General features: G+C 71.7%; 103 protein-coding genes, 1 tRNA gene, 1 pseudogene and 1 riboswitch (2 of these 106 only partly in view). Of the genes and pseudogenes, 42 read left to right on the top strand and 63 right to left on the bottom strand.

Translation table 11 applies throughout. The annotated features are described in order from the left end of the window. The 3 genes from EPO13_07515 to EPO13_07505 all read left to right on the top strand — a co-directional run. Positions 1-918: the 3' portion of a CoA transferase gene (locus EPO13_07515; GenBank protein ID TAK69693.1), read on the top strand. Its footprint begins 213 nt before the window's first position; only the last 918 of its 1,131 coding nucleotides appear in the window; its start codon lies off the left edge, out of view; the stop codon is at positions 916-918. A 91-nt stretch (positions 919-1,009) separates the two neighbouring features. Then, entirely contained in the window at positions 1,010-3,382 is a 2,373-nt protein-coding gene (locus EPO13_07510; GenBank protein ID TAK69692.1) for a CoA transferase, read from the top strand. Between the two features lie 169 nt (positions 3,383-3,551). After that, positions 3,552-4,628 carry a hypothetical protein gene (locus EPO13_07505; protein ID TAK69691.1) on the top strand — a complete coding sequence of 359 codons (1,077 nt, stop codon included), beginning with the start codon at positions 3,552-3,554 and terminating at the stop codon, positions 4,626-4,628. A gap of 165 nt (positions 4,629-4,793) precedes the next feature. On the opposite strand, the gene EPO13_07500 is transcribed toward EPO13_07505, so the two are convergent. Next, entirely contained in the window at positions 4,794-5,909 is a 1,116-nt protein-coding gene (locus EPO13_07500) for a hypothetical protein (protein ID TAK69690.1), read from the bottom strand. Between the two features lie 475 nt (positions 5,910-6,384). On the opposite strand from EPO13_07500, the gene EPO13_07495 reads away from it, so the two are divergent. The 10 genes from EPO13_07495 to EPO13_07450 all read left to right on the top strand — a co-directional run bounded on the left by EPO13_07495 (position 6,385) and on the right by EPO13_07450 (position 18,896). Next, complete coding sequence (locus tag EPO13_07495) at positions 6,385-7,332, top strand: hypothetical protein (GenBank protein TAK69689.1); 948 nt, start codon at positions 6,385-6,387, stop codon at positions 7,330-7,332. A gap of 7 nt (positions 7,333-7,339) precedes the next feature. Further along, positions 7,340-7,948: a CDP-alcohol phosphatidyltransferase family protein gene (locus tag EPO13_07490; GenBank protein ID TAK69688.1), complete on the top strand. Its 609-nt coding sequence runs from the start codon at positions 7,340-7,342 to the stop codon at positions 7,946-7,948. 13 nt (positions 7,949-7,961) lie between these two features. Beyond that, positions 7,962-10,463: a mannose-1-phosphate guanyltransferase gene (locus tag EPO13_07485; protein ID TAK69687.1), complete on the top strand. Its 2,502-nt coding sequence runs from the start codon at positions 7,962-7,964 to the stop codon at positions 10,461-10,463. A 102-nt stretch (positions 10,464-10,565) separates the two neighbouring features. Next, positions 10,566-10,961 carry a glycine cleavage system protein GcvH gene (gcvH, locus tag EPO13_07480; GenBank protein TAK69686.1) on the top strand — a complete coding sequence of 132 codons (396 nt, stop codon included), beginning with the start codon at positions 10,566-10,568 and terminating at the stop codon, positions 10,959-10,961. Positions 10,962-11,098: 137 nt separating this feature from the next. After that, positions 11,099-11,620 carry an FHA domain-containing protein gene (locus EPO13_07475; protein ID TAK69685.1) on the top strand — a complete coding sequence of 174 codons (522 nt, stop codon included), beginning with the start codon at positions 11,099-11,101 and terminating at the stop codon, positions 11,618-11,620. Then, complete coding sequence (locus EPO13_07470; GenBank protein ID TAK69684.1) at positions 11,598-12,368, top strand: MerR family DNA-binding transcriptional regulator; 771 nt, start codon at positions 11,598-11,600, stop codon at positions 12,366-12,368. The genes EPO13_07475 and EPO13_07470 overlap by 23 nt, the downstream gene beginning before the upstream one ends. A 119-nt stretch (positions 12,369-12,487) precedes the next feature. Continuing rightward, a complete protein-coding gene (locus EPO13_07465; GenBank protein TAK69683.1) occupies positions 12,488-13,012 on the top strand; it encodes a bifunctional nuclease family protein in 525 nt (174 codons plus the stop codon). Positions 13,013-13,247: 235 nt separating this feature from the next. After that, positions 13,248-13,844, top strand: a complete 597-nt coding sequence (locus EPO13_07460; protein ID TAK69778.1) for a MerR family transcriptional regulator — start codon at positions 13,248-13,250, stop codon at positions 13,842-13,844. Positions 13,845-13,978: 134 nt separating this feature from the next. Beyond that, a riboswitch (glycine riboswitch) is annotated at positions 13,979-14,075 on the top strand. 266 nt (positions 14,076-14,341) lie between these two features. Continuing rightward, a complete protein-coding gene (gene gcvP, locus EPO13_07455) occupies positions 14,342-17,263 on the top strand; it encodes a glycine dehydrogenase (aminomethyl-transferring) (protein ID TAK69777.1) in 2,922 nt (973 codons plus the stop codon). Between the two features lie 67 nt (positions 17,264-17,330). Continuing rightward, entirely contained in the window at positions 17,331-18,896 is a 1,566-nt protein-coding gene (locus tag EPO13_07450) for a Na+/H+ antiporter (protein TAK69776.1), read from the top strand. Positions 18,897-18,960: 64 nt separating this feature from the next. Here the strand turns inward: EPO13_07450 and EPO13_07445 are convergent, their stop codons facing one another. Continuing rightward, on the bottom strand, positions 18,961-19,497 hold the full coding sequence (locus tag EPO13_07445; GenBank protein ID TAK69775.1) for a hypothetical protein: 537 nt from the start codon (positions 19,495-19,497) through the stop codon (positions 18,961-18,963). 101 nt (positions 19,498-19,598) lie between these two features. Beyond that, positions 19,599-20,552: an isochorismatase family protein gene (locus tag EPO13_07440; GenBank protein TAK69774.1), complete on the bottom strand. Its 954-nt coding sequence runs from the start codon at positions 20,550-20,552 to the stop codon at positions 19,599-19,601. Between EPO13_07440 and EPO13_07435 the strand changes: the two genes are divergently transcribed. Next, positions 20,445-21,245, top strand: coding sequence for an NADP oxidoreductase (locus tag EPO13_07435; GenBank protein ID TAK69682.1), 801 nt, complete (start codon positions 20,445-20,447; stop codon positions 21,243-21,245). The two genes, EPO13_07440 and EPO13_07435, sit on opposite strands and share 108 nt — an antisense overlap. 141 nt (positions 21,246-21,386) lie before the next feature. Then, the gene (locus EPO13_07430) at positions 21,387-21,941 is read left to right on the top strand and encodes a deaminase (protein TAK69681.1); all 555 of its coding nucleotides are present in this window, start codon (positions 21,387-21,389) and stop codon (positions 21,939-21,941) included. 146 nt (positions 21,942-22,087) lie between these two features. Here EPO13_07430 and EPO13_07425 read toward each other — a convergent pair whose 3' ends face one another. Then, positions 22,088-22,579, bottom strand: coding sequence for a MarR family transcriptional regulator (locus tag EPO13_07425; GenBank protein TAK69680.1), 492 nt, complete (start codon positions 22,577-22,579; stop codon positions 22,088-22,090). 186 nt (positions 22,580-22,765) lie between these two features. Between EPO13_07425 and EPO13_07420 the strand changes: the two genes are divergently transcribed. After that, the gene (locus EPO13_07420) at positions 22,766-24,094 is read left to right on the top strand and encodes an MFS transporter (GenBank protein ID TAK69773.1); all 1,329 of its coding nucleotides are present in this window, start codon (positions 22,766-22,768) and stop codon (positions 24,092-24,094) included. A 71-nt stretch (positions 24,095-24,165) separates the two neighbouring features. On the opposite strand, the gene EPO13_07415 is transcribed toward EPO13_07420, so the two are convergent. Continuing rightward, entirely contained in the window at positions 24,166-25,086 is a 921-nt protein-coding gene (locus tag EPO13_07415) for a 5,10-methylenetetrahydrofolate reductase (GenBank protein TAK69679.1), read from the bottom strand. Between the two features lie 285 nt (positions 25,087-25,371). Between EPO13_07415 and EPO13_07410 the strand changes: the two genes are divergently transcribed. Beyond that, entirely contained in the window at positions 25,372-25,728 is a 357-nt protein-coding gene (locus tag EPO13_07410) for an RNA polymerase-binding protein RbpA (GenBank protein ID TAK69772.1), read from the top strand. Between the two features lie 112 nt (positions 25,729-25,840). Here EPO13_07410 and EPO13_07405 read toward each other — a convergent pair whose 3' ends face one another. From EPO13_07405 to EPO13_07380, 6 genes are all read right to left on the bottom strand, one after another. Further along, entirely contained in the window at positions 25,841-26,383 is a 543-nt protein-coding gene (locus tag EPO13_07405; GenBank protein TAK69678.1) for an FxsA family protein, read from the bottom strand. A 167-nt stretch (positions 26,384-26,550) separates the two neighbouring features. After that, positions 26,551-27,363: a polyprenol monophosphomannose synthase gene (locus EPO13_07400; protein TAK69677.1), complete on the bottom strand. Its 813-nt coding sequence runs from the start codon at positions 27,361-27,363 to the stop codon at positions 26,551-26,553. Then, complete coding sequence (lnt, locus tag EPO13_07395; protein ID TAK69676.1) at positions 27,360-29,024, bottom strand: apolipoprotein N-acyltransferase; 1,665 nt, start codon at positions 29,022-29,024, stop codon at positions 27,360-27,362. Before lnt ends, EPO13_07400 begins: the two co-directional genes overlap by 4 nt. A gap of 56 nt (positions 29,025-29,080) precedes the next feature. After that, a complete protein-coding gene (locus tag EPO13_07390) occupies positions 29,081-30,751 on the bottom strand; it encodes an amidohydrolase (GenBank protein TAK69675.1) in 1,671 nt (556 codons plus the stop codon). 12 nt (positions 30,752-30,763) lie between these two features. Continuing rightward, a complete protein-coding gene (locus tag EPO13_07385; protein ID TAK69674.1) occupies positions 30,764-31,810 on the bottom strand; it encodes a matrixin family metalloprotease in 1,047 nt (348 codons plus the stop codon). Between the two features lie 104 nt (positions 31,811-31,914). After that, positions 31,915-33,045: an aminopeptidase P family protein gene (locus EPO13_07380; GenBank protein ID TAK69673.1), complete on the bottom strand. Its 1,131-nt coding sequence runs from the start codon at positions 33,043-33,045 to the stop codon at positions 31,915-31,917. 53 nt (positions 33,046-33,098) lie between these two features. On the opposite strand from EPO13_07380, the gene EPO13_07375 reads away from it, so the two are divergent. Continuing rightward, positions 33,099-34,094, top strand: a complete 996-nt coding sequence (locus EPO13_07375) for a 5'-3' exonuclease (protein ID TAK69771.1) — start codon at positions 33,099-33,101, stop codon at positions 34,092-34,094. A 113-nt stretch (positions 34,095-34,207) separates the two neighbouring features. Here EPO13_07375 and mntH read toward each other — a convergent pair whose 3' ends face one another. The 9 genes from mntH to pafA form a co-directional block, all read right to left on the bottom strand. Continuing rightward, complete coding sequence (gene mntH, locus EPO13_07370; protein ID TAK69672.1) at positions 34,208-35,467, bottom strand: divalent metal cation transporter MntH; 1,260 nt, start codon at positions 35,465-35,467, stop codon at positions 34,208-34,210. Positions 35,468-35,547: 80 nt separating this feature from the next. Continuing rightward, positions 35,548-38,277: a DEAD/DEAH box helicase gene (locus EPO13_07365; protein TAK69671.1), complete on the bottom strand. Its 2,730-nt coding sequence runs from the start codon at positions 38,275-38,277 to the stop codon at positions 35,548-35,550. A gap of 79 nt (positions 38,278-38,356) precedes the next feature. Then, positions 38,357-39,295: a twin-arginine translocase subunit TatC gene (gene tatC / locus EPO13_07360; GenBank protein TAK69670.1), complete on the bottom strand. Its 939-nt coding sequence runs from the start codon at positions 39,293-39,295 to the stop codon at positions 38,357-38,359. A gap of 19 nt (positions 39,296-39,314) precedes the next feature. Beyond that, on the bottom strand, positions 39,315-39,686 hold the full coding sequence (gene tatA / locus EPO13_07355; GenBank protein ID TAK69669.1) for a twin-arginine translocase TatA/TatE family subunit: 372 nt from the start codon (positions 39,684-39,686) through the stop codon (positions 39,315-39,317). Between the two features lie 156 nt (positions 39,687-39,842). Then, the gene (locus EPO13_07350) at positions 39,843-40,184 is read right to left on the bottom strand and encodes a hypothetical protein (GenBank protein ID TAK69668.1); all 342 of its coding nucleotides are present in this window, start codon (positions 40,182-40,184) and stop codon (positions 39,843-39,845) included. 283 nt (positions 40,185-40,467) lie between these two features. After that, positions 40,468-41,490 (bottom strand): WYL domain-containing protein, encoded by a 1,023-nt coding sequence (locus EPO13_07345; GenBank protein ID TAK69667.1) that lies wholly within the window; start codon positions 41,488-41,490, stop codon positions 40,468-40,470. Then, complete coding sequence (locus EPO13_07340; protein TAK69666.1) at positions 41,487-42,443, bottom strand: WYL domain-containing protein; 957 nt, start codon at positions 42,441-42,443, stop codon at positions 41,487-41,489. Before EPO13_07340 ends, EPO13_07345 begins: the two co-directional genes overlap by 4 nt. A 3-nt stretch (positions 42,444-42,446) precedes the next feature. After that, complete coding sequence (locus EPO13_07335) at positions 42,447-42,806, bottom strand: FKBP-type peptidyl-prolyl cis-trans isomerase (GenBank protein TAK69665.1); 360 nt, start codon at positions 42,804-42,806, stop codon at positions 42,447-42,449. A gap of 61 nt (positions 42,807-42,867) precedes the next feature. Then, on the bottom strand, positions 42,868-44,238 hold the full coding sequence (pafA, locus tag EPO13_07330) for a Pup--protein ligase (protein TAK69664.1): 1,371 nt from the start codon (positions 44,236-44,238) through the stop codon (positions 42,868-42,870). A gap of 1,170 nt (positions 44,239-45,408) precedes the next feature. On the opposite strand from pafA, the gene EPO13_07325 reads away from it, so the two are divergent. Beyond that, positions 45,409-47,175, top strand: a complete 1,767-nt coding sequence (locus EPO13_07325; GenBank protein ID TAK69663.1) for a DUF222 domain-containing protein — start codon at positions 45,409-45,411, stop codon at positions 47,173-47,175. On the opposite strand, the gene prcA is transcribed toward EPO13_07325, so the two are convergent. The 7 genes from prcA to EPO13_07290 all read right to left on the bottom strand — a co-directional run bounded on the left by prcA (position 47,176) and on the right by EPO13_07290 (position 55,149). Next, positions 47,176-47,946, bottom strand: coding sequence for a proteasome subunit alpha (gene prcA, locus EPO13_07320; protein ID TAK69662.1), 771 nt, complete (start codon positions 47,944-47,946; stop codon positions 47,176-47,178). Positions 47,947-48,209: 263 nt separating this feature from the next. After that, the gene (gene prcB, locus EPO13_07315; protein ID TAK69661.1) at positions 48,210-49,058 is read right to left on the bottom strand and encodes a proteasome subunit beta; all 849 of its coding nucleotides are present in this window, start codon (positions 49,056-49,058) and stop codon (positions 48,210-48,212) included. Between the two features lie 5 nt (positions 49,059-49,063). Further along, a complete protein-coding gene (locus tag EPO13_07310; GenBank protein ID TAK69660.1) occupies positions 49,064-49,270 on the bottom strand; it encodes a ubiquitin-like protein Pup in 207 nt (68 codons plus the stop codon). A gap of 428 nt (positions 49,271-49,698) precedes the next feature. Further along, a complete protein-coding gene (locus EPO13_07305; GenBank protein TAK69659.1) occupies positions 49,699-51,219 on the bottom strand; it encodes a proteasome accessory factor PafA2 in 1,521 nt (506 codons plus the stop codon). A 46-nt stretch (positions 51,220-51,265) separates the two neighbouring features. Further along, positions 51,266-52,921, bottom strand: coding sequence for a proteasome ATPase (gene arc, locus EPO13_07300; GenBank protein ID TAK69658.1), 1,656 nt, complete (start codon positions 52,919-52,921; stop codon positions 51,266-51,268). 33 nt (positions 52,922-52,954) lie between these two features. Next, complete coding sequence (locus EPO13_07295; GenBank protein TAK69770.1) at positions 52,955-53,824, bottom strand: tRNA (adenine-N1)-methyltransferase; 870 nt, start codon at positions 53,822-53,824, stop codon at positions 52,955-52,957. Between the two features lie 161 nt (positions 53,825-53,985). Further along, a complete protein-coding gene (locus EPO13_07290; GenBank protein ID TAK69657.1) occupies positions 53,986-55,149 on the bottom strand; it encodes a CBS domain-containing protein in 1,164 nt (387 codons plus the stop codon). A 231-nt stretch (positions 55,150-55,380) separates the two neighbouring features. On the opposite strand from EPO13_07290, the gene EPO13_07285 reads away from it, so the two are divergent. The 3 genes from EPO13_07285 to EPO13_07275 all read left to right on the top strand — a co-directional run bounded on the left by EPO13_07285 (position 55,381) and on the right by EPO13_07275 (position 59,833). Then, positions 55,381-56,346 carry a PD-(D/E)XK nuclease family protein gene (locus tag EPO13_07285; protein TAK69769.1) on the top strand — a complete coding sequence of 322 codons (966 nt, stop codon included), beginning with the start codon at positions 55,381-55,383 and terminating at the stop codon, positions 56,344-56,346. A gap of 164 nt (positions 56,347-56,510) precedes the next feature. Further along, positions 56,511-57,284 (top strand): ABC transporter ATP-binding protein, encoded by a 774-nt coding sequence (locus EPO13_07280; protein TAK69656.1) that lies wholly within the window; start codon positions 56,511-56,513, stop codon positions 57,282-57,284. 8 nt (positions 57,285-57,292) lie between these two features. Beyond that, the gene (locus EPO13_07275; protein TAK69655.1) at positions 57,293-59,833 is read left to right on the top strand and encodes an FtsX-like permease family protein; all 2,541 of its coding nucleotides are present in this window, start codon (positions 57,293-57,295) and stop codon (positions 59,831-59,833) included. Positions 59,834-60,028: 195 nt separating this feature from the next. Here EPO13_07275 and EPO13_07270 read toward each other — a convergent pair whose 3' ends face one another. The 3 genes and pseudogenes from EPO13_07270 to metH all read right to left on the bottom strand — a co-directional run bounded on the left by EPO13_07270 (position 60,029) and on the right by metH (position 66,513). Beyond that, complete coding sequence (locus EPO13_07270) at positions 60,029-60,664, bottom strand: HAD family phosphatase (GenBank protein TAK69768.1); 636 nt, start codon at positions 60,662-60,664, stop codon at positions 60,029-60,031. 160 nt (positions 60,665-60,824) lie between these two features. Continuing rightward, a pseudogene (locus EPO13_07265) lies at positions 60,825-62,271 on the bottom strand (DHA2 family efflux MFS transporter permease subunit). 723 nt (positions 62,272-62,994) lie between these two features. Continuing rightward, positions 62,995-66,513 (bottom strand): methionine synthase, encoded by a 3,519-nt coding sequence (metH, locus tag EPO13_07260; protein TAK69654.1) that lies wholly within the window; start codon positions 66,511-66,513, stop codon positions 62,995-62,997. A 110-nt stretch (positions 66,514-66,623) separates the two neighbouring features. Here metH and EPO13_07255 point away from each other — a divergent pair, with 110 nt between their 5' ends. From EPO13_07255 to EPO13_07245, 3 genes are all read left to right on the top strand, one after another. Then, positions 66,624-67,475, top strand: coding sequence for a PAC2 family protein (locus EPO13_07255; GenBank protein TAK69653.1), 852 nt, complete (start codon positions 66,624-66,626; stop codon positions 67,473-67,475). A gap of 212 nt (positions 67,476-67,687) precedes the next feature. Beyond that, entirely contained in the window at positions 67,688-69,502 is a 1,815-nt protein-coding gene (locus EPO13_07250) for a hypothetical protein (protein ID TAK69652.1), read from the top strand. Beyond that, positions 69,499-70,128 (top strand): hypothetical protein, encoded by a 630-nt coding sequence (locus EPO13_07245; GenBank protein TAK69651.1) that lies wholly within the window; start codon positions 69,499-69,501, stop codon positions 70,126-70,128. Before EPO13_07250 ends, EPO13_07245 begins: the two co-directional genes overlap by 4 nt. Positions 70,129-70,283: 155 nt before the next feature. Here EPO13_07245 and EPO13_07240 read toward each other — a convergent pair whose 3' ends face one another. Both EPO13_07240 and EPO13_07235 read right to left on the bottom strand, forming a co-directional pair. After that, on the bottom strand, positions 70,284-71,939 hold the full coding sequence (locus EPO13_07240) for a glucose-6-phosphate isomerase (protein TAK69650.1): 1,656 nt from the start codon (positions 71,937-71,939) through the stop codon (positions 70,284-70,286). Positions 71,940-71,989: 50 nt separating this feature from the next. Next, positions 71,990-73,408, bottom strand: a complete 1,419-nt coding sequence (locus EPO13_07235) for a glucose-6-phosphate dehydrogenase (protein ID TAK69649.1) — start codon at positions 73,406-73,408, stop codon at positions 71,990-71,992. 205 nt (positions 73,409-73,613) lie between these two features. Here EPO13_07235 and gnd point away from each other — a divergent pair, with 205 nt between their 5' ends. After that, positions 73,614-74,630 carry a decarboxylating 6-phosphogluconate dehydrogenase gene (gnd, locus tag EPO13_07230; protein TAK69767.1) on the top strand — a complete coding sequence of 339 codons (1,017 nt, stop codon included), beginning with the start codon at positions 73,614-73,616 and terminating at the stop codon, positions 74,628-74,630. Between the two features lie 7 nt (positions 74,631-74,637). Here gnd and EPO13_07225 read toward each other — a convergent pair whose 3' ends face one another. Genes EPO13_07225 through EPO13_07210 form a run of 4 tightly spaced genes read right to left on the bottom strand, consistent with a single transcriptional unit; the run spans position 74,638 to position 78,027 of the window. Further along, complete coding sequence (locus tag EPO13_07225; protein ID TAK69648.1) at positions 74,638-75,873, bottom strand: cysteine--1-D-myo-inosityl 2-amino-2-deoxy-alpha-D-glucopyranoside ligase; 1,236 nt, start codon at positions 75,871-75,873, stop codon at positions 74,638-74,640. Positions 75,874-75,896: 23 nt separating this feature from the next. Further along, positions 75,897-76,694: an SCO1664 family protein gene (locus EPO13_07220; GenBank protein ID TAK69647.1), complete on the bottom strand. Its 798-nt coding sequence runs from the start codon at positions 76,692-76,694 to the stop codon at positions 75,897-75,899. A 52-nt stretch (positions 76,695-76,746) separates the two neighbouring features. Further along, positions 76,747-77,310 (bottom strand): DUF3090 family protein, encoded by a 564-nt coding sequence (locus EPO13_07215; protein ID TAK69646.1) that lies wholly within the window; start codon positions 77,308-77,310, stop codon positions 76,747-76,749. 27 nt (positions 77,311-77,337) lie between these two features. Beyond that, a complete protein-coding gene (locus EPO13_07210; GenBank protein ID TAK69645.1) occupies positions 77,338-78,027 on the bottom strand; it encodes an MSMEG_4193 family putative phosphomutase in 690 nt (229 codons plus the stop codon). A 38-nt stretch (positions 78,028-78,065) separates the two neighbouring features. On the opposite strand from EPO13_07210, the gene corA reads away from it, so the two are divergent. Further along, positions 78,066-79,091 (top strand): magnesium/cobalt transporter CorA, encoded by a 1,026-nt coding sequence (corA, locus tag EPO13_07205; protein ID TAK69644.1) that lies wholly within the window; start codon positions 78,066-78,068, stop codon positions 79,089-79,091. A 46-nt stretch (positions 79,092-79,137) separates the two neighbouring features. Here corA and EPO13_07200 read toward each other — a convergent pair whose 3' ends face one another. Next, entirely contained in the window at positions 79,138-79,956 is an 819-nt protein-coding gene (locus EPO13_07200) for an undecaprenyl-diphosphate phosphatase (protein TAK69643.1), read from the bottom strand. Positions 79,957-80,164: 208 nt separating this feature from the next. On the opposite strand from EPO13_07200, the gene EPO13_07195 reads away from it, so the two are divergent. From EPO13_07195 to EPO13_07185, 3 genes are read left to right on the top strand one after another with little or no spacing between them, the layout of a single operon-like run. Beyond that, positions 80,165-81,139 carry an aldo/keto reductase gene (locus tag EPO13_07195; GenBank protein TAK69642.1) on the top strand — a complete coding sequence of 325 codons (975 nt, stop codon included), beginning with the start codon at positions 80,165-80,167 and terminating at the stop codon, positions 81,137-81,139. Next, entirely contained in the window at positions 81,126-82,172 is a 1,047-nt protein-coding gene (locus EPO13_07190; protein TAK69641.1) for a hypothetical protein, read from the top strand. The genes EPO13_07195 and EPO13_07190 overlap by 14 nt, the downstream gene beginning before the upstream one ends. After that, positions 82,169-82,369, top strand: coding sequence for a hypothetical protein (locus tag EPO13_07185; protein ID TAK69640.1), 201 nt, complete (start codon positions 82,169-82,171; stop codon positions 82,367-82,369). Before EPO13_07190 ends, EPO13_07185 begins: the two co-directional genes overlap by 4 nt. Positions 82,370-82,410: 41 nt before the next feature. On the opposite strand, the gene EPO13_07180 is transcribed toward EPO13_07185, so the two are convergent. Next, entirely contained in the window at positions 82,411-83,787 is a 1,377-nt protein-coding gene (locus tag EPO13_07180) for a tetratricopeptide repeat protein (GenBank protein ID TAK69639.1), read from the bottom strand. Between the two features lie 12 nt (positions 83,788-83,799). Further along, positions 83,800-85,149, bottom strand: a complete 1,350-nt coding sequence (locus tag EPO13_07175; protein ID TAK69638.1) for a M20/M25/M40 family metallo-hydrolase — start codon at positions 85,147-85,149, stop codon at positions 83,800-83,802. A gap of 88 nt (positions 85,150-85,237) precedes the next feature. Here EPO13_07175 and EPO13_07170 point away from each other — a divergent pair, with 88 nt between their 5' ends. Beyond that, on the top strand, positions 85,238-86,332 hold the full coding sequence (locus tag EPO13_07170; GenBank protein TAK69637.1) for a hypothetical protein: 1,095 nt from the start codon (positions 85,238-85,240) through the stop codon (positions 86,330-86,332). Positions 86,333-86,511: 179 nt separating this feature from the next. On the opposite strand, the gene EPO13_07165 is transcribed toward EPO13_07170, so the two are convergent. From EPO13_07165 to EPO13_07150, 4 genes are all read right to left on the bottom strand, one after another. Further along, positions 86,512-86,712, bottom strand: a complete 201-nt coding sequence (locus EPO13_07165) for a hypothetical protein (protein ID TAK69636.1) — start codon at positions 86,710-86,712, stop codon at positions 86,512-86,514. A gap of 213 nt (positions 86,713-86,925) precedes the next feature. After that, positions 86,926-87,378 carry a nitroreductase family deazaflavin-dependent oxidoreductase gene (locus EPO13_07160; GenBank protein TAK69635.1) on the bottom strand — a complete coding sequence of 151 codons (453 nt, stop codon included), beginning with the start codon at positions 87,376-87,378 and terminating at the stop codon, positions 86,926-86,928. Beyond that, positions 87,375-87,749: a nuclear transport factor 2 family protein gene (locus tag EPO13_07155; GenBank protein ID TAK69634.1), complete on the bottom strand. Its 375-nt coding sequence runs from the start codon at positions 87,747-87,749 to the stop codon at positions 87,375-87,377. Before EPO13_07155 ends, EPO13_07160 begins: the two co-directional genes overlap by 4 nt. After that, positions 87,709-88,326 (bottom strand): TetR/AcrR family transcriptional regulator, encoded by a 618-nt coding sequence (locus tag EPO13_07150; protein TAK69633.1) that lies wholly within the window; start codon positions 88,324-88,326, stop codon positions 87,709-87,711. Before EPO13_07150 ends, EPO13_07155 begins: the two co-directional genes overlap by 41 nt. 133 nt (positions 88,327-88,459) lie before the next feature. Between EPO13_07150 and EPO13_07145 the strand changes: the two genes are divergently transcribed. Beyond that, a tRNA-Leu gene (locus EPO13_07145) sits at positions 88,460-88,547 on the top strand. Between the two features lie 243 nt (positions 88,548-88,790). On the opposite strand, the gene EPO13_07140 is transcribed toward EPO13_07145, so the two are convergent. After that, positions 88,791-89,378, bottom strand: coding sequence for a hypothetical protein (locus tag EPO13_07140; protein ID TAK69632.1), 588 nt, complete (start codon positions 89,376-89,378; stop codon positions 88,791-88,793). A gap of 546 nt (positions 89,379-89,924) precedes the next feature. Between EPO13_07140 and EPO13_07135 the strand changes: the two genes are divergently transcribed. Then, positions 89,925-91,106: a YbdK family carboxylate-amine ligase gene (locus tag EPO13_07135; GenBank protein TAK69631.1), complete on the top strand. Its 1,182-nt coding sequence runs from the start codon at positions 89,925-89,927 to the stop codon at positions 91,104-91,106. 95 nt (positions 91,107-91,201) lie between these two features. On the opposite strand, the gene EPO13_07130 is transcribed toward EPO13_07135, so the two are convergent. The 8 genes from EPO13_07130 to EPO13_07095 all read right to left on the bottom strand — a co-directional run bounded on the left by EPO13_07130 (position 91,202) and on the right by EPO13_07095 (position 97,507). Next, positions 91,202-91,816 carry a DUF4916 domain-containing protein gene (locus EPO13_07130; GenBank protein TAK69630.1) on the bottom strand — a complete coding sequence of 205 codons (615 nt, stop codon included), beginning with the start codon at positions 91,814-91,816 and terminating at the stop codon, positions 91,202-91,204. A 126-nt stretch (positions 91,817-91,942) separates the two neighbouring features. Continuing rightward, positions 91,943-92,548, bottom strand: a complete 606-nt coding sequence (locus EPO13_07125) for a histidine phosphatase family protein (protein ID TAK69629.1) — start codon at positions 92,546-92,548, stop codon at positions 91,943-91,945. Between the two features lie 13 nt (positions 92,549-92,561). Continuing rightward, complete coding sequence (locus EPO13_07120) at positions 92,562-93,407, bottom strand: RNA methyltransferase (protein ID TAK69628.1); 846 nt, start codon at positions 93,405-93,407, stop codon at positions 92,562-92,564. 1 nt (position 93,408) lies between these two features. Then, positions 93,409-94,179: a sulfite exporter TauE/SafE family protein gene (locus EPO13_07115; protein TAK69627.1), complete on the bottom strand. Its 771-nt coding sequence runs from the start codon at positions 94,177-94,179 to the stop codon at positions 93,409-93,411. Next, on the bottom strand, positions 94,176-95,090 hold the full coding sequence (locus EPO13_07110; GenBank protein ID TAK69626.1) for an SPFH/Band 7/PHB domain protein: 915 nt from the start codon (positions 95,088-95,090) through the stop codon (positions 94,176-94,178). Before EPO13_07110 ends, EPO13_07115 begins: the two co-directional genes overlap by 4 nt. Positions 95,091-95,141: 51 nt before the next feature. Beyond that, positions 95,142-95,564, bottom strand: coding sequence for an NfeD family protein (locus tag EPO13_07105; GenBank protein ID TAK69625.1), 423 nt, complete (start codon positions 95,562-95,564; stop codon positions 95,142-95,144). A gap of 699 nt (positions 95,565-96,263) precedes the next feature. Next, positions 96,264-96,632 (bottom strand): hypothetical protein, encoded by a 369-nt coding sequence (locus EPO13_07100; protein TAK69624.1) that lies wholly within the window; start codon positions 96,630-96,632, stop codon positions 96,264-96,266. A gap of 92 nt (positions 96,633-96,724) precedes the next feature. Further along, entirely contained in the window at positions 96,725-97,507 is a 783-nt protein-coding gene (locus tag EPO13_07095; GenBank protein ID TAK69623.1) for an ABC transporter ATP-binding protein, read from the bottom strand. A gap of 87 nt (positions 97,508-97,594) precedes the next feature. Here EPO13_07095 and EPO13_07090 point away from each other — a divergent pair, with 87 nt between their 5' ends. Together EPO13_07090 and serB are read left to right on the top strand one after the other, a co-directional pair. Continuing rightward, positions 97,595-98,368 (top strand): hypothetical protein, encoded by a 774-nt coding sequence (locus EPO13_07090; GenBank protein ID TAK69622.1) that lies wholly within the window; start codon positions 97,595-97,597, stop codon positions 98,366-98,368. A gap of 13 nt (positions 98,369-98,381) precedes the next feature. Next, entirely contained in the window at positions 98,382-99,602 is a 1,221-nt protein-coding gene (serB, locus tag EPO13_07085) for a phosphoserine phosphatase SerB (GenBank protein ID TAK69621.1), read from the top strand. Between the two features lie 16 nt (positions 99,603-99,618). On the opposite strand, the gene EPO13_07080 is transcribed toward serB, so the two are convergent. The 4 genes from EPO13_07080 to EPO13_07065 form a co-directional block, all read right to left on the bottom strand. Continuing rightward, positions 99,619-100,137 carry a histidine phosphatase family protein gene (locus EPO13_07080; protein ID TAK69620.1) on the bottom strand — a complete coding sequence of 173 codons (519 nt, stop codon included), beginning with the start codon at positions 100,135-100,137 and terminating at the stop codon, positions 99,619-99,621. Position 100,138: 1 nt separating this feature from the next. Then, a complete protein-coding gene (fabI, locus tag EPO13_07075; GenBank protein TAK69619.1) occupies positions 100,139-100,909 on the bottom strand; it encodes an enoyl-[acyl-carrier-protein] reductase FabI in 771 nt (256 codons plus the stop codon). 93 nt (positions 100,910-101,002) lie between these two features. After that, positions 101,003-101,707 carry an SDR family oxidoreductase gene (locus EPO13_07070; protein ID TAK69618.1) on the bottom strand — a complete coding sequence of 235 codons (705 nt, stop codon included), beginning with the start codon at positions 101,705-101,707 and terminating at the stop codon, positions 101,003-101,005. Between the two features lie 220 nt (positions 101,708-101,927). Further along, positions 101,928-102,389: a VOC family protein gene (locus EPO13_07065; protein TAK69617.1), complete on the bottom strand. Its 462-nt coding sequence runs from the start codon at positions 102,387-102,389 to the stop codon at positions 101,928-101,930. Between the two features lie 58 nt (positions 102,390-102,447). Between EPO13_07065 and EPO13_07060 the strand changes: the two genes are divergently transcribed. The 5 genes from EPO13_07060 (at position 102,448) to EPO13_07040 (ending at position 107,113) form a co-directional block, all read left to right on the top strand. Next, positions 102,448-103,140 (top strand): DUF1211 domain-containing protein, encoded by a 693-nt coding sequence (locus EPO13_07060; GenBank protein ID TAK69616.1) that lies wholly within the window; start codon positions 102,448-102,450, stop codon positions 103,138-103,140. Further along, entirely contained in the window at positions 103,137-104,684 is a 1,548-nt protein-coding gene (locus EPO13_07055) for a TldD/PmbA family protein (protein ID TAK69615.1), read from the top strand. The genes EPO13_07060 and EPO13_07055 overlap by 4 nt, the downstream gene beginning before the upstream one ends. Then, positions 104,681-106,096 carry a TldD/PmbA family protein gene (locus tag EPO13_07050; protein ID TAK69614.1) on the top strand — a complete coding sequence of 472 codons (1,416 nt, stop codon included), beginning with the start codon at positions 104,681-104,683 and terminating at the stop codon, positions 106,094-106,096. Before EPO13_07055 ends, EPO13_07050 begins: the two co-directional genes overlap by 4 nt. 79 nt (positions 106,097-106,175) lie before the next feature. Next, complete coding sequence (locus EPO13_07045; GenBank protein ID TAK69613.1) at positions 106,176-106,511, top strand: DUF3099 domain-containing protein; 336 nt, start codon at positions 106,176-106,178, stop codon at positions 106,509-106,511. Positions 106,512-106,603: 92 nt separating this feature from the next. Continuing rightward, the gene (locus EPO13_07040; protein ID TAK69612.1) at positions 106,604-107,113 is read left to right on the top strand and encodes an aromatic ring-opening dioxygenase LigA; all 510 of its coding nucleotides are present in this window, start codon (positions 106,604-106,606) and stop codon (positions 107,111-107,113) included. Positions 107,114-107,155: 42 nt separating this feature from the next. Here the strand turns inward: EPO13_07040 and moaA are convergent, their stop codons facing one another. Beyond that, the gene (gene moaA / locus EPO13_07035) at positions 107,156-108,421 is read right to left on the bottom strand and encodes a GTP 3',8-cyclase MoaA (GenBank protein ID TAK69611.1); all 1,266 of its coding nucleotides are present in this window, start codon (positions 108,419-108,421) and stop codon (positions 107,156-107,158) included. Between moaA and EPO13_07030 the strand changes: the two genes are divergently transcribed. Further along, entirely contained in the window at positions 108,269-109,123 is an 855-nt protein-coding gene (locus EPO13_07030; GenBank protein TAK69610.1) for an SURF1 family protein, read from the top strand. The two genes, moaA and EPO13_07030, sit on opposite strands and share 153 nt — an antisense overlap. Before the next feature lie 102 nt (positions 109,124-109,225). Next, complete coding sequence (locus EPO13_07025; GenBank protein TAK69609.1) at positions 109,226-110,011, top strand: SDR family oxidoreductase; 786 nt, start codon at positions 109,226-109,228, stop codon at positions 110,009-110,011. Here EPO13_07025 and EPO13_07020 read toward each other — a convergent pair. The 6 genes from EPO13_07020 to EPO13_06995 form a co-directional block, all read right to left on the bottom strand. Next, complete coding sequence (locus EPO13_07020) at positions 109,957-111,894, bottom strand: ABC transporter ATP-binding protein (GenBank protein TAK69608.1); 1,938 nt, start codon at positions 111,892-111,894, stop codon at positions 109,957-109,959. The genes EPO13_07025 and EPO13_07020 overlap by 55 nt on opposite strands. A 157-nt stretch (positions 111,895-112,051) precedes the next feature. Next, positions 112,052-112,315 (bottom strand): hypothetical protein, encoded by a 264-nt coding sequence (locus EPO13_07015; GenBank protein ID TAK69766.1) that lies wholly within the window; start codon positions 112,313-112,315, stop codon positions 112,052-112,054. 59 nt (positions 112,316-112,374) lie between these two features. Then, on the bottom strand, positions 112,375-113,973 hold the full coding sequence (locus EPO13_07010) for an ABC-F family ATP-binding cassette domain-containing protein (GenBank protein TAK69607.1): 1,599 nt from the start codon (positions 113,971-113,973) through the stop codon (positions 112,375-112,377). Positions 113,974-114,025: 52 nt separating this feature from the next. Then, complete coding sequence (locus tag EPO13_07005; protein TAK69606.1) at positions 114,026-114,352, bottom strand: metal-sulfur cluster assembly factor; 327 nt, start codon at positions 114,350-114,352, stop codon at positions 114,026-114,028. Further along, entirely contained in the window at positions 114,349-114,831 is a 483-nt protein-coding gene (locus EPO13_07000) for an SUF system NifU family Fe-S cluster assembly protein (protein TAK69605.1), read from the bottom strand. Before EPO13_07000 ends, EPO13_07005 begins: the two co-directional genes overlap by 4 nt. Continuing rightward, positions 114,831-115,343 carry the end of a cysteine desulfurase gene (locus tag EPO13_06995; protein ID TAK69604.1) on the bottom strand. It continues 798 nt past the right edge of the window, so 513 of the gene's 1,311 nt are visible here — the last part of the coding sequence; its start codon lies off the right edge, out of view — the gene reads right to left on this strand; it ends in the stop codon at positions 114,831-114,833. The genes EPO13_07000 and EPO13_06995 overlap by 1 nt, the downstream gene beginning before the upstream one ends.

Raw genomic sequence — 115,343 nt, 5'->3', positions numbered from 1 at the left:
GAGCTGGTCGCGTCGGCCGATGGGCTGCTGGAGGGATTCCGTCCCGGCGCCATGGAGCGATTGGGCCTGGGTCCCGACGTGTGCCTGGAACGCAACCCCCGGCTGGTGTACGGCCGAATGACCGGGTGGGGACAGACCGGGCCCTACGCCAAGTCCGCCGGGCACGACCTGAACTACATCGCGCTGACCGGAGCGTTGGCCGCCATCGGTCGCAAGGACGGGCCGCCGGAGATCCCGCTGGCGTTCGTCGGCGACTTCGGCGGCGGCGGCATGATGCTCGCGTTCGGCATGCTCGCGGCGCTGTTCGAATCGGCGCGATCCGGGACCGGCCAGGTTGTCGACGCGGCCATCGTCGACGGTGTCGCCCTGCTGATGACGACGTTCACCAGTAACTACAGCCTCGGCCGCTGGTCGCTGACGCGCGGCACGAACCTGGTCGACTCCGGACGTCACTTCTACGACGTGTACCGCTGCTCGGACGGCGAGTACGTGTCCGTCGGGTCCATCGAGCCGGTGTTCTATGCCCGCCTGCTGGCGGCGCTCGGGCTGGACGACATCGACCCCGCCGACCAGCACGACCTGTCGCAGGACCCGGCGGTCCGCGAACGGCTGACCGAACTGTTCGCCACCAAGCCTCGCGACGAATGGGTCCGCCTGCTGGAAGGCGCCGATGCCTGCTTCGCGCCCGTCCTGTCGATGGCCGAGGCGCCGCAGCACCCCCACAACGCGGCGCGGGGCACGTTCACCGAGGTGGGCGGGCTGCTGCAAGGGTCCGTCGCCCCGCGGCTGAGTCGTACGCCAGGCGAGATCGTCCGCCCGCCGGCCAAGGCTGGTGCGGACTCCGACGCGCTGCTGGACGAGCTGGGCCGTACGCCGGAGCAGATCGCGGCGCTGCGCGCCGCGGGCGCGGTGGCCTGATGCCTGACCCCGCGCACGGCCCCGGCCCGGCCGGTGACGGCCGTGGCCACGTCTGCCGAGCACCGCTCGGCCTGTCCGGAAGCAGAGGCGCTTGGTGATGTTCGCGATCGAAGGCCTACGAGTTCTCGTCGTCGCCAGGACGCTGGCCGGCGCGTACTGCGCGAAGCTGCTCGGTGACGTCGGCGCGGAGGTGAGCTGGGCGTCGCTGCCGGCGTCCCGCGCGCCGGGTCACGAGACGTTCGACCTCGACCCGGACGATCCGGTTCGCCGATTCCTCCACCTGGGCCACACCCCGGTCGAGTTCGCCGGCGCCGCCGACGTTGTGGCGTTCGCCGCCGATGTCGACGCCGTGGTCGAAAGCGGGGAACTGAGCGCGGATGACCTCGCCGCACTGCAGGCGGCCAAGCCGTCGCTGGTCGTGGTCTCGGTGCGGCCGTTCGGCGTCGCCGGTCCGTGGGTGACGCGCCCGGCGACCGAGTTCACGCTGCAGGCGCTGGGCGGCTCGTCGATCCATCGCGGCTACGTCGACCGCGGGCCGCTGTACGCCGGTGGCCGGGTAGGGGAGTGGGTTACCGGTGCCTATGCGGCCGTCGGTGCCCTGGGAGCGCTGCGTGTCGCGCGGATGACCGGCCAAGGTGACCACGTCGACATGTCCGCCGCGGAGGCCGAACTCATCTGCTTCACCATGTTCGAGAACGTGGCGGTGAGCATGGCCGGGCAGGGTGCCCCCGCGCCGCAACGCGGTGTGCCCATTCCGTCGATCGAGGCGACCGCCGACGGCTGGGTCGGTCTGTCGGTCAGCACTCCCGACCAGTTCCGGACGTACGTCGAGACCATCGGCCACCCGGAACTCGCGGACCTGCCCGGGATCGCGAACCCGCAGGCACGTCAGCCGTACCGCTCGCAGCTGGATGCGGCCGCTCACCCGTGGCTTGCTGAGCGGACGACCGCGGAAGTCGTGGAGACCTTCGCGGCGAAGAAGGTTCCGGTCGCACCGGTCAATTCCATGTCGACCTTGACCGAGGTTCCCCATTTCCGCGCTCGCGAACTCTTCCAGGACGGGCCGGACGGGCACCTGGTACCCCGGCCGCCCTTCATCATCGACGGCGAGCGGCTCGCCTCGGTCCGTCCCGCCCCGGATTCGGCGGACCCCGCGGCCAGTGCCGCCGCGACGGGCGCTGCTGGAGCGACCGGTGCCGCTGGCGCCGGGGCTGGTGCGGCAGCGTCCGGCACTCGACCCTTGCCACTGGCCGGACTGCGCGTCATCGACATGACCACGTTCTGGGCCGGCCCGGCGGCCAGCCAGCTGCTGGCGGCGCTGGGCGCTGAGGTGATCAAGATCGAGTCGCACCGGCGCTACGACCTGGTCCGCAACGTGACGGTGGCTGAGCGGTCGCGGCACGGCTGGTGGGAGTGGGCGCCGCTCTACCAGGCCGTCAACACCGACAAGGCCGATCTGACCCTGGACCTGTCGCGGCCGGAGGGGAAGGAGTTGCTGCAGCAGTTGCTGCTCGACGCCGACCTCCTCATCGAGAACGGCACCCCGGGCGTGCTGGCCAAGGTGGGGGTGGAGTGGGAGGCCATCCACGAGGCGAACCCGCGGCTGACCGTCGTACGGATGCCTGGCTTCGGGTTGTCCGGGCCGTGGCGGGACATGCGCGCTTTCGACCCGACCGCCGCGCAGGCGACAGGTCTGGCGTCGTTGACCGGGTACGCGGGCGGCCCGCCCGTCGGACCGCGCGGGTTCTGCGACGACAACGCCGGTGCGCACGCCGCGTTCGCCGCGATCGCTGCCCTGGAGGAGACCCGGACGTCCGGCGTCGGCCACCTCGTGGAGTCGGCGATGTCCGACGTCGCGGTCAACGTCCTGGCCTGGGGCCTGCTGCAGTTCGAGACGACCGGGCAGGAGCCGCCCCGGCAGGGCAACCGCGGTCCGGCGGCCGCTCCGCAGGGGATCTACGAGTGCGCCGGCGAGGAGGAGTGGCTCGCCATCGCGGTCACCGACGACGCGCAATGGGCGTCACTGCGGCGGGAACTCGGCGATCCGGAGTGGGCGGCGGCCGCGGACCTCGCGACCGCAGCCGGCCGCCGCCGTCGGCAGGACGACATCGACGAGGCGTTGGGCGCGGCATTCGCCGCGGCCGACGCCGCCGCCGTGGCCCAGCGTCTGCGCGATGCCGGTGTCCCCGCGGAGCGGCTGCTCACCGCGACCGAGGCGTTCGGTTCCGAGCAGTTCCGCGGCAGGGGCTTCGCGGAGAAGATCAGCCATCCCCTCGTCGGTGTGCACGAGGTGCCGTCACTGCCCTTCCGGTACGGCTCGCGCGGCGCCCAGCCGTGGTTCCGGGATCGCGCCCCGATGCTGGGCGAACACAACGACCAGATCCTCGGCGGGCTCCTCGGTTTGCCGGCCGAGCGGATCGCCGAACTGGCCGACCTCGGCATCACCGGGACGCAGCCGGGCTGACGGCGCCCCGGCGGATAGCCGACGGACTGACGGCGTTCCGGCCGAGCGGATAGCCGACCCGGGGGCCTCGCGATCGCTGCGACTCAGCCGGGACTGACACCGCCGGGTGCGTGACGCCGTCGCCCGACAGTGGCCAGCCGATCGTGGGGGCCCGACCTACGCTGAGTCGGTGCTGGACCGCCGCGGCTTCCTTGTCGCGAGCCTGGCCATAGCGGCCGGCGTCGCGACGGGCGGGTGCGCCCGGTCGCGAGGGTCCTCGGCTACCGACCCCGGGCCTGACCGGGCGCTCGCCCAGGGCTCGTCGCCGTCGCCGCGGGCCACCCCGGCGGCTTCGGGCGGCGTACCGGGCTCGTCGGACTCGTCGGGCCTGTCGGCCGGGGCGGAGCAGCTCCCGGCCGACGAACCGGCGACGGCGCTCGGGGAGCCGACGCTGCCGGTCGTGGAGCCGTGGCGGCCAGGGCCGTACGACGTGCGGCCGACGCTGAAGGCTGCGGCAGTCGCGCTGGTCACGGCCGCCGGAACCTGGGGCCCCGGGTCACCGCAGCTGGTTGGCCGGCTGCGCGCCGCGGGCTTCGATGGGCTTGACCCGGCGACCGTGTGGGCCCTGGACCGGCCGCCCCGTGCGGGACCGCGGGCGGCGGCGGTCGCGCAGGTGGTGGTCGCGCAGTACGGCGGCCTGCTGGCCCGCTCGGCGAGCGTGATCGTCGTCGTCCGTCAGACGATCGCGGATGCCGGTGAACTCCGTACCCGGGACGCGACGTGGGACGTGCGGCTGGCCGGTGATCCGATGCGCGTAACGGCGGTGCTGCCGGCGACGCCTCGTCCGGCGGCAGCCGGCCTGTCCAACGCTGCCCGCGAGGTGCTCGCCAGCGACCGGTTGCAGTTGCCGGCCGTGGCTCGAGCAGACGTCGCGGCGGGCTTCGTCGGCGACCCGTTGCTCCACGTGCTGCTCGGCCTGGCCGCTCGGTGGCCGCTGGCCGTCAGCGTGCTGGGCGCCGGGCACCCGTACCGCATCTTCGACAAGCCGGCGGTCAGTGATCACAGCCGCGGGCGAGCCGTCGACATCTGGCGGGTGGACGGTGCCGCGGTCGTGGAGCAGGGTCCGAAGGTGGATCAGCTGATGCGGGCCGCAGCAGCCCTCGGCGCCTACCAGGTCGGCGGTCCGCGCGACCTCGGCCCGCGGTCAGCGCCGTACTACACCGATCCGGTGCACCAGGACCACGTCCACGTCGGCGTCCGGCCCTGACCCGGTCGGCCGCTCACCCCAGTCGGCCGCTAACGCCGTCGGCGCCAAGTCGTTTGGCCCTCGTTCGGCCGGGCCCAACTCGGCCGGCCCTGTCGGCTGGCGGTGCCGTCGCCCGGCGGACGGCCATTGGTGCCCGCAGCCGCGCCCTTCCTGCCCTCGCTCCTATCAGCTGCGCAGCGCGGCGCGAGGTGGCTCCAGCGACGTCACGCTCCGCGGAAGGTCGCGGAGGGCGGCCTGCCACGACCGGGCAATGCCGGTGACGATGCTGTCGATCGGGGCGACCTCGCCGCGTGCCGGCGCGCTGACGGCGGCGGCCGAGTCGTCGACGTCCACGAGCAGCCGAACGCCGTCGGTGGCCGCGACGGCATCGCGGTCGTCCCCCAGCAGCGCCAGGCTGTGCAGGTCGACGGCGATCCGGGTCAGGTGCCCGTCGGTGATCGTCAACGTGCCGTCGACTGTGCCGTCAGCAATCTTGGCCACGTCGGCCTTGGCGCTGGGAACGGCAGCGGCGTCCAGCCCGGGGACGTTGGCCCCGGCCAGCCGGTCGACGATCGCCGCGGCGGCGGCCCGGGCGTTGACCTTGACGTCGACGTACGTCGTGGCCCCGTCGACCCGGGGGATCGAGGTGAGATTGGCGCTTACCCCCTCGGCAACGGTCTGCAACCAGCCACTGATCTGGGCCGGGTCGGGTTGGCTGGGCGTCGGCTGTCCGGGCAACCCGGACTTCGACAGCGCATCGGTGACCTGCTGGTAGGTGTCGAGATCGAGGCTGAGCCACTTGCCGGCTTCGAGTTTGGTCAACACGGAGCCCAGTGCGGCGCCGAAGATCGGATCCGAGTCGACCCCCTTCCGCCATGGCTTGCTGCCCGGCGTCCCCGTCATGGCAGCCAGGCCCGGCAGATCGAGCTTCGCGTAGAGCACGCCCGCCACCAGACGCAGCTGCACGAGCGTGGTGCCGCGATAGGCATAGGCGAAGGAGACCCCGACCGTCCGGGACGGATCGGTGCCCGCCGACGCCGGACCCGCAGCCTGGCCGAGGGTGGACCCCGCCGGTGCCGTAACCGTGACGGTGACCGTCGAGTCGGCCAGCGCGGCGGTCGACCGACGATCCGCCTCGCGTGCGTGGCTGACCAGGTTGTCGTTCGGGTCGTCCAGCCGGATGGTGAACGTCGCCGCCGTCGCGGCCTGCAGGTTCGCCAGCGCGGCATCGGTCGCCGCCTTGGCGTTGACCTGCGCACAGCCGACGAAGCCGACGACGCCCGTCACAGCGGCGCAAGCCATGGCCGCCCACCGTCCGCCTCGGCGCATCCTCCGGCGTGACGGCAGCAGTGATCCGGGCAGCAATCCCACAAGCTGTGGGTCCACCGGCTGTGAGTCGGCCGGCTGTGAGTCCACCGGCTGGGTGTGGGCCGGCTCTGAGCCCGGCAGTGAACGTTGTGACGTCGGCATCGTGATCCTCCCCGTTGCCACTCGCAGGACACGAGTGCCCGTCGGGTATAGCAGGCCGCGCTGACCGTTGCCGCTGCACCCGCCCGTCCGGGTGGGCGCTGCCGCCGCGCGATGTCGTGGCGGGACGCCGCAGCGATGCGTGGATCAATCCGGCCGGGCGTCCGGTTAGCCTGACCACCGCCGGCCGGGCGCCGCATCCGACGGGGCTCGTGCGCGGCGAACCGATGGGGACGTGAGCGGCAAGAACGTAGGACGGGAGCCGCAACGCGGCCGGTAGGAACGTAGGACGAGAGGTGGCGACCGACGGTTGAGACCGGTCTGGCTCTGGCTGATCGCCGCGATTGCCGCTCTGGTTGGTTGCCTGGCCGTGGCCGCCGGCGTGATCCTGCTCGTCGTCTTCGGCCCTGACGGCACCTACAGCAGCAGCATCGGCGCGGTCCGCAGCAGCGGTCCCGCGGCCGCCGTGATCGCCGACGTCGTCGCGGTCGACGGATCGCCGGTCAGTTCCGACCTGGCGACAGTGATCGTGGGCGCGCGCTCGCTGGACGGCCGCCCGATCTTCGTCGGGCTCGCCCCGGCGGACGACGTGGACGCATACCTGCGAGGCCGGCCGTACGACGTGCTGCGGGAGCCGGGCTCGACCGGGCAACGTCTCGTCCCGGTCCCCGGGACCGGAACACCCGACGACCCGACCGAGCAGCGGTTCTGGCAGGCCTCCGCGGTGGGCACCACGGCCCGGGTCGAGCTGGCGCTGCACGGTCGCGGCCGCACCTTGGTGGTGATGAATGCCGATGGCTCGCCGGCGGTCGCGGTCGAGCTGCAGGTCGGTCTGACCGCAGGATGGATCTTCCCGGTCGCCATCGTGGCGGTCGTCCTCGGCGCGATGCTGGTCGTCGCCGCCGTCCTGCTGGCCCGCGCGGCTGTGGCCCGGCGTGGTCAGCGGCACGCGGCAGCTGCGGCGTACCCAGCGCCCGGGCCAGCGCCCCTCGCGGGGTCTGTCGCCGCGCCCCTCGCGGGGTCTGTCGCCGGGTCTCTCGCCGTGGCCGTCCCGCCGACCCCTCCGAGCGGGCCGGACGCGCCAGTGGCCCCGGAGCCGGTCGATGCCGCGCCCACCGAAGCGATCGCGCCGGTCGCCGCCATGACCAACGCCGCCCCGACCAACGCCGCCCGGGCGGTACACCCGGCACGGCCCCCGTTCCAGCCGACGCAGTTCCCGCCGCACCGGACAGCGGGCCCGGCTGCCCGCCGGCCGTAGGACCACGGTGCGGGTACAGCCGACCGCGGTGCAGACGACCCGGGTGCTGACGGTTCCCAACCTGCTCAGCCTGCTGCGGCTGCTGGCGATCCCGCTGTTCCTCGTCTTGCTGGCGCGGCAGGCCGACGGGGTGGCCTTGGCGGTGCTGGTCCTCAGCGCCGCCACCGACTGGCTGGACGGCGTACTGGCGCGCCGGCTGCACCAGATCTCCGCGCTCGGGCAGGTGCTGGACCCGTTGGTCGACCGGCTGTGGATCGCCGCGACCCTCGTCGGCCTGGCCTTGCGGCAGATCGTGCCGTGGTGGGTCGTGGTGGCGCTGCTCGGGCGAGACCTCGTCCTGCTGACCCTGCTTCCGGCCCTACGCCGCCGCGGCCTGAACGCCCTGCCGGTGCACTTCCTGGGCAAGCTGGCGACGTTCCTCATCCTCGCCGCGTTGCCGCTGCTGTTGTTCGCGACCTGGGGCCTCGGCGGCGGCCCCGACGGTAGCCTGGCCGTCGTGGCCCGAGCCTTCGGATGGGCACTGCTGCTGTGGGGGACGGCGCTGTACTGGTACGCCGGGATCCTGTATGTCGTCCAGGCCCGGCGGTTGTTCGCCACCGTGGCTGCCCGGACCTGAGTGAGGCCGGGCCGTGCGCGCGGTGGTGATGGCCGGGGGAGAGGGCACCCGGCTGCGCCCGTTGACCACCGGCACCCCCAAGCCGCTGCTGCCGGTCGTCGGCCGGCCGATCATGGAACACGTGCTGCTGTTGCTGCGGCAGCACGGGCTCGCCGAGACGGTGGTCACCGTCCAGTACCTGGCCTCGCTGATCCGCACGTATTTCGGCGACGGCAGTGAACTCGGCGTCAACCTGACGTACGCCACGGAGGACCGGCCGCTCGGGACCGCCGGCAGCATCCGCAACGCCGAACGCGCGTTGCGATCGGACACCTTCCTGGTGATCTCCGGGGACGCGCTCACCGACGTCGACCTCACCGAACTCGTCGCGGTGCACCGCGAGCGCGGGTCGCTCGTCACGGTCGGGCTGACCCGGCGGACTGACCCGGTCGACTTCGGGTTGGTGGCCCTCGCCGAGGACGGCCGGGTGGAACGGTTCCTGGAGAAGCCGGGCTGGGGTCAGGTCTTCACCGACACCGTCAACGCCGGCATCTACGTCATGGAGCCCGAGGTCCTCGACCACGTGCCGCTCGACGTCGCCTCCGACTGGTCGCACGACGTCCTGCCCGCCCTGATCGCCGCCGGGGCGCCGGTGAACGGCCACGTGCTGGGTGGCTACTGGGAGGACGTCGGCACGCTGCAGGCCTACCTCGCGGTGCAGGCCGACGTGCTCGGCGGGCTGGTGCAGGCGCAGGTCCAGGGGTTCGAGGTCGCACCGCGGGTCTTCGTGGCCGAAGGCGCCGAGGTCGACCCCGACGCCGCGGTCAGCGGACCGGCGTACATCGGCCCCTACGCCAAGGTCGAGGCCGGCGTCGAGGTCGACGAGCACGCGGTCATCGGGACCAACGTCGTGGTCCGGTCCGGCGCGCGGATCGCCCGGTCCGTGCTGCACGACAACGTCTTCGTCGGTTCCGGTGCCGACCTGCGCGGCTGCGTGGTGGGACGGTCCAGCGACGTGATGCGCGGCGTACGAGTGCACGCCGGGGCGGTGATCGGCGACCACTGCACGCTGGGGGAGGAGGCGATCGTCTCCGACGGCGTACGGGTGTACCCGGGCAAGGCAGTCGACGCGGGCGCCGTCGTCAACGACTCGGTGATCTGGGAGTCGCGTGGGCACGGCCAGCTCGTCGGTCCCCGCGGAGTCTCCGGGATCGTCAACGTGGAGATCACCCCGGAGACCGCCGTACGACTGGCCTCGGCGTTCGCGACGAGCCTGCCGAAGGGCGCCACGGTCACGGTCGCGCGAGACCACTCCCGGCCGGCGCGAGCGTTCGCGCGCACCATCGCCGGCGCGCTGACCGCTGCCGCGGTCGAGGTCCGTGACCTGCGGACGATGCCGCTGCCGATCGCCCGGGCGGATACCGCCCAGCTCGCCGCCGGCGGCATCCTCATCAGTACGACGCCCGGTTCGCCGGAGAGCCTGGACATCGTGCTGCTCGACGAACGCGGTGCCGACCTGGGCGCCGCCGCCGCCCACCGCGTCGAACGGCTGCTGTCCCGGCAGGAGTTGCGGCGCCCCTTCCCGGGCGAGATCGGCGACATTACGACGCCGCGCCGGGTGGTGGACGACTACGCCGCGGACGTCCTGCGCTGCGTCGACACGTCGGGGATCGCCGAGGCCGGGCTCAAGGTCGTCGTCGACGTCGCCGGAGGCACGGCGTCGCTGGTCCTGCCGACGTTGCTGGCCCGGGTCGGCGTCGACGTGCTGACGGTCAACGGCCGGCTGGACGAGTCCGCGCCGACGCCGACCGAGGCCGCGCGGGCGGTGGCACTTGAGCGACTGGGCGCGCTCGTGGCGTCCTCGCGCGCCCACTTCGGGATCCGCATCGACGCCACCGGGGAGCGGATGTCGGTCGTGGACGACCAGGGCGCCGTGGTCGACGACGAGCGCGCGCTGCTCGTCCTGCTCGACCTGGTCGCCGCCGAGCAGCCCGGCGGGCTGGTCGCCCTTCCGGTGACGACCACGCGGGTCGCCGAGCAGGTCACCCGCTTCCATCACGTGGACGTCCGGTGGACCGCGACCACCGAGGCCGACCTCGCCCGGGTCGTGGCAGCCGAGCCCGGCCTGGTGTTCGGCGGCGACGGCCGGGGCGGCTACGTCGTTCCTGCGATGGGGCCGCACGTGGATGCGCTGGCCATGTTCGTCCGGCTCCTCGGCCTGCTGGCCCGGACCCGGCTGCCGCTCAGCGCGGTCGACGCCCGGATCCCGCGGGCGCACGTCCGGCGGGCCACGGTCGCCACCCCGTGGGCACGACGTGGCCAGGCGATGCGGTCGGTGACCGAAGCGGGGGCCGACCGCCAGATCGACCTGACCGACGGCGTGCGCGTGGTCGAACCGGACGGCAGCTGGGCGCTGGTGCTGCCCGATCCCGCCGAGGCCGTGATCCGGCTGTGGGCCGAAGCCGGCGACGGGCCGGCCGCGCAGGACCTGCTGGCCGGCTGGGTCGCGATCGTGGAGCGCGCGGGCCGGTCATGATCGGAACGGTCACGGTCGCGACGTCGGCGGTCGGGCCCGGCCGGTACCCTCGCGTCCCCGGCACAGGCCCGCCGGCCAGTCCGCGCGGCGTATGGAGGCGACATGACCGAGACGGCCGTACCGGATGACCTGCGCTACACCACCGAGCACGAATGGGTCGCCGTCGGCGCCGCCGGGACGGTGCGATTCGGGATCACCGACCATGCGCAGAGCGCGCTGGGCGACGTCGTCTTCGTGACGCTTCCGACGGTGGGGACCACGGTCCAGGCCGGCGAGCCGTGCGGCGAGGTGGAGTCCACCAAGAGCGTCAGCGACATCTACGCACCGGTGACCGGGACGGTGCTCGCGTGCAACCCGGTGCTGGACGCGGCGCCCGAGACCGTCAACGCCGATCCGTACGGCGCCGGCTGGATGGTCGAACTCGCAGTGGACGACGTCGCGGTCGTCGACGAGTTGCTCGACGCCCTGTCGTACCGGTTGAGCATCGGCGAAGGCTGACGCGGCGCGGGCCTGGCCGCTACCCTCTCCCTTGACGTGACGGCGAGAGTCGTCGCATGCCGAGTCGCTGGGGCCGGTGATCGACCGCGACCCTCAGCCGCCCAGTGAGCCTTTCCCAGCCGAGGAGCACCCGACTGATGGCCCGCGAATGCCTGACCTGCGGGACGGTCGCGGCAGACGACGACCGGTACTGCAGCAATTGTGGCGCGGTCCTGCCCGCCCCGTCCGAGCCGGAATCCGCCGCGGAGAGCACCGGGATGCTCGGCGGCCCCGACTCGGGGCCGTTGTCGCTGGCCGACGCCGCGGGGCTGGCGGTCGGTGACCAGGCCGCGGCGCTCGTCGTACGCCGGGGGCCCGGCGAAGGCACGCAGTTCTCGCTGGCCGGCGACCTGGTCTCGGTGGGCCGCGCGCCGGACGCCGACGTCTTCCTCGACGACATCACCGTCAGCCGTCGGCACGCCGAGTTCCGGCACGACGACCTGGGCTGGTCGGTGCACGACGTCGGCAGCCTCAACGGCACCTACGTGAACCGGGCGCGGATCGAGCAGCAGCGGCTGGCGCTGGGCGACGAGGTGCAGATCGGCAAGTACCGCTTCCTGTTCCTCGAGCCGCAGGCCCCGGATCGGGTCCGGCTCGATGCCGACGGGCCGACGGGATGAGCCGCGCGTGAGCACCGTCGACCGGGCCGGCGGCCTGCTGGGCATCGGGGAGGTGCTGGCCGTGCTGCAGGAGGAGTTCGCCGACGTCAGCATCTCCAAGATCCGTTTCCTCGAGGCCGAAGGCCTCATCGAGCCGGCCCGTACTCCCAGCGGCTACCGCAAGTTCAGCCCCGGTGACGTCGACCGGCTCCGGTACGTGCTGCGGATGCAGCAGGAGCGCTACCTGCCGCTGAAGGTGATCCGGGACCAACTGGACGCGATGGACCGCGGGCAGACCCCGGCGGAGCTGGCCGGCCCGTCCGGCCGGGCCGACGGGTCGCTCGCCGACGTCGACGGACTGCCACGCGCCGACGACTTCCGGGTGACCGCGGCGTCCCGGACCCGGCTGACCCGCGAGCAGCTGCTGGCGTCGTCGGGCCTGGCCGAGGACGTGCTCGCCCAGCTGGAGTCGTACGGCCTGCTGGCCGCCGGCTCCGGTGGCCAGTTCGACGCCGACGCCCTCAGCGTGGCGAACACCGTCGCGGCGATGACCGGTTTCGGGTTCGAGCCGCGTCACCTACGGTCGTTCCGGCTGGCCGCGGAGCGGGAGGCGGGCCTGGTCGAGCAGGTCGTCTCGCCGCTGCTGCGCTCGCGCACCGCCGAGCAGCGCTCTCGCGCTGACGAGGTGGCGCGGGAGCTGGCGGCGCTGTCGGTCCGGCTGCACGCGGCGCTGGTCCGCGTCGCGCTGCGCCGCGAACTGACCAGCTGAGCGGCGCGTTACGCCGCGAACCGACCGGCTGAGCGGCGCGAGTCGACGCGCCGCGGCAGCCGGGAGACTGCCCGTCGCACGCGCCTGCCAAGCCGGAGCGTGGTCGGTAGGGTGGGCTCGTGCATCAGCTCGACGTGGTGGGCGTCCGCGTAGAGATGCCGAACAATCAGCCGATCGTGCTCCTGCGGGAGGTCGACGGCGAGCGCTATCTGCCCATCTGGATCGGTGCGGTCGAGGCGACCGCGATCGCCTTCGCCCAGCAGGGCGTCGTCCCGGCCCGGCCGCTGACCCACGACCTCGTCCGCGACCTGCTCGAGGCGCTGCACCAGTCGTTGCGGGAAGTCCGGATCACCGAGCTGAAGGATGCGGTGTTCTATGCCCTGCTGGTCTTCGACTCCGGGGTCGAGGTGAGCGCGCGGCCCTCGGACGCGATCGCTATCGCGTTGCGGACCGGTACGCCGATCTACGGCGCCGACAGCGTGCTGTCGGAGGCCGGCATCGAGATCCCGGACGAGCAGGAGGACGAGGTCGAACGCTTCCGGGAGTTCCTCGACCAGATCTCGCCGGACGACTTCGACACCGAGCCGCCCACCGCGCCGCCGGCTGCTGGTGGACCCGCCGAAGAAGGCCCGCCCGGCAGCTGACCGGGCGCTCGTTCCGAAACGATCAACCTCGACCTCGCCTGAAGATCGACCGGAGCCAGGACCGTCGCCGTACGCAACGACGACCGGCGTGTCGGAGCGCACAGCGTTGACGCCCGTAGGGGCACGGCCTAGCGTCCGGAACGAAACGTCGCCGGTGTAACTTCGGCCAGCCCCCTTCCCCGGGTGGCCGCGTCGGCGAGTTCGATCGGAGGCGGTCGTGACGGGCACCAACGGGATCCAGGACCCGGGTGAAGGCGCACCCGGGATCGACCCGGAGGCGGTGACCCGGGCGGCCGAGCAGGGGCTGCTCTTTCCGGACGACGTGGTGCGGCCGCTGCCGCGCGACATCGGTTACCGCGGGCCGGTGGCCTGCAAGGCGGCGGGGATCTCGTACCGCCAGCTGGACTACTGGGCCCGCACCGGACTGGTCGAACCGACCGTCCGGCCGGCTTCGGGCTCGGGTACGCAGCGGCTGTACGGCTTCCGCGACATCCTCGTGCTGCGCATCGTCAAGCGGCTCATCGACACCGGGGTGTCGCTGGCCAACATCCGGGCCGCGGTCACCCACCTCGAGGCTCGCGCCGGCGACGACCTGGCGCGGATGACGTTGATGAGCGACGGCGCCACCATCTACGAGTGCCGCTCGTCCGACGAGGTCATCGACCTGGTTCGCGGCGGTCAGGGTGTCTTCGGCATCGCGGTGGGCAGCGTCTGGCGTGAGGTCGAAGGGACGCTGGCGACGCTACCGGGGGAGCGGGCCGACGGCGGCCGCCCCGAGGCAGACGGTGCCGACGAGCTCGCCGCGCGCCGGGCCCGCCGCCGTACCGGCTGACCAGCCGAACAGGCTGAGGTTCGTCGCGCCGTCCCAGCGGAGCTGGAACCAGCCGAACTGGAACCAGCCGAACTGGAACCAGCTGAACAGGCTGACCGGCGGCTGCCGGAGTGCGTTACGGTCGTCCCGCTGACTGAACCCGCGCGGGAGAGACCCGGCCGAGCCACGGCCGGGCGCCGAAGGAGCAACCACTCCCCGGAACCTCTCAGGCGAAAGGACCGCGCGGGCGAGGCACCTCTGGAAAGCGGGTCGACCGACCCCACCGCCGGTGCAAGCCGGGGTACGACGTACCCGGTGAAGCTCTCAGGTCGCGACCGCGTCGCGGGCCACAGAGGGGGAGTAGGCACTGCCGGGTCGCCGGCTGCCTCCTCCCTCGACCCTGCCCGGAGCGCCTCGTGAGCAGCAATCCAGCCGTCCCCGCCGAGGCAGTCACGCCGTCCACCGGACGCGCGCCGGGCAACCCGGATCACGTCCCCGGCGGCGGCGCCGGGCGCCGGCTGCGTGACCTCGGCGATGACGGCCGCTTCGTCGACCGGCACATCGGCCCCGACGACGACGCCGTCGCGGCGATGCTGGCCCGGCTGGGGTACGACGACTTGCCGGCCCTGGTCGCCCAGGCCGTACCGGACACCATCCGGTGGCCGGGCGACCTGGCGCTCCCGCCGGCCGGCAGCGAGCCGGTCGTGCTCGCCGAACTGCGCGCCCTGGCCGACCGCAACGCGGTCCGGGTGCAGATGATCGGCCTGGGTTACCACGACACGGTGACGCCGCCGGTGATCCGGCGCGGGGTGCTGGAGAACCCGGCCTGGTACACCGCGTACACGCCGTACCAGCCGGAGATCTCGCAGGGTCGGCTCGAGGCGCTGCTGAACTTCCAGACCCTCGTCGAGGACCTCACCGGACTCCCGGTCGCCGGGGCCAGCCTGCTCGACGAGCCGACCGCTGCCGCCGAGGCCATGGCGCTGCTGCGCCGGTCGGTCCGCGGCGGCGGTTCGGCGTTCCTGGTCGACGCCGACACCCACCCGCAGACGATCGCGGTGCTGCGGACCCGGGCCGAGCCGGTCGGTATCGACGTCGTCGTGGCCGACCTGAGCGCCGGCCTGTCCGCCGACGTCGATGCGTTCGGGGTGCTGCTGTCGTACCCGGGGTCGTCCGGCGTGGTGCGCGACCTGCGGCCGGTGGTGCAGGCCGCCCATGAGCGGGGCGCCCTGGTGGCCGTGGCGACCGACCTGCTGGCGCTGACCCTGCTCACCCCGCCCGGAGAGCTCGGCGCCGACGTCGCGGTGGGCTCGTCGCAGCGGCTCGGCGTACCGCTGGGCTTCGGTGGGCCGCACGCCGGGTTCATGTCGGTGCGCGCTGGACTGGAGCGGTCGCTGCCCGGCCGGCTGGTCGGGGTGAGCCTGGACGCCGACGGGCGCCCGGCGTACCGGCTGGCGCTGCAGACCCGCGAGCAGCACATCCGCCGGGAGAAGGCGACCAGCAACATCTGCACCGCGCAGGTCCTGCTGGCGGTGCTGGCCTCGTCGTACGCCGTCTACCACGGGCCTGCCGGACTGGCCCGCATCGCGACCCGGGTGCACCGCAGCGCCGCGGTCCTCGCCGCGGGCCTGGCCGGGATCGGGGTGCGCGTGCCGGCGACCGGCTACTTCGACACCGTGCACGCCGGCGTCCCGCAGCAGGCCGCGCAGGTCGTGGCGGCCGCCGACCGCCGGGGCGTAAACCTCCGCCTGGTCGACGACAGCACGGTGGGCATCAGCTGCGACGAGGTGACCTCGCCGGACCACCTCGTGGCGGTGTGGTCGGCGTTCGCCGAGGTGGTCGGCGGCAGCGTGCCCGACGTGGACGCGCTGGACGCGAGCACCGCGGACGCCCTGCCGGCGGCGCTGCTGCGCTCGACGCCGTACCTGGCCCACCCGGTGTTCGGTACGCACCACAGCGAGACGGCCATGTTGCGCTACCTGCGTCGGCTGGCGGATCGGGACGTCGCGCTCGACCGCGCCATGATCCCGCTCGGGTCGTGCACGATGAAGCTGAACGCGACCACGGAGATGGAGCCGGTGTCGTGGCCCGGCTTCGCCGGGATCCACCCGTTCGTGCCGATCGAGCAGGCCGCCGGCTACGTCGAACTCATCGGCGACCTGGAGAACTGGCTGGCCGAGGTAACCGGGTACGACGCGGTCAGCGTGGCGCCCAACGCCGGCTCGCAGGGGGAGTTCGCCGGGCTGCTGGCGATCCGCGGGTACCTGCGGGACCAGGGGCAGGGCCATCGCGACGTCTGCCTGATCCCCAGCAGTGCGCACGGCACGAACGCCGCGAGCGCGGTCATGGCCGGGATGCGCGTCGTCGTGGTCGCCTGCCTGCCCAACGGCGACGTCGATATCGCCGACCTGCGCCGGCAGTTGGCCGCCCATCGCGACGACGTGGCCGCTCTGATGGTCACCTACCCGTCCACTCATGGCGTGTTCGAGGAGGACATCACCGACGTCTGTGCCCTCGTGCACGACGCAGGCGGCCAGGTGTACGTCGACGGCGCGAACCTCAACGCCCTGGTCGGGTTGGCCAAGCCCGGCCGGTTCGGCGCGGACGTCAGCCACCTGAACCTGCACAAGACGTTCTGTATCCCGCACGGTGGCGGGGGGCCCGGCGTCGGACCGGTCGCCGTGCGCGCGCACCTCGGGCCGTACTTGCCCAGTCATCCGATGCGGCCCGAGGCGGGACCTGCCGGCCGCGGGTACGCCGAAGGAGGGGTGGGCCCGGTGAGTGGTGCCCCGTGGGGCAGCGCCGGGATCCTGCCGATCCCGTGGGCGTACGTGCGGCTGATGGGAGCCGCCGGGCTGACCCGGGCCACGCAGGTCGCCATCCTGTCGGCGAACTACATCGCGCACCGGTTGGCCGAGCACTATCCGATGCTGTTCGCCGGTGCCAACGGGCTGGTCGCCCACGAGTGCATCGTGGATCTGCGGCCGCTCACCAAGGCGACCGGAGTGACGGTGGACGACGTGGCCAAGCGCCTCATCGACTACGGCTTCCACGCTCCGACCGTGTCGTTCCCGGTGGCCGGCACCCTCATGATCGAACCCACCGAGAGCGAGGATCTGGCCGAGTTGGATCGCTTCTGCGACGCGATGATCGCGATCCGCGAGGAGATCCGGCAGGTCGAGGCCGGCCAGTGGGCGGTCGAGGACAGCCCGCTGCGGCACGCACCGCACACCGCCGGCTGCCTCGCCGGCCCGTGGCAGCGGTCGTACTCCCGCGAGCTGGCGGCGTACCCCTCGCCGGGGATGCGCGACAGCAAGTACTGGCCGCCGGTACGGCGGATCGACGGCGCGTACGGCGACCGGAACCTGGTGTGCGCCTGCCCGCCGCCGGAGGCGTTCGCCGAGCCGGCCGGGGTCGGCAGCCGCAGCGGGTCGGGCTGAGCCCGCTGCGGCGGGTCGTGCCGGCAATGGTCCGAGGGCCGGTCAGGATCGCCGCGTGAGCATCACGCTGGCGGTCGTGGTCCTGGCCGCGGCAGTGCTGGTCGGCGGGCTGTCGCGGCGGTACGGGCTGCCCGCTCCGTTGGTGCTCGTGGGCACCGGCCTGGTCGTCACGCTGGTTCCCGCCGTACCTGAGGTGCCGCTGGAGCCGGACCTCGTCCTGTTCCTGGTGTTGCCGCCGCTGCTGTTCTCCGCGGCGCTGAGTTCCTCCTACGTCTCGCTGCGTGCCGACCTCCGCCCGATCCTGTCGCTGTCGGTGGGCCTGGTGGTGGTCGGCTGCGTCGTGGTGGGTGCGGTGCTGCACCTGCTGGTGCCCGGCATCCCATTGCCGGTGGCGTTCGCGTTCGGCGCGATCGTGGCGCCGACGGACGCGGTCGCGGCGACCGCGGTCGGGCGCAGCCTCGGCCTGCCGCGCCGTACCTTGACGATCCTGGAGGGGGAGAGCCTGCTCAACGATGCGACGGCGCTCACCTTGTACAAGGTCGCCGTCGGTGTCGCGATCGGTTCGGCCGCCTCCGTTGCCCAGGACATCGGCATCTTCGTCGCGGCCTCGGTCGGGGGAGTCGCGCTCGGACTGCTGCTGGGCTTCTTCATGCACGGTGTGCTGCGACGCATCGACGACCCGTTGCTGGAGAGCGCGACGGCGCTTGTCGTGCCGTTCGTGGCGTACAGCCTGGGCGAGGAGCTGCACACCTCCGGCGTGCTGGCCGTGGTGGTCTGCGGGTTGTACGTCGCGCATCGTGGCTACCGCGACATCTCGTTCTCCGGCCGGTTGCAGCTGGAGAGCATGTGGCGGCTCATCGCGTTCGTCCTGGAGTGCCTGGTCTTCCTGCTCATCGGACTGCAGTTCCAGACGACGCTGGCCGAGATGGCGGAGGTCGACGTCGGGCACGCCTTCGCGCTGTGTGCGGCGATGCTCGGCACCGTCATCGTGGTACGGATCGGCTACGTGTTCGGCTGGGCCTGGCTGAGCCGGCTGGTCGGGCGCCGCCGCTCGCAGTTCGACGGGCCGCGGCAGCTGACGGTGGTGTCGTGGGCCGGGATGCGCGGCGTGGTGTCGCTGGCGGCCGCGTTCGGGCTGCCGCAGCTGATGGCCGATGGTGTCCGGCTGCCCTATCGGGAGTTGGTGACCGTGCTCACTTTCTTCGTGGTCATCGGCACCTTGGCGCTGCAGGGCCTCACGCTGCCGCTGCTGATCCGCCGGCTCGGGCTCGGCCGGTCGGACACCGCCGCCCGGCGCAGGCTGCAGGCCGCAGCGGTGGAGACCGGCGTCCGGGCCGGACTGGCCCGGCTCGACGAGCTGGTCGCGCGGGGTGAGCCTGCCGCGGTTCCCGACGTGGTGGCCCGGTTGCGGGGGGACGCGGAGAGTCGTGCGGCGACGACGTGGGAGATGGTCGACGTGGACGCGCCGGGGCTGGTGCCCGCGGCCGCGTACCGGTCGTTGCGCCGCGACATGATTGCCGCAGAACGGGATGCGGTGCGGCAGTTGCGGGACGACGGCACCATCGACGACGACATGCTCCGCGACGTCTGGCGCGACCTGGACCTGGAGGAGGAGCTGCTGTCCCGGCAGTGAGCCGGCGCCACTCTGCCGGGGCTCGCCGACCACTGCACCCGCGAGGGTGGACACCGGGCGACCGTCAGGTCCGGCCGTCGAGTTCCTGCGCCTCGAAGAGGGCGGGCTGGACGGGGGAGCCGTCGACGCCGTCGGTACCGCCGTCCAGCCAGGTCGCGTGCACCGCGGTGAAGCCTGCGGCCCGCACGGCCCGGATCACCGCACTGTCGTCGTCCACCACCACGGTGACCCGGCCGTGGCGGGCGAGCGAGCGCAGCCGTTCCACCTTCGTCACGCGGGCCGGCCGCCGGTCGTCGCTGCGCCGCATGTGCACCGGACCGGGCGGCAAACCGTGACGGGCCAGCCACGCCTCGGTGTCGGTACGGCAGTTCTCCGGTCGTCCGGTCAGGTACACCACGGTGCGGCCGGCCGCCGCCAGCAGCCCCGCGAGTTCGGCACCTTCGGGCAGCAACGGGTCATCCGGGGCCGCGGCGAAGAACGCCGCCCAGTCCTTGGGGCGCCCGGCGACATGGTGGACGCGGTGGCTCACGTCGGCGAGAACTCCGTCGATATCGAGCACGGCATACGCCGGACCCGCGTCGTCGCCGGCGGTGACGAGGATGCTGCCGAGATCGCCGGCGTTGTCGTCCTGGTTGCCGGCGCGGCGGGTGCTGGTCGAGAGGTCGCCGGGTGGCTGCGGGGGATCGGGCCGGTACTCCACGACTATTGAAGTCCCGCGAGGAAAGCGTTGGTGCCCAAGGCAGAGAGCACATCTTTGCTGGGGGCGACCTGGCTGATCTGCGGGAAGATCCGCGTCATGGCGAACTCGTGATCGGTGGCGTCGAGGCCAGTGCACAGGTCGGTCACGACGACCACCCGCAGCCCGAGTTCCCATGCCACACGGACGGTCGACTCGACCACGTAGTTCGTGGCGATCCCCCCGGTGATCATCGTGGTGATGCCGCGCCGGCGGAGTTGGAGTTCGAGGTCGGAGCCGTAGAAGGCGCTCCATTGGCGTTTCGTGACGACGATGTCGGTGTCCCGGCGCAGGTCCGCGGGCACCTCGTCCCAGCCGGCGGGCAGTTCGCGGGGGAGTGACCCGGGGCGGTCGGCCACCACCGGTTGCCAGTCGCCGCGGTCGTCGGCGAACCGGGTACGGACCCAGATCACCGGGAGACCCTTGCCGCGCGCCGCCGTCGTCAGGGTCCCGGCCGTGGCCAGCACGTCGTCCGCGGTCCGTGGGGTCAGCGGCAGGCGGGTGGTCAGGCCCTGCAGGTCCAGCAGCACCAGCGCGCTGCTGGCTGGGTCGATCTCGAGGTCGGGCACGGCGCCTCCCGGCTGACGGCTGACGGCTGACGGCGAAGAGCACCACCCTGCCAGCCGGGGTGCACGACAGGGCGACCGCACGGCCGAGGTCGGGCCGTGTGGTGCGATGTCAGGCCGGGGCCGGGCCACGGTGCCCCGGCGCGCCGGGGCCGGGCCACGGTGCGGCGGCACGCGGCGGTCGGGCTGCCGCCTGGGCGGCCATATCGGCGGAATGCCAGCGGGGGACCGCCTGTTGCCCAGCGCATGGCGACCATCGGCTTCATCGGCAGCGGCAAGATCGGCGGGACGGTAGCGGCACTGGCGGTGGCCGCCGGCTACGACGTCGTCCTGAGCAACTCGCGGGGTCCGCAGACCCTGGAGGAGCTGGTCGGTCGACTGGGGCCCGCGGCGCGGGCGGGGACGGTCGCGGAGGCCGCCAGCGCCGGCGACCTCGTCCTTTTGTCCGTGCCGCTCAAGGCATATCGAGCCGCACCGCCGGACGCGCTGGCCGGCCGCGTCGTGATCGACACCGGCAACTATTACCCGCAGCGCGACGGGCAGATCGCGGCTCTCGACGACGGGAGCACGACGTCCAGCGCCCTGGTTCAGCAGCAGCTGGCGGCCTCGGCGGTGGTCAAGGCCTTCAACAACATCCAGTTCGAACGGCTGCGAGACCTTGCCCGCCCGGGTACGCCGCAGCCCGGCTCCGCGACAGCGCCGCAGTCCGGCACCGCGGCGTCGCAGTCCGGCACCGCGGCGTCGCAGTCCGGCACCGCGGCGTCGCAGTCCGGCACCGCGGCGTCGCAGTCCAGCATCGCGTCGGCGCCGCAGCGGGCGGCGCTGCCGATCGCTGCCGACGACGACCGCGCCGCCCAGCAGGTAGCCGACTTCCTCGACACCATCGGCTACGACGCCGTGCGCTACGGCGGGCTGGCCGACAGTTGGCGGCAGGAACCGCAGACGCCCGTCTACGGGACGCCGTACCACGGCACGGACCCCGCAGCGATTCCCGCCGCAGCCACCGCAGCGGCGATTCTGGCTGCCGTGCAGGCGGCCACTCGCTGACCCGGATGCCGTGCCAGCGGCCGGACTGCACGGACCGCCGCCACGGGCGCGGCGGTCGGATTGACGGGCTGCCACCACCGTGCCGGGGGCCGGAGCGCACGGGCCCGCCGCCACGGGTGCAGGCGGCAGTAGCCTCGCCGGATGCGACCGCTGGTGTACTCGATCAACGTGAGCGTGGACGGCTGTTGCGACCACCGGGCCATTCCGGCGGACGAGGCCCTGCATCGCTACGCCGCCGATAGCCTGCAGCGCGCGGACGCGCTGCTGTTCGGCCGCGTGATTTACCAGATGATGGAAGAGGCGTGGCGCCCGCCGGCAGCCGAGGTCGGCCGCCCCGAGTGGATGGAGCCGTTCGCCCGCGCGATCAGCGCGACCAAGAAGCACGTCGTATCGACCACGCTGGACCACGTCGACTGGAACGCCGAACTAGTGCGGGGGGATCTGGGCGACGCGGTCAGGCGACTGAAACAGGAGCCGGGCCAAGGACTTTTCGTTTCCGGCATCACGCTGCCACTGGCGCTGGCCGAGCTTCAGCTGATCGACGAGTACGAGTTCATCGTGCACCCCCGGGTGGTCGGTCACGGGCCGACGCCGTTCGCGGGCCTGTCGCAGTACGTGGATCTGAGACTCGTCGAGCGGCTGGAACTGGGTTCCGGTGCCGTCGCCCTGCGCTACCACCCGAAGGACGCTGCCTAGACCCCAGGAGAGGACCGCTCCAGGCGGCACCTGACATAATATCTATTATCGGCGAACAGGTAAAGCTGTGCTCCGAGGGGTCCGCAAGGAGGAATTGCCGCGCCGTCCGGCGGTTGCACGGCGCCAATGGCTGAGCCGACCGTCGGTTACGGCCGCGACCGATCCGCGTTGGCCTCGCTGGACGTCTCACCGGCGGCGACGAGTCGCTCCATGAAGCGATGAAACTGCTGGATCTCGGCCTCCGAGAAGTCTGAGGCGAGTTCAGCGAAGATCGCCTCCTGCCATTCGTGTGCCGCCTGGACCAGTGCTGCGCCATCGGGAGTGACGTCGAGCAGCTTCTGCCGGGAGTCGCTCGGTGAGGAGATCTTGCGGAGATACCCACGTTCGACGGCTTGCGTGACGAACCGGCTCGCGCCGGACTGGTCGATTCCGAGCTGCTCAGCAACGCCGTTGACGGTCGGTCTGCCTCGGTCCCGAAGGGCTTGGACAGCTTCGGTCACCATCACGTCACGGCCGTGTGCCAAGCGTTCGGGATCAACGACGTGGCCGGCAACGATCGATCGTCTGGACCAGTAGCGCACGAAGCGAAACAACGCCTGGCCCGGTCCGTCGTGCGCTGACGTTGTACTTCCGCCCATGGCTCCATCATATGCGATGCGCATGTATGATGCATGCGAAGCGCATAGAACTAGCACGAGAGCGGTGACCTGATGACCGTCGACAGGCCAAGGCAGCCCGCCAGGCAACCGCCCGGTTTGTCGCCCAGCGCGTCGGGTCAGTCGCCCGCCCGACGCGAATTGGCCTTCGTCGCGCTGCTCCTCGGGATGTTGCTCGCCCAACTCGATGGCAACATTGTGGTCGCAGCACTTCCGTCCATCGCCGCCGACGTGAACGCCGGAACGACGGTCGCGGGCGTGCTGGCCGCGTACCTCCTCACGGTGACTGTGACGACACCCGTGGCCGGCAAGCTCGGCGATGTGGTGGGACGGCGGCTGGTGTTCGTTGGGTCCATTCTGGTCTTCGCCACAGGGTCGTTGGCGTGTGCGTTGTCCGACTCCATGCTTGCGCTGATCCTGGCCAGGGCGGTGCAGGGCATCGGTGGATCGGGGCTGGTCGTCACTGCGATCAGCTCGCTGGGCGAACTGTTCGACAAGAGCGAATTGGTTCGTCGGCAGATCTGGCTCACAGCCATCATGGCCATCTCCGCCTTGGCGGGTCCCCCGTTGGGTGGGTTCGTCGCGACGGTCTGGGGTTGGCCGGCCATCTTTTTCATCAACCTTCCCGTCTGCGTCGTTGCACTCGCGATCGGCGCCCGGGGCCTGCCCGCCACGGCTGCTCGATCCAGCCTGCGAAATTTCGACGTGGCGGGCACGGCACTGATCGCCGTTGTCGCCTCGGCCATCGTCGTGCTGGGCTCCTTCGACGGTTTGGGATCCTCGCCGGTCTGGGCACCGGGCCTGGTCACCCTTGCCGTGGCGGGGACCGTGGCGTTCGTCGCTCGCGAGCGTCACGCCTCCGATCCGCTGATCCCGCCGGAGCTGTTCGCCTCCGCGGTCCTGACGAAGGCGATCACGGCCACCGGACTCAGTGGCATCGCGCTGTTCGGTACGTTCGCGTTCATCCCACTGGCCGTCATCGCCGGCACGGGGTACGGCACGGCCGCCGTCAGTGCCATGCTCATTGCCCTCACGGGCGGACAACTCGCTGTCACTGCGACGTTCTCGGTCGTCGCGCGCCGCTATCCGCGCATGGTGCCGTGGGGACGCCTCGGCCTGGCTATCGGCGTAGTCGGCCTCGGGCTGATGGCCGTGGTGCCGCTCCTGTCCGAACGCTCCCCCGCAGTTGTCGTGGCGCTCACGCTCGTGGGCCTCGCCCTATCCGGCGCTGCGCTCGCCCTGTCCATGCAGGCGTTCACCCTCTTGGGGCTGACCACCGCTCCACGCACACATCTGGGTTCCGCGATGGCCACGCTCACCTTCGTCCGCCAACTCGGCGGGTCCATCGGCTCCGCTGCTTTCGGCTGGCTTCTCATCACGTTGCCCACATCGCCGACCGCGCTCAGCGTGGTTCTGGGGCTCGCGGCTCTCGCACTCGTCGTCGGACTCGCCCTGGCTCCCGGTCGCGCCGATGAATCGGAGCCGAGTCCGGCCTGATCGCGCGCGATCCTCGGCTCGATATCCATTGCAGCGCAATGGTCTCCAGTTGCCGAGCCGACCTGCGGATGCTATCGGTGCAGTTCCTGGCTGAGCTGGTGTGCGAGGTCCACGGAGGCCTCGATCTCGGCCCGGCGGATCGACACGCTCTCCACGTTGATCCCGAACGGGACAGCCATCCGGCGGCAGTATCCGATCAGGTCACGAGCCGCACTGAGCGCGTGTGCGTACGACTCCTGCAGCGTGTCGTCGGCATGGCGCAGGTCGTTGGCGATCCAGCGGGGTACGTCGACACCGAGCCAGCCGAGGAACTCCAGCGTCTTCAGTGATCCGCACACCGAGAAGGTGAACACGATCGGTACGGGTTCGAGGCCTCGCGCCGTGCATTCCTCGCGGTAATCCGAGACGAGGTTCTTCGCCGCGTTGACGTCGTAGACGACCTGCGTGACGAAGAACGAGCACCCGGCCTCCTGCTTGGCGATGAGGCGCCGATGTTCCTCGCCTCGGCGGGTGTGCCGCTCGGGGATCGCGACCCCGCCGAGCCGCAGGTCGGGTCGGGTCTGCGCCCACAGCTGCTGAGCGCGCGCGAGCGAGGTCGCCGGCCGGGTATGCCGGGACGAGGCGCCCACGAACACCGTCAGGACGCGGTCGGCGTCCTGGGCTGCCAACCAGGCCCGCAGCTGGTCTTCGTCGTACTTGCCAACGGCCCGGTACACCACGACCGGCGTGTCCCAGTCCGCCAGGTACTCGGCCTGGAACGTCGCCGGGTCGATCGTCGGCAGGAAGGGAAACGGTCGCTGCGTCGGATTGCGAGTGCTCTCGTCGTCGATGTCGTACAGGACCAGCCCGTCCAGGCTCAGCGGGGCCAGCCGCTGCAGGGTCGCCTCGGCGATCTGCCGAGCCCGCTCGGCGGTGACCGTGGCCCGAGGCGGCGTCACGGCGAACAGCAGCAGCTCGCTCCCCCGGGCCGTGATCCGGCGTGCCAACTCCATGCGGCGAAAAGTAGCTGACGGCAGGTCGATCTCCGGCGCGGCGAGACCGGTGCCGGATCCCGCCCGGCGATCGGCGCGCTACGGCGCTGTCTCCGGCTTGTTACTGGCCGGGAACCTGGGGAACACCAGGCGCGTCGGAGCCGTTGAACACAACGTCGAACCAGCCGGCGTTCACGCGCCGGTCGGCATCGGCAAGGGGTCGGCATCGCCGGTCGGCACCGGCCGCGACGGCAGGGCTCGACCGCACGGTTCGAGGACGTGGCGTGACGAAGGGGTCTGGTGACCATGGGTGAGGGTGCTCTGCGTGGCACGCGCCTCGGCGCGACCAGCTACGAGAACGACGACCACGTCGAGTTGGCGTCGCGCCAGCTCGTGACGTACGACTGCCCGCACGGCCACAGCATCTCGCTCCCGTTCTCCCTCGAGGCTGAGATCCCGCCGGTGTGGGAATGTCGGTGTGGCGCCCAAGCCGTGCTCCGCAACGGTGAACAGCCAGCAGCCAAGCCAGCCCGGGCGGTCCGTACCCATTGGGACATGCTGTTGGAGCGACGCTCGGTCGAGGACCTGGAAGTCCTTCTCGCCGAACGGCTCGACGTCCTGCACGCGCAGCGTGGTCACACTCACGGGCGCAAGTCAGCCTGAGCTTCCCCGACGCCACGGCCTCGTCCACCCCGGACGGGGCCGTGACGGCATTACGGGGGTCCTAGGCCGTTACGCGGGGTCGTAGGCCGGGCCGGCAGCTGCCCGGGGCGGCTCAGCGTCCGAGCGACGGCGGCGTACCGTCGTCGGGCCGTTGGGGCGGCCGCGACGAGGGCGATCCCGGCGGCGGCTGGTCGTCGACGACCTGGCCCGGGATGACGTCGCCGCGCACCACGCGGGTCTGGGCGGCGCCGTCGGTCCCGGTGACCCGGATGATCGACAGGCCCCGGGCCGCCAGCCGGCGCCCGATCCACAGTCCCCCGGTGAGCCGGATCAGTGCCCGGGTCGGCGGCAGGATCAGCAGCAGCCCGATCACATCGGTGAGGAAGCCCGGGAACGCCAGCAGCAGGCCGCCGAGGAAGACCAGCCCACTGTCGCCGACCCGGCCCGCCGGCATCCGGCCGCCGGTGGTGGCCGCCTGCCGGAGCGACTGCATCGCCGACGAGCCGGCCCACCGCATCACCAGAATCCCGAGCACGAAGCCGAGGACCAGCAGCGCGAACATCCACAACCAGCCGATGGCGCTGGCGACCCACACCGCGACCAGGATCTCGATGACCGGCCACGCGATGAACAGCACAGCGATGACGGCGCCCACGACTCAGGTCCTGTCCACTTCGTCGACCCCTACACGAGCCAGCCCCGGGACACGGTTCGGACCCGGGCGACCGCCGTCAGTGCGGCCAAGGCGGCCAGTCCGGCCAAGGCGACCGCCGTCAGTCCGACCAGGATCGTCAGTCCAGCCACGGCCTACCCGTGCCACGGTCAGTCCTGCCGGGCTGAGGATCGTCGACGCCAGGACTCGAGGCGCTCCTGTGCGCCCCAGACGGTCACCCGCCACAGCGCCTCGACCAGGATTTGCCGGCTCATCTTGCTCGTGCCGGCCGCCCGCTCGACGAAGGTGATCGGGACCTCGACCACGGTCAGTCCACGCGCCAATGCGCGACGGGCGAGGTCCACCTGGAAGCAGTAGCCCTGCGAGGCGACCGTGCCGAGGTCGAGTGCCTTCAGGGTGCTGGCGCGAAACGCACGGAAGCCGCCGGTCGCGTCCTGCAGCGGCAGGCCCAGCGCGACCCGGGTGTAGAGGTTGCCGCCGCGCGAGATCACCTCGCGGACCTTCGACCAGTTCTCGACGCGGCCGCCTGGTACGTAGCGGGAGCCCAACGCCAGGTCGGCGGTGCGCAGCGCGTCGACCAGGGCGGGCAGCCGGTCGGCCGGGTGCGAACCGTCGGCATCCATCTCGACGATCACGTCGTACCCGTGGTCGAGCGCCCAGCCGAAGCCGTCGAGGTACGCCGCCCCCAGCCCCTGCTTGCTGGGCCGGTGCAGCACATGGATCCGCTCGTCGCTGGCCGCCCGCTGGTCGGCCAGCGCCCCGGTCCCATCTGGCGAGTTGTCGTCGACCACCAGCACGTCGCCGTCCGGGAGCGCGTCGCGGACGCGGTCGAGGATCGGGTCGAGGCTGTCGCGTTCGTCGTACGTCGGAATCACCACGAGCACCCGGCCGAGATCGGCCGGCGCGGCAGGTGGTGAATCGACGGTGTCTGGGCCGTCCTCATCGGAGCCGGGGGCGGTCATCGTGGCGGGTCCTCCGCAGATCCGGTCGGGGCGGGCGCCACAGCGGCGGCCGGCACGGTCGGGGCAGGTGCTCCCTGCGACGCGTCCGGCGAGGGACCGGCAGGTGTCGGCGAGGTGCCTGTCGACTTTACGCCCGGTGACGACCGGCGCCGGCGCAGCGCGGCCGCAATCGCCACCGCGACCGCGCCGCCGGTGAGCGCGACGATGATCGCCTCCGGCCACGCACCCACCCGGTCGGCCGGTGTCGGGCTGTCGCGCAGGGCGACGGTGACCACCCCGGTGCGCGCGGTACCCGGCTCCCACTGCTGCTCGACGGTCCCGTCGGCCGCGACGACCGCGGTGATCCCGTTCGTGGACACCGCGACGGTCGTCCGGCCGTGCTCGATGGCCCGCAGCCGGGTGATCTGCAGCTGCTGGTCGGGCTGGGCGGTTCCGGCGTACGTCGCGTTGTTGGTCTGCACGACCAGCAGCCGGCCGCCGCCGGTCACGGCGTCGCGGACCAACCCGTCGTCGGCGACTTCGAAGCAGAGCATGTCGGCGACGCTGACCGGCCCCAGCTGCAGCCGGCCCGGCTCGGTGCCGGGGACCATGTCGGCCTGGACGCGGGAGAAGTCCGGCACCAGGCCGCCGATGAGCCCGCGGGCCGGGATGAACTCGCCGAACGGGACGAGGTGCTGCTTGGCGTACGTCGCGCCGGGACCGGTGACCGGATCCCACACGATCGCGACGTTCTGCAGCTGGCCGGCGGCGTTGCTGGCGATCGCGCCCACCAGGATCGGGACGCCGATCGCCCGGGTTGCCGCGTCGATCGCGGCGTACGCCTGGGCGTCGTGGAACGGGTCGAGGTCGCTGGCGTTCTCCGGCCACAGCACCATGTCCGGCTTCGCCACCGTGCCGGCCTGGACTCCCCGGGCCAGGTCGATCGTGGCCCGGACGTGGTTGTCCAGCACGGCCCGGCGTTGCCCGAGCGCGTCCAGACCGGTCCCCGGCACGTTGCCCTGCACCAGCGCGACCCGGACGGTGGGGAGCCCGCCGGCGGACTCCCCCGCGACCGGCAGCCGGATCAGCGCGCCGGCGAGCACGACCGCGACGGTGGCGGCCAGGGCTGCTACGACCAGGCCGGTGGTGCGCTGCGGCGACCGGCTCGTGCGGGTCCGCAGGACGCCGTACGCCGCGGCGAGCAGCGTCCCGGCCAGCGCCACAGCGAAGGTCACCAGCGGGACGCCGCCCAGGGCGGCCAGGTGCCCGAGCGCGGTATCGGACTGTGCGAAGCCCAATCGGGCCCACGACAGCCCGCCCAGCGGCCACCGGGAGCGCGCGGCCTCCGCCACGACCCAGGCGCCCGCGACCCATACCGGCCAGCCGGGCACCCGGACCAGCAGCGCGGTCAGCGCGCCGAGGCCGGCGACGTACGCCGCGGCCGCCAGGGCCAGCCCCAGCCATGCCGCGGTGTCCACGACGACCAGCCAGTGCAGCGACGGCAGCAGGCAGGCCAGCCCGGCCAGCAGCCCGAGCAGGGCGCCACGGCCCGGGCCGCAGCCGCGGATGGCGACGGTGAGCAGGGCGACCGCGAGGATCGCCGCCAGGCCGATCCCGGCCGGCGGGAACGCGGCGGCCAACAACGCGCCCGCGAGCGTCGCGACGACGGCCCGCAGCACCATGCCACGACCGTAACCCGCCGTACGGCGCCAGCAGCAGGCCCGCGATCACGCTGCCGTCACGGCCTCGTGCGGTCCTCATGAACTCCGGGACCGCGGCGCAGCCGAGGATCGACGTACGCGACGTCGCCGTCCACGACGGTCAGCAGGCACTGCGGTTCCGGCGCGCCCGGCGTGAGGTCGGGCAGGCCGGGGGTGCCCGACCGCGCGTCGGTGGACCACGTCGCGATCCGCTCGTCCGGTGCCTGGACGACGAGATCCTCGACCGCCCACACCGCGAGCGTCGCCGCCGCGCCGGGGACGAGGACCCCGGCGTCGTCGCGCCGGGCGGCCCGCCAGCCGCCGCGGGTGTGGGCGGCGAAGGCGGCCCGTACCGAGATCCGGTGGGCCGGGTTGTGGTGGAACGCGGCGGCCCGCACCGCGGCCCACGGGTCCAACGGCGTGACCGGTGCCGCCGACGACAGCGCGAGGCCGGTGCCGCGTGCGGACAGCAGCGCCAGCGGGTGGGTGGCCGCGGCCCGGTCGGCGCCCAGCCGCTGCTCGTACATGCCGCCGGGCCCGCCCCACCGGGCGTCCGCCGCCGGCTGTACGCAGACCATCACGCCGAGGTCGACCAGCGTGGCCAGCTGCTCGGGCCTGATCAGGTCGGCGTGCTCCAGCCGGTGCCGGGCGGCCCGGATGGCGGCTGTACCGACTTCGGCCGCCGCCAGCTGCAGCGCCGCCACGACCAGGTCGACCGCGGCGTCGCCGACGGCGCTCGCGCCGCCCTGCAGGCCGGCGCGGGTGCACGCCACCAGGTGTGCGGCGAGCTCCGGGGCGTCGAGCCGCGGGAGCCCCGACCCCGGTCGGTCGGCGTACGGTGCCCGTAGCCACGCCGTACCGGAGTCGAGCGAGCCGTCCACCACCAGCTCGCCGCCGGCGCCGACCGCGCCGAGCTGGCGCGCGGTGTCGACCGCGTGCAGCTGCGCCCAGTACGCGATGACCGCCGGCCCCGGCTCCTGCGCCGCAAGTCGTTGCAGCGCAACCAGATCATCCTGTCCGGCCAGGTGGGGACCGGCCAGCTCGTGCAGGCAGCCGATGCCGACCGCCGCGGCACGGGCCCGGGTGGCGCGCTGCGCGGCGGCTCGGGCGGCGGGGCTGATCGAGTCGAGCGCCAGCCGACGTGCCACGTCGTGCGCCGCGCCGGTGACCACCGCTGCCCCGTCAGCCGAGCCTCGGCCGGCGGCCAGGCCTCCGGTCCGGTCGCCGGCAGCCTCAGCGGACTTCCGTACGGCAGCCAGCAGCGGGGTCGACACCAGCGCGCTGTGGCCGTCGGCGTGGGCCAGGTAGCACCAGCCGCCGCCGGTGGCCCGGTCGAGTTCGGCCGGTGTCGGCACGGGGACGCCCCACGCCGTGCCGTCCCAGCCGGCCCCGAACACGGTCTCCCCCGGGCTGGCGGCGGCCGCTGCCGCCACGGCGTCGAGCAGTTCGCCGGGCGAGCCGGCGGAGCGCAGGTCGAGCCCGGTCAGCGCCAGCCCGGTCGCGGTGGCGTGGACGTGGGCGTCGACGAACGCCGGAGCGACCAGCGCACCGTCGAGCTCGACGACCTCGTCGACCCCGTCGGCATGCGCCAGCGCGGCCCCGTCGGAACCCACCCAGGCCACCGCGTCGCCGTCGAGCAGCAGCGCGGTAGCGAACGGATCGGCCGGCGAGTAGACATGCCCACCGCGGAACAACACCCGGCGTCCCATGACGACGCGCCCCTAGAAGCAGGGCAGCGAGTGCAGCACCCGCAGCCCGCGCACGTCGCCCCGGCCCAGCAGCGTCGGGCGCTCCGGCTGCAATGCCCAGTACATGATCTGCCGCGACGATCTGGTGTGGCCGAGCCCCATCGCGTGCAGGAACTCGTGCAGGTAGATGGCCCCGACCGGGTCCACCGGCGTCGCCGTCCCGGAGATGCTCACCGGGTCGGCCTGCAGCCGCGCGAACTCGTCGACGTCGCTCGCGTCCACCCGGATCACGCCACTGGTGATCCGCTCGCCGAGCTTCCCGCTGCGGTCGCGGTCGACCACCGGGTTCGCTCCCCCGACGCCGAGCACCGCACCGGACAGGTCGCGCCATCGGTACGCCGCGGGACCGCCGGCCGCGCCGTACGTGATGAGCATGCGCGCCTTGGCCTTGCGCAGGCTCTTGGACATTGACAGCGACCCGTGGGTGCCCTTGCGGATGCCGCCCTGTCCGACGTACACGAACCGGTAGCCGGTGACCGCGGCGACGGTGTCGACGACCTGGGTCCAGCGCACCAGTTCCTCGGCGGGATTCACTCCGTAGCGGGCCAGCTGGCTGAGGTCGATCGCCCAGCGGATGGGCCGGCAGGAGTTCCACCGGGCCGGCCGCAGGCCGTTCTGCTGCGACAGGAAGGTGTACGACGACGACACGCCCAGCGGCGGATCGGTGAACCCGGGCCGCGTCACGTAGCCGGCGAGCTTCGCGTCGTACACCAGTCCCCCGTTGTCCACCCAGGCGTCGGTCCCGGCGTTGTAGACCAGGACCCGGCCGGGCTCGGCGGGATTCGTCGCGACGTCGAGGGCGACGTCTCCGCGGGTGAAGCAGAACAGCGGCTGCAGGTCGATCTTGCTCCACGACGTGCAGTCCCGTTGCCGGGCGGTCGAACGCTCGTAGCCGGCCGGCACCGGTGCAGTGGCCGGGTCGGCGCTGGCGGGCGCCGGCAGCAGCGCGACCGTGGTGGCGACCGCGAGCCCGACGGCTGCCGCCGCCCGGGCCGAGCGCGCCCACACCCTCGCCGTCACCCCCACACCGTAGGCGGTCGTCGGCCGGCCGCGGCAGCCGCGCCCGGTCAGCGGCCGTGGGGCGGGACCGGGCGTCGTCGACCGGATTCGGGGGCGTGGTGCTGCTAGACCACCTGCAGCGCGTGCGGCCGGTGGTTCAACCGGATCGCGCCGTCGGCGCCGCACACGACGATGTCCTCGATCCGGGCGCCGTGCCGGCCGGGCAGGTAGACGCCGGGCTCCACGGAGAACGCCATACCGACCGCGAGCGGCTCGGTGTTGCCGGCCACGATGTACGGCTCCTCATGCGTCTCCAGTCCGATGCCGTGCCCGGTGCGGTGGATGAACGCCGCGCCGAAACCGGCCGCGGTGAGCACGTCACGGGCCGCCGCGTCGACCTGCTCGCAGGTCACGCCCGGCCGTACCACCGCGACTGCCGCCTGCTGCGCCTCCTGCAGGGCGCCGTAGTAGGCCAGGAAGTCCGCGGGCGGGTCGCCGACGCAGTACGTCCGGGTCTCGTCGCTGCAGTAGCCGTCGGGCATGGTGCCGCCGATGTCCACGACGACCGGGTCCCCCGGCTGGATCACCCGGTCGCTCACCTCGTGATGTGGGCTGGCGCCGTTGGGGCCGCTGCCCACGATGACGAAGTCCACCTGGACGTGCCCGGCGGCGAGGATCGCGTCGGCGATGTCGCGTCCCACCTCGCGTTCGGTCCGGCCGGCGCGCAGCAGCGTCGGGACCAGCTCGTGCACCCGGTCGATCGCCACACCGGCCCGCTCGAGTGCCGCGACCTCGTCCTCGGTCTTGCGCATCCGCAACTCCCGCAGGACCACCGAACCGGGCACCTGGCGGGCCCGCGGCATCGCGGCCTGCAGCCGGAGCACCTTCTCCGCCCACATCCGGTTGTCCACGGCCACCACGCCGTCGACGGCGGCGGAACCCACCGCCGCGGCGACCAGGGCGTAGGGGTCGTCGGTCTCCTCCCAGGTGCGCACCGGCAGGCCGAGGGCGGACACCGGGCTCGCCTCGGCCGCGGCCCGCTCCAGCGCGGGGGCGACCAGGACCGGCTCACCGGCGGCCGGCACCACCAGGCAGGTCAGCCGCTCCAACGCCTTGGCGTCGTAGCCGGTGAGGTAGCGCAGGTCAGGCCCCGGCGTGACCAGCAGCGCCGCGAGGCCCTGCTGCGCCACCGAGGCGGCGGCCGCAGCCAGCCGGGCGTGCAGGTCGGCCGACGGCGGGTGCGGCGGGGCGGTCACGCGCGTCACCGTACGCGAGGATGCCGGGCGTGACCGACCGCCCTGACCGGCTCATGCTGCTGGACTCCGCCTCGTTGTACTTCCGTGCCTACTACGGCGTCCCGGACTCGGTGACCGCCCCCGACGGGATGCCGGTCAACGCCGTACGCGGCCTGCTCGACTTCGTGGCCCGGCTGGTCACCGACCGTCGCCCGACTCGGCTGGTCGCCTGCTGGGACGACGACTGGCGCCCGCAGTGGCGGGTCGACCTGATCCCGTCGTACAAGGCGCACCGGGTCGCCGCCGACGAACCGGTGGTCGCCCCGGCGGCGCTCGTGGCCTCCGATCCAGTGGCGTCCGACCCCGTGGCGTCCGATCCCGTGGCGTTCGATGCGGCGTTCGCGGAGGAGGTGCCCGATCCGCTGTCCGCGCAGGTCCCCGTGATCGCCGCCGTGCTCGCCGCGCTGGGCATCGCGCGGGTCGGTGCCCTCGGGTACGAGGCCGACGACGTCATCGGCACGCTGGCGGCCCGGGCCCGGTGCCCGGTCGACGTGGTCACCGGTGACCGCGACCTGTTCCAGCTGGTGGACGACGAGCGGGGCGTCCGGGTGCTCTACACCGCCCGCGGTGTCGGCAACCACGAGGTGGTGACCGAAGCGGTCGTGGCCGCCAAGTACGGCATCCCCTCGCGTCGATACGCCGACTTCGCGGCGCTGCGCGGCGACCCGTCCGACGGGCTGCCCGGCGTCCCCGGCATCGGGGACAAGACCGCGGCGGCGCTGCTGACCGCGTACGGCGACCTGGCGGGCATCCTCGCCGCGGCGGACCGGCCGGTGCCGGACAAGGCGATGCGCCCGGCGGTCCGTGCCCGCCTGCTGGCCGCCGCCGACTACCTCGCGGTGGCACCGACGGTGGTCGCCGTGGCCACCGATGTCGACCTGCCGGAACTCCCCGACCTGCTGCCGCGGTCGCCGGCCGACCCCGACGCCCTGCTCGCACTGGCCGAGCGCTACGGCCTGCACGGCAGCGTGACTCGGGTGCTCACCGCGTTGTCCGCCGCCACGTGCTGACGTCGACGCCGGGTCGCGCCGACGTTCGACGTACCCGACGTTCGACGTACCCGGCGTTCGACGTACCCGGCGTTCGACGTACCCGAGTTCGACGTCTTGGGTGCTGCCGCGGCTCAGGAGGAGGCGAGCTGGGCCAGCAGGAACACGTTGATGGCGGTGATCAGGCCCGCGCCGATCGCCGCGAACACCGTGGTGCGCGTGCGGTTGACGTAGCGGCCCATCACGCTGGAGCGGGACGTGAACCAGATCAACGGGATCAGCGCGAACGGGATTGCGATGGACAGCACGACCTGGGAGATGACCAGGGCGTTTGTCGGGTCGGTCCCGACGAGCAGGACCAGCAACGCCGGCGCCAGCGTGATCAGCCGCCGCAGCAGCAGCGGGATCTGGCGCTGCAGAAAGCCTTTCATGATCATGTCGCCGGCGTAGGTCCCGACTCCGGACGCTGCCAGGCCCGAGATCAGCAGCGCTACGGCGAACAGCAACGCCGCGAACGGCCCGACGTACGTGCTCAGCGCGGCATGCACCGCTTCCAGCGAGTCGTCGGGCAGCACACCGTCCAGCGCCCCGGCAGCGGTCAGCAGCATGCCGAGGTTCACGAAGCCGGCGATGCCCAGGGCGACGACGATGTCGGTCCGCTGGGTCCGCAGCTGCCGGTTGCGGGACACCGCATCTCCGGGGTTGCGCCGTGAGGTGAGCCCCGAGTGCAGGTAGATCACGTGCGGCATCACCGTGGCGCCGAGGATGCCGCAGGCCAGCAGGACGCCGGTGTCGTCACCGAAGCCCGGCACCAGCCCGGCGGCGAAGCCGGGCCCGTCCACGCCGACCTGGAGGACCTGCATCGCCACCGCCGCGACGATGACCAGCAGGAGCAGTCCGATGACGATCTCGAACGGCCGGTAGCCCGCCGCGGTCAACGACAGCAGCACCATGGCGATGACGCCGGTGATGACGCCGCCGGCGACCAACGGGATGCCGAACAACAGATTCAGCGCGATAGCGCCACCGATGACCTCGGCGATGTCGGTGGCCATGGCGACCAGTTCGCCCTGCGCCCACAGGAAGCGGGTGAGCGGCCGGGGCAGGTGTTCCCGGCACAGTTCCGGCAGGCTGCGTCCGGTGGCCAGGCCGAGTTTTGCCGTCAACGACTGCACGAACATCGCCATGATGTTGGCGGCCAGCACCACCCAGACCAGGGTGTAGCCCAACGTCGAGCCCGCCACGTAGTTCGTGGCGAAGTTCCCCGGGTCGACGTAGGCGATGGCGGCGACGAAGGACGGCCCGACCAGCAGCGCCAGCGGGCGCGGCCGGGTCGGTCGCGGGATCAGACTGCGGAACAAGGACGGACCCCTCGCCACGTCGTGAATGGGCAGTGGTGGATCGGCTGTACTGAGTCGGCTATGCGTGACGCAGCTGCTGTGTGACGGCTGGCCACGGAGTATGCCGTGGCGGCTCAGCCGACGGAGCTGCGGGCTACCACCCCGCGCACCATCGCGTCACCGGCGGTGCGGGCCGCGGCACCGGTCGGGCTGTGCGGGCCGGCCGCTACCGCGATCTGGCCGAGCAGGTCCACCACCTGCTTGGCCCACCGGACGAAGTCGCCGGGGGTGAGGTCGGCGTCGGCGAGGACGGCGTCCAGCCGGTGGCCGCTGGCCCAGCGGTAGGCCGCCCAGCAGAAACCCAGGTCGGGCTCGCGGACGAACGCCAGGCCGTGCTCGGCCTCGACGGCCTCGAGCTCCGCCCAGGTGCGCTGAAGTGCGGTGACCGCCTCGCGGGCCCGCCCTCCGGGCAACCGGGGCGGCGCGGCGTCGTCGGCCTGGCGGCTCTCGTACACCAGCGCGGAGCACGCCGCTGCCAGCTCCGGCGGGGTCAGCCCGTCCCACGCCCCGTCCCGCAGGCACTGTGCGGCCAGCAGGTCGCTCTCGGAGTACAGCCGCGCCAGCACCAGGCCGTCGGCGGTCACCTGTAGCTGGTCGCCCTCGCCGTGCAGGTAGCCGAGGGCCTCCAGCACCTGACAGACCCGATCGAACTGTCGCGCAATCGAATTCGTCCGGCCCTCGACCCGTCGTTGCAGGTCGTCGGTCTCTCGCCGTAGCCGGTAGTAGCGCTCCGCCCAGCGCGCGTGGTGTTCCCGCTCGTCGCAGCCGTGGCACGGGTGCTGCCGGATCCGGCTGCGCAGGTCGGCGATGGCGGCGTCGTCGCCGGCGTCGGAGCGGGAACGGGTCCGGCGCGGTGGCGGTACGTCGGCCACCCGGGCCCGCAGCGCCGCGGCCAGATCCTTACGTGCCGTGGCGGACCGGGCGTTGAACGACCGCGGGATCCGTAGCCGGTCGACCGGTTCCACCGGGATCGGGAAGTCGACCACCGACAGCCGTTTGGTCTGTCGGTCCGCGGTGAGCACGAAGGGCCGTGGGTCGCCGTCGGCGGCGTCGAGACCGGGGTCGAGCACCACGGCCGGCCCGGCCCGGCGGCCGCTCGGGACGAAGATCACGTCGCCGGGCCGCAGCCGGGCGAGTGCCTCGGTGGTCGCGGTCCGCCGGCGGGCAGCGCCGTGGCGGGCCAGTTCGCGTTCTCGGCGGGTCAGTTCGTGCCGCAGGTCGGCGTACGCCGCGAAATCGCCCAGGTGACACGTCATCGCCGCGCGGTAACCGTCGAGCGCCTCGGTGTTCCGCCGTACCTGGGCGGCGAGCCCGACGACCGCACGGTCGGCCTGGAACTGCGCGAACGAGGTCTCCAGGACCTCCCGGGAGGCGTGCCGGCCCAGCCGGGAGACGAGGTTGACCGCCATGTTGTACGACGGCCGGAAACTCGACCGCAGCGGATACGTCCGCGCCGAGGCCAGGCCGGCCACCGTCCGGGGGTCCAGCTGCGGGGCCCACAGCACGACCGCGTGACCCTCGACGTCGATGCCCCGCCGGCCGGCGCGGCCGGTCAACTGGGTGTACTCCCCCGGCGTCACGTCGACGTGCGCCTCGCCGTTCCACTTGACCAGCCGTTCCAGCACCACGGACCGGGCCGGCATGTTGATGCCGAGCGCCAGCGTCTCGGTGGCGAACACAGCCTTGACCCAGCCGCGCTGGAACAGTTCCTCGACCACTTCCTTGAAGGTCGGCAGCATCCCGGCGTGGTGGGCGGCGATCCCCCGCTCCAGCCCGGTCAGCCACTCGCCGTACCCGAGCACTGCCAGGTCCTCGTCGGGGATGTCGGCGCACCGCTGCTCGACGAGGTCGCGGATCTCGATCCGTTCGGCCGGCGTGGTCAGACGGATGCCGGCGGCCAGGCACTGACTCACTGCGGCGTCGCAGCCGGCCCTGCTGAAGATGAAGGTGATCGCCGGCAGCAGTCCTTCCCGATCGAGCCGGGTGATGACGTCGGCCCGGCTCGGGCCGTGGTGCCGACGGCCACCACGGCGGCCGTGGCGGCTGCGGGTGTCCCGTAACCGCTCGTCGCGCTGGGCTTCCCGGGCGATCCGGACGAGTTCGGGATTGACGTGCTCCTGGTCGTCGTCGACGAACAGGTCGAGCAGGCGCTGCCCGGCGATGACGTGCTGCCACAACGGGACCGGGCGATGCTCCTCCACCACCACCGTGGTGTCGCCGCGTACGGTCCCGAGCCATTCGCCGAACTCCTCGGCGTTGCTCACCGTCGCGGACAGCGCGACGACCGTCACTCGTTCGGGGAGGTGAATGATCACCTCTTCCCACACCGCACCGCGGGACCGGTCGGCCAGGTAGTGCACCTCGTCCATGACCACGTACGACAGGTGGTCCAGGGTCGCCGAGCCCGCGTAGAGCATGTTGCGCAGGACCTCGGTCGTCATCACCACGACGGGCGCTTCCCCGTTGATGGCGTTGTCACCGGTGAGCAGCCCGACCGCGGCGGCGCCGTACCGCTCGACGAGGTCGTGGTACTTCTGGTTCGACAGCGCCTTGATCGGTGTGGTGTAGAAGCACTTGCGCCCCTCGGCCAGCGCGAGGTGGACCGCGAACTCGCCGACCACGGTCTTGCCGGCCCCGGTCGGCGCGGCCACCAGGACGCCGTGACCGGCCTCCAACGCGCGGCAGGCCTGCTCCTGGAACGGGTCCAGGCCGAAGTCGAACATCCCCCGGAAAGCGGCGAGCTGGGTTCGGGCGTCTGCGGCGCGTACCCGGGAGGCGGCGTACCGCTCGGCGGGCGAGCTCATGCCCTAGAGGCTACGCATCCGACGGCTCACCGCTCGGGGAGGTCCAACGGGACTGGTGCTCGCGGAGGTCCAACGGGGCTCAGTGCTCCGGCAGGTCCAACGGAGACGCCTCGTCGTCCGACCACTCGTCCTGCGGCCGCCGTCGCCGGGCCCGGCGGCGGTCGTTGAGCAGCATGATCCCGGTGGCGAGCGCGGTGAACGCGAGCATGGGCAGCACGAGCAGCGCCATCGGGCCGGGGTCCGTCGTCGGGGTGGCGACGGCGGCGAACCCGACGATGCCGACCACGATCGCGCGCCACCACTGGACCATCTTGCGGCCCGGCAGGATCGACGCGAGGTTCAGCACGACGGCGACCAAGGGCGCGAGGAAGGCGACACCGAAGGCCAACTCGGTGCGGATGAAGAAGTTCAGGTACGTCGAGACGTCCAGGAGGTTGGACACCCCGGTCGGGGTGAAGTCCAGGAAGAACGCGTAGGCGTGCGGCATGGTCAGGTAGGCCAGGGCCATCCCGCCCACGAAGAACGGCGTCGCCGCGACGACGAAGCCGACCGCCCAGCGACGTTCGTGCCGATGCAGGCCCGGGGTGATGAAGCGCCACAGCTGGTACAGCCAGATCGGTGCAGCGATGAGAACCCCTGACACCAGCGCGATCTGGACCTTCAGCGTGAACGGGTCGGCGATGCCGGTGAGGATGAGTTCGACGGTCTGCCCGCGGGCTTTCGCGTCATCGATCACCTGGGTGAACGGCGCAGTGATCCAATCGAAGATCGGCTGGTAGTAGATCCACCCGACGACGGCCGCGGCGAGGATCGCCAGGACCGACCAGAAGACTCGATTACGCAGCTCCCGCAGGTGTTCCACCAGCGTCATCGACCCCGCGGCGGCCGCCGGGTCGGTCACCTTCGCCGGCTTCGGCTGCCGGGTGGAGCGCTTCGCTGCAGTCGCTGCCGCCGGATCGTTACGGCGACGGAACGGCGTGCGGAAGCGGGTTCGTTGCTCGGTGTCGGCCACGGTCACCCGGCCCGGCTGGCGGCGGTCAGCTGTCGGACGGGCGCGGTTCGGCCGCCGGCGTCACGGGTGCCGGCGGCGGCGCCTGGACGACCGGAGCCTGCACTGTCGGTGCTGGTGCCGCCTGCGTCGGTGCTGCGTGCGGAGGGGCGGGCTGGCTCGGGGCCGCCGTAGGCGCCGGTGCGGCCTGGACGGGCGGCAGGACCGGGGTCGACGGCTGCGCCGCGGCGTCCTTGTCGTCGTCGACGAGGCCCTTCGTCTCGGCCTTGAAGATCCGCAGCGACCGGCCGATGCTGCGCGCGGCGTCCGGCAAGCGCTTCGCGCCGAAGAGCAGGACCACGACGACGACGAGCACGATCAGCGGCCAGCCTCGGGGAATCTCGACGGCCAGGGTGTCCATGGGTGATCGACCTTCCGCACAGGTGACCGGGCGAACGCCCGTGCCACCGTCAGCGTACTTCGTGGCCCGTGGACCGACGACAGCCGTCGTCCGGCGGGGTCAAAGGTTCACCGGGCCCACGGCGAAGGTTCACGAAGGGGCGGGCCGGCAGGACCGTCAGGAGCGCTGCCGGCTGCCTTCGGCCAGCAGGACGTCCACGAGCGTGTCGCTGGCGCCGAGCCACAGCGTGAAGTCGAGCAGGTCGTCGTACCCGATCGGTGCTCCATGGTGGCTTTCGAGGGCCTCGGCGGGCACCGTGATCGTCACGATCGTGACACCCGCTCCCCGCAGCAGCCGGACCACCTCGGCGTCGGCCGGCTTGGTCACCCGGTCCTGGCATTCGGGGCACCCGAACGCGTACGTCGCCCAACCGGCGGCCGGGGCATTGGTGACCTGCAGGTCGTCGGCGGTGAGGTCGACATCCCCGCACGTGGGGCACGTGGCCTTGATCGTGGTCATCTGTGCTCCCCTTCCGGCGGTGTTGACGTGCCCATCGGCACGGCAGCGGGAGGGCTTGAGCCCGACTCTCCACCATTCGGACCATTGACGAGGCGTCCTGGCCCGCGACACGCGGGACAATACGTGACGCCGGTCACGTTGCGCGGCGATCATGCCGGGCGACGCGCTGCCGCGCCAGTAGGGCCGCTGATCGCGCTGAGCTTCGGCTCAGTTCCGGGCGCGGCGGGGTCGCCCGGCGGCCGTACTCCCGCCCGCCCCAGTCGCGGCCGTACTCCCGCTCGTCTCAGTCGCGGCCGGGCAGTGGTTCGCCGTAACCCGCGAGTGCCTCAGCGGCAGCGGCGCGTACCGCCTCGGCCAACTCGGGCGGCTCGACGACCCGCAGCGCGCCGCCCAGCCGCAGCGCCAGCCGGACTGCCCAGCGCGGATCGCTGACCGGTGCGGTGATCCGTAGCCGGCCGTCCGGCAACTCCTCGACGGAGTCCACGGCCATCTGGTCGACCACCCACTGCGCGGCCGGTTCGACCTCCAGCACCGCCGGCGGCCCGTCGGGACGCAGCCCACGATCGGAGTCCAGCGACGGCTGCGCGCCGGCCGGCAGCGCCGCGGCTTCGTCGAGGACCTCCGCGCTCAGCACCCGGTCGAGGCGGAAGGTACGCCGTTCCTCCGCGAGGCGGCACCAGCCCTGCAGGTAGGTCCGGCCCTCCACCGCGAGCACGGCGATCGGGTCCACGTCACGGTCGGTGACCTCGTCGCGTGCCGGCGACAGGTAGCGCAGTCGCACCACCCGGTTCTCGCGTACGGCGCGCTCGACGGTGTCCGCCACGCCCTCGGGCACGTCGAGTGCCACGGTCACCTGCGCGGCACCGGCCGCGGCCTCCCCCGCTGCCGCTTCGAGTTTGGCCATGACCGATTGCAACGCTGCCCGATCGTGGTCGCCGGGGACCTGCGCGAGGTACCGCAGCGCGACCAGCAGCGCCATGGCCTCGTCCGGTGACAGCCGCATCGGCCGGCCGATGGTCTGCGGATCGAGCACGTGCACGTGACCGGTCTCGTCCCAGAACTGGATATCGACGAGTTGGTCGGGTTGGTGGCCCGGCAACCCCGTCACGATGAGCAGCCACAAGTCGTCCTGCAACTGCTTCTCCGACACCCCGAAATGGGCTGCGGCCTCGGCGATCGTCACGCCGTCGTGAGCGACCAGCCACGGAACCAGATCCAGCAGCCGTGACAACCGCGCTGCGCTGCGGTTGGCCGCCCCCGCGTCGACCTGTCTGGCCTTGACCGGCTTGGCCTTCGCGGGGCTCATGCGCCCGCCACCGCTCGCAGCCGCCGGAGGACGGCCGCGCGAACCTCGGGCGGGTCCAGCACGATCGCTGCCGCCCCCACTTCGGCGACCGCTGCGGCGATCTGCTCCTCGTCGCGGTAGTCGACGGTGACCACGTCGTGCTCCGGCCCGGTCTCCAGCGCTGCGGCCCGAATCCGCAAGGCGTGTCCGGCGCTGTGCCGCAATTGGATCCGGGCCTGTCCAGCGACGGGGGCGTCCGGCTCGAAGGAGCGCGTCAGCAGCGCCGGCACGTCGATGTCGGCCGGGATCTCGTAGCTGCCGGCGGGTCCGTCCACGGTCACCTCGCCGTACACCCGGGACAGCCGGAACGCCCGGGTCGCGTCGCGCGCCAGGTCGTGGCCAACGACGTACCACCGCCCTCGCCGGGACGCCACCCCCCACGGCTGCACCCGTCGCCGCTCGCCGGCGCTCTGGTCCGGTCGGCGGTACTCGAACGTCACCGGCGTACGGCGCCGGACCGCGTCCAGCAGCGGGAGAAAGGCCGGGTCGGGCGCGGCGACCCGGGACCGAACCCCGAGCTCGCCGACGGTGGCGACGCCGCCGCCGGCTGCTTCGAGTTTGCGCAATGCACTGGTGGCCGCGGGCCCCAGGCTGGCCTGTTCCCACACCTGGGCGGCCAGCCCGAGTACGGAGTACTCAGCCGGGGTCACCGTCAGGTCGGGCAGGGCGTAGTCGTCCCGCGCGATCCGGTACCCCTCGACCTCGCCGGCCGAGGTCGTCACCGTCTCGACCGGCACGCCCATCGACCGCAGCTCGTCCTTGTCCCGCTCGAACATCCGCTCGAACGCCTCTGCCGACGGACTTTCGCGGTAGTCCACCAGGGAGGCGCGCACCTCGGCCCGCGACATCGGTTGGGACGAGGCCATCAGGCAGAACAGCAGGTTGAGGAGACGTTCGGTGCGGGGCGCGGACATGGTTCAGGAGACGCCGAGGAGGTCGATCACGAAGACGAGCGTGCGCCCCGAGAGCCGGTGCCCGCCGGATTCGCCGTACGCCAGCCGCGGCGGCACGATCAGCTGTCGCCGGCCGCCGATCTGCATGCCCGGAATGCCTTCCTGCCAGCCGGGAATGAGGCTACGCAGCGGGAAGTCGATGGGCTCGCCGCGATTGTAGGAGGAGTCGAATTCTTCGCCGGACTCGAAATCCACGCCGACGTAGTGCACGAGCACCTTGGCGCCCGGCAACGCGGTCTCGCCGTCGCCGATGACGAGGTCGGTGACGACGAGTTCCTCCGGGGCGGGACCCTCGATGAAGTCGATCTCCGGCTTGCTGGTCAACGTGCCTCTCCTTCGAATGTGGTGCTGGCTGACGAATCTGGCACGGTCGGATGAAGCCGTGTTACATGCTGGCGATCAGTTTGTCGACCCGTTCGTCGACCGCGCGGAACGGGTCCTTGCACAGCACCGTGCGCTGTGCCTGGTCGTTCAGTTTCAAATGCACCCAGTCGACGGTGAAGTCGCGGCGGCGTTCCTGTGCCCGCTTGATGAACTCGCCGCGCAGCCGGGCCCGGGTGGTCTGCGGCGGTACCGACTTGGCCTCGAACGTGGCGACGTCGGCGGTGACGCGTTCGACCTCGTCCCGGCGCTGCAACAGGTAGTACAGGCCCCGGGTGCGGGTGATGTCGTGGTAGGCCAGGTCGAGTTGGGCGATCCGCGCGCTGGACAACGTCAGATCGTGCCGGTCCATATAGCGCTGCAGCAGCGAAAGCTTGATGACCCAGTCGATCTCGCGGTCCACGAGGGTCAGATCGCCGGTGTCGACGGCCTTCAGCGTCCGTCCCCACAGTTCCAGCACCCGGGCGGGGATCGACGTCGGATCGTCGGTCAGGCCACGGCGGGTGCAGAAGTCCACTGCGCGCTCGTAATACTCGCCCTGGATCTGCAACGCCGACAGTTCCCGGCCGTTGGCCAGCCGGACGAGCCGGCGGCCCGTCGGATCGTGACTGATCTCGCGAATGGCCCGGATCGGGTTCTCCAGGGTCATGTCCCGCAACACGGTCCCGGATTCCAGCATGCGCAGTACCAGGTCGGTGGCGCCCACCTTGAGCATCGTGGTCGTCTCGCTCATCGACGAGTCCCCGACGATGACGTGCAGCCGGCGGTACCGCTCGGCGTCCGCGTGCGGCTCGTCGCGGGTATTGATGATCGGCCGCGAACGCGTCGTGGCGCTGGACACGCCTTCCCAGATGTGTTCGGCACGCTGGCTGACGCAGTAGACGGCCCCGCGCGGGGTCTGCAACACCTTGCCGGCGCCGACGACGATCTGGCGGGACACCAGGAACGGGATGAGCGCGTCGGCGAGCCGGCCGAACTCGCCGTGCCGGGCGACCAGGTAGTTCTCGTGGCAGCCGTAGGAGTTGCCGGCGGAGTCGGTGTTGTTCTTGAACAGGTAGACCTCGCCCGCGATGCCCTCTTCGGCCAGTCGCTTCTCGGCGTCGACGAGCAGGCTCTCCAGGATCCGCTCTCCCGCCTTGTCGTGTGTGACGAGTCCGGCGATGTCGTCGCACTCCGGCGTCGCGTACTCCGGATGACTGCCGACGTCGAGATAGAGCCGCGCACCGTTGGACAGGAAGACGTTGCTGCTGCGCCCCCAGGACACGACCCGCCGGAACAGGTAGCGGGCTACCTCGTCCGGCGAGAGCCGCCGCTGACCGCGGAACGTGCACGTGACGCCGTACTCCGTCTCGAGCCCGAAGATCCGCCGGTCCACGCGCCCACCCTAGTTCGCCACCGTGCCGCCGGTGGCGTGACGCAGCGGCAGCGGCAGCGGCACGGCGTGCGGTACGGCGTGACCCGCAAGGCGAGGCGCGACGAGGTAGGGACGTTACGGCCTGATCGCGGCGCGGCCGGTTGGGCGATGCGCCGGGCGATGGGCGCGGGCCGAGGCGGGGGAGGTGGCGCGGTGGGACCGGGCCCGGGGCCGAGGCGACGGAGGTGGCGCGGTGGGACGGGGCCGGGGGCTGAGGTGGCGCGGTGGGACCGGGCCGGGGGGCAGGCGACGGACGTGGCTGGGTCGGACCGGCGCGGGGCCGCGGTGGGACGGGCGGGGCTGGGTGCGGGCCCGGGGCGATGGAGGTGGGACGGGCGCGTACCGATGGGCGCGCGGGATAGGCGCGGCTGACGAGGCCGAGGCCGGGCCGCACCCGGGCGGAGCACGGCATCCGGATGGTGGCGGGACTGCGACGGGCCACACCCGCATCCCGAGCGAAATGTCGTGATGGCCCGTGGCTGGACCGGTTGAGCCGATGGCTGAGTAGGCCGAGCGGTGGCCGAGCCTCGCCCCATCACGCGCCCCGGTCGAGCCACCCCACACCGCACGACGCGCCGAGTACGCCGAGCCATTCGGTGGCACGCCGCGGCTCGCCACCACGCACTTCGCACGCCGAACCGTCGAGGGCCACCGGCCACCCGCCGTACCGCGGCGGAGTGTCGATGCACGTCCTGCGCGTGCCGCCGCACCGGAGTGGCCGAGCATTGCCCGGCTGTCCGCCGTCGCTGTCCGTGTGGCGCCGCCCCGACCTCGGCCGGCGGGGCGTGATGTGTGACCTGCTCGTGGCGCCGCTTGGGCATCGGTCGGGCGTGCGCGGATGTGCACTGCTCCTCGCGACGACGCGGACCCGGCCGCGACTGAGCCGCTCTCACTGTGCCGCTCTCATCGGATCCGCGGTCCGTCTGCGACCGTTGTTCAGGTCGGGGCATTCGTAGATGTCGCTGTCAAGTCCCTGCGCCGATCTGTGGATCGGATCGACTGTGCCGCAACCAGTCTGTGGAACCGGAACGACCGAAGGACTGTCGGAGGGGCGGTCTACGGTGGTGCCGTCAGATTGGTTCGGCGACTCCGTGTGGTGCGGGGCCGCTCCGGCGCCGAGGGGGATGGCGTATGTCGGTCGACGTCGTACTCCGAAGGCCCGTCGGCGCGCTGCTGGCGGAGTTGCACTCGCTGCTCGATGAGCTCAACGCCGCTGACATCGCAGGCGAGGTGGCGGCGTCGGCGCCGGCCGGCGTCACCGCTCTGGCGGCCGACATCGTGCGCGCTCGCCATCGGATCGAGGCGGCGGAGGCAACGGTCCTGGCGAGACTGGCGGACACCGGCGTCCCTGCCGCCGCCGGCTTAACGCCGGCCGGCTGGGTCCGGCGGGCGACCCGCCTCGATCACAGTCCGGCGGCCGCTCGGCTTCGGCTCGGCGAGGGTCTGCGATCCCTTCCCCGGTTCGCAGCGGCGTTCGCGGCCGGGCAGATCGGTTCGGCGCACGTCCGGGTGCTGGCTCGCGTGTGCGACGGCAACGAGGCCCGCCGGGCATCGTTGCCTGACCTTGAGCCGATTCTGGTCGAGGAGGCAAAAGCTCTGCCTCCCAAGGAATTCGCTCGGGTGGTCGCCCGATGGGTGCACACCGTCGATGCAGCCGGCATGGTGGCCGACGAGCTGCGCGTGCGCGAGCGGGCCTACCTGCACGTCTCGGCGACGTACGGCGGGATGGTCGCGGTCGACGGCATGCTGGACCCGGAGAGCGGTGCCGTCCTGCTTGCCGCGCTGGCGGCCGCACGCGAGCGTCTGTACGCCGACAGCGACGGGTCGAAGCGCGCCGAGTGGATCCGCGAACCGTTGTCGCGACGGAACGTCGCTGCCGTCCGGCTGCTCGCCGACAGCGCCGTCGCCACGATGGGTACCGACCGCCTGGGACTCGTCGACGGACTGCGGCCCACCGTGTTCGTGACGATGGACGTCGAGACCTTGATGCGTCAGAGTCGAAATGTGGCCGGCCTGCCAGAGGCAGGTGGCCTGCGAGGCGTGCCCGGCCAGCACGAGCCCCCCGATCCCGCGACAGCGACGGCTTGCCCGCGACGAGGACAGACGGATGCCCACGCTCGGGCGATCTGGGATCAGCCCGTCCATGAGGACAAGCAGGACCGGGAGCAACAGCCGGGACGAGCGCAGGGCCAAGGGCAAGAGCCGGAACCGGCGCAGGGGCAACGGCACGTGATGCTGTCGGAGCAGGGGCAAGGGCCAGAGCCGGAACCGGCGCAAGGGCAAGGGCAAAAGTCAGAGCCGGAACCGGCGCAAGGGCAAGGGCAAGGGCAAGGGCCAGAGCTGGTGCGGGTGCATGAGCCCGGACCCGAGCCGGGGCGGTGGCGGGAGACCACGGCACGGGAGTTCCGGCAGGTGGTCGGCGGCCCAGCAGGGGGCCGCGTTGGTCGGCGTGCGCTCGTTATCCGTTCCGGCGCCCCGCCCGGCGAGCGACCGGCCGTGCTCCATCTCGTGGCGCCCGGTTCGGACAGCGGTCCGGCGCCGCAGACGACTCTCATCACCGCAGCAATGGCGCGCCGGCTGGCTTGTGATGCTGGGATCGTGCCGGTCGTGCTCGGTTCCGCTGGCGTGCCGCTCGACCTGGGCCGGGCTACCCGAACTGTCAGCGGCGGCCAGCGTAAGGCGGTCTGGTTGCGGGATCAGCACTGCCGATTCCCCGGGTGCGACCGTGGGATTGCTGAGGTCCACCACATCGTCGAGTGGTCTCGCGGCGGCAAGACGGACCTGGCGAATCTGCTCGGACTCTGCCTGCGGCACCACCATGCCGTCCACGAAGGCGGTTGGCGGCTCAGTGGATCGGCGGCTGCCCCGTACTTCCGGCGCCCCGGCGAACCCGGCTAGCTAGATGATGCCGGGGTCGCCCACTGGGCCGGTCTCAGTGGGGCCGGCGGGGCCGGCGGGGGTGTCGTCCTCGACTCCCAGGAGGCTGGCGAGGCGCGCCCCGGCCAGACGTCGGAACTTCCGGCCCGGCCGCGCACGGTCGAGGATCGCGGCCTCCAGCTGTGACGGCGTGAGCGTACGAGGCTCGCCGTTGCCGGACGGCCCGGCGAGGGCGAGCTGGTCGACCGACAACCGCAATGCCTGGTCGAGGCTGAGCCCTGGCGCCCAGCGCTCGGTCAGCGCGGCGGTCAGTTGCTCAGCCTGCCCGCCCATGGCGACGAATCCGTGTTCGTCGGCCACCGAGCCGTCGAAGGTCAGCCGGTAGAGCTGGTCGCCGTCGGGGGTGTCGCCGACTTCGGCGACGACGATCTCGACCTCGTACGGCTTCGGCGTCTCCGTGAAGATCGTCCCCAGCGTCTGGGCATAGGCATTGGCCAGGCTCCGGACGGTGACGTCGCGTCGGTCGTACGAATACCCGCGCAGGTCAGCCAGTCGAACGCCGGCGACGCGGAGATTCTCGAACTCGTTGTACTTGCCCACCGCGGCGAAGGCCAGCCGGTCGTAGATCTCCGAGACCTTGTGCAGCGCGCGGGACGGGTTCTCCGCGACGAACAGGATGCCGCCGTCGTACTGCACGACCACGACGCTGCGGCCGCGCGCGATCCCCTTGCGCGCGTAGTCGGCCTTGTCCTTCATGATCTGCTCGGGCGAGACGTAGAAGGGCACGCTCACAGTGGTCTCTCCTCAGGCAGGTCGCGGCAGGTAGGCAGCGGGACCGGTCGTGGGCCGGCGGTGGGTTCGTCTCGGCGGGCGGTTCTTGTCAGCGGGTGGGTTCGTCTCAGCGGGCGGGGTCGAGTAGGCGCGGCACGTCAGCGACGGCTCGCGTGTGGACTGTGCCGACCTCGGCGGCGACGGCTCGCGTGCGGCCTGTGCCGACCCCGGCGGCAACGGCTCGCGTGTGGACTGTGCCGACCGCGTTCGGAATGGCGGGCATGTCAGGACCGCGGCAGGGGTGCGTGAGGTCCGTCAGGTGACGCGAGCCGCGCTTCAAGGACCGAGCGCACCAGCGGCTCGACCGTGGCGTCGGGAAGCCGCCGGAAGCCGTCGACGTCCACGATGGTGATCACCGGGTAGATCCGGCGGGTCAGATCCGGTCCCCCGGTCGCCGAGTCGTCGTCGGCAGCGTCGTACAGCGCCTCGACCACGACCCGGACCGCGTCGGTCTCGGTGAGGTCGCGCTGGTACAGCTTCTTCAAGGCGCCCCGGGCGAACAGCGAACCGGACCCGACCGAGTAGTAGGAATGCTCTTCGTAGCGGCCGCCGGTCACGTCGTACGAGAAGATCCGGCCGTCGCCGCTGAACAGGTCGTACCCCGCGAACAGGGGTACGACCGCCAGGCCCTGCATCGCCATTCCGAGGTTGCCGCGCAGCAGCGTCGACAAGCGATTCGCCTTGCCGTCCAACGAAAGTTGCGCGCCCTCGATCTTCTCGTAGTGCTCCAGTTCGACCTGGAAGAGGCGGACCAGTTCGACGGCGAGCCCGGCTGTCCCGGCGATGCCGACCGCGGAGTGCTCGTCGGCGGGGAACACCTTCTCGATGTCGCGCTGAGCGATGATGTTGCCCATCGTCGCGCGCCGGTCGCCGGCCAGGACGACCCCGCCGGGGTACGTCACCGCGACGATCGTCGTCCCGTGCGGTACCGCCGGCGTGCTTCCCGTGCCGAAGCCCGGCCGGCCGTCAGGCAGCAGCGTCGGGGCGTGGTCGCGGAGGAACTCGCTGAACGACGAACCTCCGGGTGTCAGGAACGCCGTGGGCAGCCCACCCGGCGTCCGGGACGGGTCCATCGGGCTCATTCCCCGCCCTTCTGGACGAAGGAGCGGACGAAGTCCTCGGCGTTCTCCTCGAGCACTTCGTCGATCTCGTCAAGGATCGAGTCGACGTCCGCATCGAGGTCCGCCTTGCGGGCCGCAGCATCGGCTGCCCGCTCGTCGACCTCGGCGACCTCGTCCTCGGTCGTCGCCGAGCGGCGCTGCTCGCTGTTGTCCTGGGTCGCCATAGCGCCTCCTCGTGCTGCTGCGCCGTCCCGGCATCGGGAAGGCACTCCGGTCCGGGCACCTGGTCGGCAACGCCGTCGGCACCCGACGTACCACGGACGAACACGGCGACCCTACCCATCGTGGTGCAACGAAACCGAACCAAGTCCGGAGCCCGGCTGTTCCCGGCGTACGACGTCCCGGACCGCCCCATGCCGTGCTCTCGGCCGCGTCATCCCGGACCGACCACCGCCGTGCTGCCCGGCCGCGGCCGGCGCAGACGTTCCACGGCTTGGGCAAGGCATCGCGCGGCAGGTCCGTGATGGCGCTGGCACAGCGGCGGCTCGGGTCAGGCGACCGGCTTGGGCAGGCGGTGGCCCGGGAAGGGAAGCAGGCGGTGGCCCGGGACTGGAAGGTGGCGGTGCAGCCCGGGAAGGGAAGCTGGCGCAGGTCAGCGGCGGTCGGTCAGCGCACGTACGAGGTCGACGGCGGTCGGGCAGGAGTCGAGCAGGTCGCCGACGTGGGATCTGGTCCCCCGCAGCGGTTCCAGCGTCGGGACCCGCTGCAGGGCGTCACGCCCGGGAATGTCGAAGATCACCGAGTCCCAGGACGCCGCGGTGACGGAATCGCCGTAGCGGCGCAGACACTCACCCCGGAACCAGGCGCGGGTGTCCTCCGGGGGCCGGCTCACCGCGTGGTCGACTTCGGCGTCGGTGGTCAGCCGCAGCAGGTGTCCGCGGTCCTCCAACCGTGCCGCGAGGCCGCGGCCGCGCCGGACGTCGGAGTACTGCAGATCCACCAGGTGCAGGCGCGGTGAGTCCCAGTCCAGCCCGTCCCGGCTGCGGTAGCCCTCGAGGATGGCGAGCTTGGCGACCCAGTCCAGTTCGCGCGACAGCGACATCGGGTCGCTGTCCAGCCGGGTCAGGACCGACTCCCAGCGTGCCAGTACGTCGGCGGTCTGCTCGTCCACGTCCTCGCCGTACCGGTCGTCGACGTACTTGCGCGCCTGCTCGCAGTACTCCAGCTGCAGTTGCACCGCCGTCAGCTTCCGGCCGGACCGCAGCGGGATCAACTGCCGTAGGCCGACGTCGTGCGACACCGCGTGCATCGCCGCGACCGGCCGGTCCGGCATCAGCTGGAGGTCGAGGACACCGTCTTCGATCATCGCCAGGACCAGTGAGGTGGTGCCGAGTTTGAGGTACGTCGAGATCTCGCTGAGGTTGGCGTCGCCGACGATGACGTGCAGCCGGCGGTACCGGTCGGGATCGGCGTGCGGTTCGTCCCGGGTGTTGATGATCGGGCGCTTGAGCGTGGTCTCCAGCCCGACCTCGACCTCGAAGAAGTCGGCCCGCTGCGACAGCTGGAAGCCGTCTCGGCGGCCGTCCTGCCCGAGCCCGACGCGCCCGGCGCCGGTGATCACCTGGCGGCTGACGAAGAACGGCGTGAGATGCCGCACGATGTCGGCGAACGGCGTCTCGCGGCGCATGAGGTAGTTCTCGTGCGTGCCGTACGACGCGCCCTTGTTGTCGGTGTTGTTCTTGTACAGCTGGATCGGACGGGTTCCCGGCACGGCGGCGGCCAGCGCGGCCGCGCGTTCCATGATGCGTTCGCCGGCCTTGTCCCACAGCACCCCGTCGCGTGGGTTGGTCACTTCCGGGCTGGAGTACTCCGGATGGGCGTGGTCGACGTACAGCCGCGCGCCGTTGGTGAGGATGAGGTTGGCCAGGCCGAGGTCTTCGTCGGTGAGCTGCGTCGGGTCGGCGTCAGCCCGGGACATGTCGAAGCCGCGCGCGTCGCGTAGCGGCGTCTCCTCGTCGTAGTCCCAGCGCGGCTTGCCGCGGCGCTCGCCAAGCATGGCCGCGCCATAGGCGTTGACCAGCTGCGAGGAGGTGAGCATGGCGTTGACGTGCGGATGGCCGGGCACGGAGATGCCGTACTCGGTCTCGATGCCCATGACCCGGCGGACGCTCACGCTTCGAGGGTACGGCTCAGCGGTGCGAACTACAGAGCAGTGCGGACTACAGGTACTGACCGGTGTTGGCGACGGTGTCGATGGACCGTCCCGCTTCGGTCCCCTGCTTGCCCTGCACGAGGGTCCGGATGAACACGATGCGCTCGCCCTTCTTGCCGGAGATGCGAGCCCAGTCGTCCGGGTTTGTGGTGTTCGGCAGGTCCTCGTTCTCGCGGAACTCGTCGACGCACGCCGCCAGCATGTGCTGGACCCGGATGCCGCGCTGACCGTGGTCGAGGAAGTCCTTGATGGCCATCTTCTTCGCGCGCGCCACGATGTTCTCGATCATCGCGCCGGAGTTGAAGTCCTTGAAGTACAAGGTCTCCTTGTCGCCGTTGGCGTACGTCACCTCGAGGAATCGGTTGTCCTCGATCTCGGTGTACATGCGCTCGACGGTGCGCTGGATCATCGCGGCGACCGTGGCGGCGCGAGAGCCGCTGTGCTCGGCAAGGTCGTCGGCATGCAGCGGCAGGTCCACCAGGAGGTACTTGGAGAAGATGTCGCTGGCCGCCTGCGCGTCGGGCCGCTCGATCTTGATCTTCACGTCGAGCCGGCCGGGGCGCAGGATCGCCGGGTCGATCATGTCCTCGCGGTTGGAGGCACCGATGACGATGACGTTTTCCAGGCCTTCGACGCCGTCGATCTCGCTGAGCAACTGCGGAACGATCGTGTTCTCCACGTCGCTGGACACCCCGGAGCCGCGGGTGCGGAACAGGGAATCCATCTCGTCGAAGAAGACGATGACCGGCATACCTTCGCTGGCCTTCTCCCGGGCCCGCTGGAAGATCAGCCTGATGTGCCGCTCGGTCTCGCCGACGTACTTGTTGAGCAGTTCCGGGCCCTTGATGTTGAGGAACCAGGAACGGCCCTGTTCGACTCCGGTCTGCTCGGCGACCTTGCGGGCCAACGAGTTCGCGACGGCCTTGGCGATGAGCGTCTTGCCGCAGCCGGGCGGGCCGTACAGCAGGATGCCCTTCGGCGGGGCCAGCTGGTGCTCACGGAACAGGTCCGGGTGCAGGAAGGGCAGCTCGACGGCGTCCTTGATCTGACCGATCTGCGGACCCAGGCCCCCGATGTCCTCGTACCGGATGTCGGGGACCTCTTCGAGGACGAGTTCCTCGACCTCGGACTTCGGGATCCGCTCGTAGACGTACGCCGAGCGAGGCTCCAGCAGCAACGAGTCGCCGGCGCGGATGTTCGCCGAGCGCAGCGGTTCGGCCAGCCGCACCACGCGCTCGTCGTCGGTGTGTCCGATCACCAACGCGCGCTCGCCGTCGTCGAGCAGCTCCTTGAGCATGACGATCTCGCCGACGCGCTCGAAGTGGCGTGCCGCCACGACATTCAGCGCCTCGTTGAGCACGACCTCCTGGCCGGGCCGCAGTTCGGCGGCGTCGACGTCGGGACTGACGACCACCCGCATCTTCCGATTGCCGGTGAACACGTCCACGGTGCCGTCGTCGAAGGCCTCCAGGAACACCCCGTAGCCGCTGGGCGGTTCCGCGAGCCGGTCGACCTCCTGCTTGAGCGTGACGATCTGCTCACGGGCCTCTCGCAGCGTGGCGACGAGGCGCTGGTTCTGCGCGGTCACCGCAGCCAGTTCGGTGTGCAGGGCGTTGAGGCGTTCGTCGACTGTGCGAGCGCGGATCTCGTCGTCGTAGGGCACGGGCTCACCTCCCGGGGCTTTCGACGACCCTACCTAGGAAGTCCCGGCCACCGGGTCCGCATCCGGGTAGGCCCCCTTCGCCGGGCGCGTCCGGCGGGCCGGCAGCACGGTGCCGGGGGCCAGCCGGCGAGTAGTGAGCAGGAAGCCGGTGTGCCCGATCATCCGGTGATCCGGCCGTACGGCAAGCCCTTCCAGGTGCCAGGTCCGCACCAGGCTCTCCTCCGCCCGGCACTCGGTCCAGCGACCATCGGAACGGACGGCCTCGGCGGTTCGCGACAGCTGCGTGGTGGTCGCGACGTACACGACCAGGACTCCCCCGGGCACCAGTGCCGCGGCCGCCGCGTCCAGGCACTCCCACGGCGCGAGCATGTCCAGGATCACCGCGTCGGCCGCCGGCGGCTGTGCGGCCTGCAGGTCGTCCTCCCGCAACTCCCACGAGGCAGGGTCGCCGCCGAACCATCGCGCGACGTTGCGGCGGGCGACTGCCGCGAACTCGGGGCGGCGCTCGTACGAGGTCACCGAGCCCTCGTCGCCGACGGCGCGCAGCAGCGAACACGTCAGCGCGCCGGAGCCGGCACCGGCCTCGACCACGCGGGCGCCGGGGAACAGATCGGCGAGGCCGACGATGCGGGCGGCGTCCTTGGGATAGACCACCGTCGCACCGCGCGGCATCGACAGGACGAAGTCCTGCAGCAGCGGGCGAAGCGCGAGGTACGGCGTCGCCCCGGTGGACACCACCACGACGCCTTCGTCGGATCCGATCAGCTCGTCGTGATCCAGCGCGCCCCGGTGGGTGTGGAACGTCCGGCCCGCCTCCAGCGTGATCGTGTGCATCCGGCCCTTCGGATCGGTGAGCTGGACGAGGTCACCGGGCCGGAAGGGTCCGCGGCCATGCTGCGCCAAGGGGGTCGTCACGACCGCAGAGGCTAGTGCGGTTCATACGGCGTTCCTGCCGGCGAATCGGCGGGACGTCGGACCACAGCGTGCGCCGCCAGTGGACAGCCGTCACTCGCCGCGCGGACCGGCCGTTGGACCGGTGTCGCCGGGCTGCGGGCGGACCGCCGTCACTCGTCGTGCGGACCGGTGCGCAGTTCGTTCTCGACGTCGGCCGTGGTGAGTACGCCGACGACCTGGCGCGAGCCGGCGACCGCGGCCTGTTCCGCTTCGTCGTCGACGACGAGGTACTCGGTGGCCGGATGGGCGGTGACGGCCTCGACCAGGTCGTAGCCGGTCAGCGACGCGGGCAGGACGGCGGTGGGGTGCAACGTACGGGCGACTGCCGAGACCGCCAGCCAGGGCTGCCGGGCCGGCGGTACCGCGGCGATCGCGGCGTCCTCCCCCACGCCGATCGGGCGCCCATCCCGGTCGACGACGACGATCGACCTCGCGCCCGCTGCGGTCATCCGGCGTATCGCCTCGGCCAGCGGCAGGTCAGCATCGACGTTGACTGCGCGGCGCGCGAGCCGCCGTGCCGACAGGCCCGGAATGTGGCGGTTGACGCGCGCCCGCCGCAGGGCGTCCGACGCCCCGGTCCACAGGAACGCCGCGAAGATCGCGGCGACGACGACGAGGCCGAGTGAGGGTCGCACATCGCGAGCGAACGCGAGAGCGAACGGCGTGACGATCATCAGTACCGCCAGACCGCGGCCGGCCCAGCCGGCCACGACGGCGCCCCGGTTCTCCGAGCCCGTCAGCGCCCACACAGCGCTGCGGAGCACCGCCCCGCCGTCGAGCGGGAGGCCAGGCAGCAGGTTGTACAGGCCCATGAACGCGTTGCCCCAGGCCAGAGCCTCCAGGACGACGACGGCTCGGACGTCTAGGGAATCGCCGGTCGCGGCCAGTGCCAGATAGGCCAGCCCGGCCACGGCGAGGGTCGTCAGGGGGCCGGCTGCGGCGATCGCCGCCTCCTTGCCCGGTGCGGGACGAGCCCGTTCGTACTGGGTGAAGCCGCCGAGGACCCACAGCACGATCTTGGTGACGGGGTAGCCGAACGCACGAGCAGCGAAGGCGTGAGCGGCTTCGTGCAGCAGGATCGACAGGTACAGCAGGACGGCGAAAATCACGGCCAGCGCGTACTGCTGGCTGGCCGGTGCGCCGCTGAGCACGAAGTTCGGCGCCCACAGCACGGCGATCAGGGCGACGCCGACCACACCGCTGGCGGGAACGTGGACGGGTACTCCCCACAACCGCAGCAACGGGCCGCGCCCGCCGGCGTACCCCTCACTCATCCCGCCAGGCTACGGGCCGCGGCGGGCACCGGCGTTGGTGTCGTACGGCGCTGCTGTCGTGCGGGTCGTGGTCTCGTGGTGCATGGGTGTCGTAGGGCGTGGGTGTCGTAGGGCGTGGGTGTCGTACCGCCGTCCTACGCTGGCCGCGTGCCAGTGCAGTCGCCGAGTCCGACGCAGTGGGCCAGCCCATCGCCGGCCCAGTCGTTGTCGCCGTCGCGGGCCAGTGACTTCATGACCTGCCCACTGCTGTACCGGTTTCGGGTCGTCGACCGGCTGCCGGAGCGGCCCAGTCCGGCCGCGGTCCGGGGCACGGTGGTGCACGCCGTGCTCGAGTCGCTGTTCGACCTGCCGCCGGCCGACCGGACCCTGCAACGGGCGATCGACCTGGTGCCCCAGGCCTGGGAGCGGGTCGCCGCCGAGCAGCCCGATCTCGCCGAACTGTTGTTCGCCGACCCCGCGGTGCGCCGTACGCCGGTCGCCGCCGACGATGAGTCGGGCGGGAGTGACGCGGGCGGGGGCGGTCCTGCCGGTGGCGAGCGCGCCGCCGGCGATGCGGGCGGTGGCGACTCTGCCGGGGGCGAGTCTGCCGGGGGCGCAGCGGAGTTGCGGGACTGGCTGGACTCCATGGCCCCGCTGCTGACGACGTACTTCGAGCTGGAGGACCCGACCAGGCTGGAGCCGGCCGAACGGGAGATGCGGGTCGAGATCGAGCTGGAATCCGGCCTGGTCCTGCGCGGTTTCGTCGACCGGCTCGACGTGGCGCCGTCCGGTGAGCTGCGGGTCGTGGACTACAAGACCGGACGCGCGCCGGGGCAGGGCTTCGAGGCCAAGGCCATGTTCCAGATGCGTGTCTACGGCTTGGCGCTGTGGCGGACGACCGGCCGGGTGCCCCGGATGCTGCAGCTGCTGTACCTGGGCAGCGGCGAGGTGTTGCGATACGCCCCCGACGAAGCGGAGCTTCGAGCGACCGAACGCAAGCTCGACGCGATCTGGGCCGCGATCGAACGGTCCATGCGGACCGGCGATTGGCGCCCGAGCCCGTCGCGACTGTGTTCGTGGTGCGACCACCAGGCGCACTGTCCGGCGTTCGGCGGTACTCCCCCGGATCTGCCGTCGGTGACGACGACGGACGTGCTGTCTGCCGACGACGTACTGACGTTGCGTGCTGTGGAACGGGCATCGGGCGGCGTCGGGTAGCGGGCGCGTCGAGTAGCGGGCGCGTCGAGTAGGGCGCCGTCAGGTGGCGGGCGCGTCGAGTAGGCGCGGCGTCGGGTAGGAAGGGTCGGGTAGGGCGCGTCGAGCAGGGGCGGCGTCGGAGGTTGGCCGGGTTAGAGCGGCGATTGCCGGGTTAGCGTGGGGCGGTGCCCGCCGCTGTCGAGTCTGCCGCGCTCGACCCTGTCCTGCCAGCGGCCCGGGCGCGAGGACTGACGAAGGTCTACGGCCGCGGTGAGACCCGGGTCGTCGCACTCGACAACGTCGACCTCGACGTGGCGGCGGGTCGCTACACGGCGATCATGGGGCCGTCCGGTTCGGGCAAGTCGACGCTGATGCATTGCCTGGCCGGGCTCGATTCGATCACCGCCGGCGAGGTCCACATCGGCGACGTGGCCCTGCGCGGGCTGTCGGATCGCGCGCTCACCACGCTGCGACGCGACCGCATCGGCTTCGTCTTCCAGTCATTCAATCTCGTGCCGACGCTCTCGGCGCTGGAGAACATCACGCTGCCGCTCGACATCGCCGGCCGTTCCGCCGACCCGGCGTGGTTGGACACGGTCATCGACACCGTGGGACTGCGAGACCGACTCCGTCACCGACCCAGCGAGCTGTCCGGCGGCCAGCAGCAACGCGTGGCCTGCGCCCGCGCGCTGGCGAGCCGACCACAGATCGTGTTCGCCGACGAGCCCACCGGCAATCTCGACAGCCGGTCCGGCGCCGAGGTATTGCGGTTCCTCCGGGCCAGTGTGGATCAGTTCGGCCAGACCATCGTGATGGTGACGCACGACCCGGGCGCAGCGTCGTACGCCGATCTCGTGGTGTTCCTCGCCGACGGTCAGGTGGTCGACACCCTGGCCGCCCCGACTGCTGAGCGGGTCCTGGAACGGATGCGCGGTTTCGATTCACCCGCCCCGGCCTGAGGCCGCCGATGTTCCGTACCTCACTGCGAACCCTTGTCGCCCACAAACTCCGGCTGATGCTCACCGGCCTGGCCGTCGTGCTGGGCGTCGGATTCGTCGCGGGCACATACGTCTTCACCGATTCTCTGCAGCACGCGTTCGACCAGCTGTTCGTGGTCCGCAGCGCCGACGTCGTGGTCAGCCGGGAGCAACCCCTGGAAACCCGCCGTACCGACAGCGACCCGAGCCAGGCACTCGACGAGTCGATCCTGGCGACGGTGGCCGCGGTGCCCGGTGTGGCCGCCGCGACCGGCGTGGTGTCCGCCGACGGCGCGGTCGTACTGGATCGCAGCGGGCGGCCGGTCACCGGACCGGACCCGTCCACCCGCGGCAGTTCCTGGATCGCCGATCCCGCCCTGCGAGCCCTGACGCTGGTCGACGGCCGCGAGCCGGTGACGCCGGACGAGGTGGTCCTCGGAGTGTCGACCGCGCAGCGGGCCGGGGTCGGCGTCGGTGAGCGGTTGCAGCTGGTCACCCCACGCAGCGGTGGCCGCGCGGTCGACGTCACGGTCGTCGGGATCGGTCAGGAAGCGGTCTCGGCCAGTTTCGGCGGCGGCACGACCGTGGTGTTCAGCCTGGCCGGCGCACAGGCGCAGTTGCTCGCGCCGGGCCGGCTCAGCCAGGTGCTGGCGGTCGCCGCGCCCGGCGTCAGCCAGCCGGAATTGGAACGGCGGATCGACGCAGTCGTCGGTCCGCAGATCCGGACCACCACCGGTCAGCAACTCACCGATGACGTCGCCGAACGGCTCGGGACCGCGTTGGGCTTCGTGACGACGTTCCTGCTCGTGTTCGCGCTGATCGCCCTGTTCGTCGCCGGTTTCCTCATCTTCAACACGTTCTCCATGCTGGTGGCCGCGCGCACCAGGGAACTGGCTCTGCTGCGTGCCCTCGGCGCCTCGCGCCGGCAGGTCCGCACCTCGGTCCTGCTGGAGGCGGCCGTGATGGCCGTGCTGGCGTCGACCGCCGGGTTGGCCGCCGGGCTCGGACTGGCGTTGCTGCTGCGGCGGCTGTTCGACGCGGTCGGCGTCGATCTGCCGCCCGGCGGCCTGCAGCTGCTGCCGCGCACCGTCGTCGTGGTGTACCTGGTCGGCGTCGGGGTGACCTTGGTCGCGGCGTGGCTGCCGTCACGGCGAGCCGGCACGATCCCGCCGGTGGCCGCGTTGCGGGACGACGTCGCGTTGCCGGTGCGCTCGTTGCGGGTTCGGGCCGTGGCCGGCACCGTCCTCGTGCTGACCGCCGTTGTCGTCGCGTGGCGCTCGCTGGGCGTGCTCGACGATCCGGAGCGCGCCGCCGGTGTCGCCGGGCTGTCGGCATTCTTCGGCGTCCTCGGCCTGGTGGTGCTTGCCCCGGTGCTGGCACGGCCGGCGCTGCGGGTGCTGGGCGCCGTGTTCGGCGGCATCGTAGGTCGGCTGGCTCGCGAGAACGGCCGCCGCAACCCGCGCCGTACCGCCGCCACGGCGAGCGCCCTGATGATCGGGCTCGGGCTGATGACTGCGATCGGGGTGATCGCGGCGTCGACCTCGGCGTCGACCGACCGGGTCATCGACGACACGATCGGCGCCGACTTCGTCGTCTTCGGGCCGGGCTTCCGGCCGTTCTCCCACAACGTGTTCGAGGCGATCCGGGACAGTCCGAATACTCGCGCGGTCGCGTTCGCGCGGCAGACGGTGGCCCGGACCGGCAGCGGCGACCGGGTGCCGGTCACCGGGTCGGACCCGGCGCAGCTCGCCGCCGTCATCGATCTGGACTTCACGACCGGGAGGCTGGAGGGGCTGGGGCTTGGCGGCGCCGCGGTCGACAGTACGACGGCCGCCAACAACGGGTACCGGGTCGGGCAGGTGGTCCCGCTCACCTTCCCCAACGGCGCCGGACAGCTACGGCTGCAGGCGGTCTACGAGCCCGCCGGGCCCTTCCGCGGTTTCATCACCTCGGTGCCGACGATCACCGCGGTGGGAACGCTTGAGGAGGACTCCGCGGTGTACGTGCGTGCGGCGCCGGGAGCGGACGTGGCAGCACTGCGCGCCGAGCTACAGCGACGGCTGACGGACTTCCCGGCGGTCCAGGTCCAGGACCAGGCGCAGGTCAAAGAGGACATCCGCGGCTCGGTCGACGCGGTGCTCAACTTCGTGCTGGCCCTGCTGGCGCTCGCCGTCGTCATCGCCGTACTTGGCATCGTGAACACGCTGCTGCTCAGCGTCGTCGAGCGCACCCGTGAGCTGGGACTGCTGCGGGCGGTCGGTACCAGTCGGCGGCAGGTGGCCCTGATGATCACGGAGGAGTCCGTGCTGCTGGGGGTCTTCGGCGCCGTGCTCGGCGTCGGCACCGGTCTGGCGTACGGCGTGCTGCTGCAGCGTGTCCTGGCGCCGCAGGGCATCACGGAACTGGCGGTGCCGGTCGGCCAGCTCGTCGGGTTCGTCCTGGTCGGGGCGATCGGCGGTGTCATCGCCTCGGTTTGGCCGGCGATCAGAGCGGCGCGGCTGGACGTGCTGCGGGCCATCGCCGTCGAGTAGTTCGCGGTCGGGCGCGTCATGTTGCGGCTCAATGCAGAACGCGTCATGTTGCGGCTCAATGCAGGGCGCGTTATGTCGCGGCGGCCCAATGCAGGCCCCGCCACGTTGGGGTGGCTGAGATGCAGGGCGCTGCGGGTGGCGTTGCGCAGGCTTCGTCCGGCCGTCTCGGCCCGGATTCAGCAGCAGCGCGCTGCTTCAGGCGGCGGCGGCCAGCGCCCAGGCGCTGAGCTGGTCGAGCGTGACGTCGCGCAGCGACGCGACGACGCGGGTCCGTGGGCCGGCCGGGATCGCGACCAGGTGTGGCACCGCGACGACGTACGCCCCGGCGGCGAGGCCGGCGGCGACACCCGTCGGGGAGTCTTCGAGAACCACGCAGTCGGCCGGCTCGACCCCCAGTTCTGTGGCGGCCCGCTGGTAGGGCTCCGGGTGCGGCTTGGTCCGTTCGACGTCGTCGGACGACACAGTCGCGCCGAACCACCCCGTGCCGAGATCGGCCAGTACCGCGTCGACGAGCACCCGGGGTGACGCCGAGGCCAGCGCGCACGGCACGCCGGCGTCCTGCAGTTCTTCCAGCAACCGGCGGGCCCCGGGTTGCCACTGGACGGGCCTGTCGGACAGCAGAGCGGTCATGTGGCCGACGAGGTCGGCGACGAGGTCGGTCGCCGCGGCAGCCCCGCCGATCCGGTCGGCCATGTACGCGCCGACGCGGTGCAGCGGTCCCCCGAGGCAGCGGGCCTGGTCCGCTGGCGTCCACGGGAGGCCGTACGCCGCCATCGTCCGGGTCTCCCCGGCCAGCCACAGCGATTCGGTCTCCACCAGCAGCCCGTCCATGTCCCACAGCACTGCGGCAGGACGACGGGGCGGCGCGATCACCTGCGGCACGCTACGGGACGCCGTACGGCCCCGGGCCGGGTGGCGGACGCCAGTGGCTCGGGGCCGTACGGATGCTGCATGGATCGCTGATCGCGGATCGCGGTCCGGGGACGTGCACTCAGCCGGCGTGCACCGGCGTGCTCGGGTCGTGCGCCTGCCGGGGCTCGTTGACGGCGACGACCAGGATGATCAAGGCCACCACGAACATCGCCGCCCCGACGGCGAACGCTGTCGTGTAGCCGTGGGTGAGGGCGTCGAACGCCTTGCTCAGCAGATCGCCGGACGGCATCGGAACGCCGGGAACGCCGCGGGCACTGTCCCGGGCGTCCTGGGCGATCGCTTCTGCCTGGGCGAACTGCGAGAGCGTGGCGTTGGCCGCGATCGTCGCCAGGATGGCCAGACCGAGCGACCCGCCGACCTGCTGCATGGTATTCAGGACGGCCGAGGCGATACCGGACTCTTCGTGCCGCACACCGGCAACACCGGCGAGGGTCAGCGACACGAAGATCAGCCCCATGCCGATCGACATGCACAGCATCGGCAGCAGCAGACCGGTGACGTAGCCGGAGTCGACCTTGAGCTGGGAGAACCAGACCAGCCCGATGATCGCCAACACGATGCCGACGCCGGCGATGACCCGCGGCGGCGCCTTCGGCGTCAGGTTGCTTGCCAGCCCCGCGCCGATCACGATCCCGACCGTGAACGGCAGGAACGCCAGACCGGCCTTGACCGGGCTGTAGCCGAGGATGCCTTGCACGAACAGCGTGAGGAAGTAGAACATCGCGAACATCGCCGCGACCACGATCAGCATGACCGCGTAGGAGCCTGAACGGTTGCGGTTGGCGAAGATGTGCAGCGGCATGATCGGGTGCGGATGAACGGCCTCGATCCAGATGAACACCGCCATCAGCACCGCAGCGATCACGAAGCAGGCGATGGTCCCGCTGTTGCTCCAACCCTGATCGGGGTTGCTGGCCCGAGTGATGCCGTACACGAGGATCGTGAGGCTCGCCGTGCCGGCGATGGCGCCGCCGTAGTCGATCTTGCCCGGCTGTGGTTGGGATTCGCCGAGGACGCGAGGTGCGACAAGGGCGATGAACAGGCCGATGGGGACGTTCACGAAGAACACCCAGCGCCAGTTCAGGTAGTCGGTGAGCAGACCACCGGCGACCAGGCCGATCGCGGCGCCGGCACCGGACATCGCGGCGTACACCGCGAAGGCACGGTTGCGCGGCGGACCCTCGGGGAACGTCGTGGTGATGAGAGCCAGTGCGGTGGGTGACGCGATGGCCGCACCGGCGCCCTGCAGCGCGGAAGGCGATGAGCGAGGTGTCGTTCCACGCCAGGCCGCATAGCAGCGAGGCGAAGCTGAACAGCAGGACGCCGACGATGAAGACCCGCCTGCGCCCGAAGAGGTCGCCGGCGCGGCCACCGAGCAGCAGCAGTCCGCCGAACGCCAGGGTGTAACCGTTGATGACCCAGGTCAGATTCTCGTAGTTGAAGTCGAGCGCCTGCTGGATGCTGGGCAACGCGACGTTCACGATCGACGCGTCGAGGATGACCATGAGCTGCGCCGTCGCAATGACGACGAGCGCGAGGCCGAGGTGACTGTGTCCGTGGTCGTGCGGAGCAGCGGCAGTGCCGGCAGAACTGCCGGTATCGCTGGCGCCCGTCGTAGCCATGTGGATCTCCTTCGGTGGTACGTCGTGCGTGGGTGTCCGCTGCCGGAACTGGCCGGAGGCTACTGGGAACCCCCGACAATCCGGCGACGGTTTGCCCGGCGGTCGCCCGCCGTTCGTCCTGCCACGGCGGTTGCCCGCCGGTCGTCCCGTTTCGGCCTTCCGGCCGTTCGTGCTCTCGGCCTCGGTGGCCGCCATCCAGGCGGCCGCGGCCGCCTTCCCGGTCGCCGTGACCCGTCGGCTGTATCGGCGGTCGCCCCGCCGTACGCCCATGTTCCAGCGGTTGGCCGCCGTACGACTCGCGTTCGTTCGGGATGGCCGGCCCGCCGGCGCATCTCGTCACCCCGCCTGTGGCTCACCGCCCGGACGGTGATCACGAGGCCGACAAGAGTCGAGGCGAGCGTCATATTCCCGCGGCTCGGCGTGGCGCGTATGACTCGGCTCACCCGATGCTGAGAATCGACTCAGGCTGCCAAGTCCCGGATGGACGTCAATGGGCGCGAGACGACGTATGGGGTGCCCGGATCGAGCCGCGGCGGTCGGAGGCGTCGACCTGATCGCATCGGTCGGAGGCGTCGATCTGGCCGCATCGGTCGGCCCGCATGTCGATCAGGTTGCGGCAAAGTACTTCGCCTCGGGGTGGTGAACGATCAGCGCGCTGGTCGACTGTTCCGGATGGAGCTGGAACTCCTCGGACAGCGACACACCGATGCGCTCGGGCTGCAGCAAGGTGACCAGGCCGGCCTGCTGCTCGACGTCGGGACAGGCGGGATAGCCGAACGAGTATCGCGACCCGCGGTAGCCCTGCTTGGCGATGAGCCGATCCCGGTCGCTGTCGTCCTCGCCGGCGAACCCGAACTCGGCGCGGACCCGGGCGTGCCAGAGCTCGGCGAGGGCCTCGGTGAGCTGCACGGTGAGGCCGTGCAACTCCAGATAGTCCCGGTAGGCGTCGGCGGCCAGCAGTTTCGCCGTGGACTGCGATGCCCTCTCGCCCATGGTGACGATATGGAACGCGACCACGTCGAGCTCGCCGGACTCCTTGGGCCGGAAGAAGTCTGCCAGGCACAGGTGACGGTCACGCCGTTGCCGGGGGAACGTGAAACGCAACCGTTCCTGACCGAACCGGTCGCCTTCGTGCCACCCGACGACGAGGTCGTTGCCCTCCGACCAGCACGGGTAGTAGCCGTAGACCACGGCAGGCTCCAGCAGCCCGTCGGTATGGATGCGGTCCAGCCACATCCGCAGTCGGGGACGGCCCTGGGTCTCCACGAGTTCCTCGTAGGAGGGTCCGTCGCCGCGGGAGGGTTTGAGACCCCACTGGCCGAGGAAGGTGGCGCGCTCGTCGAGGTAGGCGGCGTACTCGGCCAGCGCCATGCCCTTCACCACCCGGTCGCCCCAGAACGGCGGCACCGGAACGGGATTGTCGGTGGCGACGTCCGAGCGCGCCGGCAGCGCGACCTCGGGCTCCGGATCCCGGCGTACGGCGCGCACCCGGCGCTCGCGCCGCTGCGGAAGCGCCGCGCCCGGCTCGCCTCGCTTCACCGCCATGACCGCGTCCATGAGGCGCAGACCCTCGAATGCGTCGCGGGCGTAGCGGACCTCGCCCTCGTACACCTCGGCCAGGTCCTGCTCGACGAAGGCCCGCGTCAAGGCCGCACCGCCCAACAGCACCGGCCAACGCGTCGAGACGCCTCGGGAGTTCATCTCCTCGAGGTTCTCCTTCATGACCACGGTGCTCTTCACCAGCAGCCCGGACATCCCGATGACGTCGGCGTCGGTGTCCTGCGCGGCATCGAGGATCGCCGTCACCGGCTGCTTGATGCCGATGTTCACCACGTTGTAGCCGTTGTTGGTCAGGATGATGTCGACGAGATTCTTGCCGATGTCGTGCACGTCGCCCTTGACCGTGGCGAGCACGATGGTCCCCTTGCCGCTCTCGTCAGTACGTTCCATGTGCGGCTCGAGATGGGCGACCGCCGCTTTCATCACCTCGGCGCTCTGCAACACGAACGGCAACTGCATCTCGCCGCGGCCGAACAGTTCGCCGACTTCGCGCATCCCGGCCAGCAGGGTCTCGTTGACGATCTGCAGCGGGCTGCGTTCGGCCATGGCGAGATCCAGATCTGCCTCGAGTCCTGTCCGCTCGCCGTCGACGATCCGCCGTTCCAGTCGCTCGAACAGCGGCATGGCAGCCAACTGGTCGGCCCGGCCGGCCCGCAGTGCGGTCGCCTCGACGCCTTCGAACAGTTCCAGGAAGCGCTGCAGCGGGTCGTAACTGCAGACCCCCTCGTCGTCGAAGCGGCGGCGGTCGTAGACCAGATCCAGCGCGACGTCGCGTTGCTGCTCGGGGATCCGCGCCATCGGCAGGATCTTCGAGGCGTGCACGATCGCGGAGTCCAGGCCGGCTGCGACGCATTCGTGCAGGAACACCGAATTGAGGACCTGCCGGGCGGCCGGGTTCAACCCGAACGACACGTTGGACAGTCCCAGAGTGGTCTGTACCTGCGGATGCCGCCGTTTCACCTCGCGGATCGCCTCGATCGTCGCCACGCCGTCGCGACGGGTCTCCTCCTGACCGGTCGCGATCGGGAAGGTCAGGCAGTCGATGATGATGTCGCCGATGTCCATCCCCCAGTCGTCGCACAGCGCGGCGATGAGGCGGTCGGCGATGCGGACCTTCCATTCGGTGGTGCGCGCCTGGCCGGTTTCGTCGATCGTCAGCGCCATCACCGCCGCGCCGTGCTCACGCACCAGCCGCATCACCCGGTCGAAGCGTGACCCGGGGCCGTCACCGTCCTCGTAGTTGACGGAGTTGACCACGGCGCGGCCGCCCAGCAGTTCCAGACCGGCTTCGATCACCGCCGGTTCGGTGGAGTCGACCACGACCGGCAGCGTCGAGGCCGTTGCGAGCCGGGAGGCGAGTTCTCGCATGTCTGCCACGCCGTCGCGGCCGACGTAGTCGACGCACAGGTCGAGCAGATGGGCGCCGTCGCGGATCTGCTCGCGTGCGATCTCCAGGCAGTCCTCCCAGCGCTGCTCGAGCATCGCCTCCCGAAACACCTTGGAGCCGTTGGCGTTCGTCCGCTCCCCGATGGTGAGGTACGTCGTGTCCTGTCGGAAACTCACGCTCTGGTACAGCGACGCCGCGCTGGCCTCGTGCCGCGGCCGGCGCGCGACGACCTCCCGGCCCCGGACGCGCTCCACCACGTGTCGCAGGTGTTCCGGCGTGGTGCCGCAGCACCCGCCGACCAGGGCCAGGCCGTACTCGGCGGTGAAGTGGTCGTGGGCGTCGGCCAACTCGACCGGCGTCAACGGGTAGTGAGCGCCGTCGGAGGTGAGAATCGGCAGACCGGCGTTGGGCATACACGACAGTCCGACCCGGGCGTGGCGGGACAGGTGGCGCAGATGCTCGCTCATCTCGGCCGGCCCGGTCGCGCAGTTCAGGCCGATCAGGTCGACCCCGAGCGGTTCGAGCACGGTGAGCGCCGCGCCGATCTCCGATCCCAGCAGCATGGTCCCGGTGGTCTCGACGGTGACGTTGACCAGCAGCGGCACGGCGCGCCCGGCAGCCGCGATCGCCCGCCGGGTACCGACCACTGCGGCCTTGACCTGCAGCAGGTCCTGGCAGGTCTCGACCAGCACCGCGTCGGTACCGCCGGCCAGCAGGCCGGCCGTCTGCTGCTGGTAGGCGTCGCGGAGTTCGGCGTACGTCACGTGCCCGAGGGTCGGCAGCTTCGTCCCCGGCCCGACCGACCCGAGCACCCAGCGCGGGCGGTCGGGAGTCGACCAGCCGTCGGCGACCTCGCGGGCGATCCGCGCTCCCGCCTCGGCCAGTTCGTAGATGCGATCGGCGATGTCGTACTCGCCGAGGTTGGCCAGGTTGGCGCCGAAGGTGTTGGTCTCCACGCAATCGACGCCGACGGCGAAGTACGCGTCATGAACCCCGGCGACGACATCGGGCCGCGTCACGTTGAGGATCTCGCTGCACCCCTCGAGGCCGTGGTAGTCGTCGAGGGTGAGATCGGCCGCCTGCAGCATCGTGCCCATCGCGCCGTCCGCCACGACCACGCGCTGCGCGAGCGCTGCCAGCAGGGACGGTCGAGGGGGCGGCTGCCCGGGTGCGCTCATAGGCGGGCCAGCCTAGCCGCGCCGCTGCGAGGGCTTCGTCGGATTACGGCCCGGTCGTACGACGTAGGCTGACCGGGTTCGGAGGGTCCGGCCGGTCGGCGGAGGTGTCGGTGATCGAGATCGAGTCGCTGCCGGAGCTCGTCGATCCGGTCCTCGTGGCGGCGTTCGAAGGCTGGAACGACGCCGGCGACGCTGCCAGCGGCACCCTGGAACATCTGCAGGAGGTCTGGGGCGGCCGGCCCATCGCCGAGTTCGACCCCGAGGACTACTACGACTACCAGGTGAACCGGCCCCTCGTCGGCTTCGACGACAAGGGAAAGCGGCACGTGACCTGGCCGACCACGCGGTTGTTCGTGATCCGGGTTCCCGAGCCGGCCCGCGACCTGGTCATCGTCCGCGGTATCGAACCGAACATGCGCTGGCGTCAGTTCAGCGCCGAACTGGTCGGCCTCGCCGCCGAGTTGGGCGTCACCCGGGTCGTGACGCTGGGCGCGTTGCTCGCCGACACGCCGCACACCCGCCCGGTGCCGGTCAGCGGATCGTCCAGCGACGCGGGCCTCGCGACGACGCTGAACTTGGAGCCGTCCCGCTACGAGGGGCCGACCGGCATCGTCGGTGTGCTCGTCGAAGCCTGCACCACCGCGGGCATGCCGGCGGTGTCGTTGTGGGCCGCGGTGCCGCACTACGTCGCCCAGCCGCCGTGCCCCAAGGCCGTGCTCGCGCTGGTACGGCGGCTCGAGGACCTGCTGGACGTCACGATCCCGGTCGGTGACCTGGTCGAGGAGGCGCGCGCCTGGGAGGTCGGCGTCGACGAGCTCGCGGCCGAGGACGAGGAGGTCGCCGAATACGTCCGGCAGCTGGAGGAGGCGCGGGACACCGCCGACCTGCCGGAGGCCAGTGGCGAGGCGATCGCCCGCGAGTTCGAGCGCTACCTGCGCCGCCGCGGGCCGGACGGCGCGTGACGCCGTACAGCACCAGAGGTCGTACGGCGCCTGACGCGGGCACCTGAGGTCGGACGGCACCGACGTCGATCGCGCAACGGCCGCCCATGCCAGCACTAAGTCCTTCCTAACGCCCCCGCTGCGGCGCCCGACCGGGCGCTGTCGATCGCGCTGCCGGCGGTTCCGGCGCCCTACCGTGGCGCGCCGAAACCCCGTCTGCGATCGGATCCCGCGTGCGTGCTGCCCGTCCTGTCCCGTCCTCGTCCGGCGCGTCTTGGGGCCGCCTGGCGGTGCTGCCGCCGCTGGCCTGCCTGGTGCTCGTGGCAGCGCCCGCAACGGCCGGAGCAGCGGCGGTCGGCACGTCGGTCCCCGGCACGTCGGACGTCGGCACGTCGGCTGTCGTGCGGTCCGCGGACGGCGCCGTGGCGGTCGCTGCCCTCGACCCGCTGTGGCCGAGTCAGGCGCTGCCGTGGCAGGCGGCCCGGGTGCCCGATGCCTGGCCGCTGGTTCCGGCGGCGGCGCGCGCCGTGGTCGCCGTCCTCGACACGGGCGTCGACACCGGTCATCCCGACCTCAGCGGCGCCGTCGTCGGCCAGTACGACGCGACGACGGGTGGCAGCGATGTCACCGACCACGACGGGCACGGCACCTTCGTCGCCGGCGTCATCGCCGCCCGGGCTGGCAACGGCATCGGTATCGCCGGCGTCGCGACCGGCGTCAGCCTGCTGGCAGTGAAGGTGAGCGACGCGCAGGGCATGGAGACCCCGGCCGCGGTGGCCGCGGGGATCCGGTGGGCAGCCGACCACGGGGCCGACGTGATCAACGCGTCGCTCGGCAGCACGACCTTCGACCCGGCCGTCGCCGCCGCGGTGGCCTACGCGATCGGGCGCGGCGTCGTCGTCGTGGCCGCGGCCGGCAACCTGGGGCAGTCGGTCCCCGCCTTCTACCCGGCGTCGTCGCCCGGCGTCGTCGCCGTGGCGGCCACCACCGTGGACGGAGTAGCGCGCGCCGGCTTCTCGTCGTACGGCAACTGGATCACGCTGGGCGCGCCCGGCGACCAGCTGTGGAGTACGACGCCGACGGCCGGGTCGACCCGCTACCCGGCTGGCTACGCCACCGACCACGGCGCCTCGTTCGCCACCGCGGTCGTGTCCGGCACCGCCGGGATGATGCGAGCCGTCGCCCCGTCGCTGCCCCCCGCGGTCGTCGCGTCGACGCTGCAGTCGACCGCCTCCCCTCGGCCCGGCCAGCACCTCGGGGCGGGACTCGTGGACGCCGCGGCCGCCGTGGCGGCGGTCGCACCGGGCGCAGGTCCGACGCCGCCGGCGGTCCTCGCCGTGGCCAGCGCGCGCATCGGTGCCGGGGTCGGTGCAGCGGCCTTCTCCCCCAATGCTGACGGCCGTCGCGACACCCTGCCCGTGGCCGTCACCGTGCCGGCGGAGGCGCTGGGCAAACGTGGCCGGCTGGCGGCCGGCTGGCAGCTGCAGTGGTCGGTCCGTACGGCCAAGGGTGCGGCGATCACCGGCGCCCGCGCGGTACGACCGAAGGGCCGCCACGTGGTCATCCGGTGGGACGGCGTCGGCATCTCCGGTGGGGTGGTGCCGAACGGCCGGTACCTGGTGCGGGTAGTGCTGCGCCACCGGGTCGACGGCGTATCGCACCGGGCCGTGACCGTGGTGCCGGTGGTCGTCGACACGAGGGCACCTCGTGCGCGGGCCGTCCAGGGCGCAGGCGCCACCGTCTATCCTCGGCGCGGCACCGGGGCGCTCCTCGGGGTCACCACGAACGAGGCAGCGACGATGCGCGTCGACGTGCGTGCCGGGGGCCGGCTGGTCCGTCGGCTGTCGGCCACCGGCGCAACTCCTGGCCGGCTGTCTGTGCACTTCGACGGCAACGGCCGCGGCGGCAGGGCGTTGCCGGCTGGCCGGTACACCTGGCAGGTACGCCTGGTCGATGCGGCCGGCAACCTCACGACCACACGGCTGTTCGTCGTACGGGTCTCCGCCGCGGCGGCACCGAACGGACAGCAGCAGAAGGAGGCGGCATGACCCGCAGAGGCCGGACGATCGCTATCAGCGCGGCGCTCGGGGGGCTGCTGTCCTTCCTGCTGCCCACAGCGCAGGCGGCCCCCACAGCGCAGGCGGCACAGGTCGCCGCAGTGGCTCCGGCTGCCGTGGCGGCGCCGGCAGGGGCGTTGGTGGCCACGGCGAAGCGCAACGTCAGCCTCACGCTCACCGGTCGGCAGGCCAGTTCCTCGGGCGGCACCGACCAGTGCGCGAACTCCCGCGTCCCGGCGAACCAGCCGGACGGGCTGTGGCTGGTGAACCGGTGCCGCCGTTCGATCAGCTACGCCGAGGCCAACGCGTACTACGTGTTCGCCGTCCCGCCCGCCAGCAAGTACCGCAAACTCGTCGTCCAGGTGCAGGGATACACCAACTCCCCGCCCAGCATGGTCGTCGCCGGGGCGCGGAAGCCGAACGGCTCCTGGGTCGGTATCGGCCGGCTCAGCGCGACCAACGGCACCGCCAGCTGGCGGACCATCGGGACACTCAACGCGAAGCGTTTCGTCGCCAACGGACAGGTTGTCATCGGGATCGCCGTCAGCGACGAGTACGCCCCGCCCAGCACGTTCCTGGTCAAGCAGGTCCGGATCAAGCTCGGCTACAACAGCTGAGCGGCCTTACCTATCCGGTACGGCCTGAGCTCTCCGCTACCGCCTGAGCTCTCCGCTACCGCCTGAGCTCTCCGCTACCGCCGAACCGCCTCCGGCAGCGCTCTTCGGTTACGCATGAGCTCGCCGGTACGGCGAGAACGCCTCCGGCAGCGGCCTCAGCCGCGGCGGCCGGCCCGGTAGCGGGCCACCAGCGCGGTCGTCGACGGGTCCTGACCGGCCGGCGGCGGGGCACCGTCGGTCAGCTGCGGCACGACCGTCAGGGCCATCGCCTTGCCCAGCTCGACGCCCCACTGATCGAACGAGTCGATCCCCCAGATCGCGCCTTGGACGAAGACGCTGTGCTCGTACAACGCCACCAGGGCGCCCAGCGTGTGCGGCGTGAGCGCTTCGGCCATGAGGAAGTTCGACGGCCGATTGCCGGGCATGACCTTGTGCGCGACGAGTTCCGGTGCCGTCCCGTCCGCGGCGACCTCCTCGGCCGTCCGGCCGAACGCGAGCACGGCCGCCTGCGCAAAAGCGTTGGCCGCCAGCAGGTCGTGGTGCTCGCCCAAGGGATTCAGGGACCGCTGGAAGACCAGCAGATCGCACGGCACCACCGTGGTGCCCTGGTGGATCAGCTGGTAGAAGCTGTGCTGGCCGTTGGTCCCCGGTTCGCCCCAGAAGATGCCGCCGGTCTCCACCCCGACCGGCGCCCCGTCCAGCGTCACCGACTTGCCGTTGCTTTCCATGGTCAGTTGTTGCAGGTACGCCGGGAACCGGGTGAGGTACTGCTCGTACGGCAGCACCGCGGTGGTCTGGCAGCCGAGGAAGTCCCGGTTCCACACGCTGAGCAGACCCATGAGGACCGGCAGGTTCTCCGCCGCCGGCGCGGTACGGAAATGCTCGTCCATCGCGTGGAACCCGGCGAGCAACTCCGCGAACTGCTGGCGACCGATGGCGAGCATCGTGGTCAGGCCGATCGCGGAATCCATCGAGTAGCGGCCGCCGACCCAGTCCCAGAAGCCGAACATGTTCGCGGTGTCGATACCGAAGGCGGCGACCTTCTCGGCGTTCGTGGACACCGCCACGAAGTGGCTGGCCACTGCGGCGTCCGCGCCGAGCGCTCCGACGATCCAATCCCGGGCACTGCGGGCGTTGGTCATCGTCTCCAGCGTGGTGAACGTCTTGGAACTCACCACGACCAGCGTCCGCGCCGGATCCAGATCGGCGGTGGCCTCCACGAAGTCCGTGCCGTCGACGTTGGAGACGAATCGGAACGTCAGGTCTCGCCGGGCGTAGTGCCGCAGCGCCTGGTACGCCATGACCGGACCGAGATCGGATCCGCCGATCCCGATGTTGACCACGGCGTTGATGGTCTGTCCGGTGTACCCCCGCCACGAGCCGTCCCGGACGCGATCGGTGAACTCCCCCAGGCGATCCAGGACGGCGTGGACCTCGGCCACGACGTCCACGCCATCGACCACCAGCGTTGCGGTACGGGGTAGTCGCAGCGCGGTGTGCAGCACCGCGCGGTCCTCCGTCACGTTGATGTGCTCGCCGGCGAACATCGCATCGCGACGTGCCGTCACGCCGCGCTGAACCGCGAGATTCAGCAGCAGTTCCAGGGTTCGTCCGGTGATGCGCTGCTTGGAGTAGTCCAGCCACAGGCCCGCGCCGCTCGCGGTGAACCGTTGTGCCCGGCCGGGATCCGCGGCGAACAGCTCCCGCAGGTGCTGTTGGCCTTCGGCGGCATGGTGGGTCAGCAGCGCGCTCCACGCCGGTGTGGTGGTGACGGAACTCAACGGTTCTCCTCGACGTGGGCGGTACCGCATCGCGGCTGGACGGCAGGATCGCCGCAGAGCACGGGACGGACGTCCTCAACTCATGACGGGGGTGGCGGTTTCGGTGTCCGCCAGCCGCCGTGCCCGCGGGCGAATGCCTCGGCTGCCTCCGGACCCCAGGTCCCCGGCGCGTACGGCTGCACCGGCGGCGGGTTCTCCAGCAGAGGCGCGACGATCGACCACGTCGCCTCCACACTCGGCCACGCCGGGAACAACGTGCGGTCGCCGACGAGCAGATCACGCAGCAGCCGCTCGTACGGCCACGGGGGGTCACCCAGGGCCGTCGAGAAGTCGACCGACAAGTCGACCGGTTCTGAGACGTCGCGGCCCGGTTCCTTCACCCGCAGGCCGAACGTGACGCCGGACCCGATACCGGGGCCCTGCCCGATGCGCAGCACCACGTCGTCGTGACCCGGCGGGGCCCAGACCTGGCCGCCGATCCGGAGCTTCGGAACTTTCCGGAACCGCACCACGATCTCGGTGGCGGTGACCGGCAGCTGCTTGCCCGCGCGGATGATCACCGGTACGCCGGACCACCGCCACGAGTCCAGTTCCAGCCGTAGCGCGACGAACGTCTCGGTGTCCGATGCTGGATCGACACCGGCGATCGACCGGTAGCCGGTGTACTGGCCGCGGATGGCCTTCGCCGGGTCGATCGGGCGGATCGCGTGGAACAGGTCGACCTGCTCGTCGGGAACCGCATCCGCGCCGGGTCCGGGCGCGTCCATCAAGGTGAGCGCGAGCACCTGCAGCAGATGGTTCTGGACGACATCGCGCAGTGTCCCGACCCGGTCGTAGAACGAGCCTCGGTCCTCGACCCCGAACGCTTCGGCCATGGTGATCTGGATGCTGTCGACCTGCCCCCGGTGCCAGATCGGCTCGAGCATCGCGTTGGCGAAGCGCAGGTAGAGGATGTCCTGCACCGGTTCCTTGCCCAGGAAGTGGTCGACCCGGAACAACTGCTCCTCGGCAATGACCGCATGCAGCCGCTGGTTGAGGGCGCGCGCGGAGGCGAGGTCCGTACCGAACGGCTTCTCCACGGCGACCCGGGCATTCGTCGTCAGGCCGGCGGCGCCGAGGCGTTCCACGACGGGTCCGAACAGCGCCGGCGGGATCTCCAGGTAGAACGCGGGACGTTCGGCGCCGCCCAGCTGCACCTTGAGGCGGTCGTACAGCTCCGGATCGGTGAAATCGCCGTGCAGGTAGGACAGCTTGGCCGCCAGCCGGGCGAAGACGTCCTCATCGATGGCCCCGTGGTCGTCGGCCTCGCTGTCCACGATGGCCTGCCGGGCCCGTGCCCGCAGCGAGTCGTCGTCCCCGTCGTCGAAGGCGACTCCGATCACGTCGCATGGCAGGAGGCCGCGGTCTTCCAGGCGGTACAGCGACGGCAGGGTCATCTTGCGGGCGAGGTCGCCGGTGATTCCGAACACCACGAGTCGATCAGCCGTCGCGATCACCATGGCGCCCACCCTTCCACTAGCGTGCCCGGCGATGCCACCGACACGATGACGATGGCCTGCACGATGACCATGGTCTGCACGGACGATGGCCCGCACGACGACGGCGGCTCGCACGATGAGGGGCCCGCAGGATGACATCGGCCGCCCGGCACGGCCTTCCGGGTGAGCCTGACGAAGGGACGAACTCGTGGTCACTGCAGCACCGATGCAGCTCGGCATGGTCGGACTGGGCCGGATGGGAGCCGGACTGGTCCGGCGCCTGTTGCGCGACGGGCACCGGGCTGTCGTGTACGACGTCAACCCCGCCGCGGTCGCGGCGTTGGCGGCCGAAGGCGCCGTGGCTGCCACGTCGTACGAGGACTTCGTGGCGAAGCTCGAGGCGCCGCGGGCGGTCTGGGTCATGGTGCCGGCCGGTGACATCACCGAGCAGACGGTGACCACGCTCGGCTCGCTGCTGGACTCCGGTGACACCCTGATCGACGGGGGAAACTCGTACTACCGCGACGACATCCGCCGCGCGGCTGCGCTGCGGGACAAGGGAGTGCACTACGTCGACTGCGGCACGTCCGGTGGGGTATGGGGCCTCGAGCGGGGGTTCTGCCTGATGATCGGCGGCGATACCGAGGCGGTCGATCGGCTGGCGCCGATCTGGTCGACGATCGCGCCAGGAGTCGGCGATGTCGAGCGGACAGCCGGCCGCACCGGCCAGCCCGCACCGGAGGAGCAGGGCTGGTTGCATTGCGGGCCCAACGGTGCCGGGCATTTCGTCAAGATGGTTCACAACGGGATCGAGTACGGGATCATGGCGGCGTACGCCGAGGGGCTCAACATCCTGAAGAACGCCGACGAGGGACTGCGGCAGCGTGATCAGGACGCGGAGACCGCTCCGCTGGAGCATCCGGAGTTCTACGCGTACCAGCTGGACATCCCCAAGGTCGCCGAGGTGTGGCGGCGCGGTTCGGTGATCGCCTCGTGGCTGCTGGACCTCACCGCTGCGGCGCTGCAGGACTCGCCGGACCTCGAGGAGTTCGGTGGGCGGGTGTCGGACTCCGGCGAGGGCCGGTGGACCGCGATCGCCGCTATCGACGAAGGGGTGCCGGCGCCGGTGCTGACGGCCGCGCTCTACGAACGGTTCAGTTCGCGGTCGGCCGATCTCTACACCGACAAGCTGTTGTCTGCCATGCGCAAACAGTTCGGCGGGCACGCCGAGAAGAAAGACTGAACCGGCTTCAGCCGGCGACCTCGACGCCGAGCAGTGCGTCGACGGTCGCGGCGGCGAGTGCGGGCGCCTGCGGATCGACCACGTCGGCGCCCAGTTCGGTCGCGCCCACCCATGCGTCGACCGCGGCCAGTGCGCCCGGCGCGTCCAGGTCGTCGCTGAGCCGTTCCCGTACGGCGGACAGCAGCTGCTCCCCCGACGGCCCGCTCTGCGCCTCGAAAGCCTTCCGCCAGCGCACGAGCCGGGCTTGGGCACGCGCGAGTTCCGCGTCCGACCACTCCCAGTCGTCCCGGTAGTGGTGGGCCAGCAAAGCTAGCCGCACCGCCGCCGGGTCGTGGCCGGCCGCCAGCAGCCGGGAGACGAACACCAGATTGCCGCGCGACTTGCTCATCTTCTCGCCGTCCAGGCCCACCATGCCCGCGTGGACATAGGTCCGCGCGTACGGCGTCCCGCCCCGCAAGGTGCACGCCTCCGCCGCGCCCATCTCGTGGTGCGGGAAGGCGAGGTCGCGACCGCCGCCCTGGACGTCGAACGGCATCCCGATGGTGTCCAGCGCGATCGCGACGCATTCCAGATGCCAGCCGGGTCGGCCTGGACCCAGCGGGGAATCCCAACTCGGTTCGCCCGGCCGGGCCGCCTGCCACAACAGGCAGTCCAACGGATCACGTTTGCCCGGCCGGTCCGGGTCACCGCCGCGTTCGGCGAACAGGTCGCGCATCTGCTGCTCGTCCAGCCCGGCCACCGTCCCGAACCCGGGGGCGCTGCGGACCGCGAAATACAGGTCGCCGTCCACGTCGTACGCCGCGCCGGCGTCGCGGAGCGCGGCGACCAGCTCGGCGACCCGCGGGATCGTCTCCACCGCACCGACATAGGAACGCGGCGGGAGGACGCGCAGGGCGACCATGTCGCGGCTGAACAGCGCGGTCTGTTCGCTGGCCAGTTCTCGCCAGTCCTGGCCGGTAGCGACGGCGCGTTCCAGCAGCGGGTCGTCCACGTCGGTCACGTTCTGCACGTAGTGGACCTGCAGGCCCGAGTCCAGCCAGGCCCGATGAACCAGGTCGAACGCGACATAGGTGGCGGCGTGGCCCAGGTGGGTGGCGTCGTACGGCGTGATGCCGCAGACGTACATCGTGGCGACCGGGCCGGCGGCCGCGATGCGCAGCGACCGGCTCGCGGTGTCCCAGAGCCGCAGTGCCGGCGGGCTGCCCGGCAGCGGGGGCACTGCGGACCCCGGCCATGGCTGCATGCGGTCGACCCTAGCCGCCGGGGTCAGAACACCGGCCACGGGAGGTGCGGCCACGTGTCCGTCGCGGCCGGGTAGCGCCCGTCCCGCAGCAACGCTGTGATCCGGCCGGAGGTACGGCGTACCTCCCGCGGGCTGAGCAGTCCGGCCAACGCGCCGTCGGCCTCCAGCAGGGTCGCCGCCCGCCGCAGGGCGTCGGCGTCGGCAGCATCGACGGCCTCGCCGGCGAATCCCCACAGCACGGTGCGCAGCTTCGGGTCGGGATGGAAGCAGATCCCGTGATCGATGCCGAACGTGTGGCCCGAGCCGTCGACCAGGACATGGCCGCCCTTGCGATCGGTGTTGTTGGCTGCGGCGTCGAACAGGGCCAGCCGCCGCAACGCCGGCGTGTCGGCATGCACGAGGCTCACCGGCTCGCCCCGCGGGCCTTCGGCGTCGAGCACCACCCGCCAGCCGGCTGGCGCCGACCCGGTGGGGACGAGGTCGACCGGACCGGCCGCATCGTCGGCGACCACCCAGCGCTGGCAGCTGCCCGGACCAGCGGGACCGGCAGTGCGCCAGGCGGTTTCGGGGACCAGGCCCCAGCCGAGCAGCCGGTCGAGTTCGTACGCGGCGACCTCGCGCCGGCTGAGGCTCCCGGTCGGGAAGTCCCACAACGGCCGCTCCCCGTGCTGCGGCTTGTAGACACAGCGCACCGTCAGGCCGTCCAGCCGGGCTTCGCCGACCAGGGTGGTGTTGGAGGCCGAGCGCAGCCGGCCGTCGAGTTCGAGGGTCCCGTGACGCAGTACCGCCAGGACGTCGGCCGCCGCCGGGGGTTCAGTCATCGCCGGGGTTCAGCCATCGTCGGTGCGGTAGGCCCAGGTCCGCATGGCCCGGTCAGCGGCGGTAACCGTTGGCGCGCGGGCAGATGTGGCCGGCGGGGTCCAACGGCTGATGGCAGAACGGGCAGGGCGGCCGGCCGGCGGCCACCAGCGCCGCGGTCCGGCGGGCGAAGGCGCGTGCCTGGGCGCCAGTGATCCTGACCCGCAGGCAGTCCGGTCCATCCGGATCGTCCGAGCCGAGTTCGGGGACCTCGACGTCCTCGTCGTCGACCGTGGCGTGGGCCTCGATCACGAGGCGTTCGTCGGCCGGATCCCAGCCCAGGGCCATCGCACCGATACGGAACTCCGCCACGATCGGCGATTCCAGTGGGTCGGTGTCGAGCGCCTCGGCGGTGCCGGCCACGGGGATGTCCGCCTCGCCGGCGCTGCGTCGCAGCACCTCGTCCAGGAGTTCGTCGATGCGTTCGGCGAGGGCGGCTGCCTGCGCCTTCTCCAAGGTCACGCTGGTGACCGCTCTCCCCCGCCGCGCCTGCAGGAAGAAGGTCCGCTCGCCGGGCTGCCCGACCGTGCCGGCGACGAATCGTTCCGGCGGGTCGAAAGCAAGAACACGACGGGCCACGAGCGACGAGCCTAGTCTCGGCCGCGGTCAGCCGCCGCCGACCGCGGCATCGCTGGCGCGGCGCCGGCGCCGACTCCGGGTCGGTGGCCGCAGCAGGCCGGCGAGGTCACTGCCGGTGTCGTTCAGGTGCAGGACGAACGGTCGTAGGTCGGTGTACTGGATCGCCGTCACCGACCCGTTGTCGACGGTGATCCGCTGGAACGCATCCAGATGCATCCCGAGTGCGTCGGCGACGATCGCCTTGATCACGTCGCCGTGGGACACCGCGACCCAGCAGGCGTCCGCGCCGAGCGCGGCATTCCAGCGGCGGACCGCATCGACGGCCCGCTGCGCCATCCCGAGCATCGACTCGCCGGTCTCGCCCGGGAAGCGCACTGCGCTGGGATGGGCCTGCACGACCTTCCAGAGCGGATCCTTGGCCAGGACGGCGAGCCGCTGTCCGGTCCAGTCGCCGTACGCGCACTCGGACAGGCCCTGGTCGTAGTGCAGCGGCGGCACCGGGTCGCGCCCGGCCAGCAGCGGTTGCGCGGTCTGCACACACCGTTCCAACGGGCTGCTCACGACGGCCTGCAGCGGAATCGGGGCGAGGCGGGCCACGAGCGCGGCGACCTGCTCCCGGCCCCGCTCGTCGAGGTCGATGCCCGGCTGCCGCCCGGCGAGTACGCCGCCGGCGTTGGCAGCGGTACGGCCGTGCCGTACCAGCAGGACCGTCGCCACGGCGGCAACCCTAGGGCCGGGCAGCGCACAATGGCCCGGTGATCAGGGGCATGGGGTACTACCGGGCCGGGACGGTCGACCCCGTCTCGGGCGTGGCCGGGTTGGTCGGCGAGGTCCCCGGGGACGTCACCATCGCCGGCCGGCTGCGCGAACTGCATCAGCGGGCCGTGACCGACGACGGCGCCTTCGTCTGGCTCGGGCTCTTCCAGCCCACTCGCGCCGAGCTGCAGATCGTGCAGGACGTGTTCGGGTTGGCGCCGCTGCAGGTGGAGGACGCCTCGAATCCTCGGCAGCGCGCGAAGTTCGAGGTGACCAAGGACTTCGCGTTCGTGGTGTTGAAGGTGCTGTCGTACGTCGAGGCGACCAGCGACGTCGAGACCGCGCAGATCTCGGTGTTCGTCGGCCCGTCGTACGCGGTGACCGTGCGCCACGGCAGCCATGGCGATCTCAAAGGTGTGCGAGCCCGGCTGGAGTGCGATCCGGACCTGTTGCGGCACGGGCCGGTCAGCGTGCTCTACAGCGTGCTGGACACCGTGGTGGACGGGTATCTCAGTGTCTCGGACGAGATCAGCCGCGACATCGAGAACGTCGAGGAGGCGGTCTTCAGCCCGACCCGTACCGACGACGACCCGCAACTGATCTACCGGTTGAAGCGGGAGAATCTCGAGATGCGGCGGGCGGTGGCGCCGTTGGTGGCGACCGCGACGGAACTGGTGCGTGAGACCCATGCGCAGGTACCCGACGACCTGCGGCCGTTCTTCCGCGACGTCGGTGACCACGTGCTGCGGGTATCGGACACCGTGGAGCAGAACGACAGCCTGCTGATGACCCTGCTGATGGCGAGCACGTCGTTGCAGGACCTCAAGCAGAACGCCGACATGCGCAAGATCGCGTCGTATGCCGCGATGCTGGCGGTGCCGACGATGATTGCCGGTATCTACGGCATGAACTTCGACGACATGCCGGAACTGACGTGGTCGTTCGGCTATCCGCTGGCGCTGGGACTGATGGGTGGCCTGGTGTTGCTGGTGTACCGGCTCTTCAAGCGGTCGGGCTGGTTGTGAGGGCCTGACCCGGGCTGATCCCGACCAATGCAGCGGTGCCAGGCGTTCAGGTCGTCAGAACGCCGGTTGACAGCAGGACCAGCAGCACCAGGCCGGCAGCGATGCGATAGAGCACGAAGGGCCGGTACGACCCGGTGGCCAGGTAGCGCAACAGCCACGCGATGACGGCGTACCCGACCACGAACGCGATGGCTGTGGCCAGCAGGGTGGGTCCCCACGACACGGTGGCGTCGTCGCCGATCTTGCGGGCCTCGAACAGTCCGGACGCCAGGACCGCAGGGATCGCCAGCAGGAAGGCGTACCGGGTGGCGGCCGCGCGGGTGTAGCCGAGCGCCAGCCCGGCGCTGATGGTCGCGCCGGATCGTGACACCCCGGGGACCAGTGCCAGTGCCTGTCCGAAGCCGTAGATCACCCCGTCGCGGGCGTTCAGGTCGCGTTCGTCGAACTTCTTGCGCCCCAGCGCATCGGCGACGCCGAGCACGATGCCGAAGACGATCAGCATCGTCGCGACCAGCCACAGGTTGCGGGCGGCGGTCTCGACCTGGTCCTTGAACACGAAGCCGAGCACGGCGATCGGCACGGTCCCGATCACGACGTACCACCCCATACGGGCGTCGAGTTCGCCGCGTAGTTCCGGTCGTACCAGCGAACGTGACCACGTCCGCAGGATCCGGGCGATCTCGTGCCGGAAGTACAACAGGACAGCCGCTTCGGTGCCCAGCTGGGTCACCGCGGTGAACGCCGCTCCGGGGTCGCCCCAGCCGAACAGGGTGGAGGTCACCAGGACGTGAGCGTTGCTGGAGATCGGGAGGAACTCGGTGAGTCCCTGAACGATGCCGAGGACGACAGCTTCGATCCAGCTCATCGAGTTGCGGTTCGGTCGATCACGGTCGGGAGGCTACCGGCCGCACGTCGCCGGCCCGGTCATGTCGCTCAGCCGGTTCACAGGCCGACCTGCGCTCCAGCTGGCCGGCACGGAATCGGGCGCACGACTGGGCGCACGAGCTGGACGGCAGGGGCGGGCGGCACGAGCGGGACGGCAGGGCGACGCCCGGCAGATAGGTTGACCGGCCATGGAGCAGCGGCGCCTCGGCCCCAGCGGCCTGCAGGTGTCGCGACTGGCGCTGGGGACGATGACCTGGGGCCGCGACACCGACGTCCACGAGGCGCGGGCGCAGCTGCGCGACTTCGCCGACGCCGGCGGGACCCTGGTGGACACCGCCGACGTGTACGCCGAGGGCGCCAGCGAGACGATCCTCGGCCAGCTGCTGGCCGAGGACGGGCTGCGCGACCAGCTCGTCCTGGCGACCAAGGCCGGTGCCCGGCCCGGACGGACGCGACGGGCCGACGCCTCCCGTTCGCACCTGCTGGCCGCGCTGGACGGCTCGCTGGCCCGCCTCGGCGTCGATCACGTCGACCTGTGGCAGCTCCACGTCTGGGACCCGCTGACGCCGTTGGAGGAGTCGCTGGCCGCGGTTGACGACGCCGTACGGTCCGGCCGGGTGCGCTACGCCGGAGTCTCCAACTACAGCGGCTGGGAACTCGCCCGTGCCGTGACGCTGCAGCAACGGGCCGGCGCTGCGCCGCTGGTGACCGTGCAGTCGGAGTACTCCCTGCTCGCCCGCGGCGCCGAGCGTGAGGTGGTGCCGGCCGCCGTGGCGACCGGCATCGGCCTGCTGCCGTGGTCGCCGCTGGGGCGCGGCGTGCTCAGTGGCAAGTACCGGTACGGCACCCCGGCGGACTCCCGCGCCGCCTCGGCCGGACTCGGTCCGTTCGTCGCGCCGTACCTCGCCGAACCGCAACGCCGTGTCGTCGATGCGGTCTGCACGGCAGCTGACGGTCTGGGGGTGGCTGCGGTCCAGGTCGCGCTGGCGTGGGTACGGGATCGGCCGGCCGTCGTCGCCCCCGTCGTCGGCGCCCGGTCCGCAGCGCAGTTGGCGGTGGCGTTGGACAGCGAGCACCTGACGCTGCCGGCGGAGATCGTCGTCGCGTTGGACGAGGTCTCGGCGCCGGCGATGGGCTATCCCGACGCCGGTGCCCGCCGCTGAGGTGACGGCGCCGGACGTCGTCGAGGTCGTCGGGCAGGCGGCGGCGGCCGGTCACACCCTGCTGCCGGTCTCGCTGGCGCACGCGATCGCGCCGCCGACGCGGTGGCAGGCCGCGGTCGCCGCGGGGCAGGTCGCGGCGGTGCCGGCCGGCTCGGGCGCCGCGCTCGGGTATGCCCGTCCCGAGCTGGCCGAGACCGACGAGCAGCTGGCAGCCGTGCTCGGCCGGATGCTCGACGAGCGCCGGGTCGGTTGCGTGGTCGGGCCCGCCGGTCGCGGCCGCACGGCGGCCGTGGAACGTCGCGCCGGCGAGGCACGGGCGGCCGGCGCGCAGGTGGTCGTCGTGGACGATGCCGAGCGGGACGACGTGGTGTCGGTGCTGCAGATCCTGGCCGGCGTACCGGCCGACGCGCTGGTGCTGCTCGCCGGCGATCTGGACACCCTGCCGGCCGGCGGTCCCGGGCAGGTCCTGGCGGACCTCGTCGCTGCCGGGCGCTGCCCGGTCGCGACGGCGGCCAACGACGACGACCGGCCCGCCGCGCTGGCTGCGGCAGCCGCCGCGATCCGGCAGGGCCGCCTGGTCTCTCGTGATCCGGCCGACCGGTCCCTGGTCGTGGTCACCGCGAACGACGAGGCCGACGCGGTACGCCGTACCGGGCAGCTGGTCGCCACGTCGATCCCGCGGGCCTTCGGGCTGACCACCGCCGAGATCGCCGTACTGACTCCGGTGGTTCGCGGTCCGTGCGGGCGAGACGCGCTGGCTGCCGTGCTCGCGGACGTCGAGGTCGTCACGGTGCACGAGGCGGTGGGCCGGCGGTGGCCGGCGGTGGTCCTCCTGCTCGGGCCCCGCTGCGCCGGTGTGCTGAGCCGGCCGCTGCTGGTCGCGGCGACTGCGACGCCGACCAGTCACCTGAGTGTGGTGCACGGCGTCGGTGGCGACCTGCCGCTTGCCCTCGCGCAGGTCACCGGCGTACGGCGCGAGACGGTGCTGGGGCACCGGCTGCGCGACGGTGACGGGGTCGACACGCCACAATGACGCCCGTGGCGGCGGCCGTCTGGGAGTACCGCGAGCTGGCGATGTCGCGTGCGACCAGCCGGGAGGCGGCACGGACGGTGCTGACCGACATCGCCGAGCGAGGCAGTTGGGAGCTGGCCCGGGTGCGGGTCTACCCCGACGGCCGGCGGCGAGTCTGGCTGCGGCGCAAGATCATCCGGGCGGTTCGGACGGCCTGACACCGCCGGGCCTGAACCGCCGGCCTGCTGGGTGTCGGGACCTATCGCTGGTCGGTGCGGTCGCGCGCCGGGTCGCGGTGTCCGGTGAGCCGCTGGAGTTCGGCGTACCGCCGCCAGGTCCAGCCGTCGCGTGGCTTCGTGGTGAGGCGTTCGGACAGCAGGGTCCGTGCCAGGTCCGACTCCTCGGCGGCCAGCGCGGCGGCGACCAGGGTGCGTTGGAACGCGTCGCGCTGGGCGTGACTGCCGCCGAAGTCGGCCAGCCGGTTGCGGATCGGCGCCAGCTGCGCGACAGCGTCGCCGAACCGCCCGGTGGCGTACGCGATCAGGGCGTCACAGACCGGCAGGCCCACCTCGCCGGTCATGGTCACGTTCGTCAGCCGCGGGTCGGCCTGCGCCAACCACCGGCGACGCGCTTCGACAAGGGCTTCCGCGTCCGCGACGCGGCCGGCCCCGAGCAGGGCCATGACTCCGAAGGCATCGTTGAACGCGTAGTGCGGTGCGACGAGTTTCGGGTCCCAGGCGTCGGCCAGGATCCTCCAGCGTGCGGTCTGCTCGTCGCCGTCGAGGTAGCGCCGCCACAGCAGGCCGGCCGCATCGAGCAACTCCATGACCAGACCTTCGGACGACGCGGTGTGCAGCACGCTGTCGTAGATCGCCAACGCGCCGGCCGGGTCGCCGCTGTCGAGTCGGTACAGCGCCTCGTGCCAGGCGGTATGGACGTGCAGGAAGTTCCCGGTGGCCCAGTCGGTCCGGCGCTGGTCCAGGTACGCCAGGCCGGTGGGGACGTCGCCGCGCATCTCGTAGGTGTGGACGACGGCATGGATCCCCCACACGTCGCCGGGGTTGTCCGCCACCGCCTGCAGCCCGAGTGCCTCGGCCCGGTCGTACTGGCCGCACTCCTCCAGTCCGAAGGCGGCCATGCCCAGCAGGTACCCGCGGTGCGGGTCGGCATCCGGCCAACTGGACAGGGCACCTCCGATCCGATCGCGCAGCGCCACCGCGTCGCCGCGGAAGAAGTCGAGCTGGTGGCCGACGAACAGCGCCAGCAGGTCGCGCGGATGACCGACGCTGAGCGTGCGCAGATCGTCGGCCGCGCCAGCGAGGTCGCCACCCAGCCACCGCTGCGCCGCCACGACGTGCTGGTGCTCCCGGCCGGTCCACGGCGTGTCGTCGACGGCGCGCCGCCAGGAGCCGAATTCGGTTGCAGCAGTGGCAGCGTCGGCAGGTTCGGTACCCAACAGACCGAGGTACGCCGCCATGACCCGAGGCATCGGTGCCGTCGGATCGGCGGCGATGGCGTCGACAACCGCATCGGTCACCGCGGGCCGGAAGTTGACCAAGTGGTCGACGGCGGCGTCGAGGAAGTCCACCGCGGCGGTGGCACCGGTCGTCGGGTTTCCGTGCTGGTCGAGGCTCATGGTCTGCCGGTCTCAGCAGGCCCGCAGGAAGCGGTCGAGAACCCGGGTGCCGAACCGTAGGCCGTCGACAGGCACGCGTTCGTCGACGCCGTGGAACAGCGAGCCGAAGTCGAGGTCGGGCGGCAGCAGCAACGGGGCGAATCCATAGCACCGGATCCCCAACCGGCTGAACGCCTTTGCATCGGTGCCGCCGGACAGCGCGTAGGGCACGGCGCGGGCTCCGGGGTCCTCGGCACGCAGCGCCGCGGCCATCAGGTCGATACTCGGTCCGTCGAAGCTGGTCTCGAGGGCCACGTCGTGGGAGACGAACTCGCGCACCACGTCGTCGCCGAGCAGCCGGTCGATCTCGGCGAAGAAGTCGTCCTCGTGGCCGGGCAGGAAACGTCCGTCGACGTGGGCGACGGCCTCTCCCGGTATCACGTTCACCTTGTATCCGGCGGCCAGCATCGTCGGATTCACGGTGTGCGACAACGTCGCGCCGACCAGCCGGGCCAGCGGCCCTAGCCGGGCCAACGTCGACTCCAGGTCACGTGGGTCCAGATCGACACCGAGCGCGTCGCCGAGGTCACGCAGGAAGGCGTCGACCGTCGGAATGAGCTGGACGTCGAAGCGGTGACGGCCGAGTCGGCTGACCGCCTCGGCGAGCCGGGTCACCGCGTTCGCGTCGTTGAGCATCGATCCGTGACCGGCCGATCCGGCGGCCCGCAATCGGAGCCAGGCAATCCCCTTCTCCGCCGTCTGGATCAGATACAGCCGCAGATCGTCGCGTACGGTCAGGCTAAACCCGCCGACCTCCCCCACGGCCTCGGTCACCCCGTCGAACAGGTCCTGGCGGTGTTCGACGAGCCAGTGCGAGCCGTGCCGGCCGCCGGCCTCCTCGTCGGGCAGGAACAACACGACGATGTCGCGGTCGGGCTGCACCTTGTTGCGTGCCCACGAGCGGACCACGGCCAGGATCATCGCGTCCATATCCTTCATGTCCACTGCGCCTCTGCCCCAGATCATCCCGTCGACGACCTCGGCGTCGAACGGCCCCACCCGCCAGTCGGCGGCGATGGCCGGGACGACGTCGAGGTGACCGTGCAGGAGCAGTGCGCCGCGGGAACGGTCGCGGCCGGGGATGCGAACGGCGACCCCCTGCCGGCGTCCGCTGGAGGTCTCGAAGCGTTCGGGGTCGAGTCCCACCTCGGCCAGCAGCTGCTCGACGTATTCGGCGACGGCGGCCTCGCCCACGGTGTCCGGGGTCCCGTCGTTCACCGAGTCGATACGAATCAACGCCCGGCAGAGGTCCACGACTTCGGCCTCGGCGTCCGGCAGCGGTTCAGGGAGGAACGGCGAGGTCGTCCCCGGCGAGGCGGTCATGGGCCCATCCTGCCCGGCCGGGCTAGCCTGGCGCCCGCGAACCCGTTCCCGGCGCGCACCCACGTGCCCGGCTCCAGCGAGGTGCTCCGTGACGCAGCTGTCCGCCGCGCAGCGCATCCCCCGCAGCCGCCCTCGGCTGCGGTCCACCTGGCTGTACCGGCCGGGGACGGACCTGCTCATCGCGTGGTCCTGGCTACCGTTCTACGCCGTCACCGCGCTGGTGGCCTCGGCCGGCACTGCCGACGCCGTGGTCGTGGCGATCCTGGGTTGGGTATTGGCGATCTCGCTGCTGCACCAGCCGTTGACGCTGCTGCTGGTGTACGGCGACAGCGGTCAGTTCCGGGCTCACCGGCGCTTGTTCGTCTGGGGTCCGATCGTCGCGGTGGGGCTCATCGGGGCGACCGCGGTGCTCGGCCTGTGGGTGCTGGTGCTGCCGATTGCCGCGGCATGGCAGGTCTTTCACACCCAGCAGCAGCGGTACGGCCTGCTGCGTATCTACGGACGCAAGGCCGGCTACGGCTCGCCCCGGCTGGACCGGGCGATGTGCTACCTGCCGCTGGCCGCCGTCACCGCGCTCGTCGTCGCGTTGCCGGCCGCCAGTGACCAGCTGCACCGGTTTGCTGCCGGGATCGGTTCGGACAACGCGAGCAAACTGGACCAGTTGTTCGCCGCTCGCGGCACGATCCTGCTGCTGCTGGTGCCACTCGTGGTCGCCGCCCTGGTCGCCGTCGGGCTCTACCTGCGGCAGGAGCGGGCGGCCTGCCGTGCCGGCGAGGCGAACCCGGCCAAGTGGAACTACCTGCTGGCGTCGGCGGCGCTGCTGGCGGGACTGGTCGTGAACCCCGTCGCCGGTCTCGTGGCCTACGTCGCTGCGCACGCCCTGGAATACATCCTCGTCGTCGATCGCACGCTGGCCGCGCGCTACGGCCGCAGCAGCCCGCCATCGAGCCTGCTGGGCGTGCTCGCGGGCACCACCGTCCGCCGGAATCTGTTGCTGGCCGGCTTCTTCCTGGTCCTGGCCCTCGTCAACGTCGAGTTGCGCGGCACGATCCCGGCTACGGCCTACCTCGTGATCATCTACGTCGTCGGGCTCCTGCACTTCGGCTACGACGCGGTCATCTGGAAGGCCCGGCGGCCGGCCGTTGCCGCGGAGTTCGGCGTACGCCCCGCTGCGCCCGGCTAGACCGGACGTGCCCGGCGTGGGCGGTCCGGCGTACGAGCCGCGCCCGGCCGGCCGGCCGTCGCCGTCAGGCGCTGGTCCGGGTCCGCCGAAGCCGCGATGCCACCGCAAGGGCGGGCTACGGCCGGCTGATACGAGCCCTTGCGGTGGCACGGCGCCGTGCGACGGGTACCGGCTCTGGACTAGACGTCGCCCGGGGCGCCCGGAGGCATCGCGGACGGCTTGGTCTTCGACGAGGCCGGGGGTGCGTCGGGTAGGGCGTCCCCCACGCCGGGGGTGTCCGTCGCCGGTTGCGGAGCGTTGCCCCGGGTGACCAGCGCTTCCTCGGCTGTGAGCTCGATCGGTTCGCTGTCGTCTGCCGGCAGATCTGTTCCAGACGCCATGGCTCCTCCTTGGGTAGACGCGCTCGCGCAGATACGCCGCTGCGGCGTCGTGATTCCCCCGTCGCCCGCGACGCAATCGGCCAGCGACCGCGTCGTGATCGGCCGGCGGCGCATGGCATCGTCCAGGGCCGTATGGCAGAGGCCAGTGCCGCACGGCGTGGCTCGTCCCGGCGCGGCTGCGGCCCGGCGCGGCTGCGGCCCGGGCGTGCGGCGCTACGTCGACGGAGCCGGCAGTGGAGCGGGATCGGCACGGGGGTGCAGGGCGACGACGGGGATGGTGCGCGACGTCAGGCGTTCGTACTCGGCGAAATTCGGCATCGCCGCCTTCTGCCGAGTCCACAACAGGTCTCGCTCGTCGCCGTGCACGACACGGGCCCGGACCGGGACGGTCGCGGTGCCGACTTCGACCAGTGCCGCCGGTTGCGCCAGCAGATTGCCGAACCACGCCGGATCCGCAAGGGCGCCATACGCCGAGGCAAACACCACCATCGCCTCGCCGTACTGCTGATACACCAGCGGCGTCACCCGGGGAGCGCCACTGCGGGCCCCGACGTGGTGCAGCAGCAGGACGTTCACCCCCGTCAACGGACCACCGACCACGCCGCCCCGGGCACGAAACTCGGCAATGACGGCATCGTTGACATCGGCCGCCGTGGGATCGCTCATTCGTGGAAGAAGCCGGCGATGTCGACGAACCGGCCGTCGTCACCATGGCGGGCAATGCTGATGCCCTGCATCGTCGTACGGCGGTCTGCGCTCACCTGCCGCCACCGGGCCAACGACCGATCGTGGTGATGTCGGACGTCGTCGATCCAGAAGTGTTCCTGCGGGAACGTCGTGCGAAACGACGTCATGTAGGTCGCGAGTTCGTCGACTCCCGCGAGGTTCGTCGCCGGATCGCGGTACGAAACCGCCGGGTCGGCGACTGTCAGCAGCGCCCCGGAACGCTCCTCGTCGGACATGGACCAGCAGGCGGCATAGGTGCGCCACCGTGTTTCAGGACTCATGGTTTCCCTCCAGTGAATCGATGACGACATCGACCGCGTCCACGACTGAACGCAGCAGTTTCTCGTCCGCGCCGAACCGCACGAGGACGAGCAGGCCCTGGTAGAGCGCGAGGAGTTGGTCGGCGGCAGCGGCGGCGCCCTGGTGCGCTCCTGCAAGGCGCTGCGCGGCGTCGAAAAAGCCGGCCCGCAGGGCGTCCAGCGAGGTCCCCACCTTCTGCCGCGCCTCGGTCGCCAGCGCCGGCGACTCGACCGCGCTGTTCGTCACTAGGCAACCGGGGTCGGGGGCGGGACGACCCTCGAACGTCGAGGTGAACATCGCGCGCAGTCCCGCGCGGGGATCCGGTGCGTCGGTCAGGTAGCGCGCGACCCGGGCGTCGACCACGTGCGCGGCGTACCGGTCCAGCACGGCGGCGAATAGCCCGGCCTTGCTGCCGTACGCCGCATACACGCTGCCGGGCCGCAGGCCGGTCGCGTCCTCGATGTCACGCGTGGAGGTGGCCTCGAAGCCCTTGCGATGAAAGACCGCAGACGCCGCCGCCAGGACCGCGTCCTCGTCCCATGACCGGCTCCGACCCACCCGAGGGAGAGTAGTTGAGCGACCGCTCAAGAATCAAGCTGAACCATCGCATCGCTCTCCGGAGTGGCCATGACTGGCCCGTTGAAGTGGGCCGATGGACGAGGTAGGGCGCGCCCCCAGGCTTTGGTAGCCTCACCGACGCGCTCGACCCGTTCGGCGCATGGTCCGAGTGGCGGAATGGCAGACGCGCTAGCTTGAGGTGCTAGTGCCCTTTAACGGGCGTGGGGGTTCAAGTCCCCCCTCGGACACCCAATCCTGACCGCACGACGTGGTCCGGAGCCGTGGCTTGGCGGCAGCGTCGCGGCCCTTGCCAGCTCGGCCCTGTCGGGGACCTCCCCTGCGCGGGCTCCGACGTCCGGATGCTTGACGAGGGCCGGACAGCAGCGCGCAGTTGGGCCGGCCGCAACTCGTCGGGCGGGCGATGGCCCACGGCAACCGCCCGCGTTCGGCGACCTTCGACGGCTGCTTGCGCAGCGACGGTCCTGCGAGGCGGCCTAGTTGATCGTCGGTAGGGCGTCGAGTGCATTGAACAAAGAGATCTCCTCGCCTACCCCAGTTCGGGATATGCGGATCGCCAGGCCGACGTCGTAGAGAGGGCAGAAGATCGCGGCGTCGGTAACGCTTGGGTCGTGGCGCACCATGGCTTGTACCGCCGACAAGGCGACCGACGCCGTGTCGGCGTTCTTCAGAGGGCCCTCCTCGCAGCACCGGTACGCAAACATGATTCCGTTGGCCTCGGCGTGCTCGCATGCCGAGGCCAAGGCATCAGCTAGCAGTGCTGAACGACTTCGCGCTGCGGCGTCCAGCGTGAGCAGGTCCGGCGTCCTCGTCAGGATCGATTCACGAAGGGCGAGGATCCCCTCCAGATCACGCCGACACGCAAGCCCTCGCGCCGCGTCCAGCCGAACCTCGGCAGACGGGTGATTCATGTTCTGGCGCAGCACGTCACGCACGCGGTCACCGTCGATCTCCAGCTGCAGACCGACGGCGAAGGTGGCCAGGCTCGCGACGTCGTCGTCTTCGTCCGCGCACAGGTGAAGCATCACATCGGCCACGAGCGCCGGGGGCGCGTCGTGCGCCAAGTCAGGCAAGGCGAAGGCAACGGCGTACCTGACCACCGGACTCGGTTGTGTGGCAAGCCGAACCACTGTGGTATCAGCCAGGCAGCGGCCATCTCGCCGGCGGCCTGGACGACGCCGCGCTGGACATCGTCGTCGCTCTCGGCCTCGGCAGCCGCCGTGAGAATCTCGACCAGCTGGGGAGGAACAGCAAAGCCGGTGACGGCGAGTTCCGCAACGACGTGCCATGCGACCAGTCGGGTCGACGGATCGGCAGATCCGATAAGACTGGGGACGGCTGCATAGGCGACATCGCTGCGTCCGTGGCACAACTGCCTCACCGGCCGTCGTACTACGTCGTCGTAGGCCGAGGGATCGACTGCGTCGTTCCAGGCCCGCGCAATCCTGCGGGCACTCTCTGAGAACGAAGCGATCGTATTGTGGCTCAACGCCCACCCCCGAGACCGCCGCAGCGGCTATTGCCGCATCGCGACCATACCGTCCCGGCCCCTGCCGCGCTGACGGGCGCGAGTCCGGCACCACGCCGGCGAACCGGGCCAGCGACAGGCGTTGCCGACGCGTCGTCGTGCTGCCGCCTTGCTCGGCTGCGCTTACGGTGGGCGCGTGCCGATCGGCCGCGATCCCGATGTTCCGGCAGTTGCCACCGTCGGCGTCGAGGAGGAGTTCCACCTCGTCGAACGTGACACTCGGGCGCTGGCGCCCGTCGCTGACGCCGTCCTGGGGTCCCTCCCCGGCGGTTCGTACTCGACCGAGCTGCACCAGTCCATGGTCGAGACGAGGACCCCGGTGTGTACGACGCTGGCCCAGCTGCGGCAGGCCATCGGCGAGCTGCGGCGGCAGGTGAGCGAAGCCGCCGCACCGCACGGTGTCGCCATCGCCGCCGCCGGCACGCTGCCCATGGCCCCCACGCGACTCGCGGTGACCGGAGGTGAGCGCTACCGGCGGATGCTCGCGGACTACCAGATGCTGGTTCGCGAGCAGCTGATCTGCGGGCTGCAGGTCCACGTCGGCGTCGGCGACCGCGACCGGGCGGTCCGCCTGATGCAGCGCATCGCGCCGGTGACACCGCTGCTGCTGGCGATCACGGCAAGTTCGCCGTTCTGGTACACCGGGGATGACACCGGCTACGCCAGTGTCCGAACGTTGGTATGGCAGCGCTGGCCGACCGCCGGCACGGCGGGACCGCTGCGGTCGGCGGCCGACTACGACCGCGTCGTCGCGCAGTTGCTGCAGGCCGGGGTGATCAGCGATCCCGGGATGATCTACTTCGACGTCCGTCCCTCGGCGCACCTGCCGACGCTGGAACTGCGGGTGTGCGACGCCTGCCCGTCCGTCGACGCGGTCCTGCTGGTCGCGGCGATCTTCCGTGCCTCGGTCGGCCACGAACTGTCCGCCGACTCCGCCGGTGCACCCCCTGTGCTGCAATCGGATCCGCTCCATCGGGCCGCCATGTGGCGAGCCGCTCGCAGCGGCCTCGCGGACGTCCTCGTCGATCCCGCCGCGTGTCGTCCGATACCCGCGGCGGCGCTGCTGCGGCAGACGGTGGCCGAGCTGCGGGAGCAGTTCGAGGTTTCCGGCGACTGGGCCGAGGTGACGGACTTGGTCGACGTCGTGCTGCGGCAGGGCAGTCCGGCGCAGCGGCAGCGGGCGACGATGATGCGCGCCGGCCGCGCCACCGACGTCGTCGATCAGGTCATCGAGGAGACCGCGTCGGGGGTGCCACGGGCCTGACGACGGGGCCACCGGCACCCTGATTCTGCTGGCCGACACCGGTGCGGGGCTGCGGGGCGACGCCGTACCGCGGCCGGGCCGGCTCCGGGGAACGGCTAGGGCAGCCGGCCGACGTGGGCCATCGCCAACCGCAGCACCTTGTCGTGCCCGCCGGCCATCTCCAGCTGGACCTGCGGACTCACCGCCTCCTCCGGCGAGAGCCACGACAGGTCGAGGGCGTCGTGCGATGGCGCGCAGTCGCCGTCGACCGGAACCACGAACGCCAGACTGACCGCGTGCTGCCGCGGGTCGTGGAAGCCGGTCACCGACGGATCCGGGAAGTACTCAACGACGGTGAATGGTTGCGGTGCCGGGGGCAGCCGAGGCAACGCCATGGGCCCCAAGTCCTTCTCCAGGTGGCGCAGCAGGGCGGTACGCACGCGCTCGGCGTACAGGACGCGGCCGGAGACGATGGCGCGGCTGATGCTGCCGTCCGGCCGGGCGCGAAGCAGCAGACCGACTTCGGTCACCTGACCCAGTGGATCCACCCGGACCGGTACGGCGTCGACGTACACCACGGGCAGCCGCGCCCGGGCGTCCTCCAGCGCGTGCGGCTCGAGCCACCCCGAGGCGACCTCGGCGACGTCGGCTGTCTCGTTCACGGTCCTCCTCGGACGCTGTCCGGCAACGGTGTAGCCGGGTGCGGGCGTACGGCCGGGACATCCTCCCATCCGGCCGGCGACGCCTCCGATGATCTCTCCGGCCGCGGGCGGCGAGATGGGGCGGCGGCGACGTCGACACTCCAGCCGGGCAGCGGGAGTCCAGTTGGCAGCGGGACGTACGGGACGTCCGGAGGCTCAGCCGTCGGCAGCGGGGGCGGGGACGTTCCAGTGCTGGATGACGCGCTGCTCGTGTTCGTGGCCGAGGGCGGACAGCGCGCCGGCGTCCAGGGCCCACAGCCGGGCGCAGGTCGCGGCGAGGTCCAGCCAGGTCGCGGTGAGGATCCGTAGCAGGTGGCCGTGTGCGACCAGCGCACAGTCGCGGCCGCTGGCCAGCACCGGCGCACAGCGGGCGAGGACGCGCCGGCAGCGGTCGGCCACGTCGTCAGGTTGCTCCCCCGGTGTCGAGCCCGGGCCGATGCGGGCGTCCCAGATCGACCAGCCTGGATCGCCGAGGTCCCGCCGGATGTCCGGGGTCGTGCGGCCTTCGAACTCGCCGTAGTCCCACTCGACCAGATCCGGATCGCGGTCGTCGCTGGGCAGCCCGGCCAACGCCGCGGTGCGTACCGCGCGGGCGAGCGGGCTGACCAGGACCAGCCCGAACGGCCGGTGGGCAAGCCCGCCGGCCAACGAACGGGCCGCCGCCTCGCCGTGCGACGTCAGCGGGATGTCGGTGCGACCGGCGTGCCGCCCGGCCCGGCTCCAGGCGGTCTCCCCGTGACGGATCAGCACGATCTCGGCCATGCCCGGCACCTTCTCAGACGCCGGGCGCTCGACGCGTCGACGCCGGGCCGGTGGCGGCCGGACGCAGTTCCCAGCAGGCCACCGCCGCAGCGGCGGCGGCGTTGAGGGAGTCGATGCCGCCGGCCATCGGGATTCGGACCCGGCGAGTGCAGCGGGCCAGCGTCGCCGAGGTGAGACCGTCGCCCTCAGTGCCGACCAGCAGCGCCAGCGGCATCGCCGACAGTTCCCGTGCCACCGCGTCGAGCGGTTCAGCGGCTGCGTCCGGCGTCAGCGCGAGCAGTTCCATCCCCGACTGCCGCAGCAGATCCAGGTCCGCCGGCCAAGCGGTGGAGCGTGTCCACGGCAACGTGAGGGACGCGCCCATCGACACCTTGATGCTGCGGCGGTACAGCGGGTCGGCGCACTGTGGCGAGATCACCACGGCATCGGTTCCCAGCGCGGCCGCGGACCGGAACACCGCACCCACGTTCGTGTGGTCGACGAGGTCTTCCAGCACGACCAGCCGGCGCGCGCCGGTGACCAGATCCGGGACGGCGGGCAACGGCCGCCGGGCGACCGAGGCGAGCGCGCCCCGGTGGACCCGGTAGCCGGTGATGGAGCGCAGCAGCGTCTCGTCGGCGACGTACACGTCGATGTCGCTGTTGCCCAAGCAGTTGCGCAGGCCGGGCAGCCAGCGTTGTTCGGTGAGCACGCAGCGCACTCGGTAGCCGGCTGCGACGGTCCGGGCGATCACCTTCTCCCCCTCGGCGATGAAGATGCCGTCGGCCGGCTCCCGGCGTTGCCGCGCGGCGACATCGGTGAGGCCGGTGAAATCCGACAATCGCGGATCGTCGCGGTCCTGTACGCCGATCACCGGCATGTCAGAACCTCACCAGGACAACGACCGCCGCGACCAGCCCGACACCGACGACGAGCGCCCGCAGCACGCCGGCGGGCAGTCGTCGGGCGACACGCGCGCCCAGCAGACCACCGGCGATCGAGCCGACCGCCAGGGCGATCGCGGCCCACCACAAGACCCGGCCGGTGACGATGAACGTCACGGCGGCTGCGGTGTTCGCGGTCCCGGCCAAGAGGTTCTTCGCCGCGTTGCTGCGCTGCACATCCGGGTCGTCGAGCAGGCACAGCACGGCCATGAACACGACACCCTGGGCGGCTCCGAAGTACCCGCCGTACACCGCGGCGCCGGTGACCGCTCCGCCGCGCAGCAGGCCGCTGCGTGGATGTTCGTGGATGGCGACGTCACCGGAGCGTGCGCGCAGCCACCGGGTGACGCGGGGCTGCACCAGCATGAGCACACAGGCTCCGACGATGAGCCACGGCACGACGAAGACGAAGACGGACTCCGGCAGCGCCACGACAAGGACGGCGCCGGCGAGGCCGCCGGCCGCGGCGAGGGTGGCCAGCCGCACCATCCGGGCGCGGCGGCCGGCCAGTTCCCGCCGGTAGCCGACGGCGCCGGCGAGGCCTCCCACGCACAGCCCGGTCGTGTTGGTGCCGTTGGCCAGCACCGGGTTCAGGCCGAAGGCGAGCAGCGTCGGGTAGGTCAGCAGCGTGCCGGACCCGACGACCGCGTTGATGCCGCCGGCGGCGACGCCTGCAAGGACGAGCAGCAGGGCCGACCAGGCGGTCATGCCCGATCGGTCGGGGCCACCTCCGGCGCGGCTGCCGGGCGGAAGGCCGTCGCCAGGCCCTCCATCGCCCGGGAGAGTTCCAGCGGCAGCACCCACACCTTGTTGGCGCTGCCCTGGGCGAGTTCCGGAAGCGCCTGCAGGTACTGGTACGCGAGCATCTGCGCATCGGGGTTCGCGGCGTGGACGGCGTCGAACACCTTCGTCAGCGCCTCCGCTTCACCCTGGGCGCGAAGGACTTGCGCCTGCGCGTCGCCCTCGGCGCGCAGGATGGCCGCCTGCCGGTCCCCTTCGGCGGTGAGGATGGCGCCCTGCTTGGAGCCCTCCGCCGACAGGATCGTGGCGCGGCGATCGCGTTCGGCCCGCATCTGCTTCTCCATCGACTCCTGCACGCTGGCCGGCGGGTCGATCGCCTTGATCTCCACCCGGTTGACCCGGATACCCCACTTGCCCGTCGCCTCGTCGAGTACGCCGCGCAACGCCGCGTTGATCTTGTCGCGGCTGGTCAGCGCGTCCTCGAGGTCCAACGACCCGATGACGTTGCGCAGCGTGGTGATGGTCAGCTGCTCGATGCCGGACAGGTAGTTCGCGATCTCGTACGTCGCGGCCTTGGGGTCGGTGACCTGGAAGTAGATGACTGTGTCGATGTTGACGACGAGGTTGTCCTCGGTGATCACCGGCTGCGGCGGGAACGAGACGACCTGTTCCCGCATGTCGATGAGCGGCTTGAGGGAATCGATGTACGGGATCAGCAGCGACAGGCCCGGCAGCAGCGTGCGGTGGTAGCGACCGAGCCGCTCGACGATTCCGGCGTTGGCCTGCGGCACGATCCGCACACCCTTGGCGATGGTCACGAGGACGAAGATCGCGACGAGAATGGCCGCGATCAGAATGCCGAGCGACGTCCCTTCCACTCCTGCCCCTCTCCGGTGCGGCTGGCGCCGTGGGTTGTCCAGCCGACGCGTTCAGCCGACGAGCGCGGTCGCTCCTGAGATCGCGATGACCTGCACGCTAGTGCCTACGTCGTACGCCGAGGTCTCGTCGTACGCCCGGGCGGACCAGATCTCGCCGCCGAGCTTCACCCTGCCGTCGCGGCCGTCCACCCGTTCGAGCACCAGGGCCTGCTGCCCACGCAATGCGTCGGTCCCGCTGCGCAGTACCGGGCCACGGGTCAGGTGCCGTTTGGCGACCGGCCGGAGCACCAGCAGCAGCAAGGCGGAGACGGCAGCGAAGACGAGGAAGGAAACCGGCGCCGGTGCCCCGACCGCCGACGCGATCGCCGCGGCCGCGGCGCCGCCGGCCAGCATGATCGCGACGAGATCCACGGTCAGCACTTCGACCACGGCGAGCACTGCTGCCGCGATCAGCCACCACACCCACGCGTCCATATCGCGATCGTAGGAGTCGGGAGCGGTGGATGCGCCACAGCCGTGGTCGCTGCGGGCGCCCGGCCGATCCGCCGGGTGACTGACAAGCCGGGAGCCACCTCGGACCTTGGGACGATGTGCTGACAGAACCTCCCGGATTGGTGGCCGCAATGCGCTCCTATAGGTCGATCGGCTGGAACCTTCGCGTCGGCGGTATCGCGGGCGGGATCGCGGGGGGCGCAGCCGGGACCGTGGTGTTCGTCGTGGGGCACTATGCATTCCCTGAATCCGACGTTGCGCTCAGCTGCGCAGCTGTGATCGCCACCGTTGTGACATTTGTGGCGGTGGTAGCCCGGTTCCTGCGGGTGCGAGTCGACATACAGGACGCTCAAATACTGGTCGTCAACCCCTACCGCACAGTCAGAATCGACGTCAGCAGCGCCTGCTTGGCCTCCCCGCGTCAAGCGTACGTCGGCCGCGACTACGTCCGTCTGAGGTTTCGGGACGGCAGTGGTCAGCGGAAGGCAGTCACGGTGGTGGCCCTACCTACTACTGCCATGGATCTTCTTCCCCAGGATCTGCCGGCCTGCGATCGTCGCTGATGCAGAGTGGGAATTGCTGTTGACGGAAGACGAGAAGCTGTCCGACGAAGGTGGTCGCTAGCTGACCCTACGGCCACTGCAGCCGCCGAGTTGAACTGTCGGAGAAGCGTTCTGCAGGTCAGCTGTCAGGGCCGCTGGCCGAGCGGCCCGGCCGACTCGCTCGCCACAGTGTGCGGACTCCTCGGGCCGTCGCTGAGACGACGATGGCGTTGACGTACGCGAAGGCGGCGGGGTGCAGGATAAGCAGGCCGTAGGCCACGACGGAGGCGACGGGATTTGTCGTCACAGCAGTGGCATAGGCGAGGCTGTAGAAGGCCAATGGCCAGATCATCCCGGCCGGCGACAATAGCGCCCAGACCACCAGTGGCAGCCACGGCGAGTGGGCCACGAAGTTGACGACGTACAGCAGCGTCACGGCAGCCACATAGGCACAGCCAAACGGTCCGAGGACGAGCGCACGCGGCACGTGGCGCGTCATCCCCGTCATGCGTTGAGCGTACGCCGAGTCGGCGTCACGGCCCCCGGCGGAGTTCACGGAGTTTGCCTACACAACGTCGCCGGCCCGTTCCGATGTCACCGTCAGGCTGCGCGGGCCGTCCAGCGATCGTCGAAGCGCCTGAGCCGCAACGGGATCCCGAATGTCGCCGACAGTGCCGAGGACGACATCGTCGACCGCAGCGGTCCCTGCGCCACCGCGCGGCCGTCGCGCAGCAGCAGGACGTGGGTGAAACCGGGCGGGATCTCCTCGACGTGATGGGTGACCAGGACCAATGCGGGCGACGCGGGGTCGGCCGCCAGGCCGGACAGCCGGCGCACCAGGTCCTCCCGGGCGCCGAGGTCGAGTCCGGCGGCTGGTTCGTCCAACAGCAACAGTTCCGGGTCGGTCATCAGCGCACGGGCGAGCTGCACCCGCTTCTTCTCCCCCTCCGACAGGGTCCCGAAGCGACGCTCGATCAGGTGAGCGGCACCGACCTGGTCCAGCAGAGCGCGGGCCCGCAGGGTGTCAGCGGCGTCGTACGACTCCCGCCAGCGACCTGCCACCGCCCAGGCCGCCGTCACCACGACATCGCCGACCCGTTCGGTCGGCGGCACGAGTTCGGCCAGGCTCACGCTGGCCAGCCCGATGCGGGTGCGCAGTTCGAACACGTCGATCCGGCCGAGTCGCTCGCCCAGGATGTCCACGGTGCCGGCCGTGGGATGCAGCAGCGTCGCGGCCATCGACGTGATCGTCGTCTTGCCGGCGCCGTTGGGCCCGAGCACGACCCAGCGCTCGTCCTCATGCACCGACCAGTCGAGGTTGTCGACGATGTTGCGGCCGCCGCGCACGACGGTGACGCCGCGCAGCCGCAGCACCTCGCTCACGCCGGCTCCCTTCGCTTCTGGTCGTGGTGCGGCTCCCCGTCGGATGTGCGTCGCGACCCTAGCGGGACGCTCGCCTACCCTGGCGCCATGCCGGTCGTCCCCCGGTCCGGGCTCGTGGCGGCCTGGGCCAACGCCTGGTTGCAGGGTCTGGTCTCCCCCGATGACGCGGCCGCGGCGATCGCCGGGGCCGGTGTGCCGCACCGGGTGGCCGGCGCTCCCGGCGAAGACGGTCCCGTGTCCTGGCCGGTGGCCCTGGGGCGGTTGCGCGCGGCCGGGGCGACGGGTTTCCGGGTCTGCCTGCCCGCGCCGGGCGACGTGTCCGGTCTGCCGGGGCCGGCGTCGTTCAACGAAGCCGCGCTGGCCGCCGGCGAGGCCGTGCTCGTCGCCGGCGCGACGGCCGAGGGCGGGCTGGGCCTCGTACCGCAGCGCGAAACCGGCAGCGGCACAACGTGGTTCGTGCTGCCCACCAGCCGCCGGTTGGCGCCGCCGGCCGTGTCCTCGCTCGCCGAGGCCGACCGGGCGCTTGCGGAGGGCCTTCGGGAGGCCACCGCTGCGCTCGCCGCGCTGGACGTGGCACGCGGCCGCGAACAACTGTCCGGTCAGTTGCGTTCGCTCGAGCAGGCACTCGACCGGCTCCGGATGCCGCCCGGTACGTCCAGCCGTGCCCTGCAGGTCCTGCACCGAGCGCTGCGGCTGCGGGTCCTGGTCGAATACGCCGCTGCCGACGACGGTGCCGCGATGACCGCCGGGCAGGCCGCCGCGCGTGCCGCGGCGTTGCAGCCCCTCGACGGGCTGGCACGGCACGCCGCCGCGGCGGCGTTCCACGCTGCGGTCGAACCGGTCCCGCAGCGCCGCCGGTAGCCTGTCGGCCGCTATGGACCCCGCGCCCACCCTGCTGCTGACGCTGGCCGGTCCCGACAGGCCCGGTGTCACCGCCGCGCTGTTCGGCATCCTCGGTGACGACGACGTCGAGGTTGCCGACATCGAGCAGGTCGTCGTGCGGGGCCGGCTCCTGCTGGGCGTGCTGCTGCGGCTGGGCGACCGGGCCGACGCCGCGGCCATCGCCGACCGCGCGGAGGTGACCGCGACCTCGCTGGGCATGGCGCTCGACGTCGTGCCCGGCTCGGCCGAGACCGGTGGCCGCCGGCGCAGTTCGTTGCGCGTCACCGTCATCGGGTCGCCGCTGCGCCCCGACGCCGTCGCCGCGTTGGCCCGACGGGCAGCGGAGGTCGGCGCGAACATCGACCGGATCGCCCGCGTCGCGGCGTATCCGGTGACAGCCATCGAACTCGACGTCTCCGGGTCGGACGACGCCGTCGCGCTGCGCGCCGCGCTCTCGGACTCCGCCGCGACGTGCGGCGTCGACGTCGCCGTCCAGGCCGTCGGTCTGGACCGCCGGGGCCGGCACCTGCTGGTGATGGACGTCGATTCGACGCTCATCCAAGACGAGGTCATCGAACTGCTGGCCGGGCACGCCGGCCAGGAACCGGCAGTCGCGGACATCACGGCTCGGGCGATGCGCGGCGAACTGGATTTCGCCGCCTCACTGCACGCGCGGGTGGCACTGCTGGCCGGGCTACCGGCCAGCGTGCTCGACGCCGTACGCGAGCAGGTCCGGCTCACCCCCGGGGCGCGCACTCTGGTCCGCACCTTGCAACGTCTCGGCTACCGCGTCGCGCTGGTCAGCGGCGGCTTCACCCAGGTCGTCGAGCCCGTGGCGGCCGACCTCGGCATCACCGACCTTCGCGCCAACGAACTCGAGGTCGTTGACGGGCGGCTGACCGGCAGGGTCGTCGGTCCCGTGGTCGACCGGGAGGGAAAGGCGCAAGCGCTGCTCGATTTCGCTGCGCTGCATGCGATCCCGCTGTCGCGCACGATCGCCGTCGGCGACGGGGCCAACGACCTCGACATGATCGCGGTGGCGGGCCTCGGCATCGCGTTCAACGCCAAGCCGGTCGTCCGGCAGGCCGCCGACGCCGCGGTCAGCACGCCCTACCTGGACTCGGTCCTCTACCTGCTCGGGATCACCCGCGAGGAGATCGAGGAGGCCGACGCCCGCGACGGCGTCGCCACCCCTGCTCCCCCGGTCCGCTGACGGTGGGCGGGCGGTCCTAGCCCCGCGGTACGGCGAACGCCAGCAACCGCGCGGTCCCCGGCTGCAGCTGCGACCACGGCACCGTGACGCCGAGCAGAGCCAGCCCGCACGTCGGGTACCTGGCCGGCGCCGCGCCATCGGTCAGCTCGTCGACCAGGGCGTGGCAGCCCGGGTTGTGTCCGACCAGCACCACCGTGGTCGCCGTCTGGTCGACCTCGCGGAGGACGGCGTACAGCTGCTCGGTCGTCGCGTCGTAGATCCGGTCGTCGTACGACGCCGTCACGGCACTAGGCAGCTGGGCGCTCACCAGCTCCCAGGTCTGCCGGGTGCGGGTGGCCGGGGAGACGACGGCGAGGTCCGGCGCCCCGGCCTGTGCCGCGATCCAGCGACCGGCCTCCGGCGCATCTCGGCGACCTCGCGCGGCCAGCGGCCGGTCCTGGTCGGCGACGCCGGCCGGCCAGTCCGACTTGGCGTGCCGCAGCACGAGCAGGTTCCGTTCGGCGAGGGCGTCGCTCGACGCGAGCGGCTCGGACATCTCAGCCGCCCTGGCTGTGGACACCGCCGTCGACGTGCACGATTTCCCCTGTCGTACGAGGGAACCAGTCCGACAGCAGCGCGGCGCAGCCGCGTGCCGCCGGTTCCGGGTCGTCCAGATCCCAGCCGATGGGCGCCCGGGTGCTCCACACGGACTCGAAGTCCTCGAAGCCCGGGATGCTCTTGGCGGCCATGGTGCGGATAGGTCCGGCGGCGACGAGGTTCACGCGCACCCCGCGGGGGCCGAGCTCCCGGGCCAGGTAGCGCGCGGTCGACTCGAACGCTGCCTTCGCCACCCCCATCCAGTCGTACTTGGGCCAGGCCACCGTCGCGTCGAAGTCCAGGCCGACCACGGAACCGCCCGAAGCGGGGAACAGCGGCAGGCACGCCATGGACAGGGCCTTCAGGGAGTACGCCGACACGTGCAACGCCGTCGCCACGTCCTCCCAGGAGGTGTTGACGAAGTTGCCGCCGAGAGCGGCCTCCGGCGCGAAGGCGACCGCGTGCAGCACGCCGTCCAGGCCGTCGACGTGCGCGGCGAGGCGGTCGCCCAGTGCGGCCAGGTCGTCCTCGGAGGTGACGTCCAACGGGATCACCGGGGCCGGAGTCGGCAACCGGCCGGCGACCCGTTCGGTGAGCCGCTGCGCCCGGCCGAACGACGACAACACGACCGTGGCGCCCTCCTGCTGGGCCAACCGGGCCACGTGCCAGGCGATCGACTGGTCGGTCAGCACGCCGGTGATCAGCAGTCGCTTGCCCTCGAGCAGGCCCATGGGACGTTCCCTTCGTACCGACCGGTGCCCTCGTGGTCGACCGGTGCTGTCGCTGCCCGGCCGGTGCGGTGACCGGCCGGTTCGGCCGCTCGGCTAGTGGCCCATCGCCGCGCCGCCGTCCACGGCGATGACCGCGCCGTTGACGTAGCCGGCATCCTCGCTGGCCAGGAACGTCACCACGGACGAGACCTCGTGCAGCTGCGCGAACCGCCGGGCCGGCACCCGGGCCATGATGTCGGCCGACCGCTCGGCGGGCAGCGTCGCGGTCAGGTCGGTCTCGACGTACCCCGGCAGTACGACGTTGATCGTGATGTTGCGCGGCGCCAGTTCGTAGACCAGCGACCGGGCCAGGCCCACGAGGGCCGCCTTCGACGCGGCGTAGTTCGAGGCGCCGGGCGCACCCAGATAGCCCAGCACGCTGGAGATGAAGATCATGCGGCCGGACCGGCGGCGCATCATCGAGCGTGCTGCCCGGCGTGCCACCCGCATGGTGCCGACGAGGTTTGTCTCGATGACCTCCGCGATCGCCTCGTCGGACAGCCGCACCAGGAGCGCGTCGCGGGCGATGCCGGCATTGGCGACCAGCACGTCGACCGGTCCGACCTCCGCCTCGATCCAGTCGAAGGCCGCCTCGACCGACGCGGTGTCGGTCACGTCGCACTGCACCGCCCGCAGGCCCTCCGGCGGAGGCCCGCTGCGGTGCGTGACCACCACGGTGTCGCCCAGCGCGTCGAACGCCCGCGCGATCCCGAGGCCGATCCCCCGGTTCCCCCCGGTGACCAGGACAACGCGACTCACCCGGACCTGCCTCCTCGCGCCCTGCCATCCGCCAATCGGCGCCCGGTCGGGCGCCCGGCAGACCGTACCGGCTACCGATTGGTAGACCGGGCACGCCGCGGCGGCGTGCCCTCGACGGCCTGCCCGGCGTCGGCTCCGGCGTGCCCACCGCGGCGTGCCCGGCCGCGGCGTGCTGACTGCGGCATGCGCCCCTCGCGGCCGGTCCGGCGGCTGCGGGCGTTCAGTCCAGGCAGAACTCGTTGCCCTCCGGGTCAGCCATCACGATGAAGCCGGCGCTCATCGGCGGTGCCGGCTCGAACCGGCGGGTCCGGGTAGCGCCGAGCGCGACCAGTCGCGCGCATTCGGCTTCCAGCGCGGCCATCCGCTCGTCGCCGGCCAGCCCGGGGGCGGCTCGCACGTCCAGGTGCACCCGGTTCTTGGCGGTCTTGCCCTCGGGCACCTGCTGGAAGAACAGGCGCGGTCCGTGGCCGTCGGGGTCCTCGATGGCCGAACGGCTGTTGCGTTGCTCCGCCGGTACGCCGATCCCGGCCAGGAAGTCGTCCCACGCCGCCAGCGGATCGTCCCCGGCGCTCAGCGCCACCCCGGGCGGCCCGGGGTGGACGTAGCCGAGCGCCTCCCGCCAGAAGATCGACAGCGCCCTCGGGTCGTGGGCGTCGAAGGTGACCTGCAGCTGGCGACTCATCGGCTCGCTCCTTCTGATCAGCCGGTGGTGATCCGGCGCCCGCTAGCCTGGCCCTGCCATGCGCACCGAACGCGGCTTCGACCGGCTGGTCAACTTCAGCGACGCTGTGGTGGCCATCGCGATCACTCTGCTGGTCCTGCCGCTGGTCGATCTGGAGATTCCCGAGGGGCACAGCGCGTGGGACCTGTTCGCCGACAGCGACGGCCGGGCGCAGTCGGAGATCCTGGCGTTCATCCTGTCCTTCTACGTGATCGCGCAGCTGTGGCTCGGCCACCACCGGATCTTCGAGGACTTCCGCAGCTACGACTCCGGCCTGGCCCGGCTCAACCTGCTGTGGCTGGTCTCCATCGTCTTCCTGCCGTTCCCGACGTCCATGCTCGGCGAAGAGGATCCGGCGTTCAGCAACGGTGTCGGCGTCCTCTACCTGCTCAACCTCGCGCTGGCCTCGGCCAGTCTGGCCCTGCTCACCCAGTACGCCGAGCGCCATCCGCAGCTGCTGGACCCGCGGTTGCGGGATCGCCCGCGCGTGCCCTGGTACTGGGAATGGGCCTTCGTGGGCTACTTCCTCGCCGTGGCGGTCGTCTGCCTCTTCGCCCCTGCCGTCGCGATCTGGCTGATGATCGGTGTGCTGGTCGTCGGTGTTTCGCAGGGCCGCATGACGTCCCGGGTACGGCGGCAGTCGGACAATGACGCCGCTGCGGCTGCAGGTCCTGCCGCGGTCGACGAGCCGCCCCCGGGAGCCACCGCATGACCCGTCCGGTCGACAGCGCCCATCCGATCGACAGGGCCCATCCGATCGACCCGGAGTTCGCCGCCCTCCCGTTGACCGCCTGCGCCGACGCCGCCCTGGCGCGCGCCGCGGAACTGGGCGCCAGCCACGCCGATGTCCGGATCGTCAGCACCCGGACCGCGACCGCGACGGTCCGCGACGCCCGGCCGGAAAGCAGTGTCGACGACGTCGATCTCGGTCTGGCCGTGCGCGTGATCCACGACGGCTGCTGGGGCTTCGCCTCGGCCGACCTGATCTCGGTCGAGGCGGCCGTCGCACTCGCCGAGCGGGCGGTGGCGCTGGCCCGGGTCAGCCGGCCGCTGACCACCGCCCGGGTGGAACTGGCGGCAGAGCCGGTGCACACCGGCACCTGGGTCTCGGCGTACGACGTCGACCCGTTCGCCGTTCCGGAGGCCGAGCGGATCGCGCTGCTGGTCGACCGCAGCGCCGGGTTGCTGGCCGCCGCCGGTGTCGACCACGTCGACGCACAGTTCATGGCGGTCAAGGAGCGTGTGCTGTACGCCGACCTTGCCGGGACGCAGACGCTGCAGCAACGGGTCCGTCTCGACGTCGACTGGACGGCCGTCGCCGTCGACCCGGTGACCGGCGCCTTCGAGTCGATGCGGACCTGCGCGCCGCCGGTAGGCCGGGGCTTCGAACACCTCACCGGCGGCCCCGGCTGCTGGGACTTCGACGCCGAGCTCGCACGATTGCCGGAGTTGTTGGCCGCCAAGGTCCGCGCCCCGTCGGTGACGCCCGGCCGCTACACGCTGCTGATCGATCCCAGCAATCTCTGGCTGACCATCCATGAATCGGTGGGACACGCCACCGAACTGGACCGGGCGCTGGGGTACGAGGCCAACTACGCCGGCACCTCGTTCGCGACCCCGGACCTGCTCGGGCAACTGCGATACGGCTCGCCGCTGATGACCGTCACCGGAGACCGTACCGTCGAGCACGGCCTGTCCACCGTGGGCTGGGACGACGAAGGCGTTGCAGCGCAGTCATTCGATCTCGTCCGGGACGGCACGCTGGTCGGCTATCAACTGGACCGGGCCATGGCCGCCGAGTTCGGGCTGCCGCGCAGCAACGGGTGTGCGTACGCCGACTCCGCCGGGCACACCGCGATCCAGCGGATGCCGAACGTGTCGCTGCAGCCGGACCCCGATGGTGGTGACGTGGCTGCCCTGGCCGCCGGGATCGAGGACGGCATCTACGTCGTCGGCGACCGCAGCTGGTCCATCGACATGCAGCGCTACAACTTCCAGTTCACCGGTCAGCGCTTCTATCGCATCCGGTCCGGCCGGATCGCCGAACAGGTGAAAGACGTGGCCTACCAGGCGACGACGACGGACTTCTGGGGCTCGCTGATCGCGCTGGGAGGCCCGTCGACGTACCTGCTCGGCGGCGCCTTCAACTGCGGTAAGGGGCAGCCCGGGCAGGTGGCCCCGGTGTCGCACGGCTGCCCGGCCGCAGTATTCGAGAACGTGAACGTGCTCAACGGCGCCGCCGAGGCCGGCCGGTGAGCGGCCCGCTGTCGGCGCAGGAGATCGTCGCGCGATGCCTCGCCCTGTCCACCGCGGACGGTTGTGTGGTCGTGGTGCGCGAATCGTGGCAGGCGAACCTGCGGTGGGCTCGAAACACCCTGACCACCAACGGTGAGGGGGCATCGAGGAGTGTGACGGTGTTGTCGTTCGTCGGCAGCTCCGGTGGCGGTCGGACCGGTACGGCGGTCGGCGCTGTCAATCGCAGCGGGGTCACCGTCGCGGAGCTGGCCGATCTCGTCGAACGGTCGCAAGCGGCCGCGGCTGCAGCGGATCCGGCCGAGGACGCCTCCCCACTGCTGGACCGCTCGACGGGTACGGCCGCCGCCGTGGACTGGACCGAACCGCCGGGGACGACCAGCGGCGGGGTGTTCGGCACGATCGCGCCGGTGCTCGGCGACGTGCTGGCGGCCGGTCGCGCCGACGGCATCGAACACTTCGGGTACGCCGAACACAGCGTGGCCACGACGTACGTCGGCTCGTCGACCGGGCTGCTGCTGCGGCACGTCCAGCCGGAAGGCCGGCTCGAGCTCACCGCGAAATCGCACCAGCGCAGCCGCTCCACGTGGGCCGGCATCCCGACCCGGGACTTCGCCGGTATCGACCTGCCCGCCACCGACGCCGGCCTGCGCCGGGCCCTGCAATGGCAGGCCCGCACGGTCGACATCGCCCCTGGCCGGCACGCGGCGTTGCTGTCGCCGAGCGCAGTGGCCGACCTGATGATCGACCTCTACTGGTCCGCCGGCGGCCGCGACGCCGCACAGGGCCGCAGCGTGTTCAGCCGACCGGGAGGCGGCACCCGGATCGGCGAGGCGCTCTCGCCGCAACCGTTCGACCTGGTCAGCGACCCGGCGATGCCGGGCCTTCAGTGCTCGCCGTTCGAGCTGGTCACCTCGTCGTCGGAGTCGGCCTCGGTCTTCGACAACGGGTTGCCGCTGCGGCGGACCGAATGGCTGCACGCGGGCCGGCTGCGTGGCCTGCTGACCTCACGGTTCACCGCACGCGAGTGCGACCTGCCGGTCAATCCCGGCATCGACAACCTGTCCCTGTCGCTGCCCGGCGCCGGCGGAGATCTGGCAGATCTGGTCTCGCGCAGCGACTCCGGGCTGCTGGTGACCTGCCTGTGGTACAACCGCGTCGTCGATCCTCAGACGCTGTTGCTGACCGGGCTGACGCGCGACGGGGTGTACCTGGTGTCCGACGGCGAGGTCGTCGGCAGCGTCGGGAACTTCCGGTTCAACGACTCCCCGGTCGACATGCTGCGGCGGACCACCGACGCGGGCGCGACGACGCCCACCCTGGCCCGGGAGATGGGTGACTACTTCAATCGCGCTGCCATGCCGCCGTTGCGCGTCGCCGACGTCAACTTCTCGACCCGCAGCGATGCCGTCTGACGCCGTCAGACGCCGTCGCACCGGACGAGCCGGCTGGACGTACCGTGGTGGGGCGCAGCCAGCTGCGGCGGAGGGAGTCATGGTGACCGGACGTGGATCCGAGCATGTGTACCGGATCACCGACGCCCGGCGTGGCCTGTCCGTCGAGCAGGCCGGCCGGACCCGGCGCTATCTGGTCTCGATGGGCATCCGGACCGTCTGTTTCCTCGGCGCGATCATCACGCCCGGTTGGCCGCGTTGGCTGCTGGTCCTCGGCGCGGTCTGCCTGCCCTACCTCGCCGTGGTCATGGCCAACGGCGGTCGGGAGAACGAGGACGCTCCCCCGGTCGGACCGCTGCTGCCCCAGCCGGATCCGCAACTCGGGCCGGGCACCGTCGGATCCGGGCCGGCAGGCGGTACCTCCAGCACACCGTGATCGCGCCGTAACCATCAGTGCTGGGAAACTCTGGCTCGGCGGGCGGCTGGCCTCTACTGTCGGGTCGTCGCGATCCGACGTCGGGAGGTCCCATGTCGACGGTCAACGAAACCGGTCAACCGCAGCCGACGTACCGCACCGGTGGCGTCCGCACGATCGCCATTCTGGTCATCGTGGCCGGCGCGATCCTGCTCGTCGCCGGGGTGGTCACCTACGGGGTGGTGAGTTCGACGCTGGCAGCGCAGAAGATCACCGTGTCCGACGACGCCACGCACTTCGCCGGCCAGTCGGTGACACAGCCCTGGCAGGCGTACGCCGAAGCCGAGGCGATCGCCGGGCACGCGGAGAAGATCGCCGGTGGCAAGACGTATGCCGAACTCCCGCAGGGTGATCCGAACCGGGACTCGGTGATGACGGCGTCGTTCCTGCAGGCGTCGCTGTTCACCTCGGTGGTCGCGTTCGGCGTCGCGGCGATGGCAGCCGGCCTCGGTGCCGTGGTCATCCTGATCGGAGTCGCTCTGCTGCTGGTGATCCGCCGACCGGTGGCCGCGACCGTCGTCAGCGACACCGAGCGCGGCGAACCGGCGCACGCCGCCAGCTGACCCGCTGCCGTTCGCAAGCGGCCCCCGTCGCCTGGGCGGGGCTCAGCCGCCGATGGCCGACATCGGCCGTTCCGGCTGGGCGAAGCCCGCCTCGCCGATGCCGTGCCCGGCCCGTTTGGCCCACATCGCGGCGCGGATGACGTCCGCCAGCGCGGCATCGGAGGCACCGCTGCGCAGCAGGTCGCGCAGCGGCGACTCCTCACGGGCGAACAGGCAGTTGCGGACCTGCCCGTCGGCGGTGAGCCGCACCCGGTCGCACGCTGCGCAGAAGGGCTGGGTGACCGACGCGATCATGCCGATCCGGCCCGGGCCCAGCCCCGCGCCCGGGTCCGCGGCGAGGAAGGTCTCGGCCGGCGCGCTGCCCCGCAGCCGGCCGGGGTCGGGCTGGACGGACAGCTGCGTGCGCAGCAGGCCCAGGATCTCGTCCCCGGTGAGCATCGCGGTGCGGTCCCAGCCGTGCTGGGCGTCCAGCGGCATCTGTTCGATGAACCGCAGTTCGTAGTCGTGGCGCAGCGCGAAGCGCACGAGGTCGACCGCCTCGGCGTCATTGCTGCCGCGGACCAGCACGGCGTTGAGCTTCACCGGGGTCAACCCGGCGCTTCGGGCCGCCGTCAGGCCGGCGAGGACGTCGTCCAGCCGATCCCGGTGGGTCAGCTGGATGAAGCGCTGCCGGTCCAGGGTGTCCAGGCTGACGTTGACGCGGTCCAGTCCGGCGGCGGCCAACGGCTCAGCGAGGGCCGTCAGCCCGATGCCGTTGGTGGTCAGCGAGATCCGAGGTCGTGGCGTCATCCCGGCGACGGCGGCGACGATGTCCACCAGGCCGGGGCGCAGGAGCGGTTCCCCGCCGGTGAATCGCACGTCGTCGACGCCCAGACCCACCATGACCGCGACCACCCGGACGACCTCGTCGTCGGTGAGCAGCTCCTGCCGCGGCAGCCAGGGCAGACCCTGCTCGGGCATGCAGTAGCTGCAGCGCAGGTTGCAGCGATCGGTCAGCGACACCCGCAGATCCCGCCCAGCCCGACCGAACTGGTCCAGCAGCACGGTCACCTCCGGGGCAGCGAGTCGGCAAACCGGCTCTGGGTGAGCCGGTTTGCCGCGCGGTGGGCCGACGCCGCGGTCGGCGCGCGTCTGGGGCGGGGCTAGGCTCCTGCAGTGCTCGCCTTGCTGCGCACCCGTCGTTGGCTCGGCTTCACCGTAACCGTTCTGCTGGCGATCGTCGCCTTCGGTCTGCTGAGCCGCTGGCAGTGGTCGCGCGCGGAGGCGAAGCGAGCCGAGCGGGCAGCGGTCGTCGACCGCAGCGCGCATGGCGCCACCCCCATCGACCAGGTGCTCGCCGCCACCGATGCCTCCGGCACAGCTGTGACGGGCGCTGGCGAGCTGGGCGCGGACGTCGAATGGCGTTCGGTGACCGCGACCGGGCGCTACGAGCCGGCCAGCACGGTCCTGGTCCGCAAGCGCCCGCTGAACGGGGCGAACGGCTTCTGGGTCGCCACCGCGCTGCGGACCGACACCGGCCGGCTGTTGTGGATCAACCGGGGCTGGATCCCGGCCACCGCGGACGCCACGGCGGTCCAGCGGGCACCCGACCCGCCTGCCGGCCTGGTGACGGTGACCGGCCGGCTGCGGGCGCCGCAGAGCGGCCCGTCGGCCCAGCCGCGTGACCTGCCCGCCGGTCAGGTGACCGACCTCGACATCGCCATGCTCAGCCGGCGCGACGACGCGGCGGCGGACAACGGCACGACCGCGTCGGCGTCGGGTGGCGGCTCGCCGGTGTATCCGGCGTACCTGGAACTGACCGGCAGCGATCCGGCCGACAGCGCCGCGCTCACGGTGCTGCCGCCGCCTGACATCGACGACACCCGCAACCTCTCGTATGCCGTGCAGTGGATCCTGTTCGCGCTGGTCGCCGTGGTCGGCTGGGGATTCTTCCTGCGCCGCGAGGCACGCGAGGACGCCCGTGCCGGCGCACAGCACACCTCCTCCGGCCCGCCGCCCCCGGCCGGCTGACCTCGCGGCGACGGGCGGGATCGGCCGGATCGGCGGTACGACACACCACCCTGCTGGCGTCCTCGCGCGACTCCCGCCGCCGGCTGCGGCACCATGACCGGCATGGATCTGGGTCTGGCAGGACGCGCGTTCGTCGTCACCGGGGGGTCGCGGGGGCTCGGCCTGGCCGCGGCGTACACGCTGCTGGAGGAAGGCGCCCAGGTCGTCATCGCCGGGCGCGACGAGGAGTCGCTGGCCGAGGCGACCCACGCGCTCGGGCACAGCGGGCAGGTGGTGGCGTTGGCCGCCGACCTCGCCGACCCGTCGGCGGCTGAGCGCCTCGTCGCCGGTGCCGTGGCCCGGTTCGGCCGCATCGACGGTGCCCTGCTCAGTGTCGGGGGACCGCCGCCCGGCACGGCGCTCACCGTCACCGACGAGGCGTGGCGCAGCTCGTTCGAGTCGGTCTTCCTCGGCCCGTTGCGGGTGGCCCGCGCGATCAGCGCGGCGATCACGTCGGACCCGGCGGCGCTGACCGGGACGGAGGGATCGCTGGTCTTCGTCCTGTCCAGCAGTGTCCGCAACCCGATCGCGGGACTGTCGGTGAGCAACGGCCTGCGGCCGGGCCTGGCGATGGTGGTCAAGGACCTCGCCGACGAGCTCGGCCCGCGGGGCGTCCGGGTCAACGGGATGCTGCCGGGGCGGCTGGCCACCGACCGGACCTTCGCCATCGACGCCCGGGTCGGCTCGCCGGACATGGTGCGCCGGCGCAACGAGGTGGCCATCCCGCTCGGCCGGTACGGCGAGCCAGCCGAGTTCGCCGCTGCCGCGGCCTTCCTGCTGTCCCCGGTCTCGTCCTACGTCACCGGCTCGATGCTCGCGGTGGACGGCGGTTCGACGCGGTCGATCTGATCGGCCGGCCACGACGCAGCCTGGCCGGCGAACTGGGTCCGGTAGAGGTCGGCGTACAGGCCGCCGTGGGCCAGCAGCTGGGCGTGGCTGCCCCGCTCGACCACCTCCCCGTCGTCCACGACCAGGATGAGGTCCGCCTCGCGGATCGTTGACAGCCGGTGGGCGATGACCAGCGAGGTACGACCGGTCAGCGCGGTGTCCAGCGCACGTTGGACGGCCAGCTCGCTCTCGCTGTCCAGGTGGGCCGTCGCCTCGTCCAGGACGACGACCGCCGGCGCCTTCAGCAGCAGCCGAGCCAGCGCGAGCCGTTGCTTCTCCCCGCCGGACAGCCGGTAGCCGCGGTCACCGACGACCGTGTCGAGGCCGTCCGGCAAGGCGGCGAGCAGATCGGCGACCTGGGCGTCGCGGCAGGCCGCGAGCAGTTGGGCCTCGGTGGCGTCAGGTCGGGCGTAGAGCAGGTTGGCCCGGATCGTGTCGTGGAACATGTGGGCGTCCTGCGTCACGACGCCGACGGTGCGCTGCAGCGAGGCCGCCGACAGGTCCCGGACGTCGACCCCGCCCACCCGGACGGCGCCGGCGGTGACGTCGTAGAGCCGCGACACCAGGGCGGTGATCGTCGTCTTGCCGGCGCCTGACGGGCCGACCAGGGCGACGAGCTGCCCAGGCGCAGCGGTAAAGCTCACGTCGTGCAGGACCTGTTGCGGGACAGCACGTCCGGTGGTGCGCGCGACCGACTCCAACGAGGCCAGCGACACTTCGTCCACACTCGGATAGCGGAATGCCACGTGCTCGAACTCCACCGCGACCGGACCGGCCGGCAACGGCTGGGGCCGCTCGGGTTCGGCCACCAGGGGCGGCAGGTCGAGCACTTCGAAGACGCGCTCGAAGGACACCAGTGCGGTCATCACGTCCACCCGGACGTTGGACAGCGCGGTCAACGGGCCGTACAGCTGGCCGAGCAGGGCCGCCAGGGCCAGCAGCGTGCCCAGGGTCAGCGTCCCGTTGATCACCAGGTTGCCGCCGACGCCGTACACCAGGGCCGTCGCCAGCATCGCGACCAGCGTCAGGGCGGTGAAGAAGTACCGGTTGGCCATCGCGATACGGACGCCGATGTCCCGGACCCGACCCGCCCGCCCGGCGAAGACCTCGTCCTCCTCGGCCGGCCGACCGAACAGTTTCACCAGCAGCGCGCCGGCGACGTTGAACCGTTCGGTCATCTGGGTGCTCATCTCGGCGTTCAGCTGCATCTGTTCCCTGGTGAGCGCCTGCAGCCGGCGACCCATCCAGCGCGCCGGCAGCAGGAACAGCGGGAGCAGCACCAGCGCCGCGATGGTGATCTGCCAGGACAGCCACAGCATCGTGGCCAGCGTCACCACGACACTGATGAGGTTGCCGACCAGACCGCTGAGGGTGGAGGTGAACGCCTGTTGCGCACCGACGACGTCGTTGTTGAGGCGCGAGACCAGGGCTCCGGTCTGGGCCCGGGTGAAGAACGCGACCGACTGCGCCTGGACGTGTGTGTAGACGCGGGTTCGCAGGTCGAAGATGAGGCCCTCGCCGATCCGGGAGGACACCAGCCGTCCCAGCAGGCCGAGTCCGGCATCGGCGAGGGCCAAAACGACCACGAGCAGGGCGCAGACCGTCACGACCGTGCTGTTGCCGACGCTGATCCCGTCGTCGACGATCCGCTTGAACAGCAACGGCTGCGCCACCCCGAGCACCGCCTCGATCACCAGGATCACGAGGAATCCGGCGACCAGAGCGCGGTAGGGGCGAGCGAACCCGAGGATCCGCCGGAACGTCGCCCGGCTGACCCGCCGGTTCTTGACCGACGAGTCGCGGGTGTACGACCGCAGCGTGCTCCAGGAATTGTGCTGGGCCATGCCTGCCTTTCCGTGACCGCCGGCCAGGTTCGTGCGGACCTGTCGCAGGCCAACCCGCGGTACGCCGGATCCCTTCCCGATTCAGCCGTCAGTGTGCCGCCGCGGCGTACCGGCGGCCGGTCGGTTCGGCTGGTCGACAGTCAGGCCAGGTTGATCGTCAGGCCTTCTTGCCGCGCGTCGCGCCACCGCGGCCCCGTAGTGCCACACCGGATTCGGACAGGATGCGGTGCACGAAACCGTAGGAGCGGCCCGATTCGCTGGCCAGCTCGCGGATACTGCGTCCGGCGGCGTACTTCTTCTTGAGGCTCTCGGCCAGCTTGTCCCGCTCCGTGCCGGTGACCCGGCGACCCTTGCCCAGCTCAGCCACGACAACCTCCCGGTCGGTCCGCCGGGGCTGAAGGCCACCGGCCCATGCGCCCACGCGCCCAGTGCGGCCCATGATCCTTCAGGTGGTCCCGCTCCGCTACCCGTCGCCGAGCGTCACGCCAGCGAGATCAGGTCGGCGTAGTCCGGCGTCCAGTGGTCCTCCACGCCGTCCGGCAACAGCAGGACCCGTTCGGGCGCCAGGGCGGCCACCGCGCCTTCGTCATGGGTCACCAGCACCACGGCGCCGCGGTAGGCCCGCAATGCACCGAGCACCTCGTCGCGGCTCGCGGGGTCGAGGTTGTTCGTCGGTTCGTCCAGCAGCAGGACGTTGGCGCTGGACACCACCAGCGTGGCGAGCGCGAGCCGGGTCTTCTCCCCGCCGGACAGCACCCCGGCGGGCTTGTCGACCTCGTCGCCGGTGAACAGGAACGAACCGAGGACTCGCCGGGCCTCGGTGGCCGGCAGTTCCGGTGCGGCCGTGCGCATGTTCTCCAGGACCGTCCGGGACGTGTCCAGCGTTTCGTGCTCCTGGGCGTAGTACCCCAGCCGCAGGCCGTGCCCGGCCACGACCGCACCGGTGTCCGGCGGGTCGATTCCGGCGAGGATGCGCAGCAGTGTGGTCTTGCCGGCGCCGTTGAGCCCCAGCACGACGACCCGTGAGCCACGGTCGATGGCGAGGTCGACGTCGGTGAAGATCTCCAACGACCCGTACGAGCGGGACAGGCCGGTCGCGCTCAGCGGGGTCCGGCCGCAGCTGGCCGGCTCGGGGAAGCGCAGCCGCGCCACCCGGTCGGCCTGCCGGGTGTCCTCCAGCGTGGCGACCAGCCGCTCGGCCCGCCGCAGCATCCCCTGGGCGGCCTTGGCCTTGGTGGCCTTCGCGCGCATCCGCTCGGCCTGGTCCTTCAGCGCCGCGGCCTGCTTCTCGGCGTTCGCCCGTTCCCGTCGGCGCCGCCGCTCGTCGGTCTCGCGCTGCTCGAGATAGGTCTTCCACCCGACGTTGTAGACGTCGATCACCGCGCGGGTGGCGTCGAGGTGGAAGACCCGCGTGACGGTCGTGTCGAGCAGGGCGACGTCGTGGCTGATCACCACCACCCCGCCGGCGTACGAGGACAGGAAGTCCCGCAGCCAGATCACCGAATCCGCGTCCAGGTGGTTGGTGGGCTCGTCCAGCAGCAACGTCTGCGCGCCACTGAACAGGATTCGCGCCAGTTCGACGCGACGCCGTTGACCGCCGGACAGCGTCGCCAGCGGCTGGCTGAGGATGCGGTCGGGCAGGCTCAGGCTGGAGGCGATCGCGGCCGCCTCGGATTCCACGGCGTATCCGCCGAGGGACTCGAACTCGGCGGTGGCCCGCTCGTACCGGCGCATGGCCTGCTCCCGGCGCTGCGGATCGTCGCTGGCCATCAACTCGGCTGCCTCGCGCATCCGGCGGGTGACCTCCACCAGTCCCCGGGCAGACAGCACCCGGTCGCGGGCCAGGACGTCGAGGTCCCCGGTCCGGGGGTCCTGCGGGAGGTAACCGACTGTGCCCGAACGGGTCACCGTCCCGGCAGCCGGTTGTGCCTGGCCGGCCAGCACCTTCGTGAGCGTCGTCTTGCCGGCGCCGTTGCGTCCGACCAGGCCGACCTTGTCACCGGGAGCGACCCGGAAACTCGCCTCGGCCAGCAGCAGCCGGGAGCCGGCGCGCAACTCCACGTCGGTGGCGACGATCACGCGGGAATTCCTCGCAGGCGTTGGCGGCGCAGGGCGCCGGGAGACGGGCGACTCAGACGTTGAAGCCGAGTGCGCGCAGCATCTCGCGGCCGTCGTCGGTGATCTTGTCCGGCCCCCACGGCGGCATCCAGACCCAGTTGATCCGGAAGTCCTTCACCAGGCCGTCCAGCGCCGCCCGGGTCTGGTCCTCGATGACGTCGGTCAGCGGGCAGGCCGCGGAGGTGAGCGTCATGTCGAGCGTCGCGACGTTGTCGTCGTCCACGGCAACGCCGTACACCAGGCCGAGGTCGACCACGTTGATCCCCAGTTCGGGGTCGACGACGTCCTTGAGGGCTTCGACCAGGTCGTCGGACGAGGTGGTCGTGGTGGTGTCGGTCATGGCGTCGTACTCCCTACGGATCGGGCCGCTCCGGCCGCGTCGAGCGCTACGGTCACCGCGTCCTGCCAGGCCATCCACGACAGCAGCGCGCATTTCACCCGCGCCGGGTAGCGGGACACCCCGTGGAACGCCACGGCGTCACCGAGCACCTCGTCGTCGGGTTCACCGTCGCCCCGGCTGTGCATGAGGGCGAGAAACTCCTGCTGGACGCGTTCGGCCTCCGGCAGCGTCATCCCGACCAGCTGGTCGTACAGCACGCTGGCGCTGGCCTGCGAGATCGAGCAGCCGGCACCCTCGTAGGAGACGTCCGTGACCACCGGCTCGGCGTCGCCGGACAGGCTGACCCGCAACGTGATCTCGTCGCCGCAGGTGGGGTTGACGTGATGCACCTGAGCGTCGAACGGCTCGCGCAGCCCGCGCCCGTGCGGGTGCTTGTAGTGGTCGAGGATGATCTCCTGGTACAGCTGCTCCAGCTGCATCAGCTGACTCCGAAGAAGCTACGGGCGGCGTGGACGCCGTCGACGAGGGCCTCGACGTCGTCGGGGCCGTTGTACAGGTAGAAGGTCGCCCGTGTGGTGGCCGGCACACCCATCCGCCGCACCACCGGCCAGGCGCAGTGGTGCCCGACGCGGACCGCGACGCCGCGGTCGTCGAGTACCTGGCCGACGTCGTGGGGATGGATCCCGTCCACCACGAACGAGATCGCGCCACCGCGGTCGACCGTCGTGGTCGGGCCGACGATCCGCAGCCCCGGCACGCCGGCCAGGCCCTCGAGAGCCAGCGCGGTCAGCGCCTCCTCGTGGGCGGCGACGGCGGTCATCCCGACGGCGGACAGGTAGTCCACGGCGGCGCCGAGGCCGACCGCCTGCGCCATCATCGGCACGCCGGCCTCGAATCGTTGCGGCGGAGCGGCGAACGTCGTCCGCTCCATCGTGACCACCTCGATCATCGAGCCGCCGGTCAGGAACGGCGGCATGGCGGCCAGCAGTTC

The sequence above is a fragment of the Actinomycetota bacterium genome (assembly GCA_004297305.1).
GTDB lineage: Bacteria > Actinomycetota > Actinomycetes > S36-B12 > FW305-bin1 > FW305-bin1.
Note: the sequence above shows the minus strand (reverse complement) of the source record. Positions and strands in the feature narration are given on the sequence as shown.

Bases quoted from the DNA above. Each gene is read 5' to 3' on its own strand.
- EPO13_07500 (TAK69690.1), bottom strand. From the start codon at position 5,909: ATGGCTTGCGCCGCTGTGACGGGCGTCGTCGGCTTCGTCGGCTGTGCG.
- gcvH (TAK69686.1), top strand. From the start codon at position 10,566: ATGACCGAGACGGCCGTACCGGATGACCTGCGCTACACCACCGAGCAC.
- EPO13_07475 (TAK69685.1), top strand. From the start codon at position 11,099: ATGGCCCGCGAATGCCTGACCTGCGGGACGGTCGCGGCAGACGACGAC.
- EPO13_07470 (TAK69684.1), top strand. From the start codon at position 11,598: ATGCCGACGGGCCGACGGGATGAGCCGCGCGTGAGCACCGTCGACCGG.
- EPO13_07435 (TAK69682.1), top strand. From the start codon at position 20,445: ATGGCGACCATCGGCTTCATCGGCAGCGGCAAGATCGGCGGGACGGTA.
- EPO13_07430 (TAK69681.1), top strand. From the start codon at position 21,387: ATGCGACCGCTGGTGTACTCGATCAACGTGAGCGTGGACGGCTGTTGC.
- EPO13_07425 (TAK69680.1), bottom strand. From the start codon at position 22,579: ATGGGCGGAAGTACAACGTCAGCGCACGACGGACCGGGCCAGGCGTTG.
- EPO13_07420 (TAK69773.1), top strand. From the start codon at position 22,766: ATGTTGCTCGCCCAACTCGATGGCAACATTGTGGTCGCAGCACTTCCG.
- EPO13_07415 (TAK69679.1), bottom strand. From the start codon at position 25,086: ATGGAGTTGGCACGCCGGATCACGGCCCGGGGGAGCGAGCTGCTGCTG.
- EPO13_07410 (TAK69772.1), top strand. From the start codon at position 25,372: ATGGGTGAGGGTGCTCTGCGTGGCACGCGCCTCGGCGCGACCAGCTAC.
- EPO13_07400 (TAK69677.1), bottom strand. From the start codon at position 27,363: ATGACCGCCCCCGGCTCCGATGAGGACGGCCCAGACACCGTCGATTCA.
- lnt (TAK69676.1), bottom strand. From the start codon at position 29,024: ATGGTGCTGCGGGCCGTCGTCGCGACGCTCGCGGGCGCGTTGTTGGCC.
- EPO13_07390 (TAK69675.1), bottom strand. From the start codon at position 30,751: ATGGGACGCCGGGTGTTGTTCCGCGGTGGGCATGTCTACTCGCCGGCC.
- EPO13_07375 (TAK69771.1), top strand. From the start codon at position 33,099: ATGCTGCTGGACTCCGCCTCGTTGTACTTCCGTGCCTACTACGGCGTC.
- EPO13_07365 (TAK69671.1), bottom strand. From the start codon at position 38,277: ATGAGCTCGCCCGCCGAGCGGTACGCCGCCTCCCGGGTACGCGCCGCA.
- tatA (TAK69669.1), bottom strand. From the start codon at position 39,686: ATGGACACCCTGGCCGTCGAGATTCCCCGAGGCTGGCCGCTGATCGTG.
- EPO13_07350 (TAK69668.1), bottom strand. From the start codon at position 40,184: ATGACCACGATCAAGGCCACGTGCCCCACGTGCGGGGATGTCGACCTC.
- EPO13_07345 (TAK69667.1), bottom strand. From the start codon at position 41,490: ATGAGCCCCGCGAAGGCCAAGCCGGTCAAGGCCAGACAGGTCGACGCG.
- EPO13_07340 (TAK69666.1), bottom strand. From the start codon at position 42,443: ATGTCCGCGCCCCGCACCGAACGTCTCCTCAACCTGCTGTTCTGCCTG.
- EPO13_07325 (TAK69663.1), top strand. From the start codon at position 45,409: ATGTCGGTCGACGTCGTACTCCGAAGGCCCGTCGGCGCGCTGCTGGCG.
- prcB (TAK69661.1), bottom strand. From the start codon at position 49,058: ATGGACCCGTCCCGGACGCCGGGTGGGCTGCCCACGGCGTTCCTGACA.
- EPO13_07310 (TAK69660.1), bottom strand. From the start codon at position 49,270: ATGGCGACCCAGGACAACAGCGAGCAGCGCCGCTCGGCGACGACCGAG.
- EPO13_07290 (TAK69657.1), bottom strand. From the start codon at position 55,149: ATGAGTGAGGGGTACGCCGGCGGGCGCGGCCCGTTGCTGCGGTTGTGG.
- EPO13_07285 (TAK69769.1), top strand. From the start codon at position 55,381: ATGACCTGCCCACTGCTGTACCGGTTTCGGGTCGTCGACCGGCTGCCG.
- EPO13_07275 (TAK69655.1), top strand. From the start codon at position 57,293: ATGTTCCGTACCTCACTGCGAACCCTTGTCGCCCACAAACTCCGGCTG.
- EPO13_07270 (TAK69768.1), bottom strand. From the start codon at position 60,664: ATGGACGGGCTGCTGGTGGAGACCGAATCGCTGTGGCTGGCCGGGGAG.
- metH (TAK69654.1), bottom strand. From the start codon at position 66,513: ATGAGCGCACCCGGGCAGCCGCCCCCTCGACCGTCCCTGCTGGCAGCG.
- EPO13_07245 (TAK69651.1), top strand. From the start codon at position 69,499: ATGACCCGCAGAGGCCGGACGATCGCTATCAGCGCGGCGCTCGGGGGG.
- EPO13_07240 (TAK69650.1), bottom strand. From the start codon at position 71,939: ATGCGGTACCGCCCACGTCGAGGAGAACCGTTGAGTTCCGTCACCACC.
- EPO13_07235 (TAK69649.1), bottom strand. From the start codon at position 73,408: ATGGTGATCGCGACGGCTGATCGACTCGTGGTGTTCGGAATCACCGGC.
- gnd (TAK69767.1), top strand. From the start codon at position 73,614: ATGCAGCTCGGCATGGTCGGACTGGGCCGGATGGGAGCCGGACTGGTC.
- EPO13_07225 (TAK69648.1), bottom strand. From the start codon at position 75,873: ATGCAGCCATGGCCGGGGTCCGCAGTGCCCCCGCTGCCGGGCAGCCCG.
- EPO13_07220 (TAK69647.1), bottom strand. From the start codon at position 76,694: ATGACTGAACCCCCGGCGGCGGCCGACGTCCTGGCGGTACTGCGTCAC.
- EPO13_07200 (TAK69643.1), bottom strand. From the start codon at position 79,956: ATGAGCTGGATCGAAGCTGTCGTCCTCGGCATCGTTCAGGGACTCACC.
- EPO13_07195 (TAK69642.1), top strand. From the start codon at position 80,165: ATGGAGCAGCGGCGCCTCGGCCCCAGCGGCCTGCAGGTGTCGCGACTG.
- EPO13_07185 (TAK69640.1), top strand. From the start codon at position 82,169: ATGACGCCCGTGGCGGCGGCCGTCTGGGAGTACCGCGAGCTGGCGATG.
- EPO13_07180 (TAK69639.1), bottom strand. From the start codon at position 83,787: ATGAGCCTCGACCAGCACGGAAACCCGACGACCGGTGCCACCGCCGCG.
- EPO13_07175 (TAK69638.1), bottom strand. From the start codon at position 85,149: ATGACCGCCTCGCCGGGGACGACCTCGCCGTTCCTCCCTGAACCGCTG.
- EPO13_07165 (TAK69636.1), bottom strand. From the start codon at position 86,712: ATGGCGTCTGGAACAGATCTGCCGGCAGACGACAGCGAACCGATCGAG.
- EPO13_07160 (TAK69635.1), bottom strand. From the start codon at position 87,378: ATGAGCGATCCCACGGCGGCCGATGTCAACGATGCCGTCATTGCCGAG.
- EPO13_07155 (TAK69634.1), bottom strand. From the start codon at position 87,749: ATGTCGTCATCGATTCACTGGAGGGAAACCATGAGTCCTGAAACACGG.
- EPO13_07130 (TAK69630.1), bottom strand. From the start codon at position 91,816: ATGGGAGGATGTCCCGGCCGTACGCCCGCACCCGGCTACACCGTTGCC.
- EPO13_07125 (TAK69629.1), bottom strand. From the start codon at position 92,548: ATGGCCGAGATCGTGCTGATCCGTCACGGGGAGACCGCCTGGAGCCGG.
- EPO13_07120 (TAK69628.1), bottom strand. From the start codon at position 93,407: ATGCCGGTGATCGGCGTACAGGACCGCGACGATCCGCGATTGTCGGAT.
- EPO13_07115 (TAK69627.1), bottom strand. From the start codon at position 94,179: ATGACCGCCTGGTCGGCCCTGCTGCTCGTCCTTGCAGGCGTCGCCGCC.
- EPO13_07105 (TAK69625.1), bottom strand. From the start codon at position 95,564: ATGGACGCGTGGGTGTGGTGGCTGATCGCGGCAGCAGTGCTCGCCGTG.
- EPO13_07100 (TAK69624.1), bottom strand. From the start codon at position 96,632: ATGACGGGGATGACGCGCCACGTGCCGCGTGCGCTCGTCCTCGGACCG.
- EPO13_07090 (TAK69622.1), top strand. From the start codon at position 97,595: ATGCCGGTCGTCCCCCGGTCCGGGCTCGTGGCGGCCTGGGCCAACGCC.
- serB (TAK69621.1), top strand. From the start codon at position 98,382: ATGGACCCCGCGCCCACCCTGCTGCTGACGCTGGCCGGTCCCGACAGG.
- EPO13_07080 (TAK69620.1), bottom strand. From the start codon at position 100,137: ATGTCCGAGCCGCTCGCGTCGAGCGACGCCCTCGCCGAACGGAACCTG.
- fabI (TAK69619.1), bottom strand. From the start codon at position 100,909: ATGGGCCTGCTCGAGGGCAAGCGACTGCTGATCACCGGCGTGCTGACC.
- EPO13_07065 (TAK69617.1), bottom strand. From the start codon at position 102,389: ATGAGTCGCCAGCTGCAGGTCACCTTCGACGCCCACGACCCGAGGGCG.
- EPO13_07060 (TAK69616.1), top strand. From the start codon at position 102,448: ATGCGCACCGAACGCGGCTTCGACCGGCTGGTCAACTTCAGCGACGCT.
- EPO13_07055 (TAK69615.1), top strand. From the start codon at position 103,137: ATGACCCGTCCGGTCGACAGCGCCCATCCGATCGACAGGGCCCATCCG.
- EPO13_07045 (TAK69613.1), top strand. From the start codon at position 106,176: ATGGTGACCGGACGTGGATCCGAGCATGTGTACCGGATCACCGACGCC.
- EPO13_07040 (TAK69612.1), top strand. From the start codon at position 106,604: ATGTCGACGGTCAACGAAACCGGTCAACCGCAGCCGACGTACCGCACC.
- moaA (TAK69611.1), bottom strand. From the start codon at position 108,421: ATGCGCGCTGCGGTCGACGACCGCTGCCCGCTCGGCTCGCTTCGCCTC.
- EPO13_07025 (TAK69609.1), top strand. From the start codon at position 109,226: ATGGATCTGGGTCTGGCAGGACGCGCGTTCGTCGTCACCGGGGGGTCG.
- EPO13_07020 (TAK69608.1), bottom strand. From the start codon at position 111,894: ATGGCCCAGCACAATTCCTGGAGCACGCTGCGGTCGTACACCCGCGAC.
- EPO13_07005 (TAK69606.1), bottom strand. From the start codon at position 114,352: ATGACCGACACCACCACGACCACCTCGTCCGACGACCTGGTCGAAGCC.
- EPO13_07000 (TAK69605.1), bottom strand. From the start codon at position 114,831: ATGCAGCTGGAGCAGCTGTACCAGGAGATCATCCTCGACCACTACAAG.